This window comes from Pseudomonas sp. PI1 (assembly GCF_000812405.1).
Lineage (GTDB): Bacteria > Pseudomonadota > Gammaproteobacteria > Pseudomonadales > Pseudomonadaceae > Pseudomonas > Pseudomonas citronellolis.
Genome location: NZ_JWMC01000014.1, coordinates 55,956 through 168,511, shown reverse-complemented (window position 1 = coordinate 168,511; position 112,556 = coordinate 55,956). Strand labels below are relative to the sequence as shown.

Annotated in this window: 101 protein-coding genes, 3 tRNA genes and 4 pseudogenes (2 of these 108 cut by a window edge); 56 read left to right on the top strand and 52 right to left on the bottom strand. The window is 66.9% G+C overall.

Annotated elements, in window-relative coordinates; translation table 11 throughout:
- On the top strand, positions 1-2,087 hold the 3' portion of the coding sequence (locus tag RN02_RS06815) for an RHS repeat-associated core domain-containing protein (protein ID WP_082033735.1). Its footprint begins 541 nt before the window's first position; only the last 2,087 of its 2,628 coding nucleotides appear in the window; the start codon falls outside the window, past its left edge; it ends in the stop codon at positions 2,085-2,087.
- Positions 2,088-2,094: 7 nt separating this feature from the next.
- A complete protein-coding gene (locus RN02_RS32150) occupies positions 2,095-2,475 on the top strand; it encodes a DUF4279 domain-containing protein (protein ID WP_082033734.1) in 381 nt (126 codons plus the stop codon).
- 838 nt (positions 2,476-3,313) lie between these two features.
- On the opposite strand, the gene RN02_RS06810 is transcribed toward RN02_RS32150, so the two are convergent.
- Positions 3,314-4,540: an alpha/beta fold hydrolase gene (locus tag RN02_RS06810; RefSeq protein ID WP_043313761.1), complete on the bottom strand. Its 1,227-nt coding sequence runs from the start codon at positions 4,538-4,540 to the stop codon at positions 3,314-3,316.
- Between the two features lie 318 nt (positions 4,541-4,858).
- On the opposite strand from RN02_RS06810, the gene RN02_RS06805 reads away from it, so the two are divergent.
- The 18 genes from RN02_RS06805 (at position 4,859) to RN02_RS06720 (ending at position 23,701) form a co-directional block, all read left to right on the top strand.
- Positions 4,859-6,124 carry a glutamate-5-semialdehyde dehydrogenase gene (locus tag RN02_RS06805; protein ID WP_043313760.1) on the top strand — a complete coding sequence of 422 codons (1,266 nt, stop codon included), beginning with the start codon at positions 4,859-4,861 and terminating at the stop codon, positions 6,122-6,124.
- Positions 6,124-6,786, top strand: a complete 663-nt coding sequence (gene nadD, locus RN02_RS06800; protein ID WP_043313759.1) for a nicotinate-nucleotide adenylyltransferase — start codon at positions 6,124-6,126, stop codon at positions 6,784-6,786. The genes RN02_RS06805 and nadD overlap by 1 nt, the downstream gene beginning before the upstream one ends.
- A gap of 11 nt (positions 6,787-6,797) precedes the next feature.
- Positions 6,798-7,151, top strand: a complete 354-nt coding sequence (gene rsfS / locus RN02_RS06795) for a ribosome silencing factor (RefSeq protein WP_009617292.1) — start codon at positions 6,798-6,800, stop codon at positions 7,149-7,151.
- A 6-nt stretch (positions 7,152-7,157) separates the two neighbouring features.
- Entirely contained in the window at positions 7,158-7,625 is a 468-nt protein-coding gene (gene rlmH, locus RN02_RS06790) for a 23S rRNA (pseudouridine(1915)-N(3))-methyltransferase RlmH (RefSeq protein ID WP_009617293.1), read from the top strand.
- A 15-nt stretch (positions 7,626-7,640) separates the two neighbouring features.
- A complete protein-coding gene (mrdA, locus tag RN02_RS06785; RefSeq protein ID WP_009617294.1) occupies positions 7,641-9,527 on the top strand; it encodes a penicillin-binding protein 2 in 1,887 nt (628 codons plus the stop codon).
- Between the two features lie 50 nt (positions 9,528-9,577).
- Positions 9,578-10,681, top strand: a complete 1,104-nt coding sequence (gene rodA / locus RN02_RS06780) for a rod shape-determining protein RodA (RefSeq protein WP_099049098.1) — start codon at positions 9,578-9,580, stop codon at positions 10,679-10,681.
- Positions 10,682-10,702: 21 nt separating this feature from the next.
- Entirely contained in the window at positions 10,703-11,725 is a 1,023-nt protein-coding gene (mltB, locus tag RN02_RS06775) for a lytic murein transglycosylase B (protein ID WP_099049029.1), read from the top strand.
- On the top strand, positions 11,722-12,753 hold the full coding sequence (locus tag RN02_RS06770) for a septal ring lytic transglycosylase RlpA family protein (protein ID WP_052267661.1): 1,032 nt from the start codon (positions 11,722-11,724) through the stop codon (positions 12,751-12,753). The genes mltB and RN02_RS06770 overlap by 4 nt, the downstream gene beginning before the upstream one ends.
- Positions 12,754-12,842: 89 nt before the next feature.
- Entirely contained in the window at positions 12,843-14,003 is a 1,161-nt protein-coding gene (locus RN02_RS06765; RefSeq protein WP_009617298.1) for a D-alanyl-D-alanine carboxypeptidase family protein, read from the top strand.
- A gap of 196 nt (positions 14,004-14,199) precedes the next feature.
- Complete coding sequence (locus tag RN02_RS06760; protein ID WP_009617299.1) at positions 14,200-14,490, top strand: DUF493 domain-containing protein; 291 nt, start codon at positions 14,200-14,202, stop codon at positions 14,488-14,490.
- The gene (gene lipB / locus RN02_RS06755; RefSeq protein WP_043313756.1) at positions 14,490-15,152 is read left to right on the top strand and encodes a lipoyl(octanoyl) transferase LipB; all 663 of its coding nucleotides are present in this window, start codon (positions 14,490-14,492) and stop codon (positions 15,150-15,152) included. Before RN02_RS06760 ends, lipB begins: the two co-directional genes overlap by 1 nt.
- Positions 15,149-16,132 carry a lipoyl synthase gene (lipA, locus tag RN02_RS06750; protein ID WP_009617302.1) on the top strand — a complete coding sequence of 328 codons (984 nt, stop codon included), beginning with the start codon at positions 15,149-15,151 and terminating at the stop codon, positions 16,130-16,132. Before lipB ends, lipA begins: the two co-directional genes overlap by 4 nt.
- A gap of 394 nt (positions 16,133-16,526) precedes the next feature.
- Positions 16,527-17,069 carry a fimbrial protein gene (locus RN02_RS06745; RefSeq protein WP_009617304.1) on the top strand — a complete coding sequence of 181 codons (543 nt, stop codon included), beginning with the start codon at positions 16,527-16,529 and terminating at the stop codon, positions 17,067-17,069.
- Positions 17,070-17,118: 49 nt separating this feature from the next.
- A complete protein-coding gene (locus RN02_RS06740; RefSeq protein ID WP_043313755.1) occupies positions 17,119-17,850 on the top strand; it encodes a fimbrial biogenesis chaperone in 732 nt (243 codons plus the stop codon).
- Positions 17,851-17,855: 5 nt separating this feature from the next.
- The gene (locus RN02_RS06735; RefSeq protein WP_082033738.1) at positions 17,856-20,405 is read left to right on the top strand and encodes a fimbria/pilus outer membrane usher protein; all 2,550 of its coding nucleotides are present in this window, start codon (positions 17,856-17,858) and stop codon (positions 20,403-20,405) included.
- A 33-nt stretch (positions 20,406-20,438) separates the two neighbouring features.
- Positions 20,439-21,437: a fimbrial protein gene (locus tag RN02_RS06730; RefSeq protein ID WP_043313752.1), complete on the top strand. Its 999-nt coding sequence runs from the start codon at positions 20,439-20,441 to the stop codon at positions 21,435-21,437.
- Between the two features lie 8 nt (positions 21,438-21,445).
- Positions 21,446-22,432 carry a fimbrial protein gene (locus RN02_RS06725; RefSeq protein WP_043313749.1) on the top strand — a complete coding sequence of 329 codons (987 nt, stop codon included), beginning with the start codon at positions 21,446-21,448 and terminating at the stop codon, positions 22,430-22,432.
- Positions 22,433-22,675: 243 nt separating this feature from the next.
- Positions 22,676-23,701 (top strand): fimbrial protein, encoded by a 1,026-nt coding sequence (locus RN02_RS06720; RefSeq protein WP_082033733.1) that lies wholly within the window; start codon positions 22,676-22,678, stop codon positions 23,699-23,701.
- A 43-nt stretch (positions 23,702-23,744) separates the two neighbouring features.
- On the opposite strand, the gene RN02_RS06715 is transcribed toward RN02_RS06720, so the two are convergent.
- The 9 genes from RN02_RS06715 to leuS form a co-directional block, all read right to left on the bottom strand.
- A complete protein-coding gene (locus RN02_RS06715; protein ID WP_371263889.1) occupies positions 23,745-25,049 on the bottom strand; it encodes a lytic murein transglycosylase in 1,305 nt (434 codons plus the stop codon).
- Positions 25,050-25,126: 77 nt separating this feature from the next.
- Positions 25,127-25,417, bottom strand: coding sequence for a hypothetical protein (locus RN02_RS06710; RefSeq protein WP_043313746.1), 291 nt, complete (start codon positions 25,415-25,417; stop codon positions 25,127-25,129).
- A 129-nt stretch (positions 25,418-25,546) separates the two neighbouring features.
- Entirely contained in the window at positions 25,547-25,699 is a 153-nt protein-coding gene (gene arfA, locus RN02_RS06705; RefSeq protein ID WP_043313745.1) for an alternative ribosome rescue factor ArfA, read from the bottom strand.
- A gap of 81 nt (positions 25,700-25,780) precedes the next feature.
- Positions 25,781-26,737 carry a helix-turn-helix domain-containing protein gene (locus RN02_RS06700; protein WP_052267660.1) on the bottom strand — a complete coding sequence of 319 codons (957 nt, stop codon included), beginning with the start codon at positions 26,735-26,737 and terminating at the stop codon, positions 25,781-25,783.
- 96 nt (positions 26,738-26,833) lie between these two features.
- Complete coding sequence (capA, locus tag RN02_RS06695; protein WP_043313743.1) at positions 26,834-28,915, bottom strand: caprolactamase subunit alpha; 2,082 nt, start codon at positions 28,913-28,915, stop codon at positions 26,834-26,836.
- Positions 28,916-28,925: 10 nt separating this feature from the next.
- Positions 28,926-30,662 carry a caprolactamase subunit beta gene (gene capB, locus RN02_RS06690; RefSeq protein ID WP_043313741.1) on the bottom strand — a complete coding sequence of 579 codons (1,737 nt, stop codon included), beginning with the start codon at positions 30,660-30,662 and terminating at the stop codon, positions 28,926-28,928.
- A 338-nt stretch (positions 30,663-31,000) separates the two neighbouring features.
- Positions 31,001-32,038: a DNA polymerase III subunit delta gene (gene holA / locus RN02_RS06685; protein WP_009617330.1), complete on the bottom strand. Its 1,038-nt coding sequence runs from the start codon at positions 32,036-32,038 to the stop codon at positions 31,001-31,003.
- Positions 32,039-32,077: 39 nt separating this feature from the next.
- On the bottom strand, positions 32,078-32,692 hold the full coding sequence (locus RN02_RS06680; RefSeq protein WP_043313739.1) for an LPS-assembly lipoprotein LptE: 615 nt from the start codon (positions 32,690-32,692) through the stop codon (positions 32,078-32,080).
- Between the two features lie 62 nt (positions 32,693-32,754).
- Positions 32,755-35,376, bottom strand: coding sequence for a leucine--tRNA ligase (gene leuS, locus RN02_RS06675; RefSeq protein WP_043313736.1), 2,622 nt, complete (start codon positions 35,374-35,376; stop codon positions 32,755-32,757).
- A 237-nt stretch (positions 35,377-35,613) separates the two neighbouring features.
- On the opposite strand from leuS, the gene RN02_RS06670 reads away from it, so the two are divergent.
- Together RN02_RS06670 and RN02_RS06665 are read left to right on the top strand one after the other, a co-directional pair.
- The gene (locus RN02_RS06670) at positions 35,614-36,042 is read left to right on the top strand and encodes a hypothetical protein (protein ID WP_009617334.1); all 429 of its coding nucleotides are present in this window, start codon (positions 35,614-35,616) and stop codon (positions 36,040-36,042) included.
- Positions 36,043-36,092: 50 nt separating this feature from the next.
- Positions 36,093-36,854: a YdcF family protein gene (locus tag RN02_RS06665; protein WP_043313733.1), complete on the top strand. Its 762-nt coding sequence runs from the start codon at positions 36,093-36,095 to the stop codon at positions 36,852-36,854.
- A 204-nt stretch (positions 36,855-37,058) separates the two neighbouring features.
- On the opposite strand, the gene lnt is transcribed toward RN02_RS06665, so the two are convergent.
- The 5 genes from lnt to miaB all read right to left on the bottom strand — a co-directional run bounded on the left by lnt (position 37,059) and on the right by miaB (position 42,675).
- Complete coding sequence (lnt, locus tag RN02_RS06660; RefSeq protein ID WP_043313731.1) at positions 37,059-38,591, bottom strand: apolipoprotein N-acyltransferase; 1,533 nt, start codon at positions 38,589-38,591, stop codon at positions 37,059-37,061.
- A 321-nt stretch (positions 38,592-38,912) separates the two neighbouring features.
- A complete protein-coding gene (locus RN02_RS06655; protein WP_043313730.1) occupies positions 38,913-39,752 on the bottom strand; it encodes an HlyC/CorC family transporter in 840 nt (279 codons plus the stop codon).
- Between the two features lie 21 nt (positions 39,753-39,773).
- Positions 39,774-40,235, bottom strand: a complete 462-nt coding sequence (gene ybeY / locus RN02_RS06650; RefSeq protein ID WP_009617340.1) for an rRNA maturation RNase YbeY — start codon at positions 40,233-40,235, stop codon at positions 39,774-39,776.
- Positions 40,228-41,244, bottom strand: coding sequence for a PhoH family protein (locus tag RN02_RS06645; protein ID WP_009617342.1), 1,017 nt, complete (start codon positions 41,242-41,244; stop codon positions 40,228-40,230). The genes ybeY and RN02_RS06645 overlap by 8 nt, the downstream gene beginning before the upstream one ends.
- A gap of 90 nt (positions 41,245-41,334) precedes the next feature.
- Positions 41,335-42,675 carry a tRNA (N6-isopentenyl adenosine(37)-C2)-methylthiotransferase MiaB gene (miaB, locus tag RN02_RS06640; protein WP_043273497.1) on the bottom strand — a complete coding sequence of 447 codons (1,341 nt, stop codon included), beginning with the start codon at positions 42,673-42,675 and terminating at the stop codon, positions 41,335-41,337.
- Between the two features lie 132 nt (positions 42,676-42,807).
- Between miaB and RN02_RS06635 the strand changes: the two genes are divergently transcribed.
- Positions 42,808-43,137, top strand: a complete 330-nt coding sequence (locus RN02_RS06635; RefSeq protein ID WP_009617346.1) for a DUF1820 family protein — start codon at positions 42,808-42,810, stop codon at positions 43,135-43,137.
- Positions 43,138-43,208: 71 nt separating this feature from the next.
- Here the strand turns inward: RN02_RS06635 and RN02_RS06630 are convergent, their stop codons facing one another.
- The 4 genes from RN02_RS06630 to RN02_RS06615 all read right to left on the bottom strand — a co-directional run bounded on the left by RN02_RS06630 (position 43,209) and on the right by RN02_RS06615 (position 46,750).
- Positions 43,209-43,754 (bottom strand): tetratricopeptide repeat protein, encoded by a 546-nt coding sequence (locus RN02_RS06630; protein WP_043313729.1) that lies wholly within the window; start codon positions 43,752-43,754, stop codon positions 43,209-43,211.
- Positions 43,755-43,969: 215 nt separating this feature from the next.
- Positions 43,970-45,253, bottom strand: a complete 1,284-nt coding sequence (gene hemL / locus RN02_RS06625; protein ID WP_043313728.1) for a glutamate-1-semialdehyde 2,1-aminomutase — start codon at positions 45,251-45,253, stop codon at positions 43,970-43,972.
- Between the two features lie 56 nt (positions 45,254-45,309).
- Positions 45,310-45,933, bottom strand: coding sequence for a thiamine phosphate synthase (thiE, locus tag RN02_RS06620; RefSeq protein WP_043313726.1), 624 nt, complete (start codon positions 45,931-45,933; stop codon positions 45,310-45,312).
- A gap of 19 nt (positions 45,934-45,952) precedes the next feature.
- Positions 45,953-46,750 carry a hydroxymethylpyrimidine/phosphomethylpyrimidine kinase gene (locus RN02_RS06615; protein WP_024128129.1) on the bottom strand — a complete coding sequence of 266 codons (798 nt, stop codon included), beginning with the start codon at positions 46,748-46,750 and terminating at the stop codon, positions 45,953-45,955.
- 180 nt (positions 46,751-46,930) lie between these two features.
- Here RN02_RS06615 and RN02_RS06610 point away from each other — a divergent pair, with 180 nt between their 5' ends.
- From RN02_RS06610 to RN02_RS06600, 3 genes are all read left to right on the top strand, one after another.
- Positions 46,931-49,318 carry a hybrid sensor histidine kinase/response regulator gene (locus RN02_RS06610; RefSeq protein ID WP_043313724.1) on the top strand — a complete coding sequence of 796 codons (2,388 nt, stop codon included), beginning with the start codon at positions 46,931-46,933 and terminating at the stop codon, positions 49,316-49,318.
- Positions 49,319-49,448: 130 nt separating this feature from the next.
- Positions 49,449-50,096 (top strand): TetR/AcrR family transcriptional regulator, encoded by a 648-nt coding sequence (locus tag RN02_RS06605; RefSeq protein ID WP_043313722.1) that lies wholly within the window; start codon positions 49,449-49,451, stop codon positions 50,094-50,096.
- A complete protein-coding gene (locus RN02_RS06600) occupies positions 50,093-51,742 on the top strand; it encodes an acyl-CoA dehydrogenase family protein (RefSeq protein WP_043313719.1) in 1,650 nt (549 codons plus the stop codon). The genes RN02_RS06605 and RN02_RS06600 overlap by 4 nt, the downstream gene beginning before the upstream one ends.
- Positions 51,743-51,774: 32 nt before the next feature.
- On the opposite strand, the gene RN02_RS06595 is transcribed toward RN02_RS06600, so the two are convergent.
- Complete coding sequence (locus RN02_RS06595) at positions 51,775-52,110, bottom strand: type II toxin-antitoxin system RelE/ParE family toxin (protein WP_009617370.1); 336 nt, start codon at positions 52,108-52,110, stop codon at positions 51,775-51,777.
- Entirely contained in the window at positions 52,110-52,376 is a 267-nt protein-coding gene (locus RN02_RS06590) for a type II toxin-antitoxin system Phd/YefM family antitoxin (protein ID WP_009617373.1), read from the bottom strand. The genes RN02_RS06595 and RN02_RS06590 overlap by 1 nt, the downstream gene beginning before the upstream one ends.
- A 166-nt stretch (positions 52,377-52,542) precedes the next feature.
- Between RN02_RS06590 and amn the strand changes: the two genes are divergently transcribed.
- Together amn and deoC are read left to right on the top strand one after the other, a co-directional pair.
- Complete coding sequence (amn, locus tag RN02_RS06585; protein WP_043313715.1) at positions 52,543-54,018, top strand: AMP nucleosidase; 1,476 nt, start codon at positions 52,543-52,545, stop codon at positions 54,016-54,018.
- 84 nt (positions 54,019-54,102) lie between these two features.
- Positions 54,103-54,861, top strand: a complete 759-nt coding sequence (deoC, locus tag RN02_RS06580) for a deoxyribose-phosphate aldolase (RefSeq protein ID WP_043313714.1) — start codon at positions 54,103-54,105, stop codon at positions 54,859-54,861.
- Positions 54,862-55,273: 412 nt separating this feature from the next.
- Here the strand turns inward: deoC and RN02_RS06570 are convergent, their stop codons facing one another.
- The gene (locus RN02_RS06570; protein WP_043313712.1) at positions 55,274-56,320 is read right to left on the bottom strand and encodes an MBL fold metallo-hydrolase; all 1,047 of its coding nucleotides are present in this window, start codon (positions 56,318-56,320) and stop codon (positions 55,274-55,276) included.
- Between the two features lie 95 nt (positions 56,321-56,415).
- Between RN02_RS06570 and RN02_RS06565 the strand changes: the two genes are divergently transcribed.
- Positions 56,416-57,024, top strand: a complete 609-nt coding sequence (locus RN02_RS06565; protein WP_043313710.1) for a pseudouridine synthase — start codon at positions 56,416-56,418, stop codon at positions 57,022-57,024.
- Between the two features lie 7 nt (positions 57,025-57,031).
- Here the strand turns inward: RN02_RS06565 and RN02_RS06560 are convergent, their stop codons facing one another.
- From RN02_RS06560 to RN02_RS34560, 3 genes are all read right to left on the bottom strand, one after another.
- The gene (locus RN02_RS06560; protein WP_009617380.1) at positions 57,032-57,235 is read right to left on the bottom strand and encodes a DUF2788 domain-containing protein; all 204 of its coding nucleotides are present in this window, start codon (positions 57,233-57,235) and stop codon (positions 57,032-57,034) included.
- Between the two features lie 555 nt (positions 57,236-57,790).
- Positions 57,791-58,270, bottom strand: coding sequence for an Lrp/AsnC family transcriptional regulator (locus tag RN02_RS06555; protein ID WP_009617381.1), 480 nt, complete (start codon positions 58,268-58,270; stop codon positions 57,791-57,793).
- Positions 58,271-58,755: 485 nt separating this feature from the next.
- The gene (locus tag RN02_RS34560) at positions 58,756-59,178 is read right to left on the bottom strand and encodes a hypothetical protein (protein ID WP_324288145.1); all 423 of its coding nucleotides are present in this window, start codon (positions 59,176-59,178) and stop codon (positions 58,756-58,758) included.
- A 171-nt stretch (positions 59,179-59,349) separates the two neighbouring features.
- Here RN02_RS34560 and RN02_RS34555 point away from each other — a divergent pair.
- Positions 59,350-59,868, top strand: a pseudogene (locus tag RN02_RS34555) (DUF6515 family protein); the annotation flags it as partial.
- On the opposite strand, the gene RN02_RS06540 reads toward RN02_RS34555, so the two are convergent.
- Genes RN02_RS06540 through RN02_RS06530 form a run of 3 tightly spaced genes read right to left on the bottom strand, consistent with a single transcriptional unit; the run spans position 59,861 to position 61,687 of the window.
- The gene (locus RN02_RS06540; RefSeq protein ID WP_407733121.1) at positions 59,861-60,751 is read right to left on the bottom strand and encodes a cation diffusion facilitator family transporter; all 891 of its coding nucleotides are present in this window, start codon (positions 60,749-60,751) and stop codon (positions 59,861-59,863) included. The pseudogene RN02_RS34555 and the gene RN02_RS06540 overlap by 8 nt on opposite strands.
- A 2-nt stretch (positions 60,752-60,753) precedes the next feature.
- Positions 60,754-61,269, bottom strand: coding sequence for a DinB family protein (locus RN02_RS06535; protein WP_043313705.1), 516 nt, complete (start codon positions 61,267-61,269; stop codon positions 60,754-60,756).
- Between the two features lies 1 nt (position 61,270).
- Positions 61,271-61,687: a hypothetical protein gene (locus RN02_RS06530; protein ID WP_043313702.1), complete on the bottom strand. Its 417-nt coding sequence runs from the start codon at positions 61,685-61,687 to the stop codon at positions 61,271-61,273.
- Positions 61,688-61,854: 167 nt separating this feature from the next.
- Between RN02_RS06530 and hrpB the strand changes: the two genes are divergently transcribed.
- From hrpB to RN02_RS06510, 4 genes are all read left to right on the top strand, one after another.
- Entirely contained in the window at positions 61,855-64,374 is a 2,520-nt protein-coding gene (gene hrpB, locus RN02_RS06525) for an ATP-dependent helicase HrpB (protein ID WP_043313700.1), read from the top strand.
- Positions 64,375-64,492: 118 nt separating this feature from the next.
- Positions 64,493-65,149, top strand: coding sequence for a paraquat-inducible protein A (locus RN02_RS06520; RefSeq protein WP_009617388.1), 657 nt, complete (start codon positions 64,493-64,495; stop codon positions 65,147-65,149).
- Positions 65,136-65,756 carry a paraquat-inducible protein A gene (locus RN02_RS06515; RefSeq protein WP_009617390.1) on the top strand — a complete coding sequence of 207 codons (621 nt, stop codon included), beginning with the start codon at positions 65,136-65,138 and terminating at the stop codon, positions 65,754-65,756. Before RN02_RS06520 ends, RN02_RS06515 begins: the two co-directional genes overlap by 14 nt.
- Entirely contained in the window at positions 65,749-68,052 is a 2,304-nt protein-coding gene (locus RN02_RS06510; RefSeq protein ID WP_043313697.1) for a PqiB family protein, read from the top strand. Before RN02_RS06515 ends, RN02_RS06510 begins: the two co-directional genes overlap by 8 nt.
- A gap of 398 nt (positions 68,053-68,450) precedes the next feature.
- On the opposite strand, the gene RN02_RS06505 is transcribed toward RN02_RS06510, so the two are convergent.
- The 5 genes from RN02_RS06505 to mksB form a co-directional block, all read right to left on the bottom strand.
- Positions 68,451-70,010 carry an ABC transporter permease gene (locus tag RN02_RS06505; RefSeq protein ID WP_043313694.1) on the bottom strand — a complete coding sequence of 520 codons (1,560 nt, stop codon included), beginning with the start codon at positions 70,008-70,010 and terminating at the stop codon, positions 68,451-68,453.
- On the bottom strand, positions 70,010-71,017 hold the full coding sequence (locus RN02_RS06500; protein WP_043313692.1) for an iron ABC transporter substrate-binding protein: 1,008 nt from the start codon (positions 71,015-71,017) through the stop codon (positions 70,010-70,012). Before RN02_RS06500 ends, RN02_RS06505 begins: the two co-directional genes overlap by 1 nt.
- 122 nt (positions 71,018-71,139) lie before the next feature.
- Entirely contained in the window at positions 71,140-73,977 is a 2,838-nt protein-coding gene (gene mksF, locus RN02_RS06495; protein ID WP_043313691.1) for an Mks condensin complex protein MksF, read from the bottom strand.
- Positions 73,974-74,693 carry an Mks condensin complex protein MksE gene (gene mksE, locus RN02_RS06490; protein ID WP_009617400.1) on the bottom strand — a complete coding sequence of 240 codons (720 nt, stop codon included), beginning with the start codon at positions 74,691-74,693 and terminating at the stop codon, positions 73,974-73,976. Before mksE ends, mksF begins: the two co-directional genes overlap by 4 nt.
- Positions 74,683-75,960, bottom strand: coding sequence for an Mks condensin complex protein MksB (gene mksB / locus RN02_RS06485; RefSeq protein WP_009617402.1), 1,278 nt, complete (start codon positions 75,958-75,960; stop codon positions 74,683-74,685). Before mksB ends, mksE begins: the two co-directional genes overlap by 11 nt.
- Positions 75,961-76,151: 191 nt before the next feature.
- On the opposite strand from mksB, the gene RN02_RS06480 reads away from it, so the two are divergent.
- The 9 genes from RN02_RS06480 to RN02_RS06440 all read left to right on the top strand — a co-directional run bounded on the left by RN02_RS06480 (position 76,152) and on the right by RN02_RS06440 (position 84,172).
- A complete protein-coding gene (locus tag RN02_RS06480) occupies positions 76,152-76,757 on the top strand; it encodes a hypothetical protein (RefSeq protein ID WP_009617406.1) in 606 nt (201 codons plus the stop codon).
- Between the two features lie 160 nt (positions 76,758-76,917).
- Positions 76,918-77,982, top strand: coding sequence for a hypothetical protein (locus RN02_RS06475; RefSeq protein WP_052267659.1), 1,065 nt, complete (start codon positions 76,918-76,920; stop codon positions 77,980-77,982).
- A gap of 14 nt (positions 77,983-77,996) precedes the next feature.
- The gene (locus RN02_RS06470; protein WP_009617412.1) at positions 77,997-78,542 is read left to right on the top strand and encodes a DUF6160 family protein; all 546 of its coding nucleotides are present in this window, start codon (positions 77,997-77,999) and stop codon (positions 78,540-78,542) included.
- 43 nt (positions 78,543-78,585) lie between these two features.
- Complete coding sequence (locus tag RN02_RS06465; RefSeq protein WP_052267658.1) at positions 78,586-79,605, top strand: DUF6160 family protein; 1,020 nt, start codon at positions 78,586-78,588, stop codon at positions 79,603-79,605.
- A gap of 106 nt (positions 79,606-79,711) precedes the next feature.
- On the top strand, positions 79,712-80,521 hold the full coding sequence (locus tag RN02_RS06460; RefSeq protein WP_043313690.1) for a hypothetical protein: 810 nt from the start codon (positions 79,712-79,714) through the stop codon (positions 80,519-80,521).
- Positions 80,518-80,970, top strand: a complete 453-nt coding sequence (rimI, locus tag RN02_RS06455) for a ribosomal protein S18-alanine N-acetyltransferase (RefSeq protein ID WP_009617416.1) — start codon at positions 80,518-80,520, stop codon at positions 80,968-80,970. Before RN02_RS06460 ends, rimI begins: the two co-directional genes overlap by 4 nt.
- A 163-nt stretch (positions 80,971-81,133) precedes the next feature.
- The gene (locus RN02_RS06450) at positions 81,134-82,378 is read left to right on the top strand and encodes a C69 family dipeptidase (RefSeq protein ID WP_043313687.1); all 1,245 of its coding nucleotides are present in this window, start codon (positions 81,134-81,136) and stop codon (positions 82,376-82,378) included.
- 66 nt (positions 82,379-82,444) lie between these two features.
- Positions 82,445-83,089 carry a carbonate dehydratase gene (can, locus tag RN02_RS06445; RefSeq protein WP_009617419.1) on the top strand — a complete coding sequence of 215 codons (645 nt, stop codon included), beginning with the start codon at positions 82,445-82,447 and terminating at the stop codon, positions 83,087-83,089.
- Between the two features lie 87 nt (positions 83,090-83,176).
- Complete coding sequence (locus RN02_RS06440) at positions 83,177-84,172, top strand: isocitrate/isopropylmalate dehydrogenase family protein (RefSeq protein WP_043313685.1); 996 nt, start codon at positions 83,177-83,179, stop codon at positions 84,170-84,172.
- Between the two features lie 2 nt (positions 84,173-84,174).
- On the opposite strand, the gene RN02_RS06435 is transcribed toward RN02_RS06440, so the two are convergent.
- Positions 84,175-84,369 (bottom strand): hypothetical protein, encoded by a 195-nt coding sequence (locus RN02_RS06435; RefSeq protein WP_009617424.1) that lies wholly within the window; start codon positions 84,367-84,369, stop codon positions 84,175-84,177.
- A 300-nt stretch (positions 84,370-84,669) separates the two neighbouring features.
- On the opposite strand from RN02_RS06435, the gene RN02_RS06430 reads away from it, so the two are divergent.
- A complete protein-coding gene (locus RN02_RS06430; RefSeq protein ID WP_052267664.1) occupies positions 84,670-84,930 on the top strand; it encodes a type II toxin-antitoxin system Phd/YefM family antitoxin in 261 nt (86 codons plus the stop codon).
- A 26-nt stretch (positions 84,931-84,956) separates the two neighbouring features.
- Positions 84,957-85,208: a HigA family addiction module antitoxin gene (locus RN02_RS06425; protein WP_043313683.1), complete on the top strand. Its 252-nt coding sequence runs from the start codon at positions 84,957-84,959 to the stop codon at positions 85,206-85,208.
- 378 nt (positions 85,209-85,586) lie between these two features.
- Here the strand turns inward: RN02_RS06425 and tnpC are convergent, their stop codons facing one another.
- The 4 genes from tnpC to RN02_RS32135 form a co-directional block, all read right to left on the bottom strand.
- Positions 85,587-87,104 (bottom strand): IS66 family transposase, encoded by a 1,518-nt coding sequence (gene tnpC, locus RN02_RS06420; RefSeq protein WP_082033731.1) that lies wholly within the window; start codon positions 87,102-87,104, stop codon positions 85,587-85,589.
- Between the two features lie 19 nt (positions 87,105-87,123).
- Positions 87,124-87,483, bottom strand: coding sequence for an IS66 family insertion sequence element accessory protein TnpB (gene tnpB / locus RN02_RS06415; protein ID WP_043313681.1), 360 nt, complete (start codon positions 87,481-87,483; stop codon positions 87,124-87,126).
- Between the two features lie 517 nt (positions 87,484-88,000).
- Positions 88,001-90,505 (bottom strand): DEAD/DEAH box helicase, encoded by a 2,505-nt coding sequence (locus RN02_RS32140; protein WP_082033730.1) that lies wholly within the window; start codon positions 90,503-90,505, stop codon positions 88,001-88,003.
- Between the two features lies 1 nt (position 90,506).
- Positions 90,507-91,433, bottom strand: a complete 927-nt coding sequence (locus RN02_RS32135; RefSeq protein WP_082033729.1) for a HamA C-terminal domain-containing protein — start codon at positions 91,431-91,433, stop codon at positions 90,507-90,509.
- Between the two features lie 448 nt (positions 91,434-91,881).
- On the opposite strand from RN02_RS32135, the pseudogene RN02_RS34205 reads away from it, so the two are divergent.
- The 4 genes and pseudogenes from RN02_RS34205 (at position 91,882) to RN02_RS06395 (ending at position 93,841) form a co-directional block, all read left to right on the top strand.
- Positions 91,882-92,154 (top strand): annotated as a pseudogene (locus tag RN02_RS34205) (DNA-binding protein).
- 222 nt (positions 92,155-92,376) lie between these two features.
- A pseudogene (locus RN02_RS06405) lies at positions 92,377-93,099 on the top strand (tyrosine-type recombinase/integrase); the annotation flags it as partial.
- An 80-nt stretch (positions 93,100-93,179) separates the two neighbouring features.
- Complete coding sequence (locus RN02_RS06400; protein WP_009617429.1) at positions 93,180-93,425, top strand: FitA-like ribbon-helix-helix domain-containing protein; 246 nt, start codon at positions 93,180-93,182, stop codon at positions 93,423-93,425.
- Positions 93,422-93,841 carry a type II toxin-antitoxin system VapC family toxin gene (locus RN02_RS06395; RefSeq protein ID WP_009617430.1) on the top strand — a complete coding sequence of 140 codons (420 nt, stop codon included), beginning with the start codon at positions 93,422-93,424 and terminating at the stop codon, positions 93,839-93,841. The genes RN02_RS06400 and RN02_RS06395 overlap by 4 nt, the downstream gene beginning before the upstream one ends.
- 81 nt (positions 93,842-93,922) lie before the next feature.
- Here the strand turns inward: RN02_RS06395 and RN02_RS06390 are convergent.
- The 10 genes and pseudogenes from RN02_RS06390 to RN02_RS06345 all read right to left on the bottom strand — a co-directional run bounded on the left by RN02_RS06390 (position 93,923) and on the right by RN02_RS06345 (position 101,112).
- A tRNA-Met gene (locus RN02_RS06390) sits at positions 93,923-93,999 on the bottom strand.
- A gap of 177 nt (positions 94,000-94,176) precedes the next feature.
- Complete coding sequence (gene ychF, locus RN02_RS06385) at positions 94,177-95,277, bottom strand: redox-regulated ATPase YchF (RefSeq protein WP_009617432.1); 1,101 nt, start codon at positions 95,275-95,277, stop codon at positions 94,177-94,179.
- A gap of 24 nt (positions 95,278-95,301) precedes the next feature.
- Positions 95,302-95,886, bottom strand: coding sequence for an aminoacyl-tRNA hydrolase (gene pth, locus RN02_RS06380; RefSeq protein WP_043273581.1), 585 nt, complete (start codon positions 95,884-95,886; stop codon positions 95,302-95,304).
- A gap of 40 nt (positions 95,887-95,926) precedes the next feature.
- On the bottom strand, positions 95,927-96,538 hold the full coding sequence (locus RN02_RS06375) for a 50S ribosomal protein L25/general stress protein Ctc (protein ID WP_009617434.1): 612 nt from the start codon (positions 96,536-96,538) through the stop codon (positions 95,927-95,929).
- 106 nt (positions 96,539-96,644) lie between these two features.
- Positions 96,645-97,586: a ribose-phosphate pyrophosphokinase gene (locus RN02_RS06370; RefSeq protein WP_024128138.1), complete on the bottom strand. Its 942-nt coding sequence runs from the start codon at positions 97,584-97,586 to the stop codon at positions 96,645-96,647.
- 84 nt (positions 97,587-97,670) lie between these two features.
- Positions 97,671-97,745, bottom strand: a tRNA-Gln gene (locus RN02_RS06365).
- 58 nt (positions 97,746-97,803) lie between these two features.
- A tRNA-Gln gene (locus RN02_RS06360) sits at positions 97,804-97,878 on the bottom strand.
- Positions 97,879-97,910: 32 nt separating this feature from the next.
- Entirely contained in the window at positions 97,911-98,759 is an 849-nt protein-coding gene (gene ispE / locus RN02_RS06355) for a 4-(cytidine 5'-diphospho)-2-C-methyl-D-erythritol kinase (protein WP_043313676.1), read from the bottom strand.
- Between the two features lies 1 nt (position 98,760).
- On the bottom strand, positions 98,761-99,384 hold the full coding sequence (gene lolB / locus RN02_RS06350; protein ID WP_009617438.1) for a lipoprotein insertase outer membrane protein LolB: 624 nt from the start codon (positions 99,382-99,384) through the stop codon (positions 98,761-98,763).
- An 8-nt stretch (positions 99,385-99,392) separates the two neighbouring features.
- Positions 99,393-101,112: pseudogene (locus RN02_RS06345) on the bottom strand (tetratricopeptide repeat protein).
- 189 nt (positions 101,113-101,301) lie between these two features.
- Between RN02_RS06345 and hemA the strand changes: the two are divergent.
- The 6 genes from hemA to RN02_RS06315 all read left to right on the top strand — a co-directional run bounded on the left by hemA (position 101,302) and on the right by RN02_RS06315 (position 106,688).
- Positions 101,302-102,570, top strand: coding sequence for a glutamyl-tRNA reductase (gene hemA / locus RN02_RS06340; protein ID WP_043273585.1), 1,269 nt, complete (start codon positions 101,302-101,304; stop codon positions 102,568-102,570).
- The gene (gene prfA / locus RN02_RS06335) at positions 102,567-103,649 is read left to right on the top strand and encodes a peptide chain release factor 1 (protein WP_043273586.1); all 1,083 of its coding nucleotides are present in this window, start codon (positions 102,567-102,569) and stop codon (positions 103,647-103,649) included. The genes hemA and prfA overlap by 4 nt, the downstream gene beginning before the upstream one ends.
- 6 nt (positions 103,650-103,655) lie before the next feature.
- Positions 103,656-104,486: a peptide chain release factor N(5)-glutamine methyltransferase gene (gene prmC, locus RN02_RS06330; protein ID WP_009617451.1), complete on the top strand. Its 831-nt coding sequence runs from the start codon at positions 103,656-103,658 to the stop codon at positions 104,484-104,486.
- Positions 104,480-105,250: a molybdopterin-synthase adenylyltransferase MoeB gene (locus RN02_RS06325; RefSeq protein ID WP_043313674.1), complete on the top strand. Its 771-nt coding sequence runs from the start codon at positions 104,480-104,482 to the stop codon at positions 105,248-105,250. The genes prmC and RN02_RS06325 overlap by 7 nt, the downstream gene beginning before the upstream one ends.
- A complete protein-coding gene (gene murI, locus RN02_RS06320; RefSeq protein ID WP_043313672.1) occupies positions 105,243-106,037 on the top strand; it encodes a glutamate racemase in 795 nt (264 codons plus the stop codon). Before RN02_RS06325 ends, murI begins: the two co-directional genes overlap by 8 nt.
- Positions 106,038-106,163: 126 nt before the next feature.
- Positions 106,164-106,688, top strand: coding sequence for an acyloxyacyl hydrolase (locus RN02_RS06315; protein WP_009617456.1), 525 nt, complete (start codon positions 106,164-106,166; stop codon positions 106,686-106,688).
- Between the two features lie 316 nt (positions 106,689-107,004).
- Here the strand turns inward: RN02_RS06315 and phrB are convergent, their stop codons facing one another.
- The 4 genes from phrB to RN02_RS06295 form a co-directional block, all read right to left on the bottom strand.
- Positions 107,005-108,432, bottom strand: a complete 1,428-nt coding sequence (gene phrB, locus RN02_RS06310) for a deoxyribodipyrimidine photo-lyase (RefSeq protein WP_043313671.1) — start codon at positions 108,430-108,432, stop codon at positions 107,005-107,007.
- On the bottom strand, positions 108,429-109,379 hold the full coding sequence (locus RN02_RS06305) for a MerR family transcriptional regulator (protein WP_043313670.1): 951 nt from the start codon (positions 109,377-109,379) through the stop codon (positions 108,429-108,431). The genes phrB and RN02_RS06305 overlap by 4 nt, the downstream gene beginning before the upstream one ends.
- Positions 109,369-110,340 (bottom strand): YbgA family protein, encoded by a 972-nt coding sequence (locus RN02_RS06300; protein ID WP_043313669.1) that lies wholly within the window; start codon positions 110,338-110,340, stop codon positions 109,369-109,371. Before RN02_RS06300 ends, RN02_RS06305 begins: the two co-directional genes overlap by 11 nt.
- Positions 110,341-110,456: 116 nt before the next feature.
- The gene (locus RN02_RS06295; protein ID WP_043313667.1) at positions 110,457-111,440 is read right to left on the bottom strand and encodes an NAD(P)/FAD-dependent oxidoreductase; all 984 of its coding nucleotides are present in this window, start codon (positions 111,438-111,440) and stop codon (positions 110,457-110,459) included.
- Between the two features lie 267 nt (positions 111,441-111,707).
- Here RN02_RS06295 and RN02_RS06290 point away from each other — a divergent pair, with 267 nt between their 5' ends.
- Positions 111,708-112,556, top strand: the 5' portion of a protein-coding gene (locus RN02_RS06290) for a TIGR01777 family oxidoreductase (RefSeq protein ID WP_043313664.1). Its footprint extends 78 nt past the window's final position; the window shows 849 of its 927 coding nt (coding positions 1-849); its start codon is at positions 111,708-111,710; its stop codon lies beyond the right edge, outside the window.

Below are 112,556 nucleotides of genomic sequence, written 5' to 3'. Positions count from 1 at the left end.
TGGTGCGCCAGCAGCAGTGGGTGTACGACGAACTCGGCCGGCTGCTGCGCTCGGTCGGCGCCGCCGGCCAGACCCACAGCTACCGGTACGATCTCAACGACAATCCCACCGGCCGGACCAACCCGCGCCAGTACGCCAGCACCCAGGCGTTCGATGCCCTCGATCGCCTGGTCAGCCATACCGACGCCCTCGATGGCGTCACCCACCTGACCTACGACGCCCAGGACAACCTCACCCAGGTCAGCGATCCCCGCGGCGTCACGACACGTTACCGGTATGACGGACTGGGCAACCTCACCCAGCGCATCAGCCCCGACAGCGGCGCCACCCACTTCGAGTACGACGCCGCCGGCAACGTCATCCGCCAGACCGATGCCCGTGGCGTGGTGGTGGAGTTCAGCTACGACGCCCTGAACCGCCTGAGCGAACGCCGCTACCCGGCCACCCCGGCCTTCGACGTGCGCTACCAGTACGACGGCAGTGCCGACGGCAACCACGGCATCGGCCGCCTGACGGCCATCGAGGATGGCAGCGGCCGTCTCGCCTATCGCTATGACGCGCGCGGCAATCTGGTGCAGCAGACGCGCAGCCTGAGCATCAACGGCCAGGTACTGGAAGAGTCCCTGAGCTTCCAGTACGACGCCGCCGACCGCCTGGTTGGCATCGGCTATCCGTCCGGCTACACCCTCGGCTACCCGCGCAATGCCGGCGGCCAGGTGAGCAGCGTCACCCTGGGCGTAGGCAGCCAGGCGCCCCTCGTCCTGGCCAGCGATATCGCCTATCTGCCCTTCGGCCCCCTGCAACGCCTGAGCTGGGCCAACGGCATCAGCCTGGCCCGCGAGTACGACCAGGACTACCAACTGGTCCGCCAGCGCATCGGCCCCTGGCAGAGCGACTACCGGCACGACGCCAACGGCAACATCACCCAACTGGCCCACAGCCTCTGGGGCACGCTGGACTACCAGTACGACCCCCTGGACCGCCTGACCACGGAACGCAGCAGCCAGGCCGAGCGCCGCTACGGCTACGACGCCGTGGGCAACCGCACCGAGAAGAGCGCCACGCGCCTGGCCGACGGCGAATCCCTGCAGGACAGCTACCGCTACGCCAGCGACAGCAACCGCCTCACCGCCCTCAATGGCCACACGGTGACCAGCGATGCCGCCGGCAACCTGCTCCAGGACCGCGCCAGCCGCCTGCTCGGCTATGACGCCCAGGGCCGCCTGGCGAACGTGCGGATCGACGGCCAGGAAGTCGCCCAGTATCGCTACAACGCCCACGGCCAGCGCATCGCCAAGCTGACCGCGCAAGGCTTCACCACCTACCTCTACGGTCCCGACGGCCAACTGCTCGGCGAAGCCGCCTACGACCGGAATGGCCAGTCCCGCCGCGAACAGTACTACCTGTGGCTCAACCGCCTGCCCCTGGCCACCCTGAGCACGGCCTACGACGACCAGGGCCATCCGGGCAACCCCCGCGTGCTCTACCTGCACAGCGACCACCTCGACACCCCTCGGCTGGCCAGCGACGACGACCAGCGCCTGGCCTGGCAATGGCAGTCCGACGCCTTCGGCAACGGCCAGCCCAGCAGCCCGGACAACACCGTAGTGAACCTGCGCTTCCCGGGGCAGTACTACGACGCCGAGAGCGGCCTGCACTACAACTACTTCAGGGATTACGACCCGCAGATCGGACGGTATGTGGAGAGTGATCCGATTGGGCTTGAGGGTGGTTTGAACACCTATGGCTATGTGTTTGCCAATCCGCTCATCTACGCTGATTATTTCGGGCTTGCTGTAAAATGCAAAACCATTCTTAAACTGCCATATAACGACATCCAAGCTTGCACAAAAGATAATAGTCTCCCAAGCGAACAGGACGCTAAAGATGCTACGCGGATGTCTAAAAAAGAACTTGATCAGGCATGTAAGAATAATGGCTATAAGGATGCTCATGACATGAAAAGAGATTTGCAGCTAGACTCTAAGTACGACATTTTTGTGGACAAGCATGGGAATATGTACGCCGGCCCCCGGCAGGGTACAGGAATTCCCCAATATCTGAATATGAACACACAGGGTTGGTGAGTTTGTAATGGATAGCTCTCTGCAAATTGATTTTCAGCTTCTAGGGACTACAGTATCTCCGAAGGATATTTCTAGGATCATTGAAATAGTCCCGGATACGGCTCTGCTGCAAGGTGAACGAAATCCCACCCGCGGATTGCCGCGACAGAACGTTTGGTCTGTCAGGTCAAGATCTAAATCTAGTGATCTTGTTGATCACTGGAAAAGCCTGGAAGCGGCCTTGCTCAAGGCCAAGGAAAAGATCAGGAATATAGCAAGGACAGGTAAGGCAAAAATAACCATCATAGTTTCTGATGGGGACAGAATTCCGCCGCTCACCATACCTCCTGCTATGTCCGAGTTTGCTGGGTTTATAAAGGCCGAAATAGATATCGATCATCTTCAATGATAACGCCTATTGCGCGGTGCAGAAGGCTGTGGTCTATAGACTTCGATTGCTAATAGTCCATTTCATGATTTCTGGAGGTGGTTCAAATTTTGATGTGGGAATAGAGGGTGGAAGCCTAACTAAGGATTAGCTGATGTCTTTTATGTATTTGAAATTGAGTTTATTCCGACGGAAGTGGTGCTCGTTTTGACGTTTCTGTGCGGTTTTTTTTGTGTAAAAATTTTCTGGTGCTGTAAAGCGCTGAACAAGGCGCTCTGCTTGTTAATTTAAGAGATTTATAAAGTAAATATGGCTACGATCTATGACTTGGAGTTAAAGTTTTTGCTGAGGGAGGAGGTTGACCTGGAATTATTGGTCTCTATGGTGGGTGAGAGTTTAAAGCTCTCAGGCTGTGAGGTTTCTATATTTTTGGGTGATTTTCTATTGTCGGATTTTGAGGTTTTTAATAGGAATGTCTGTGATCGACTTGTGCCGTTTTTAGGTGTTAATTGGGCTGGAGGGTGTTTGAGAGTTGGGGTTTTCTATGATTTGAGTGAGTCGATCGTGTTTCCTATGAAATATGGTTTGGAATTAATGCGTCTTTTGGTGAGCATGAACTTGAGCATCGAGTGTGTGGGCTATCCATGTGATGGATAATGGACGATCGATTTAGCGCTGAGGTCTGTGCAGAAACGGTGCGGGTAGAAAGCCACCGTGGCCCAAATGGCAAGACAATACGAGCATCTCGGATGCTACATGGGAGTTTTTTCCAGGCCACGCTATGAGGGGCGCGCCCTGTCTTGTATTTAAGCGAATACGTAGGGACGCACGACCGTTTGTGATCTTGCGCCATCCGGTATCAGGCCGCGCAGGCCCCTTGCTGCAACGGCACCACCAGCTCCGCCAGGCTGGCGCTGGCGCGAGGATCGCCGTGGGGGAAGATGAAGGCGACGCCGTCCGTGGTGCGGCGCAGCGGCAGGATGTCCAGTTCTTCCACGCCGGGGATGGCCAGGCGCCAGCCGCGTTGCGGCAGTTCCGGTGGCAGGTCGGCGTGGGCCAGGCCGCCGAAGTAGCCTATTTCCATCAGTTCGGCGCGCCATTGCCCGCCGTCGGCGTGGCGCAGCAGGGCGCGGGGTTGCGGTGGTGCCAGGCGCGGTTCGAAGCGGCGTTCCAGGTGCGGCAGCTGCTGGCGCTGGAAGCGCGTGCTGCCGGCGGCGTTGAGTGGTAGCGGCTGGCCGTCGAGGAAGGGTGTGTACAGTCGGGCGCAGGCGCCGCGGCGTTCGAACTGGGCCAGGTGGTCGGCGTCGTGGATCAGGGCGAACTGGGCGTCGGCGCAGGCGAGGGCGAATTCGGCGTGTTCCCAGGGTTGGGTGAAGTGGTCGTATTCGCCGGCCAGCACCAGGGTCGGGCATTGCGGGTGGCGCTCGAAGCCGCCGAAGGCCAGCAGGCGCCGGCTGTTCTGCCGGTAGCGTTCGACTTCCGCCGGCATCAGGCGCTGCAACTGGCGCAGCAGGGCCTTGCGGAACACCGGGGAGACGCCGGTATCGGCCAGGCGCAGCGGGTTGACCAGGCCGGTCAGCACGCCGTTGGCGAAGGCTTCGTGCTGGCCCAGGTCCAGGCGCGCCAGGGCTTCTTCCAGCAGGGCGCGGGCGCCGGGGCGGCCGAAGGCGGTGATGCCGGCCAGCAGCAGGCGCGCGCAGCGTCCGGGGTGGCGGGCGGCGAAGAGGGCGGCCAGGGCCGAGCCGTAGGACAGGCCGATGGGCATCAGCGGTGGCAGGCGCAGCGCCTCGGCGAAGGCGGCGATCAGGTCAGCCAGGTCCTCCAGGCTCAGCTGCGGCGCCAGTTGCAGGTTGCCGCCCTGGCTGGGCAGGTCGAGGAGGATCACCGGGTGCTCGGCGAGCAGCTCGCTGACTTCGCCGGCGAAGGAGCGGAAGCTCTGGAAGGCGCCGCCGAGCAGCAGCACCGGCGGGCGCGGGTCGTCCGCGCGGTGGGCGAAGGCCTGGTAGTGGAGTTGCCAGCCGTCCAGTTCGAGCACCGCCGGGGCGGCGGTGAGGGCCTGGGCGCTGTAGTCGGTGCGGTAGCGCATGGCGAATCTCCGGCGGTGTTCCGCCTCTTGTTGTTCTTCCCTGGCGTGCCGGATGGCGAACGGCTGGCAGTGCGCGGCGGGGTGGCTCCAAGGTAGACAGAGGCCGGCCTTTTGTTTACCCAACCTTCGGGCGGGGGAAATCGCAACGCGCTGTTGCGGGTGTCACCGTTCCGCGGCCGGGGCGCGGCCCGCGGCGCCCGGGCGGCGTTACCGGCGCGCCGGTGGGACGCCCTGTCTACCGGCTGGCTGCTGTGGCTGGGCGGGCGCAGGCGGGGTCGCTATAATCGCGCATTTCCCTCACGCAGACGCGTACGAACCATGACCGAGTCCGTCCTCGACTATATGAGCCGCCTGGGCCGCGCCGCCCGTGAAGCCTCGCGCGTGCTCGCGCGGGCCTGCACCGCGCAGAAGAACGCCGCCCTGCTGGCCGCCGCCGATGCCCTGGACGCTGCCCGCGAGCAGCTCGCCCAAGCCAACGAGCAGGACCTGGCCGCTGGCCGGGCCAATGGCCTGGAGCCAGCCATGCTCGACCGCCTGGCGCTGAGCCCGGCGCGCATCGACGACATGATCGAGGGCCTGCGCCAGGTGGCCAAGCTGCCGGACCCCATCGGCGAGATCCGCGACATGCGCTTCGTGCCCTCGGGCATCCAGATCGGCAAGATGCGCGTGCCCCTGGGCGTGGTCGGGATCATCTACGAGTCGCGGCCGAACGTGACCATCGACGCCGCCAGCCTGTGCCTGAAATCGGGCAACGCCACCATCCTGCGCGGCGGCTCCGAGGCCATCCATTCCAACCAGGCCATCGCCCGTTGCATCCAGGCAGGCCTGGCCGCGGCCGGCCTGCCGGCGAGCGCCGTGCAGGTGGTCGAGACCACCGACCGCGCCGCCGTGGGCGCGCTGATCAGCATGCCCGAGTACGTCGATGTGATAGTCCCGCGCGGCGGCAAGGGCCTGATCGAGCGCATCAGCCGCGAGGCCAAGGTGCCGGTGATCAAGCACCTGGACGGCATCTGCCACGTGTTCATCGACGAGTCGGCCGACCTCGACAAGGCCATCCGCATCGCCGACAACGCCAAGACCCAGCGCTACGCGCCGTGCAACACCATGGAAACCCTGCTGGTGCACAAGGCCATCGCCGCGCGCGTGCTGCCGCCGCTGGCCGCCATCTACCGCGACAAGGGCGTGGAGCTGCGCGGCGATGCCGCCACCCGCGCGCTGCTGGGCAGCGACGTGCTGGAGGCGACCGAGGAAGACTGGCGCACCGAGTACAACGCGCCGATCCTGTCGATCCGCATCGTCGACGACCTGGACAGCGCCATCGAGCACATCAACACCTACGGCTCGCAGCACACCGACGCCATCGTCAGCGAGAACTTCAGCAACGCCCGGCGCTTCCTCGCCGAGGTGGACTCGGCTTCGGTCATGGTCAACGCCTCGACGCGCTTCGCCGACGGCTTCGAGTATGGCCTGGGCGCGGAGATCGGCATTTCCACCGACAAGCTGCACGCCCGCGGCCCGGTCGGCCTGGAAGGCCTGACCAGCGAGAAGTACGTGGTCTTCGGCGACGGGCACGTGCGCACCTGATGAGTAAACGGCAAGCGCGGCGGATCGGCCTCTTCGGCGGCACCTTCGATCCGGTGCACATCGGGCACCTGCGCAGTGCGCTGGAAACCGCCGAGCTGCTGGGCCTGGACGAGCTGCGCCTGCTGCCGGCGGCGCGCCCGCCGCACCGCGAGACGCCGCAGGTCTCGGCGCAGCAGCGCCTGGCCATGGTCGAGCTGGCGGTGGCCGGCGTCGCGCCCCTGACGGTGGATGCCCGCGAGCTGGCCCGCGACAAGCCGTCCTACACCATCGACACCCTGGAATCGCTGCGCGCGGAGTTGGGGAGCGAGGCGCAGCTGTTCCTGATGGTCGGCTGGGATGCTTTCTGCGGCCTGCCCACCTGGCACCGCTGGGACGAACTGCTGCAGCACTGCCACATGCTGGTGCTGCAGCGCCCGGATGCCGACGTGGAAGCGCCGGAAGCCCTGCGCGATCTGCTGGCGGCGCGTAGCATGGCCGACCCCAACGCCCTCGCCGGGCCGGCCGGGCAGGTCACTTTCATCTGGCAGACGCCCCTGGCGGTGTCGGCCACCCAGATCCGCGCCCTGCTGGCGCAGGGGCGCTCGCCGCGCTTCCTGGTGCCGGACGCGGTATTGAACTACATCGAGGCGCACGGGCTGTACCGCGCGTCCCTGGCAAACTAGAGAGTCATTCAATGCAAACCGAACAACTGGTCGAGCTGGCCGTCGCCGCTCTGGAAGACATGAAAGCGCAGGACATCACCGTCCTCGACGTGCGCGACAAGACCAGCATCACCGACGTCATGGTCATCGCCTCCGGCTCCTCCAGCCGCCAGGTCAAGTCGCTGGCCGACAACGTCCTGGAGAAGGTCAAGGAACAGGGCGTCAAGCCGATCGGCAGCGAAGGCCAGGAAGGTGGCGAATGGGTGCTGATCGACCTGGGCAACGTCGTGGTCCACGTCATGCAGCCGGCCACCCGCCAGTTCTACGACCTGGAGCGCCTCTGGCTCGGCGCCGAACAGAGCCGCGCCCATCACAGCGGCGAGTAAGCGCCCTTGCGCCTGCGTCTGATCGCGGTCGGCTCGCGCATGCCGCGCTGGGTCGAGGAGGGCTGGCAGGAGTACGTCAAGCGCCTGCCCTCGGAGCTGTCCCTGGAACTGGTGGAGATCCCGCTGAACACGCGCGGCAAGAACGCCGACGTGGCGCGGCTGATCCGCCAGGAAGGCGAAGCCATGCTGGCCAAGGTGCAGCCCGGTGAACGGGTGGTGACCCTGGAAGTCGAAGGCAAGCCCTGGAGCACCCCGCAACTGGCCGCCGAGCTGGACCGCTGGCGCCTGGACGCGCGCACCGTCAACCTCATGGTCGGCGGCCCGGAAGGGCTGGCGCCGGAGGTCTGCGCGCGCAGCGAACAGCGCTGGTCGCTGTCGCCGCTGACGTTGCCGCACCCGCTGGTGCGCATCCTGGTGGGCGAGCAGATCTACCGCGCCTGGACGGTGCTGTCCGGGCACCCCTACCACAAGTAGTCGTAGCCGTACCCGATGCCGCAGCCGATACAACTCAAGGACCACGAGAAGGACGCCCGCCTGGTGCGTCGCCGGGTCGTCGTCGGCGCGGTGGCGATCTTCCTCCTGGCCCTGGTGCTGGTGGCGCGCATGTACCACCTGCAGGTCACCCAGTACGAGTACCACTCGACGCTGTCGGAGAACAACCGCGTCCACGTCCAGCCGATCCCGCCGAACCGCGGCCTGATCTACGACCGCAACGGCGTGCTGATCGCCGACAACCGCCCCAGCTTCAGCCTCACGGTCACCCGCGAGCGCACCGAGAACCTGCAGCAGGAGCTGCAGGCGCTGGTGGAGATCCTCGGCCTGACCGAGGAGGACAAGGCGATCTTCGAGAAGCGCATGAAGCAGGGCCGGCGGCCGTTCGAGCCGGTGCCGATCATGTTCGAGCTGTCCGAGGAGCAGATCGCCCGCATCGCCGTGAACCAGTACCGTCTGCCGGGTATCGACGTCACCGCGCAGTTCGTCCGCCACTATCCGCTGGGCGAGCACTTCGCCCATTCGGTGGGCTACGTCGGGCGGATCAACGAGGCCGAGCTGAAGGTGCTCGACCCGGTCAACTATTCCGGCACCCACCACATCGGCAAGACCGGCGTGGAGAAGTTCTACGAGGCCGAGCTGCACGGCACCGTGGGCTACGAGGAGGTCGAGACCAACGCCCGCGGCCGCGTGCTGCGCGTGCTCAAGCGCACCGACCCGGTGCCGGGCAAGGACATCGTCCTGAGCATCGACAGCAAGCTGCAGGCCAAGGCCGAGGAGGCCCTGGGCGGGCGCCGCGGCGCCATCGTGGCGATCCAGCCGGCCACCGGCGAGGTGTTGGCGATGGTCAGCCAGCCCAGCTACGACCCCAACCTGTTCGTCACCGGCATCAGCTTCAAGGACTACTCGGCGCTGCGCGATTCCATCGACCGCCCGCTGTATAACCGCGTGCTGCGCGGCCTGTACCCGCCGGGCTCGACGGTGAAGCCGGCGGTGGCCCTGGCCGGCCTCGATGCCGGAGTGGTCACGCCCAGCTCGCGGGTCTTCGACCCCGGCTACTACCAACTGCCCAACTACGACCACAAGTACCGCAACTGGAACCGCTCCGGCGAGGGCTGGGTGAACCTGGAGACGGCGATCATGCGTTCCAACGACACCTACTTCTACGACCTCGCCCACAAGCTCGGCATCGACAGGCTGCACGACTACATGAGCCGCTTCGGCTTCGGCCAGCGCGTGTCCCTGGACATGTACGGCGAGTCGCCGGGGCTGATGCCCTCGCGCGAGTGGAAGCGCGCCACCCGCCGCCAGGTCTGGTTCCCCGGCGAGACGCTGATCCTCGGCATCGGCCAGGGCTACATGCAGTCCACGCCGCTGCAGCTGGCGCAGATGACCGCGCTGATCGCCAACCACGGCAAGTGGATCCGCCCGCACCTGGCCAGGACCGTCGACGGCCAGCCGCCGGTCGACCCCGAGCCGATGCCCGACATCGAGCTGCGCGAGCCGGGCAACTGGGAACTGATCGACTCCGACATGCAGCAAGTGGTGCACAATGCCCGCGGCACCGCGCACAAGGTCGGCGCCGCCTCGGTCTACCGCATCGCCGGCAAGTCCGGTACCGCGCAGGTGGTGGCGATCAAGCAGAACGAGCGCTACGACCGTTCCAAGCTCAACGAGCGCAACCGCGACCACGCGCTGTTCATCGGCTTCGCCCCGGCGGACAACCCGCAGATCGCGGTGTCGGTGATGGTGGAGAACGGCGAGTCCGGCTCCGGCGTCGCCGCCCCCGTGCTCAAGCAGGTGATGGACGCCTGGCTGCTGGACGAGAGCGGCAAGCTCAAGCCCGAATTCGCGCCACAGGTGGCGGAGGCGCCGAAGCCATGAGCATGAACATGAACCCCAACTTCGACCGCACGCTGTCCAACGAGGACGTGATGAAGCGGCGCGCCAGCCTGCTGCAGCGGCTGCACATCGACGGCCTGCTGCTGCTGCTGTTGCTGGTGCTGGGCGCGGCCGGCCTGTTCGTCCTCTATTCGGCCAGCGGCAAGAGCTGGGACCTGCTGCTCAAGCAGGCCTCGTCCTTCGGCCTGGGCCTGGTGATGATGTTCGTCATCGCCCAGATCGAGCCGCGCTTCCTGGCCCGCTGGGTGCCGCTGGGCTACCTGATCGGGGTGCTGCTGCTGGTGGTGGTGGACGTCATGGGCCACAACGCCATGGGCGCCACGCGCTGGATCAACATCCCCGGGGTGATCCGCTTCCAGCCCGCCGAGTTCATGAAGCTGTTCATGCCCATGACGCTGGCCTGGTACATGTCCAAGCGCAACCTGCCGCCGAACCTCAAGCACCTGGCGATCAGCCTGGCGCTGATCGGCGTGCCCTTCGTGCTGATCCTCAAGCAGCCGGACCTGGGCACCGCCATGCTGGTGCTGGCCTCCGGCGCCTTCGTGCTGTTCGTCGGCGGCCTGCAGTGGCGCTGGATCCTCGGCGCGGTGACCGCGGCGGTGCCAGTGGCGGTGGCCATGTGGTTCTTTGTCATGCACGATTACCAGAAGCAGCGGGTGCTGACCTTCCTCGACCCGGAAAGCGACCCGCTGGGCACCGGCTGGAACATCATCCAGTCAAAAGCGGCCATCGGTTCCGGCGGCGTATTCGGCAAGGGCTGGCTGCTGGGCACCCAGTCGCACCTGGATTTTTTGCCGGAAAGCCATACGGACTTTATCATTGCCGTGCTCGGCGAAGAGTTCGGCCTGGTGGGGGTATGCCTGCTGCTGGCCCTGTACCTGATGGTGATCTACCGCGGGCTGGTGATCACGGCGCAGGCCCAGACGCTGTATGGCAAGCTGCTGGCCGGCAGCATCACCATGACCTTCTTCGTGTACGTGTTCGTCAACATTGGTATGGTCAGCGGGTTGCTGCCGGTCGTGGGGGTTCCGCTTCCCTTCATCAGCTACGGCGGAACTTCGCTGGTGACGCTGATGTCAGGGTTCGGGGTTTTGATGTCGATTCATACGCACCGGAAATGGATCGCCCAGGTTTGAAGAAGAAACGTTGAGACCAGAGTGAAGAAAGGAATGCAGATACTGCGCGAGTGGGCCGTCAGGGGTGTCCATTGGGTGGGGCTGGCCGGGGCCATCGGCTTCGGCGGCGCCGCCCAGGCGGGCGACTACGACGGCTCGCCCCAGGTCGCCCAGTTCGTCGGCGAGATGACCCGCGACTACGGCTTCGCCGACGAGCAGCTGCTTTCGCTGTTCCAGGACGTCGAACGCAAGCAGTCGATCCTCGACGCCATTTCCCGGCCCGCCGAGCGCGTCAAGCCGTGGAAGGACTACCGGCCGATCTTCCTCACCGACGCGCGCATCAAGCGCGGCGTGGAGTTCTGGAACCAGAACGCCGAGGCCCTGGCCCGCGCGGAGAAGGACTACGGCGTGCCGGCCCAGTACATAGTGGCGATCATCGGCGTCGAGACCTTCTTCGGCCGCAACACCGGCAACTACCGGGTGATGGACGCGCTGTCCACCCTGGCCTTCGACTACCCGCCGCGCGCCGACTTCTTCCGCAAGGAACTCAAGCAGTTCCTCCTGCTGGCCCGCGAGCAGCAGGTCGACCCGCTCGGCCTGAACGGCTCCTACGCCGGCGCCATGGGCCTGCCGCAGTTCATGCCCAGCAGCTTCCGCGCCTACGCCGTGGACTTCGACGGCGACGGCCACATCAACATCTGGACCGACCCGACCGATGCCATCGGCAGCGTCGCCAGCTACTTCAAGCAGCACGGCTGGCAGGCCGGCGAGCCGGTGGTGTCGCAGGCCGAGCTGAGCATGGACAGCGCCCAGGACGCCATCACCCAGGGCCTGGAGCCGCAGATGAGCCTCGGCCAGCTGCGCGCCGCGGGCTGGCGTACCCATGACGTGCTGCGCGACGACCTCAAGGTCACCGCCATCCGCTTCGAAGGCGCCGACGGCCCCGAATACTGGGTCGGGCTGCCCAACTTCTACGTGATCACCCGCTACAACCGCAGCGCCATGTACGCCATGGCGGTCCATCAGCTGGCCGGCGAGATCGTCCGGGCGCGAGGTGTCCAGTGAACCAGCGACTGAAGCGACCGCGCTTCTGGTCGGCGGCGGCGTGCTTCGGCCTGAGCGCCGTGCTGCTCGCCAGCTGCACCAGCTCCCGGGCTCCGCAACCGGCGAAAAGCGGTGGCCTTTCCGGGCCGATGGACTACAACCGGCCGCACCGCGACGGCGCCCCCTGGTGGGACGTCGACGTATCGCGCATCCCCGATGCCGTGCCGATGCCGCACAACGGCCCGTTCAAGAACAACCCCTACACCGTGCTGGGCAAGACCTACTACCCGCTCAGCGACGCGCGCGCCTACAGCGTGACCGGCACGGCGTCCTGGTACGGCACCAAGTTCCACGGCCAGGCCACCGCCAACGGCGAGATGTACGACCTCTACGGCATGACCGCGGCGCACAAGACGCTGCCGCTGCCCAGCTACGTGCGGGTGACCAACCTGGACAACGGCAAGAGCGTCATCGTCCGCGTCAACGACCGCGGCCCGTTCTATTCCGACCGCGTCATCGACCTGTCCTTCGCCGCGGCCAAGAAGCTCGGCTACGCCGAGACCGGCACCGCGCGGGTCAAGGTCGAGGGCATCGACCCGCAGCGCTGGTGGGCCGCCCAGGGCCGCCCGGTGCCGATGGTCCTGGCGCAGCCGAAGATGGCGCCGGTGCAGAGTGCCCCGGCGGCCGGCGCACAGCCCCAGGCGGTGGCCATGGCCCAGCCGATCGAGGTCTACACCCCGCCGCCGGCGCAGCACGCCGCACCCGTGGCGCCGGTGCAGGTCGACTCAAAAAAAAACGCTTCATTACCAGCCGCTGGCCTGTATCTCCAGGTGGGTGCCTTCGCCAACCCGGACGCTGCGGAACTGCTCAGGGACAAGATCAGCGGCATGACTTCGGCCCAGGTCTTTATCAGCTCGGTCGTGGTCAACAAGCAGACCCTGCACCGGGTACGCCTGGGGCCGATCGGAACGCAGGATGAAGCGGCGCGGATGCAGGACAGCATCCGCCTGGCCAACCTCGGCCAACCCAAGCTGGTGCGTCCGGACTGAACGCGGCGCACCGATCAAGCGGCACGCCAGAGGCCGCCCGGGAATTCCCCCAAGGGATTGTTTGACCATTAGTGAACCCAGAGAGACGGATGAATATCATCACCATCGCCAAACGCCTGTCCATGCTCGTGTTGCTCAGCGCCCCCGTGGCCGGCTGGGCGGCTGAATCCGTTGTCCCCGCCGCGCCGCAGCTGGCGGCCAAGGCCTGGGTGCTGATGGACGGCGCCAGCGGCCAGGTCCTGGTGGAGAACAACGCCGACGAGCGCCTGCCCCCGGCCAGCCTGACCAAGCTGATGACCGCCTACATCGCCACCAAGGAAATCGAGGGCGGGCGCATCGCCGAGAGCGACATGGTGACCGTCAGCGAGCACGCCTGGCGCACCGGCGGTTCGCGCATGTTCATCAAGCTGGGCTCGCAGGTGTCGGTCAGCGACCTGCTGCACGGCATCATCATCCAGTCGGGCAACGACGCCTCCGTCGCCCTCGCCGAGCACATCGCCGGCAGCGAGGACGCCTTCGCCGACATGATGAACAACACCGCGCAGAAGCTGGGCATGACCAATTCCCACTTCATGGACGCCACCGGCCTGCCGAACCCGGAGCACTACTCCTCGGCCCGCGACATGGCGACCCTGGCCCGCGCCATCATCTACGGCGAGCCGACCCACTACGCCATCTACGCCCAGAAGGAATTCCTCTGGAACAACATCAAGCAGCCCAACCGCAACCTGCTGCTGTGGCGCGACAAGACCGTCGACGGCCTGAAGACCGGCCACACCGAGGAAGCCGGCTACTGCCTGGTGGCCTCCGCCGTGCGTGACGGCCAGCGCATGATCGCCGTGGTGTTCGGCACCAACAGCGAGCAGGCCCGCGCCGCCGAGACGCAGAAGCTGCTGACCTACGGCTTCCGCTTCTTCGAATCGCAGACCTTCTACAAGAAAGGCGCCGAGCTGACCAAGGCCATGGTCTGGAAGGGCTCCGAGCATGAAGTGAAGGCCGGCCTGTCCGAAGACCTGACCATGACCGTGCCGCGCGGCCAGCTCAAGCAGCTGCAGGCCAACATGGTGCTGCAGCCGCAGCTGATGGCCCCGATCCAGCAGGGCCAGGTGATCGGCAAGGTGGAAGTGAAGCTGGGCGACAAGGTCGTGCGTACCTCCGACCTGGTGGCCCTGAACGCCGTGGAGGAGGGTGGTATCTTCCGCCGCCTGTGGGATAGCATCCGCCTGTTCTTCTACGGCCTGTTCAACTGACCGACGGTCCCCCGGGCTCGTACTTTTGTATACAAGCCCGGGAATTTCTACGCATGCGCGCGCCCGACTCAGGTAAAATGCGCGCCTGCGCCTGATCGACCTCCCCCGTGGCGTCGGCAGCCGTCAGGTCCGATCCATCCGGAACCTCCCGACCCGGGAGCTTCGTGCGGAGGCGGGCTACCCGCCCGCGACAGCCATGACTGAAACCACTGATACCAGCACTCCTCCCGCGCCCAAGATCGAGTTCCCCTGCGAACGCTACCCGATCAAGGTGATCGGTGACGCCGGCGACGGCTTCGCCGACCTGGTCGTGGAGATCATCCAGCGCCACGCGCCGGACCTGGACGTCACCACCCTGGTGAGCCGCGACAGCCGCAACGGTCGCTTCCTCTCGGTGCAGGTGCTGATCACCGCCACCGGCGTCGACCAGTTGCAGAACATCCACAGCGACCTGCGCGCCAGCGGCCGCGTGCACATGGTGCTGTGATGCCCGAGTCCGGTTCTTCCCTGGGCTTCCGCGAACTCGGCGTGCTGCCCTACGAGCCGACCTGGCACGCCATGCAGCGCTTCACCGCCGAGCGCGACGAGGGCACGCCCGACGAAGTCTGGCTGCTGGAGCACGAGCGGGTGTTCACCCAGGGCCAGGCCGGCAAGGCCGAACACGTGCTGATGCCCGGCGACATCCCGGTGGTCAAGGTGGACCGCGGCGGCCAGGTGACCTACCACGGCCCCGGCCAACTGGTGGCCTACCTGCTGCTCGACGTGCGCCGCTCGCACCTGGGCGTGCGCGAGCTGGTCACGCGCATCGAACAGAGCCTGATCGGCCTGCTCGAGGGCTTCGGCGTCAGCGCCGTGTCCAAACCCGACGCCCCAGGCGTCTACGTGGACGGCGCGAAGATCGCCTCCCTCGGCCTGCGCATTCGCAACGGCCGGTCCTTCCATGGCCTGGCGCTGAACGTCGACATGGACCTGGAGCCTTTCCGTCGTATCAATCCCTGCGGCTACGCAGGCATGGCCATGACCCAGCTGCGCGAGCTGGCCGGCCCCATCACCCTGGCCGAGGTGCGCGAACGCCTGCGCGGCGAACTCACCGAGCGTCTTGGCTACGCTGAACAGAAGACCCTAACGGGCGGGATCGAACTGAGATGAGCACTGTTGTGGAGACCCCGGGCCAAGGCAAGCCGGGCAAGGTGGAAGTCGGCGTGAAACTGCGCGGCGCCGAGAAGGTGGCGCGCATTCCGGTGAAGATCATCCCCACCGAGGAACTGCCGAAGAAACCCGACTGGATCCGCGTGCGCATCCCGGTCTCGCCCGAGGTGGACCGCATCAAGCAACTGCTGCGCAAGCACAAGCTGCACAGCGTGTGCGAAGAGGCCTCCTGCCCGAACCTGGGCGAGTGCTTCTCCGGCGGCACCGCGACCTTCATGATCATGGGCGACATCTGCACCCGCCGCTGCCCGTTCTGCGACGTCGGCCACGGCCGGCCGAAGCCGCTGGACGTGGACGAGCCGACCAACCTGGCCATCGCCATCGCCGACCTGCGCCTGAAGTACGTGGTGATCACCTCGGTGGACCGCGACGACCTGCGCGACGGCGGCGCCCAGCACTTCGCCGACTGCCTGCGCGAGATCCGCAAGCTGTCCCCCGGCATCCAGCTGGAAACCCTGGTCCCGGACTACCGCGGACGCATGGACATCGCCCTGGAAATCACCGCCGCCGAGCCGCCGGACGTGTTCAACCACAACCTGGAAACCGTGCCGCGGCTGTACAAGTCCTCGCGCCCGGGTTCGGACTTCGAGTGGTCGCTGGACCTGCTGCAGAAGTTCAAGCAACTGGTGCCCCACGTGCCGACCAAGTCCGGCCTGATGCTCGGCCTGGGCGAGACCGACGACGAGGTCATCGAGGTCATGCAACGCATGCGCGAGCACGACATCGACATGCTGACCCTCGGCCAGTACCTGCAGCCCTCGCGCAACCACCTGCCGGTGCAGCGCTTCGTCCACCCGGACACCTTCGCCTGGTTCGCCGAGGAAGGCGCGAAGATGGGCTTCAAGAACGTCGCTTCCGGCCCGCTGGTGCGCTCCTCGTACCACGCCGACCAGCAGGCCCACGGCGGCAAGATCGGCTGACCGGCGCCCGATACCCCGGCCGGCCCGCAAGGGGCCGGCCGTTCATCCTGCGAATTTTCCCCTCCCTGCGACACCTCTCTTTCCCCTCCGCGCCATACCCACGAACCGCGCTTGCCCCGGGCCTCTGTGCGGCCGGTCACAGATATGGCTTACGGGAATAGTGGCACATTGCCAGGAAATAAGTGGGGCTGAAGGCGCCTTTCCCTGACTGTATAGGGGAAAAGTTCGATTGGGCGTATAGGGCGTTTCCTACGTTTTTTGGGGGTTCCCTTACCTTAATTCATTTCCGAGTTTGTTCGACCATTTGTCCGGGCCTTTGAAGACGCCCTGACAACCAACGAGTCAGTGCCAGCCAAGCGCTGCCTGACGCCGTATCGACCTGGAGTTCGAACAAATGAGCAAGAAGCTAATCGCCGCCCTGGCGTGTCTTTCCGTGGCCGGCTTGTCCGGTGCGGCAACGGCTGCCGACGGTACCCTGACCTTCGAGGGCCTGGTCAACGCCAAGACCTGCACCCTCGAGCCTTCCAGCGCCAGCCAGCTCGTCACCCTGCAGCCGGTGAACGCCGACCTCCTGCAGGGCGCCGGGACGGTTGCCGGCTCGCAGACCTTCACCCTCAACACCACCGGCTGCGACGCCAATGCCATGGTCGCCGCGGTGTTCGCCACCGGCGGCAACGTCGACCCCGCCACCGGCAACCTGAACAACACCATCCCTCCCGCGAACGGCGGCACCAATGCGCAAGTCGCCCTGTTCCGCGCCGACGGCACCACCAAGATCGACCTGAGCGACATCTCCAGCTCCGGCGGCTACCAGGTGGAGTCCGGTGCCGACGGCAAGGCTTCCCTGGGGTTCGTCGCCAAGTATGCCGCGAGCAGTGCCACCACCACCCCTGGCGTACTGAAGACCAACCTGCAGTACACCATGAGCTACCAGTAAGTCCCGCTTCCCCCGGGAGGCGACTCCCGGGGCATCCACCGAGGTTTCCATGAGCATGCTGATTCGTGCTGTCGCAATGACGGCAGGGCTCGCCTTTGCCGCGTGCCTGAGCACTTCCGCCTGGGCCGCCGTCACCGTCCAGGGCACCCGCCTGGTCTACCCCGCCGGCGAGCGGGAAATCACCGTCCGCCTGAGCAACGACGGCAAGGTCCCGGCGCTGATGCAGATCTGGGTCGACGAAGGCGACATCCAGACGCAACCCCAGGATGCCGACGCGCCCTTCGTCATCACCCCGCCGATCTTCCGCCTCGACCCCGCCAAGGGCCAGTCGGTGCGCGTGGCCTTCAGCGGCGAGACGCTGCCGGACGACCGCGAGTCGCTGTTCTGGTTCAACGCCCTGGAGATCCCGCCGCTGCCGGACGCCAGCGAGCGCAGCTACATGCAGATCGCCGTGCGTTCGCGGCTGAAGCTCTTCTACCGCCCCTCGGGGCTGCCCGGCAGCGCCGCGGAGGCGGTGCGCAAGGTGCGCTGGCAGGTGCTGGAACAGGCGGGCAAGCGCGTACTGCGCGGGGAAAATCCCACGCCTTACCACGTCTCCTACGCCAGCCTGGGGCTGAAGCAGGGCGGGCGCGGCCACGATCTCGGCCCGGGCATGCTCAAGCCGTTCTCCCACGAGGACTTCGCCCTGCCCGCCACCCTGCAGGCCGCCGGCAGCACCCTGGAGTACAGCTGGATGAGCGACTACGGCGTCGCCACCGACGACAAGGTCAAGCTGCCGTGACCGGCATGGGCTCCTGCACAGGCTTCATCCGGCGCTGGAGCGGGCGGCGCGGGACCACCGTCGCCCTGGGCTCGCTCGCCGCCGCCCTGGCCGGCCTGCCGAGCCTCGTCGGCTGGGCGGACGACCAGCCGGTGCGCTTCGACACCGATTTCCTGCGCAACGCGCCGGGCCAGACGGTCGACCTGACGCGCTTCGAGCAGGGCAGCCCGGTGCAGCCCGGCAGCTACACGCTGGACCTGTACCTCAACGACAACTGGCAGGGGCGGCAGCGCGTCGAGGTGCGCGAGGACGCCAGCGTGTGCTGGGCGCGCGAGCAACTGCCGCTGCTGGGGCTGGCCATCGACCGCCTGCCGGCCGAGGCCCGCGAGGCGCTGCAGGCCGCCGACCCGGCGTGCATCGACCTCCAGCGCCTGATCCCGGACAGCCGGGTTGCGCCCGACCTGGCCGACATGCGCCTGGAACTGAGCATTCCCCAGGCCTACCTGCGCCGCACCCGTGCCGACCACGTCGACCCGCGCGACTGGGACCGCGGCATCACCGCGGCCTTCGTCGACTACAACGCCAATGCCTACCGCAGCGACGTCGGCGGCAGCAGCTCCAGCCAGTACTACGCCGGGCTCAACAGCGGGGTGAACCTCGGCGACTGGCGCCTGCGCCACAACGGCAGCTACAGCCGCTCCGACGGCGTTTCCGAGTACGACGCCATCAGCAGCTACGCCCAGCGCGACATCACCGCGCTGAAGTCGCAGCTGACCCTGGGCGAGTACTACACCCCAGCCGACCTGTTCGACAGCGTGCCCTTCACCGGCGTCCAGCTGGCCTCGGACGAGCGCATGCTGCCCGACTCGCAGCGCGGCTTCGCCCCGGCCATCCGCGGCACCGCCGAGACCAACGCCAAGGTCACGGTGCGCCAGGGCGGCAACATCCTCTACGAAACCACGGTGGCGCCCGGCCCCTTCATCATCGACGAGCTCTACGGCACCGGCTATGCCGGCGACCTGGAAGTCACCGTGACCGAGGCCGACGGCCGCGAACGGCGCTTCACCGTGCCCTTCGCCAGCGTGGCGCAGCTGCTGCGTCCGGGCGTGTCGCGCTACAGCCTCAGCGTCGGCGAATACCGCGACGAGCGCCTGGACGACGCGCCTAAGTTCCTCCAGGGCACCTACCAGCGCGGCCTGTCCAACCTGTGGACCGGCTACACCGGCGGCATAGTCGCGCAGAACTACCTGGCGCTGCAGGGCGGGGTAGCGCTGAGCACGCCGGTGGGCGCCTTCGCCTTCGACGTCACCCGCTCCAGCGCCTCCGGCCTGGACCCGGTCCACGGCCTGGGCGGCGATGCCAGCGGGGAGAGCTACCGGCTGAGCTACAGCAAGCTGGTGGAGTCGACGCGCACCAACTTCGCGGTCGCCGCCTACCGCTTTTCCAGCGAAGGCTACCTGGGGCTGGGCGAGTTCGCCGAACTGAGCGACGGCTCCGGCGGCACCGGGCGCTTCCGCCAGCGCAACCGCCTGCAGGCCAACATCAGCCAGCCCCTGGCGGACGGCTGGGGCAGCTTCTACCTCAGCGGCTCGGCGCAGAACTACTGGAACGTCGACGCCGGCAGCGACCTCAGCTACCAGGCCGGCTACAGCAACGGCTGGCGCTGGGGCAGCCTTAACCTGTCGGCCAGCCGCACCCGCTCGCAGTCCGGGCAGAGCCAGAACCAGTACATGCTCAGCCTGTCGCTGCCCCTGGGCCGCGCGCCCAGCTCGCCCTACCTGAGCAGTTCCTACAGCCGCACCGACAACGGCGCCAGCGATGCCCAGCTCGGCCTGTCCGGCTCCCTCGGCGAGCGCAGCGCGTTCAGCTACGGCGTCTACGCATCGCGCAGCCGCAACGACGGCGGCAGCAGCACCAGCAGCGGCGCCAACGCCCAGTATCGCGCCTCGGCCGCCTCGCTGTCGGCCAGCGTCAGCGATGGCGATGGCTACCGGCAACTGGGCGTGGGCCTGTCCGGCAGCCTGCTGGCCCATGCCGGCGGCATCAACTTCAGCCCCGACCAGGGCGAGACCAAGGTCCTGGTCGAGGCCCGCGGCGCCAGCGGCGCCGGCCTGGTCAACAGCACCGGCGCGCAGGTCGCCGGCAACGGCTTCGCCTTCACCAGCGGCCTCACCCCCTACCGGCGCAATCGCGTGGGGCTGGACCCCAAGGGCCTGGGCGAGGACGTCGAACTGCAACTGACCGAGCAGACGGTGGCCCCGCGCTTCGGCTCGGTGGCCCTGCTCAAGTACCCGACGCGCAACGGCCAGCCGCTGCTGCTGACGCTGCGGGACGAGGACGGCGGCAAGCTGCCGGTGGGCGCCGAGGTGCTGGATGCCGAGGGTACCAGCCTGACCCTGGTGGGGCAGGGCAGCCGCGTGTTCCTGCGCGCCGAACAGGCGCAGGGCGAACTGCTGGTGCGCTGGGGAACCAGCCCCGACCGCCAGTGCGCGGCCGCCTACCAACTGCCGGAAGCGAAGGCCGAAGGCCAGCCGTTCTTCCGCCTCGAGGCGCTCTGCCGCCGATCCGCCAACTGACAGGTGGGCGCCCGGCGTCCACGGAGACTCCCCATGCTGAGAACAACCCTGTCGCTCTGCCTGCTGCTGTTCGCCGCGCCCTCGGCCTGGGCTTCCTGCGCCTTCGTGCCGGGCTACATGACCTCGGTCTTCAGCGTGCCCATCGATAACGTCCTGGCCGTTCCGCGGGACGTGCCGGTCGGCACCGCGCTGTTCGACAGCGGCTGGCAGCGCGCGACCGGCGTGACCATCCGCTGCGACAGCAGCGGCCAAGCCCAGGGCCAACTGGGCGGGGGCTTCGGTGCGCCACTGTCGGGCATTCCCGGGTTCGGCAATGGCGAGGTGCTGGATACCGACATTCCGGGTGTGGGCATCCAGGTGTTCTGGTGCAACTACGACTCCAAGTGCGGAAGCCCTCCCGTGCCGAACGAGAGCGTGTCGCTGGTACAGAAGCTGGACTGGCGGGTGTTTGCCGAGACCTATTCGCCCAGGAACAACTGGTGGGTGCGGCTGGTGAAGACCGGGCCGCTCCAGGCTGGCCTCCACAGCTTCGCTGGCACGGCGACGGTACGCTACATCGACCTGGACATCGGTACGCTCAGCGTCCAGGGCTCGTTGACCACCAGCGCACCGACCTGTCGGCTGGACACGCCCAACCTGGTGGTGCAGATGCCCACCGCGCCCCTGGATGCCTTCCAGGGTCCGGGGGTATTGCCGGAGCCCTGGCAGAAGCGCTTCGACATCAACCTGCAGTGCGACGCCGGCATCCGCCTCAGCTACCGGGTCGACCCGCTGTCGCTGTCGGCCGCGGCGGTGGGCGTCATGGCCAACCGCGAGGGGCCGCACATGGCCAGGAACGTCGGCATCCAGCTGTTCCACGGCGATGGCGAGGACGCGCAGCCGCTGCCCATCATGACCAAGCTGCTGCACACCCCCTCGACCGCGGCCGGCCTGGTGCGCATCCCGCTGCTGGCCAGGTACTACCAGATTTCCCCGAAGGTCACCTCGGGGCTGGTGACCACCTCGGCCACGCTGACCCTGACCTACGAGTGAGGCCTCCCATGTTCAACAGAACCCTGGGTTGTGCCCTGTGCCTGCTGCTGTGCCTCGCCGCACCGGCGGCCTGGGCGAAATGCAGTTTCAAGCAGGGCTACATGAAGTCCGTCTACAAGGTCGAGCTGCCGGCGGACCTGGACTTCCCCCAGGACCTGGCGCCAGGCCGGATGCTGTATTCCAGCGCCTGGCAAAACGCCACCGGCGTGCGCATCGCCTGCAACGCCTCGGGCAGGGTGTCCGGGCGGGTGGCGGGGCACATCGGCCCGCTGCTCGAGGTGCCGGGCTGGTACAACGGCGGCGTGCATTCCACCAACGTGCCGGGCGTGGGCGTCGCCGTGTACTGGTGCAACCGGGGCAACAGCTGCGAGCCCTCGCTGCCGGTCACCAGCCTGGACTGGGAGGTCGGGCCCTGGGACTACGATCCGGAGAACAACTGGCTGGTGCTGCTGGTCAAGACCGGGCCGATCGCCTCGGGCGTGCACGACTTCCTCGGCACCGCGACGGTGCGCTACGACAACCTGGACGTCGGCGAGCTGAGCATCCACGGGCGCTTGAAGGTGACCGCCCGGGGCTGCCGGCTCGACCCCGCCAGCAGCAGCCAGACCATACGCCTGCCGACGGTCCCGGTGGATGCCTTCCAGGAGGGCGGCGTGTTGCCCGACCCCTGGCTGGGGCGGCCGTTCGACCTGCGCATGGAGTGCGATCCGGACATCCGCCTGAGCTACCGAATCGATCCGCTGTACCCCAGCAACTTCCCCGACGTCCTGGCCAACCGGCAGGGCGACGGCCTGGCGCGCAACGTCGGCATCCAGCTGTTCCGCGAGCTTGGCGGCAAGAGCGTGGTGCTGCCGCTGCGGATGACGGTGTTCGAGGGCTGGACCCAGGGCGGCGCGCAGCGTATCTCGCTGTTCGCCCGCTACTACCAGACCGGCGCGCGGGTCACGCCCGGCGCCCTCAACACTGCTGCGACCTTCAGCATGATCTACGAGTGACGCATTCGACATCCTGAGCCCTGGCGGCGGAACCCGTTTGCATTTGCGCGGACGGGCCGTTGAGCCAGGGCGGCGACACCCCGATCATGGTCCGACCCGGCAGGCGCCTGCCGCCGAGCCGGGGCACATTGCCACGGAGCGGGGGAGTCGTGTGCGGAGGTTCCGGGCACCGTTCGTCTGCCACTGGATGGAGAACGAGAAGTGTCACGGAAATGCTTGCGTGTCGGATCCTTGTCATTGCCCATGAAATCCCTGGGGTTGTCGATCGCCTCGGGCCTGGCGCTACTGTCGCCGGTGCTGGCCCAGGCCGACTGCTCCTGGAGCAACGGCGGCTCGGGGTATGCTGGCCCCGGCAAAGTCGATTGGCCTCTACCTGCCACGCTGTCGGTTCCGCGGGATAAACCGGTAGGCGCGGTGCTCTGGCGTTCGGGTTGGAAATGGGGGGCCACCGGCATGCTCAACCGCTGTTCGGCGGGGCGTATCAGCGGCCGCCTGAGCAGCGACATCGGCCAGCCCACCGGCAATCCTGCGGTCCATGCCACGAACGTTCCCGGTATCGGCATCGCGGTGTTCTGGTGCAACGTGGGCCAGTCTTCCTGTGTGCCCGATCCGTTTCCGCTCGGGGTGACCGACAATCGCACCTGGTCGGAAGTCTCGGCGCTGAACTGGAGCTACCGGGCCGGCACCTACGATCCTTTCACGCACTTCATCGTGTATCTGGTGAAGACCGGCGACGTCAGCCCCGGCGTGATACGGATCGGTGGCCTGTCACAAGTGTTCTACAACGCCATCGAGGTCTCCCAGCTGACCCTGTCGGGGCAGACCATCGTCAGCGCGCCCGCCTGCCAGATCACCTCGGGCACCGACGTGCGCGTGCGGATGCCCCAGGTGACGGTCACCGACTTCCCGCCGGGCATCGGGGTGATGACCGACGACAGCAAGGCCGCCCCGTTCAATATCGGCCTGCTGTGCAGCGGCAGCATGAAGGTCAGCTACAGGATCGATCCGCTGAACGCCGCGACCGTCGCCAACGTCATCGACAATGCGAAGGGCGCGGACTACGCGGCGGGCGTCGGCATCCAGCTGTTCCAGGGCGACGCGTCCAGTTCCACGGTGCTGCCGCTGTCCACCCGCCTGACCCAGGCGAACGTCTCGGGCTCCAACCTGCCGCTGTCGATCCCGCTGGTGGCCAGGTACTACAAGACTTCCAACCGCATCAGCGGCGGTGCGGTGCGGGCTTCGGCGATGTTCACGCTGTTCTACGAATGAGGCGGTCGGTGCGGGCCGGCGTTGCCGGCCCGCACTGGACCTTTCAGTCGCCTTGCTGCAGGCGCGCCAGCAGCGCCGGAGTGGGGTAGCCGTCGGCCGGCAGGCCCTGGCTCTGCTGGTAGGCGCGGATGGCCGTGCGGGTGTTGGCGCCGATGATGCCGTCCGGGTTGCCCGGCTGGTAGCCGCGAGCGGCCAGGCCCTGCTGCAGGGCGATGCGCTCGCTGCGGCTGAGCGGACGGTCTTCCACCGGCCAGCCGGCCTCGATGCGGCCCAGGCCCTTGAAGCTGTCCGACAGCAGCCCGACGGCCAGCGCATAGGCGGTGGAGTTGTTGTACCTGAGGATGGCGCGGAAGTTGTCCAGCACCAGGAAGGCCGGCCCGCGGTAGCCGGCCGGCAGCAACAGCGAGGCCGTGGCCTGGGGGTTGCCCGGCAGGCGCCCGCCCACCGGCTGCACGCCCAGGCGCAGCCATTCGCCGATCGGCTTGCGGATGCTCATGTCGGCCTGGGCGTAGTCGAAGCCCTGGGCCAGGCGCACCTCGAAACCCCAGCTCTGGCCGGGCTTCCAGCCGGAGGCCTGGAGGTAGTTGGCGGTGGAGGCGAGGGCGTCGTCGGCGGAGCGCCAGATGTCGCGGCGGCCGTCGCCGTCGAAGTCCACCGCGTACTGGTCGTAGGTGGTGGGGATGAACTGCGTCTGGCCCATGGCGCCGGCCCAGGAGCCGACCATGGCGCTGGCCGGCACGTCGCCGTGCTGGATGATCCGCAGGGCGCTCAGCAACTGGCCGTGGGCGTACTCCGGGCGGCGCCCTTCGTAGGCCAGGGTGGCCAGGGAGCGGATCACGTTGCGCTCGCCCATGTTGTTGCCGAAGTTGCTTTCCATGCCCCAGATCGCCACCACGGCCTCGGCATCCACCGCGTAGCGGCTGTCGATGCGCTGCAGCACGGCGGCGTTCTGCGTCAGCTTGCCCTGGCCATTGCGGATGCGCGCCGGCGACACGGCGCCGGCCAGGTATTCCCACACCGGCCGGGTGAACTCCGGCTGGCTGCGGTCGGCGGTGACCACCGCCGGGTCGGGCTCCAGGCCGGCGAAGGCCTGGTCGAAGGTCTGCGCGCTGATGCCGGCGGCCAGGGCCTGCTGGCGGAAGCCCTCGCGCCAGGTCTCGAAGCTGATGGACGGCAACGGCTGGCCATCGGCGTCGAGCAGCACGCTGGCCGTGGACGGCTGCGAATTCGCCGCCGGCGCGTCGGCGCAGGCGGAGAGCACGCAGGCACTGAGAAGGGTCAGGCAGAGGGGAAACAGACGGAAGGGTGAAGCGGGTGTGCGCATTGCGCTCCTCGGCGGGTTCTTCAGGCAGCGGCCACCTTAGCACGCGGACGCCGGAGCGTCTGCCGCCGGGCCGGGCGCCGCGATGACAGGTTGTTGCAGGTTCAGGGGGCGGGCTTGGCCTTGGCGGCGCTCTGGTCCAGCTCCTTGAGCATCTGGTCGTAGGCCGCGCAGTCGTCCGGGCGCTCCTTGCTGGAACGGCTCTTCTTCATGGCGGCGAGCTGGGCGTTGAGGCGCTTGGCGGTTTCCGGGTCGCGCTTGGTGATGGTGGCGACCTTGTCCGCGACCTGGCGGCCCTTGGCCAGGGCCTGCTGGTCGGAACAGAAGGCCCAGGCCGAGCCGGCCATGGGCAGCAGGGCCAGCACCAGGCCGGCGGCGAGTGTCCTGGTGTTCATCGTGCTTCTCCGGGTGTCGTGCCTATTCCATGGAGGCTCGAACGGGCTGCCAAGTTCAATCGAACTGGCCGGGAAGCGCAGGGGGCGGGGAGGGACGAGGGCGGGGCGATGCGGAGGGACGTGCGGTTTTCAGGCTGCCAGAAAGAACGAAGCCTCCCAGTTGTGGGAGGCTTCGCGGCGGTAGCTGCCTTTGCCTTTCTGCGGTTTTTCCTGGCGGCTGCGGAACAGCGGTTGGGCTACCAGGGACTTGGCCTTGTTCGGCCGCTTGGCTTTCTTCGCCATGCTCTTCTCCTCGGGATGAACGCCCGCCCATTGCGGGCGCGGGCATCATCGGCGCTTTCGCCGGGAATGTCCATGCTCGGCTCAGGCCTTTGGTCGGTTGCGCCGGACCTCGCCGGGGGTGACGCCGAAGCGCTGCTTGAACAGGCGGCTGAAGTGGGCCTGGTCGGCGAAGCCCCAGCGGTAGGCCAGCTCGCCCAGCGGCAGATTCGGCGGGCCGCTGCTCAGGGCTTCGTGGCAGGCCTGCAGACGCAATGCGCGAATCCACTCCTGGACGCTGCGGCCGCTGCCCTGGAACAGGCGGTGCAGGTAGCGCACCGAAATGCCGCAAGCCGCGGCGATGCTGGCTGGACTCAGGTCGTTGTCGCCGAGGTGGCGGTGGATGTGCCGCTCGATGCGCAGCAGGTGGGCGGCGCTCACCGCGCTTTCGCCGCTCTCGCCCGGGGCCTGGCGCTCCAGGGCCAGGCCCAGCAGTTCCATGAGCTGGCGGCCAAGGTGCGCTTCGTCGCCGGGGTGCAGTTCGCCGAGGCGCCGCACGCACAGCTCCAGGTAGTCGACGAAAAGGGCGCCGGCGCCCTGGCTGGCGTCGAAGGCCAGGGCGCAGAGGCGATCGGGTGCGGCCACGTGGCGGCGCAGGGTGGTCTCGGGCAGCTTGAGCACGCGCAGCAGGTTGTCCTGGGCGTAGTGGAACTCGTAGGGCTCGGCGCTGCGCTCGAGGACGAAGGACCCGGGCGCGCAGCGGATGCTGCGGCCGCGCTGGGTAAATTCGAAACAGCTGTGCAGCGGCAGCGTCAGCAGGAACGACGCCTCATCGCAGGCGCTCAGGTGGCGCGTCTGGCGGCGGTAGCGCAGCGGCGTGGAGCGCAACTGGGAGAGCGACAGTTCGCCCAGGTCGAAGAGCTCCAGGCTGGCGCACAGGGGCTGGGGCCCGGTGTAGTCCAGTTCCAGCGGGAAATAGGCGCCGCTGACGCACTGGTTCCAGTAGGCCTGGCGCTGCTGTTCGGGCTGGCTGGCGGTGTCGAAGCGGGCGATGGCGGTCATGGCGGGCGCTGTGTGGCTGGCGTGCAGGGGCGTTTTCCAAGCAGGTCCCGTGCCGCATCCCGGGCAACGGCCGGGGCGGGGCCCCGGCCGTGCGGCTCAGCGCTGGCGCGTCAGGCGGTAGCAGCCGGACTCGTGCAGCTCGACGACCCAGCCGGGGCGGATGAGGATGTTGGTGGTGGCTTCCTCGATCACCGCCGGGCCGTGCAGGCGGTCGCCGGCCAGCAGCAGGGCGCCCTGGTAGACCGGCGTGTCGGTGCGGATGCCGTCCTCGCCGAAGAGCATCGGCCGGCTGCCGGCCAGGGCCCGCCGGGCGTGGCCGTCGCTGGCCGCCAGGCTGGGGAAGGGCGGGCGCGAGACGCGGCCGATCACCTGGCTTTCCAGGTTGACGATCTCCACTGGGTTGTCCGCCTCGGCGTAGGTGTAGAGCGCCTCGTGGCGGCGGTGGAAGGCTTCGACTATGGCCGGCAGGGTGTCGGCGTTGACCTGCAGGTCGCCGATTTCCACCGTGCATTCGTGGATCTGCCCGACGTAGCGCATCTCCAGGCTGCGCACCACGGCGATGTTCTCGTCGCGGAAGCCGTCGCCGCGCAGGGTGGCGCGGCCCTGCTGCTCCAGTTCGGCGAAGGCCGCTTCCAGGCCGGCCAGGTCGGCGTCCTCGCGGGCGAGGATGGGGTAGGTGGCCAGGTAGTTGTGCTTCACGTCGGAGAGGATCTGCCCGAGCGCGCACAGGCCGGAGGCGACCTTGGGGATCAGCACGGTGTCGATGCCCATGTCCTCGGCCAGCGCGGTCATGTGCACGCCCGCCGCGCCGCCGGCGCCGATCAGGGCGAAGTCGCGCGGGTCGTAGCCGCGCTCGATGGACACGCGGCGGATGCCGTTGACCATGTTGGCGTTGACGATGGCGTGGATGCCCCAGGCCGCCTTGTCCACGTCCATGCCCAGGGGCTCGGCGATCTTCCCGCGGATGGCCGCCAGCGCCGCCTCGCGGTCCAGGCTGATGCGCCCGCCCAGGCGCGCCTCGGGGTTGAGGTAGCCCAGGGCGAGGTTGGCGTCGGTCACCGTCGGCTGCTCGCCGCCCTGGCCGTAGGCCACCGGGCCGGGGCTGGAGCCGGCGCTCTGCGGGCCCACCTCGAGCATGCCGTAGGGGTTGATGTGGGCGATGGAGCCGCCGCCGGCGCCGAGGGTCTCGACCTGGATCATCGGCACGCCGATGCGCTGGCGCAGGAAGTCGGCATCGCGGCTGAGGTTGGTCTTGCCTTCGCGGGTCAGGGTGATGTCGAAGGAGGTGCCGCCCATGTCCACGGTGATGACGTTGCGGATGCCGAATGGCTGGGCCACGAACAGCCCGGCCTGGGGCGCCGAGGCCGGGCCGGAGTTGATCGCATTCACCGCGCGGCCGCGCATGTGCTCGCCGGTGGCCAGGCCGCCGTTGGACTGGAAGTAGCGCACCGGGCGCTGCGCGCCGAGCTGGCGGAAGTAGTCGTCGATCTTCGCCACGTAGCGCGCCATCACCGGGCTCAGGTAGGCGTTGACCAGGGTGGTGGAGGTGCGGGTGTATTCGCGGATCTGCGGGAACACCTCGGTGCCGGTGCAGACGAATACCCCCGGCAGCATCTCGCGGAGGATGGCCGCGGCGCGCTGCTCGTGGGCCGGGTTGCGCACCGACCAGAGGAAGGACACGGCGACCGCCTCCACGCCCTGCTCGGCGAACAGCCGCGCGGCCTCGCGCACGTCGTCCTCGTTCAGCGGCGTGTGCTCGCGGCCATCGGCGAGGATGCGCCCGCGCACCGGACGGCGCAGGAAGCGCGGGGCCAGCTGCGGCGCCGGCGGGTAGTCGGGGTCGTAGCGGTAGCCTTCTTCCTTGTGGCCCAGGCGGATTTCGATGCTGTCCTCGTGGCCGGCGCTGGCCAGCAGGCCGACCTTCACGCCCTTGAGTTCGATCAGCGCGTTGAGCGCCACGGTGGTGCCGTTGATGCAGAGGTCGCAGTTGGCGACGATCTCTTCCACCGGGCGGCCCAGCGCCTGGCTGATCTGGCGCAGGCCGTCGGCGATGGCCAGGGTGCCGTCCTGCGGGGTGGAAAGGGCCTTGAACAGGTGAACGCGGCCTTCGCGCTCGGCCAGGATGAAGTCGGTGAAGGTGCCGCCGGCGTCGACACCGAGGCGGTATTGGCTGTGCATGTCGGTTTCCTCAGGCGGTTTGGCGGCGTTGGACGGTGGCAGCTTGGTCGACTTCGCCGGCGGGGCTCAGCACCACGCCGTAGTCGAGTTCGGCGCCCTGCGGCGAGACCAGGCCGTCGCGCACGTCGCGGGCGACCGCCTCGGGCAGGCGGCGGAAGGCCGGGCCGTAGCCGCCGCCACCCGGGGTGCGGTTGACCAGGCGCTCGCCGGGCTTGAGCACGGTCATGACGTTGCGGGTGTGCTTCTCGTGCTCGCCGCCTCGGACGATCTCCACGCCGCCCAGCTTGGGCGCGTCCAGGCCGTTGGCCGCGCCGGCGGCGCCCATGGTGGTGCGCTGGCGGCCTTCGCCGAAGGAGATCACGGTCATCTCGTGGTCCAGCGGCTCCACTTCCAGGCAGGTGCCCGAGCCGCCGCGCAGCTGGCCGGCGCCGGCGCTGTCGGCCATCAGGCCGTAGCGGTGGATGAGGATCGGGTAGCTGTACTCCAGCAGCTCGATGTCCCCGGAGTAGAGCGCGCCGAAGCAGCACAGCGGGCCGCAGGCGTGCCAGCCGTCCAGCTCCGAGGTGGCGCCGGCGCCGGAGATGATCGAGGCCAGCACCATGGTCACGTATTCCTCGCCGGTGCGCGGGTCGACGCCGGCGATGTTCACCCCGCTGGTGTGCCCCCAGGAGGCGGTGACGCGTTCCGGCGCGGCCTGCTCGAAGGCCTGGCGCACGGCGTCGGTGAGGGTTTCCATGGGCGTGGTGGTGCAGTTGACGTGGGGCGCCGGTTCCTCGGCGTTGCACAGGGTGCCTTTCGGCCCCAGGTCCACGCTCACGCAGCGGTACAGCCCGGCGTTATAGGGCGGCGGCACCTGGGCGAACATCATCAGCCCGAGGTAGATGCCCGACATCGAGTTGCCGGCGTAGGAGTTGATGAAGTAGGGCACCTGCGGCGGGCTCTGCACGGCGATGTGGCAGCTGTCGTCCTCGATGGTGACGGTGGCGCTGATGGCCAGTTCGCCCAGACCGTGGCCGGAGTCCTCCAGCACTGCGTGGCCGGTGTAGCTGCCGTCGGGCACCGAGCGGATCAGCTCGCGCATCTGCCGGTCGGCCATGTCCTTCAGCTCGGCGATGCACTCGCGCACCGTGGCCACGCCGTACTTGTCGAGCAGGGCGACCAGGTTGCGCTCGCCGACGCGGCAGGCGCCGTACTGGGCGTTGAGGTCGCCTTCCTGGTTGCGCCGGGCGCGCATGTTGGTGAGCAGCAGGTTGATCACGTCCTCGCGGCGGCGGCCCTTTTCCCACAGCTTCACCGGCGGGATGCGCAGGCCTTCGGCGTAGATTTCCTTGGCGTCGGGGTTGTAGCCGGCCGGCACCGGGCCGCCGATGTCGGTGAGGTGGCCCTTGCACACGGTCCAGAACACCAGTTCGCCCTGGTAGAACACCGGCTTGTACATGCAGCAGTCGATGATGTGGCTGCCGGCGTAGGTGGGGTCGTTGTGGTAGATCACGTCGCCTTCGGCGATGTCGTCGCCGAAGTAGCCGGACACGGCCTTCATCGCCGGGATCAGCGAGCCCAGGTGGATGGGGATGTCCTGGCCCTGCAGGATCATTTCCGAGTGGTGGTCGAAGAGGGCGTTGGAATAGTCGTGGGCGAGGTTGAAGACGCTGGAACGGCTGGTTTTTTCCAGCGTCAGGGTCATCTCGCGCTGGGTCATCTCCAGCGCGCCGCGCACCACGGCCAGGGTAATAGGATCGGCCGGCATCGCTTTGTTCTCCTTATCGGCGGGTCGATGGGGCGACGATAGGGAGGCGCCGGCCGGGCGTATTGCGTGGCAGCGCAGTGGTTCTTGTCGTACAGCGCACAGGTGCCGAACGGCGGCTGTCCGGCATCAACCTGTAGGAGCGCGCCCTGCGCGCGAATCGCGGGCAGGGCGCGCTCCTACGAGATGCCGTGCGACTGTCTTGCCCACTGCACCGAGGCGCTTTTCGTAGGATGGGTTGAGCTTGCGAAACCCATGCGGTGGTGGTGATGGGTATCGCTTCGCTCAACCCATCCTACGGGTGTCGGAGGATGTATTCGCGATTGCGCCAGGCCGGGAAATCAGCCCGGCGGCAGCGGCAAACGCTGGCCGGCCAGCAGCAGCGCCAGGCGTGCCAGGCCGTTCCAGGCGTCGCCCTGGGCCTGGCCCTTGATCTGCGCGTCGATCAGCTGGGCGTCCTGCAGCAGCTGGTTCCAGCGGTTGCCGCTGTGGCGCTGCAGGGCGCGGGTGAGCAGGGGGCGGCGTTTGTCCCACACCGGCGGGCGGCACTGGGCGAAGGCCTTGTCCAGGGGCACGCCCTGGCCGAACTGCTGGGCGATGCCGGCCAGTTGGCGGATTTCCCGGGCCAGGGCCCAGAGAATCACCGGCGGCTCTACGCCCTCGCCGCGCAGGCCTTCGAGCATGCGCAGGCTGTGCGCGGCTTCGCCGGCCAGGGCCGCGTCGATCAGGCCGAACACGTCGAAGCGCGCGCTGTCGGCCACCGCCGCCTGCACGGTGGCGGCGTCGAGCTGGTTGCCGTCGGCCAGCAGCTTGAGCTTTTCGATCTCCTGCGCGGCGGCCAGCAGGTTGCCTTCCACCCTTGCGGCGATCAGGTCCACCGCGTCCTGGCTGGCGGCGAGGCCGGCCTGGGACAGGCGCTGGCGGATCCACTGCGGCAGCTGGTGCACGTCCACCGGCCAGATCTGGATGAACTGCGCGGCCTCGCCGTCGATCAGCGCCTTGGCCCACTTGGTCTTCTGGGTGGCGCCGTCGAGCTTGGGCAGGGTGACCAGCAGCACCGTGTCTTCCGGCGGGCGCTGCAGGTATTCCTGGAGGGCGGCGGCGCCCTTGTCGCCGGGTTTGCCGGAGGGCAGGCGCAGCTCCAGCAGGCGCTTTTCGGCGAACAGCGAGAGGCTGGCGCCGGCTTCCAGCAGCAGGCCCCAGTCGAAGTTGGCCTCGGCGTTGAACACCTGGCGTTCGCTGAAATCACGCTGGCGGCAGGCGGCGCGGATGGCGTCGCAGGCTTCCTGGCAGAGCAGCGGTTCGTCGCCGCTGACCACGTAGACGGGGGCCAGGCTGCCCTGCAGGTGCTTGGCGAGTTGGGCGGGATTGAGCTTCATGAAAGTACTGGGGCCGGCATGGCCGGCCCCCTGGTCCTCTTACTGCGCCTTGGGCAGTTCGATCGGCGACTGCTGCGGCTGCTGCCTGGCCGCTTCGTCCGCGGCCTTGAGCGCGTCGGCTTCGGCCTTGGCCTTGGCTTCGGCCTGCTGCTGCAGGTATTCCAGACGGGCCGGGGTGAGCATCTGCAGGCGCAGGGCGAGTTGCTGCACCAGGTCGCGGCGCATTTCCTTGCGCAGCTGGGCGGCTTCCTGGTCGGAGCCGATCAGGTTGTTCTCGTCGTGCAGGTAGACCTTCTGCACCTCGACCTTGTCGGTCATCAGCAGCAGGTTGTCGGCGCCGCGCACTTCGTAGTCGACCGTGGTGGTCAGCTCGTACTCGGCACTGCGCGCCGAGCTGCTGTAGCTGGCGGTGCGCTGGGTCTCGGCCTCGCTGGCGAGGAACAGGTGGTAGGGCGCGCTCTTGGTCACTTTCACGCCGCTGTTCTCCAGCAGGCGCTGCAGGTCCTTGACGGTGTCGCCATAGGCGTTGCGCGCGCTCAGGTCGATTTCCTTGAGCGCGAAGTTCGTATCGCCCAGGCCGCGCAGCTGGAAGCCGCAGGCGGCCAGCACGGTGGTCAGGCCGATCAGCGCGATGCCGGTCAGGATACGTTTCATCAAGCTTCCCTCACTCCTGTTGATCCGGGTTGCCCGCGGCAAGGCGCCGCGGGCGAATGCCATCAGTTGGCGACGATGTTGACCAGCTTGCCGGGGACCACGATCACCTTGCGGATGGTCAGGCCGTCGGTGAAGCGCAGCACGTTCTCGTTGGCGCGGGCGGTGGCCTCGACGTCCTCGCGGCTGGCTTCGGCCGGCACCTCGATGTGCCCGCGCAGTTTGCCGTTGACCTGCACCACCAGTTGCAGGGTGTCTTGCACCAGCGCGCTCTCGTCGATCTGCGGCCAGGGCGCGTCGATCACCGCGCCGGTGTGGCCCAGCTCGTGCCAGAGCACGTGGCAGATGTGCGGGGTGATCGGCGCCAGCAGCAGGGCGACGGTCTCCAGGCCTTCCTGCAGCAGGGCGCGGTTGCCGGCGCCTTCCTGCGGGACTTTCTCCAGCACGTTCATCAGCGTCATCACCGCGGCGATGGCGGTGTTGAACTTGTGGTTCTGGCCGATATCCTGGCTGGCCTGCTTGATGGCCAGGTGGATGGCGCGGCGGATTTCCTTCTGCGCGTCGTCCAGCGTGTCCTGCGCCACGGCGGCGGCGAAGCCGGCGTTGACGTGGGCCTGGGCCAGGCGCCAGACGCGGCGCAGGAAGCGGCTCGCGCCCTCGACGCCGGAGTCGGACCATTCCAGGCTCATGTCCGGCGGCGAGGCGAACATCATGAACAGGCGGCAGGTGTCGGCGCCGTAGGCGTCGATCATGGCCTGCGGGTCCACGCCGTTGTTCTTCGACTTGGACATCTTCTCGGTGCCGCCGATCTCCACCGGCAGGCCGTCGGTCTTCAGGCGCGCGCCTATGACCTTGGCCTTGGCGTCGCGCTCGACTTCCACGTCGGCCGGGTTGAACCAGTCCTTGCCGCCATTGGCGGTGGTGCGGTAGTAGGTCTCGGCGACCACCATGCCCTGGGTCAGCAGGTCCTTGAACGGCTCGTCGGAGTCGATCAGGCCTTCGTCGCGCATCAGCTTGTGGAAGAAGCGCGCGTACAGCAGGTGCAGGATGGCGTGCTCGATGCCGCCGATGTACTGGTCCACCGGCAGCCAGTAGTTGGCGGCCTTCTTGTCCAGCATGCCGTCTTCGAACTGCGGGCAGGCGTAGCGGGCGAAGTACCAGGACGACTCGACGAAGGTGTCCATGGTGTCGGTTTCGCGCTTGGCCGGCTGGCCGCATTTCGGGCAGCTGCACGCGTAGAATTCCGGCATTTTCGCCAGGGGCGAACCGGCGCCGTCCGGCACCACGTTCTCCGGCAGCACCACCGGCAGCTGGTCGGCCGGCACCGGCACGTCGCCGCAGGCTTCGCAGTGGATGATCGGGATCGGGCAGCCCCAGTAGCGCTGGCGGCTGATGCCCCAGTCGCGCAGGCGGAACTGGGTGCGCGCCTGGCCCAGGCCCTTGGCGGCCAGGTCGGCGCCGATGGCGTCGAAGGCGGCCTGGTAGCCGAGGCCGTCGTACTTGCCGGAGTTGACGGTGCGGACGCTGTCGTCCTTGGCGCCGTACCACTCCTGCCAGGCGCTGGCGTCGTAGCCGTCGTCGCCGGCGGCCAGGGTGATCACCTGCTTGATCGGCAGCTGGTACTTGTTGGCGAACTCGAAGTCGCGCTCGTCATGGGCCGGCACGGCCATCACCGCGCCTTCGCCGTAGGTCATCAGCACGTAGTTGGCGATCCACACCGGCAGCTTCTCGCCGGTCAGCGGGTGCTCGACGAACAGGGAGGTGGCGACGCCCTTCTTCTCCTGGGTGGCGATGTCCGCCTCGGCGACGCCGCCGCGCTTGCACTCGTCGATGAATGCCTGCAGGGCCGGCTCGCGCTGGGCGGCCAGGGTCGCCAGCGGGTGCTCGGCGGCCACGGCGACGTAGGTGGCGCCCATCAGGGTATCCGGGCGGGTGGTGAAGACCTTCAGCTGGCCGGCCTCGCCGATGGAGGCCTGGTCGTAGGGGAAGGCGATCTCCATGCCGCGGGACTTGCCGATCCAGTTGCGCTGCATGGTCTTGACCTGCTCGGGCCAGCCCGGCAGGTGGTCGAGGCTTTCCAGCAGCTCTTCGGCGTAGGCGGTGATCTTGAAGTAGTACATCGGGATTTCGCGCTTCTCGATCAGCGCGCCCGAGCGCCAGCCGCGGCCGTCGATGACCTGCTCGTTGGCCAGCACGGTCTGGTCCACCGGGTCCCAGTTGACGGTGCCGTTCTTGCGGTAGATCACGCCCTTCTCGAACAGGCGGGTGAACAGCCACTGCTCCCAGCGGTAGTAGTCCGGCTTGCAGGTGGTGACTTCGCGCGACCAGTCGATGGCCAGGCCCAGGCTGTTCAGCTGGGCCTTCATGTAGGCGATGTTGTCGTAGGTCCAGGCGGCGGGGGCGACGTTGTTCTTCATCGCGGCGTTTTCCGCCGGCATGCCGAAGGCGTCCCAGCCCATCGGCTGCAGGACGTTCTTGCCCTGCATGCGCTGGTAGCGGCTGATCACGTCGCCGATGGTGTAGTTGCGCACGTGGCCCATGTGCAGCTTGCCGCTCGGATACGGGAACATCGACAGGCAGTAGAACTTCTCCTTGCCGGGGACTTCCTCGACGCGGAAGGAGTTGTGTTCGTTCCAGTACTTCTGGGCCTGGGATTCGATCTCGAGAGGCTGGTATTGCTCGTGCATGGCGCGACTTGGACCTGTACGGAATAGACGGCGCGGCCGTGGGAGCGGAGCGGGCGCTCCCGTCTTGCCGGGGCACCGCGGCGGCCGGTCGGCAAGGGGCTGCATAAAGCCTCGTAGCATACATGAGCCCTCCCCGAGCCGGTAGCCCGCGCCGTTTGTCGCGCGCTCGGTGGCCCGGGGGCCGGGGCGCTAAGCTTGGCCTGAGGGCGGGAGGTTTCCGCCTGCTTGAGGTGACTGATGGCTGAGCTGCATCGTGCAAGTTTGTCGGGTCCCGGTCTTTATGAGCGGTTGTTGCATCGACTTGAACTGGCCCTGGACGAGGCCGAGACCGCGGAACGCCTGCGCGATGAGCATCCCGAGGAATTGGAGTTGCGCGGCCTGAGCAGCGCCGAGATGCAACTGATCCGCGCCTACCTCGACCAGGATGTCAACTGGCTGCGCGGCTGGCACGCCGCCGCCGAGGAACTGGCGCTGATCGAGCACGCTCCCGCCCGTTCCACGCGGGCGCGCCTGGGCGGCAGCGCCGGCAAGACGCGTCCGTCCCACCGCCACCTGCAATTGCTCTGCGCGCTGTGCGGCACGCCGGTGGTGTACAACCGCCAGCACGGGGTGATGCCCTGCGCTTCCTGTGGTTCGCAGTTGTTCCGCGGCTCCCGCGGGCGTTGATTCCGCGCGTTCATCCGCTAGGCTGTGGCGCTCCATGAAAGGAGCCGCCGATGCCGTTGCGCTATCTCATCAAGCAGATCCTGATGCCGCCGGGCATCCTGCTCATTCTCCTGTTGCTGGGCTTCGTCCTGAGCCGCCGTCGGCCGAGGCTGGCGTTGGCCTGCTTCGTCGCCGGGTTCGCCGGCTTCTGGCTGCTCAGCCTGCCGCTGACGGTGGAGTGGGGCGCGCGCCTGCTGGAGCGCCAGCCAGCCCTGGCGCGTTCGGAGTGGGCGGGGCTGGCGCAGCGCGCCGAGGCCATCGTCATCCTCGGCGCGGGCCGCGAGCGCGGCGACCCGGCCTGGGGCGACGACCAGCCCGGGCTCATGGCCCGCGAGCGGCTGCGCTACGCCGCGCGCCTGGCCAAGGCCAGCGGCTTGCCGATCCTGACTTCCGGCGGCCTGCACTACGGCACGCCGCCCAGCGAGGCGCAGATCATGGCCACCAGCCTGGCGGACGACTACGGCGTGAGCGTGCGCTGGCAGGAAGGGCGCAGCCGCACCACCTGGGAGAACGCCGCCATGAGCGCGGAAATCCTCCGCCAGGCCGGCGTGCGCCGCGTGGTGCTGGTCACCCAGGCGCAGCACATGCCGCGTGCGCTCTGGAGTTTCGAGGCCAACGGCCTGGAGGTGGTGCCGGCGCCGATGGGCTTCATCGGCGTGGACAACGCCCGCCCGTTCGGCGGCTGGCTGCCGGAGGCCAAGGCGTTCTGGCAGAGCAACCAGTTGCTCAACGAGGCGCTGGGGTTGCTGGGGTACCGGTTGTTCTATCGCTGAAGGGATGCATCGCGGACCTTGTCCGCGATTCGCGCGCAGGGCGCGCTCCTACAGGGGAACGATGTGGGTGGGGCAACGTAGGGCGGATAACCGTTCGCGGTTATCCGCCGCCTGACCTTGGCTGCATTCCGCTCGGTGTCGAGCACGGAGCCGCTGTTGAACTCAACCTCGGCGTATAACCGCGAACGGTTGTGCGCCCTACACTCAGCCGAACATCCGGCGCTGCTCGGGCGCGGTCTGGCGGCGCGCCACGGCCCAGAGCGCCAGGACCACCGCCAGGCTGCCCAGCGGCCACAGGCGCCATTTCAGGTAGGGCGTCAGGCCCTGCATCGGGGTGACCTCGCCGCGCAGCACGCCCTGCTGGAACTGCGGGATCTCGTGGGCGATGCGGCCCTGCGGGTCGATCAGCGCGGTGACGCCGTTGTTGGTGCCGCGGACCATCCAGCGTCCGGCTTCCAGGGCGCGCATCTGCGCCATCTGCAGGTGCTGCAGCGGGCCGATGGAGGTGCCGAACCAGGCGTCGTTGCTGATGGTCAGCAACAGTTGGCTCTGCGCCGCCAGGCCGGCGGCGAACTCCGGGTAGACCACTTCGTAGCAGATGTACGGCGCGACGGCGTAGCCCTTGGCCTTGAGCAGCGCCTGGTCGGCCGGGCCGCGGGCGAAGTCGGACATGGGCAGGTCGAAGAAGGTGATCAGGCCGCGCAGCAGGTCCTGCAGCGGCACGTATTCGCCGAAGGGCACCAGCTTCTGCTTGAGGTAGTCGCCGCTGCCCTCGCCGACCACGGTGATGCCGTTGTAGTAGTGCACGCCGTCGGCGTCGCGCTGGCGCATGGGCACGCCGGTGATGAGCGCGGCGCGCTTCTGCCTGGCCATCTCGTCGAGCATGGCCAGGTAGCCGCCGGCCTGGTCCTTGAGCAGCGGCACGGCGGTTTCCGGCAGGACGATCAGGTCGACGTCGTGCTGCTCGGCGCTGAGGTCGCGGTACAGCTCCAGTTGCGCGGTGACGTGCTTGGGGTCCCACTTCATGTCCTGGGCGACGTTGCCCTGGATGGCGGCGACGGTCAGCGGCGCGCCGGCGGGGGCGGTCCAGGCGTGGCCCTTGAGGACGAGGCCGGCGATCCACGGTGCCAGCAGCAGGACCAGGCCGACGACCAGTTGCGCCGGGCGGAAGGTCAGCTGCGGCAGGTTGATCAGCAGCGCGGCGCACAGGGCGATGCTGAAGGAGATCAGCCACACGCCGCCGATCGGGGCCAGGCCGGCCAGGGGGCCCTGCAGCTGGCTGTAGCCGGTGAACAGCCAGGGGAAGCCGGTGAGGAACCAGCTGCGGAACACCTCCAGGCCCAGCCACAGCGCGGCGAAGGCCAGGGAGTCGCTGACCGGCGCGTTGTTGCGCCGCAGCAGGCGCGCCCAGGCCCAGGCCGGCAGGCCGAAGAAGAACGCCACCCCGGCGCTGAAGCCGACCACCAGGAAACCGGCCAGGGCCGGCGAGGCGCCGCCGAAGTCGTGGATGCTGTAGTAGATCCAGCCGGTGCCGGCGAGGAAGGCGCCGAAGCCGTACCACCAGCCGCGCCACAACGCCGAGCCCGGGGTGACGCCACGCAGCCCGAGGTAGAACAGGGCGACGGAAAGCAGCGCCAGCGGCCAGATGCCGTAGGGGGCCAGGGCCAGCGGGGTGATGGCGCCGGCGGCGAGGGCCAGCAGGTGGCCCGGCCAGCCGGGACGGGTGATCCAGCGCATCGGTATTCCTTGGAAGCGATTTGGCGATGCGCAAGAGTAATGGAGAGACGAACGGTCGGCTATGGGGGCAAGGGCGAAAAGCCACGAGGCGTCTGCGACGCTGTGTTGCAGGATGTCTGAACGGCCCGTAGGCGCGGAGCTTGTCCGCGGCGGGAGGCGTTCTTCGTAGGATGGGTTGAGCCTTGCGAAACCCATGCGGTTGCGGTGATGGGTATCGCTTCGCTCAACCCATCCTACGATGGTGCTTCCCTGGAACTGTAGGAGCGGGCCCTGCCCGCGATTCGCGCGCAGGGCGCGCTCCTACAGAGGAGCAGGCCCGCCTCAGTCGCGCAGCGGCGTCAGGCGCAGCAGGTGCAGGCGGCGGCTGTCGGCGTTGAGCACGCGGAAGCGGAAGCCGCCCAGTTCGGTGGTCTCGTTGCGCTTGGGCAGGTGGCCGAAGGCGCTCATCACCAGGCCGCCGACGGTGTCGAATTCCTCGTCGGAGAATTCCGCGCCGAAGAAATCGTTGAAGGCTTCCACCGGGGTCAGCGCCTTGACGATGAAGTCGCCGCTGGGCAGCGGCTTGATGTAGCTGTCTTCCTCGACGTCGTGCTCGTCCTCGATGTCGCCGACGATCTGCTCCAGCACGTCCTCGATGGTCACCAGGCCCGCCACGCCGCCGTACTCGTCGATGACGATGGCCATGTGGTTGTGGTTGGCGCGGAACTCGCGCAGCAGCACGTTCAGGCGCTTGGACTCGGGCACGAAGGTGGCCGGGCGCAGCAGGTCCTTGATGTTGAAGGTGTGGCTATCGTCGTGGAGGATCAGCGGCAGCAGGTCCTTGGCCAGCAGCACGCCCATCACGTCGTCGAGGCTCTCGCCCACCACCGGGTAGCGCGAGTGCGCCGCCTCGATGATCGCCGGGAGGAACTCGCGCGGGCTCTGGCTGGCCTTGATGCTGATCATCTGCGAGCGCGGCACCATGATGTCGCGCACCTGTAGGTCGGCGACCTGGATGGCGCCCTCGACGATGGACAGCGCCTCGCTGTCCAGCAGCTTGTTGTCGTGGGCGTCGCGCAGCAGCTCGAGGAGCTCCTGGCGGTTTCTCGGCTCATGGGCAAAAGCCTGGGTGATCTTGTCCAGCCAGGACTTATGCCCGTTGCTCGATCGGTCTTCGCTCATCTTTCCTTTGCTCGTTGGCTTTTATTCTTCATCCGCCGCGTACGGGTCGGGGTAGCCCAGTTCGGCCAGCAATTGCCGTTCCAGGGCCTCCATTTCCTCGGCCTCGGCGTCTTCGATATGGTCGTAGCCCAAAAGGTGCAGGCAACCGTGGATCACCAGGTGGGCCCAGTGCGCCGCCGGCGCCTTGCCCTGTTCGGCGGCTTCGCGCTCGACCACCGGCACGCAGATCACCAGGTCGCCCAGCAGCGGGATGTCCAGCAGCTCGTCGGGTACGTCGGCGGGGAAGGACAGCACGTTGGTGGCGTAGTCCTTGTGCCGCCAGGTGCGGTTCAGCTCGCGGCCCTCGGCCTCGTCCACCAGGCGGATGGTCAGCTCGGAGTCGGCCTGGCGCTGGCGCAGGGCCAGCTCGCACCACTGGCGCAGCTGCGCCTCGGCGGGCAGGTCGGCAGCCTGGCTGGCGACCTGCAGGTCGAGTTCAAGCATCGCGGGTTTCCCCGGGGGCGCGCTCGCCGTCCTGGCGCAGCGGCTGGCGTGCCTCGAAGCGCTCGTAGGCCTCGACTATGCGTTGCACCAGCGGGTGGCGCACCACGTCCTTGGGCTTGAAGTGGGTGAAGCTGATGCCCGGCACGTCGCGCAGCACTTCCATCACGTGCTTGAGGCCCGAGCGGGTGCCGCGCGGCAGGTCGACCTGGGTGGCGTCGCCGGTGATCACCGCGGTGGAACCGAAGCCGATGCGGGTGAGGAACATCTTCATCTGCTCGATGGTGGTGTTCTGGCTTTCGTCGAGGATGATGAAGCTGTTGTTCAGCGTGCGCCCGCGCATGTAGGCCAGCGGCGCGACCTCGATCACCTGGCGCTCGATCAGCTTGGCCACGGTCTCGAAGCCAAGCATTTCGTACAGGGCGTCGTACAGCGGGCGCAGGTAGGGGTCGATCTTCTGCGACAGGTCGCCGGGCAGGAAGCCGAGCTTCTCGCCGGCCTCCACCGCCGGGCGCACCAGCAGGATGCGGCGGATCTGCTCGCGCTCCAGGGCGTCCACCGCGCAGGCCACCGCCAGGTAGGTCTTGCCGGTGCCGGCCGGGCCGATGCCGAAGTTGATGTCGTGGTCGAGGATGGCCTTGACGTAGCGCTGCTGGTTGGCGCCGCGCGGGCGGATGTGCGCCTTGCGCGTCTTCAGCGTGATGCTGGGCGCTTCGCTGGAGCTGGCCAGGTCTTCCAGGCCGGATTCCTGGAGGAACAGGTGGACCATGTCCGGGGTCAGCTCGGTGCCGCTCTGCGCCTCGCGGTACAGGCGCTGCAACAGGTGCTCGGCGGCCTGGGTGCGCGCGGCCTCGCCAACCAGTTCGAACTGGTTGCCGCGGTTGCGGATCTCGATGTCCAGGCGTTTCTCGATCTGGTGCAGGTGCTCGTCGAACTGCCCGCAGAGATTGGCGAAGCTGCGCGCGTCGAAGGGTTCCAGGGTGAAGCGATGAAGATCCAGGGGGGCGTTCAAGGTGCTGTCGGTATGACCGTTGGGAAATTAGGGATGACCGAAGAATAACCCCGGCGGCCCCTGTGGGAAAGTCGGGCGCCGGGATGCACTTCAGTGGCGGGTGGGCTCGATGAGGCGGCCGCGCAGCGAGTTGGGCAGCGCTTCGTAGATCTCCACCTCGGCGAACTGGCCGATCAGGCGCGGATTGTCGCAGGCGAAGTTGACCACGCGGTTGTTCGCCGTGCGGCCCTGCAACTGGCCCGGGTCGCGCTTGGAGTAGTCGGTGACGAGGATGCGCTGGATGCTGCCGACCATGCGTCGGCTGATCTCGAAGCCCTGCTGCTGCAGGCGCGTGTTGAGAATCATCAGGCGCTGCTTCTTCACTTCTTCCGGGGTGTCGTCCGCCAGGTCCGACGCCGGGGTGCCCGGGCGCTGGCTGTAGATGAAGACGAAGGAGTAGTCGAAACCGACTTCTTCCACCAGCTTCATGGTCTGTTCGAAGTCCTTGTCGGTCTCGCCGGGGAAGCCGACGATGAAGTCCGAACTGATGCAGATGTCCGGCACCGCGGCCTTGAGCTTGCGGATGCGCGACTTGTATTCCAGCGCGGTGTGGTTGCGCTTCATGGCGGCCAGCACGCGGTCCGAGCCGGACTGCACCGGCAGGTGGACGAAGGGCACCAGCTGCGGCAGTTCGGCGTGGGCGGCGATCAGCGCGTCGCTGAACTCCAGCGGGTGCGAGGTGGTGTAGCGGATGCGCTCGATGCCGTCGACCTCGGCGACCACCCGCAGCAGCTCGGCGAAGTCGGCGATGCGCCCGTCATGGGTGGCGCCGCGGAAGCCGTTGACGTTCTGCCCCAGCAGGGTGACTTCCCTGACGCCGTTCTCGGCCAGGTGGATGACCTCGGCGAGCACGTCGTCGAACGGCCGGCTGACTTCCTCGCCGCGGGTGTAAGGCACCACGCAGAAACTGCAGTACTTGCTGCAGCCTTCCATCACCGAGACGAAGGCGGTGGGGCCGTCGACCCGCGGTTCGGGCAGGCGGTCGAACTTCTCGATCTCCGGGAAGGACACGTCCACCTGCGGTTTGCGGGTGGTGCGCGCGGCGTCGATCATTTCCGGCAGGCGGTGCAGGGTCTGCGGGCCGAACACCACGTCGACGAACGGCGCGCGCTCGCGGATGGCGGCGCCTTCCTGGCTGGCCACGCAGCCGCCGACGCCGATCACCAGCTCCGGCTTGCGCTGCTTCAGGGCCCGCCAGGCGCCCAGTTCGGAGAACACCTTCTCCTGGGCCTTTTCGCGGATCGAGCAGGTATTGAGGAGGATCACGTCGGCTTCTTCGGCCTTCGCGGTCAGCTCCAGGGCATGTTCCTCGCCCAGCAGATCGGCCATGCGCGAGCTGTCGTACTCGTTCATCTGGCAGCCGTGGGTCTGGATGAAAAGCTTCTTGGCCATGCGCGCTTCGTCGGGGAAATCCAAAATGACCGGGCATTATAGTGGCGCGCCGGGCCCGTTCCTAGGGTTGCGCGCCAGGCGGCTGTGCTATGATTCGCGCCCTCCTTTTCGCAGAACTGTCACCCGTCGTTCATGAACAAGCGCGAGAACCCGATCTACAAAGTCGTCTTCCTCAACCAGGGCCAGGTGTTCGAGATGTACGCCAAGCAGATCTACCAGAGCGATCTGTGGGGCTTCCTGGAAATCGAGGAGTTCGTCTTCGGCGAGCGCACCCAGGTGGTCGTGGACCCCAGCGAAGAGAAGCTCAAGGCCCAGTTCGAGGGCGTTATCCGCAGCTTCGTGCCGCTGCACGCGATCATCCGCATCGACGAAGTCGAGCGCCTGGGCACGCCGAAGATCAGCGAAGCCAAGGGCGGCGGCAACGTGATGCCGTTCCCGATGCCGATGCCGGACAAGAGCTAGAAGCTTGAAGCCATGAGCTGGAAGTGGCTGCATGCTTCCAGCTTCCAGCTTCCAGCTTCCAGCTTCTTTTTTTAGGGCAACGGCGAAAACGGCGTATTGCCCGCGGTCTGCAGTTCGATCAGGTAGTTGCGGAAGATCTGCCCCAGCACCTTGCTGGCGATGTCCAGTTCGTCCTTGCTCATCTGCTCGGCGACCAGGTCGGCGCTGTCCATGGCGTCTTCGGCGCCGTTCACCGCGGCCATCTTCAGCACTATGTAGGCCTGGATGTTGTTGGCCTTGACCCCTTCGCCGCGGAAGAACATGGTCCCCAGGCGCCACTGGGCCTGGGCATGGCCCTGCAGCGAGGCTTTTTCGTACCAGCGCAGGGCGGCGGGGAAGTCGCGCGGGGCGCGTTCGCCGGTGTAGTAGTACTCACCCAGTTCGAACTGCGCCTGGGCGTCGCCGCCATTGGCGATCTGCTGGCAGCTGGCCAGGGCCTGCTGCAGTTGCTCGGGCACCGTGTTCAGGCTGCAACGGCCGGTCGCCGGAACCAGCAGCGAGTTGCCTCCCGCCTGCGCGAACAGGGGCGAGATGAGCAACAGGCTGCCCAGCAGCAGGGCGCGACCAGAACGGTACATGGGGAGAAACGGCCTCCGGCAACGGGGCGGGCACAATGCCCGGCCGGCGAAAACGTGCCGGCCTGCACATTATGAAATAAGCCGATGCTTCCTTACAAAGTCTTTACGGTGTTTTTCGCGGTTTCCGTCCGAATGGCCAAGAAACCGGCGTAGGGCTCGCCGGGAAAGCGTAACGACGGAAAATTGGCCGCGGCGAGCGCCGCGGCCGGAGGGAGTTACTTGAGGGCGGCGAAGGCGCGCTCGGCGGCGTCCAGGGTCAGCTTCAGCTCGGTCTCGCCGTGGGCGATGGAGGTGAAGCCGGCCTCGTAGGCGCTGGGCGCCAGGTACACGCCGCCTTCCAGCATCAGGTGGAAGAAGCGCTTGAAGCGCTCGGCGTCGCTGGCCATTACGTCGGCGAAGGTGACGATGTCGTCCGCGCCGCTGAAGTACAGGCCGAACATGGCGCCGGCCTGGGTGGTGACGAACGGGATGCCGGCGGCATCGGCGCGCTCCTGCAGGCCCTGCAGCATGCGGCTGGTGTAGTCGGTCAGCTCGTCGTGGAAGCCCGGGCGGCTGATCAGCTTCAGGGTGGTCAGGCCGGCGGCCATGGCCAGCGGGTTGCCCGACAGGGTGCCGGCCTGGTAGACCGGGCCCAGCGGGGAAATCTGCTGCATGATCTCGCGCTTGCCGCCGAAGGCGCCCACCGGCATGCCGCCGCCGATGATCTTGCCGAAGGTCGACAGGTCCGGGGTCACGCCGTACAGCGCCTGGGCGCTGCCGAGGTGGACGCGGAAGCCGGTCATCACCTCGTCGAAGATCAGCACCACGCCGTGCTTGTCGCAGGCCTTGCGCAGGCCCTGGAGGAAGCCCGGGGCCGGCGGCACGCAGTTCATGTTGCCGGCCACCGGCTCGACGATGATGCAGGCGACGTTCCGGCCGCACTCGTCCAGGGCCTTCTCCACCGCTTCCAGGTCGTTGAACGGCAGCGTCAGGGTGTGCTTGGCGAAGTCCGCCGGCACGCCCGGGGAGTTCGGCACGCCGAAGGTCAGGGCGCCGGAGCCGGCCTTCACCAGCAGGCTGTCGGAGTGGCCGTGGTAGCAGCCCTCGAACTTGATGATGTCGTCGCGGCCGGTGTAGCCGCGGGCCAGGCGGATGGCGCTCATGGTCGCCTCGGTGCCGGAGCTGACCATGCGCACCATGTCCATGGACGGCACCAGCGAGCAGACCAGGTCGGCCATTTCCACTTCCAGCGCAGTCGGCGCGCCGTAGGACAGGCCGTGCTCCAGCTGGCGGCGCACCGCGTCGAGCACTTCCGGGTGGGCGTGGCCGAGGATCATCGGGCCCCAGGAGCCGACGTAGTCGACGTAGCGCTTGTCGTCTTCGTCCACCACGTAGGCGCCTTCCGCGTGCTTGAAGAACAGCGGGGTGCCGCCGACGCTCTTGAAGGCGCGCACCGGCGAGTTGACGCCGCCGGGGATGTGCTTCTGGGCGTTGGCGAAGAGGAGTTCGGAACGGGACATGGCGACCTCTCGTTGGGATCCGTGAAAGCGGCGCGCAGCGGCGCCGCGGGAAAGGGTTAGAACAGCGCGGCGAAGGCGCGGGCGCGGCGCTCCACCTCGGCCGGGGTGTCGGCGGCGAAGAGCGCGTTGATCACCGCCAGCAGGTCGGCGCCGCGGCCGATCAGCTCGGGGGCGTTGTCCAGGCTCACGCCGCCGATGGCCACCAGCGGCACGTTGGCGAAGCGCGCGCGGGCCTGCTCCAGCAGCTCGGGGCTGGCTTCGGAGGCGCCGGGCTTGGTCAGCGACTGGAAGAAGCGGCCGAAGGCCATGTAGTCGGCGCCCTCGGCGACGGCCTGGTCGGCCAGCTGCAGGCTGCCGTGGCAGGTGGCGCCGATGATCGCCTGGCGGCCCAGCAGGGCGCGGGCGGCGGCCAGGGAGCCGTCGGTCTGGCCCAGGTGCACGCTCACGCCCAGGCGCGCGGCCAGCTCGGCGTCGTCGTTGATGATCAGGGTGGCGCCGTGGCGCTCGCAGAGTTCGCGCAGGGCCTCGGCCTCGCGCAGGCGGCGCGACTCGTCGGCGGACTTGTCGCGGTACTGCAGCAGGCGCGCGCCACCGCGCAGCGCGGCCTCGACGTAGGGCAGCAGGCGGCCGTCGGCGAGCAGCCTGCTATCGGTGATGGCGTAGAGTCCGCGGAGTTTCATGAAGGCCTCGGCAGGTGAATCAGGAGCAGAAGTCCAGCGGCAGCCGGCGCGGGACGTACTGGCCGTGGCCGGGGGCCTCGGCGTCGCGCAGGGTGCGCCAGGTGTAGTCGAGGGCGCTGCGCACGGCGCTGGCCAACTCCTCGCCCAGGGCCAGGCGGCCGGACAGGGCGCTGGCCAGGGTGCAGCCGGAGCCGTGGTAGCTGCCCGGCAGGCGCTGGCAGGTGAAGGTGTGCCGGCTGCCGTCGCGGCCGTACAGGCGGTTGTGCACCTCGGACTCGTCGCCGTGGCCGCCGGTGATCAGCAGGTTGCGGATATACGGCAGCAGCTTCTCGGCGCATTCCTCGGCGCTGCCTTCGGGCAGCTCGGCGAGGATGCGCGCCTCCGGCAGGTTCGGCGTGGCGATGGCGGCTACCGGGAACAGCCGCTCGCGGATCGCGTAGCCGACTTCGTCCTTGCCCAGGGCGCCGCCGCCGCCGGCGCGCAGCACCGGGTCGCAGACCAGCGGCACGCCGGGCAGCGACTGCATGATCTCGACCACGGTGTCGACCATCTCCACCGAGCCGAGCATGCCCAGCTTGACCGCGGCCACCGGCAGGTCGGCGATCACGGCGTTGGCCTGGGCCAGCACCCACTCGCGGTCGAGCACGCGGAAGTCGGAAACGTTGACGGTGTCCTGAACGGTCAGCGCGGTGACGGCGGGCGCCGCATGGCAGCCTTGGGCGATCAGGGCTTCGATGTCGGCCTGCAGGCCGGCGCCGCCACTGGGGTCGTGGCCGGACAGGCAGAGCACTACGGGACGGGAGGTTGGCGTTTTCATGGCGCGGGAGCTTACCACTAAACCCGGCAGGCGTCGTTTGCCCCGACCCCCGGCCCGGCGCTGCTTGATCGTCATGCCGGCGTGCTAAAGTTGGCCGATTCGAAAATCACGCCCACAGGGCGCGCCGATCGCGGGGGATGGGGCCCCTGGGCGCCGTCCGGAGGGGCACTGCGGGGTAGCATGCAGCGCTGGCTGATCCTCTTCCTTCTCCTTCTTTCGCCGCTGGCCGGCGCGGTCAGCTTCGACGAGCACACCAGCCGCCTGCCGCTGGGCCACTCGATTGATGTCTTCGAGGACGTGCGCGGCACCGCCGACATCGCCGACATCACCTCCGCGGCCCTGGCCGACAGCTTCCGCCGCCACGACCGCGACGTGCTCAACGCCGGCTACTCGCGCTCGGTGTTCTGGATCCGCCTGGACCTGGACTACCGCCCGCAGGAATCCCAGGACCCGGCGCCCTGGCTGCTGGAACTGGCCTACCCGCCGCTGGACCGCCTGGACCTCTACCTGCCCGGCGCCGACGGCAAGTACCAGCTGGCCCAGCGCACCGGCGACACCCTGCCGTTCGCCAGCCGGCCGATCAGCCTGACCAACTACCTGTTCGACCTCAAGCTTGCGCCCGGCAAGCCGCTGCGGGTGTACCTGCGCCTGGAGAGCCAGGGCTCGATCCAGGCGCCGCTGACGCTCTGGTCGCCCAAGGCCTACATGGAAAACCTGCCGGGCAACGTCTACGTGCTCGGCATCATCTACGGCGTGCTGCTGGTGATGCTGGTGTACAACCTGTTCATCTTCGTCAGCGTGCGCGACACCAGCTACCTCTATTACATCCTCTACATCGCCTCCTTCGGCCTCTACCAGGTCTCGGTCAACGGCGCCGGCATCGAATACTTCTGGCCCGACAGCCCCTGGTGGGCCAACGCCGCCACGCCCTTCCTGATCGGTTCCGCCAGCCTGTTCGGCTGCCAGTTCGCGCGCAGCTTCCTGCACACCCGCGAGCACAGCCCGTGGGTCGACCGCACCCTGCTGGCGCTGATGGCGGTGGGCGCGCTGGTGATGCTGCTGGCGTTCTCGGCCAGCTATGCGCTGTCGCTGCGCCTGGCCACCTACCTGGCGCTGGCGTTCGTGGTGGTCATCTTCAGCGCCGGCATCCTCGCCTGGCTGCGCGGCATGCGCGTGGCGCGCTACTTCATCTTCGCCTGGACCGCCTTCCTCCTCGGCGGGACCATCAACACCCTGATGGTGCTGGGCTTGCTGCCCAACGTGTTCTTCACCATGTACTCCGGGCAGATCGGCTCGGCGCTGGAGGTGGGCCTGCTGTCCCTGGCCCTGGCCGACCGCATCAACGCCATGAAGGAAGAGCGCACGCGCATCCTCCAGGAATCCAGCCGCAAGCTGGAGCAGCTCAACCTCGAACTGGCCAACAGCAACCGCCTGAAGGACGAGTTCCTGGCCACCGTCACCCACGAGCTGCGCACGCCCATGAGCGGGGTGATCGGCTCGCTGGAGCTGATGCAGACGGTGCCCATGGACGTGGAGCTGGCGCAGTACCAGAAGACCGCCACCGGCTCGGCGCGCGACATGATGCGCATGGTCAACGACATCCTCGCGCTGATCGAGCTGCAGGCCGGCAAGCTCTACCCGCGGCGCGAGCCCTTCAGCCTGCGCGGCCTGTTCGACAGCCTGCGCGCCCAGTACGCGCCGCGCGCCGAGGCCAAGGGCCTGCGCTTCGACCTGCAACTGGACGAGAACCTGCCCGACACCCTGGAAGGCGACGCCGGCAAGCTGGCCCAGACCCTCGGCTACCTGCTGGACAACGCCATCAAGTTCACCCACCAGGGCGGCGTGAGCCTGCGGGTGGACGGCCAGCGGCAGAGCGACGGCGTCGCCCTGCGGGTGACGGTGCAGGACTCCGGCATCGGCTTCGAGACGCCGGCCGACGATGCGCTGTACCAGCGCTTCCACCAGCTCGACGGCTCGCTGACCCGCGAGTACGGCGGCCTGGGCATCGGCCTGGCGCTGTGCCGCCAGCTCACCGAGCTGCTCGGCGGGCAGCTGCAGCACCATTCCAGCCCCGGGCGCGGCAGCCGCTTCGTCCTCGAACTGAACCTCGGCCAGCCGGCGCAGAGCTTCAGCGTGCCGCCACGCCGCGCCGGCGGCCAGGCCCTGCGCCGTCCGGAACAGTGCACGGTGCTGGTGGTGGAGGACAACGCCATCAACCAACTGGTGATCCGCGGCATGCTGCTCAAGCTGGGCTACCGGGTGCGCACCGCCGACAACGGCTCGGAAGCCATCGACCTGCTGCGCCGCGAAGGCGTCGACGCCGTGCTGCTGGACTGCCAGATGCCGATCATGGACGGCTTCGCCACCTGCCGGGCGATCCGCGCGCTGCCCCAGGGCGGCGAGCTGCCGGTGCTGGCCATCACCGCCCACAGCCACAGCGGCGACCGCGAACGCTGCCTGGCGGCGGGCATGAGCGACTACCTGGCCAAGCCGGTGAAGTTCGAGGAGCTGCAGACCCTGCTGCACGACTGGCTGCTGTGCCAGCCGGCGCTGCCCAGCCACGCCTGATCCGCCGCGCCCGTTGCGTCACGCGGCGCGATCCGCTGGCCGGAACGCCCGCACCGCTGGCGCAATTCCCCCTATGGCCAAGTCCTGAACCGTGATTCACTGCTTGAAACAGTGAATCCGGATTCAGAGCATGGTTTACCGTCTCACCGAAGCCCGCCTGCAGAAAAATGTGGAACTGCGCGAGCGCATTCTCCAACTGGCCCTGGCGCGGGTCGCCGAGGGCGGTTTCGCGGCGCTGACCATGCAGGGCCTGGCCGAAGAGGCGGGCATCGCCACCGGCAGCCTGTACCGGCATTTCCGCGGCAAGGGCGAACTGGCCGCCGAAGTCTTCGCCCGCGCCAGCCAGCGTGAGGTGGACGCCCTGGCCGTCGTCCTGCGCGGCACCGGCGGGCCGGCCGGGCGCCTGGCCCGCGGCCTGCGCCAGTTCGCCCGGCGCGCCTGGGACAGCCGCCGCCTGGCCTTCGCGCTGATCGCCGAACCGGTGGACCCCGAGGTGGACGAGCAGCGCCTGCTCTACCGCGAGGCCTATGCCGAGCTGTTCATCGAATTGCTGGAAGAGGGTGCGCGCAGCGGCCACTTCCATTGCGGCCCCGCGCCGCTGATCGCCGCTTGCCTGGTGGGGGCGATCGCCGAATCCCTGGTCGGCCCGCTGTCGCCGCCGGCCCGAGCCGCCCGCGATGCCGGGCAACCCAGCCCTGGCCTGGAGCAAGTCAGCCAGGCCCTCGTCGATTTCTGCCTGCGCGCCGTCGGCGCGCCCCAGCCGGAGGAACAGCGATGAACCTGCACCAGTACGCCGAGACCCACGAAGTGACCAACCAGGTGCCGCCGCTGGACGGCGCCAATCTCTACCGCATCGACCTGCCCTTGCAGGAGTGGGTGCGCCGCTACGACGGCGGCTGGGCCGAGCAGCGCCTGGGGGCCTACGGCGCCCTGGCCGGCGGGCCGCTGATGGCCGCCGGCTTCCTCGCCAACGAGAACAAGCCGGTGTTCAAGAGCCACGACCGCTACGGCCACCGCATCGACCTGGTGGAGTTCCACCCGGCCTACCACGAGCTGATGCGCACGGCCATCGAGCACGGCATCCCGTCCATGCCCTGGACCGACCCGCGCGCCGGCGCCCACGTCGCCCGCGCCGGTCTGAGCTACCTGCACAGCCAGGCCGAGGCCGGCACCGGCTGCCCGCTGACCATGACCTTCGCCAGCGTCCCGGCGATCCGCCTGCAGCCGGACATCGCCGAGAAATGGCTGCCGAAGATCCTCGCCAGCGAATACGACCCGCGCAACCTGCCGATCGAACAGAAGGCCGGCGCCACCATCGGCATGGCCATGACCGAGAAGCAGGGCGGCACCGACGTGCGCGCCAACACCACGCGCGCCTACCCGGTGGGCATCCCCGGCCCGGGCCAGGCCTACGAGCTGGTCGGGCACAAGTGGTTCTGCTCGGCGCCGATGTGCGACGCCTTCCTCACCCTGGCCTACACCGACAAGGGCCTGACCTGCTTCCTGCTGCCGCGCCACCGCCCGGACGGCACGCGCAACGAGTTCTACGTGCAGCGCCTGAAGAACAAGCTGGGCAACTGGTCCAACGCCTCCAGCGAGGTGGAATACCGCGGCGCCCTGGCCTGGATGGTGGGCGAGGAGGGCCGCGGCGTGCCGACCATCATCGAGATGGTGGCCATGACCCGCTTCGACTGCATGGTCGGCTCCAGCGCCCTGATGCGCCAGGCGCTGACCCAGGCCGCGCACCACTGCGCCTACCGCCAGGTCGGCGGCCGGGTGCTGGCCGAACAGCCGCTGATGCAGAACGTGCTGGCCGACCTGGCCCTGGAAAGCGAGGCCGCGCTGGCCCTGACCATGCGCATGGGCCGCGCCCTGGACCACCTGCACGACGAGCAGGAAGACAAGTTCGCCCGCCTGGTCACCGCCGTGGGCAAGTACTGGATCTGCAAACGCGCCCCGGCGATGATCAACGAAGCCGCCGAATGCCTGGGCGGCGCCGGCTACGTCGAAGACACCATCCTCCCGCGCCTGTACCGCGAGGCCCCGGTGAACTCCACCTGGGAAGGCTCGGGCAACGTCCAGTGCCTGGACGTGCTGCGCGCCCTGTCGAAGGAGCCGGGCGTGCTCGACGCGCTGTTCCACGAACTCGGCGACGGCCACGGCGACGCCCGCCTGGCAGCCTTCATCGGCAACCTCAAGGCCTCCTTCGCCGACACCGCCGACATCCAGTTCCGCGCCCGCCAACTCACCGAGGACGTGGCCGTGGCCCTGCAGGCCAAACTGCTGCTGGAAGCCGGCAACGCCACCGTCTCCGACGCCTTCATCGGCAGCCGCCTGGGCGGCGGCGGCCGCGTCTACGGCACCCTGCCGCGCGGCACGGACGTCGAGGCGCTGGTGGCGCGGGCTACGCCGCATCTGGCCTGATGCCGCTGGCCGGGAGCCGCGAGGTTCCCGGCCTAGCCCAGCAGGCGCCGACTCAGCAGGTGTTGCAGGTCGCGGCGGCCGTCCACTACCAGATAGACGTGAATGTCCCGTTCACGCTGGCGATAGATGATGCGGTAGGGCTTGAAGAACAGCTGGCGGTATTCGCGGATGCCCAGGCTCAGCAGTTCCTTGGGGAAATTTCCGCGCTCCGGTGAGTGACTCAGCTCGCCGATGCATTCCAGCAGCATGCTCAGGACATGAACCGCATGTTGCGGCCCGTCGAATTCGGCAACGTAGTCGTGGATGGACTTCAAATCGCGTTCGGCGCCCTGCGTGATGAACACGCGATAGGGCGATTCTGCCCCCATCAGGCGTCCCCGCGCAGGCGTTTCGCCACTTCGTCCAGGGCAGCGAATCGGCCTTCCTCGATTTCCTGGTTGCCCAGTGCCAGTAGTTTCAGCAGGGCCAGGGTCTCCTGGGTTTCCTCATAGCTGCGGACGTCCTGAATCACCGCCTTGGCTTCGCCGTTCTGGGTGATGATGAGCGGCTCCTGCTGCTCGCCGAGCTGCTTGAGCACCTCTGCCGCATTGGCCTTGAGGTAACTGATGGGTTTGACCTGGGAGGAGTAGCGCATGGTGGCGGCACCTGGAAGAGTTAAGGACTGAATATAGTCTTTTAATGGTTGCCCGCACAGTGGGAGTCCTCCCGGCTGGATGGGGAACCAAGGACATGATTCAGTCATCCCCTTCCTGCAAATAAGCAGGCAAGATGGAGCTGATCGCTCAGACAGGAAGCCCACCATGAATGCCGAGCTCGGCGACGCTTTCGTCGTCGCCCATACCGCAGAAGAAGCGGTCGACCGCCTTGCTGCCCTGCACCAGCGCGCCACCGGGGCGCTCAGCCAGGCTCTGCGGCGCTACCTGAAGACCCGCGAGCAGCCGGGCGCCGAGGAGCGCGCGCTGTTCCGCTATCCGCAGCTGCGCCTGACCTACCTGTGCCAGGGCGAGGTGCCCTCGACCACCCGCGCCTACGCCAAGGTGCAGACGCCCGGCACCTACGCCGTGACCATCACCCACCCCGCGGCCTTCCGCAAATACCTGCTGGAGCAGTTGCGCCCGCTGATGGAAGACTTCACCGTGCGCATCGAGGTCGGCCCCAGCGAGCAGAACATTCCCTATCCCTACGTGGTGGAGCAGGGCGACGAGCTGGCCGGCTCGGGCGTGACCGCCGCCGAGCTGGCGCGGGTGTTCCCCAGTACCGATCTGTCGGCCACTTCCGACGGCATCGCCGACGGCCTGTACCAGTGGGAAGGCGCCGACCCCATGCCGCTGGCGCTGTTCGACGCGGCGCGCACCGACTTCTCGCTGCGCCGCCTGGTGCACTACACCGGCAGCGACTGGCGCTGCGTGCAGCCGTGGATCCTGCTGACCAACTACCACCGCTACGTCGATCAGTTCATCCACATGGGCCTGGAGCGCCTGCACGAGGACCCGCGCTTCGTGCGCATGGTGCTGCCGGGCAACGTGGTGATCGAGCGCGACATGGATCGGGGCGAGGCCAACGCCATCATCGCCGGCGTCGAGTGGCACCGCTTCCAGATGCCGGCCTACCACCTGATCGCCAACGACGGCGACGGCGTCACCCTGATCAACATCGGCGTCGGCCCGTCCAACGCCAAGAACATCACCGACCACCTGGCCGTGCTGCGCCCGCACTGCTGGCTGATGATCGGCCACTGCGGCGGCCTGCGGCAGTCGCAGACCATCGGCGACTACGTGCTGGCCCACGCCTACATGCGCCGCGACGGCATCCTCGACCGGGTGCTGCCGCCACACATCCCGATCCCGGCGCTGGCCGAGGTGCAGGTGGCGCTGCAGGAGGCCGCGGCGCTGGTTACCGGCGAACGCGGCGAGCAACTCAAGCGGCGCCTGCGCACCGGCACCGTGCTGACCTACGACGACCGCAACTGGGAGCTGCACTGGGCCCAGGAGCGCCCGCTGATCAACCTGGCGCGGGCGGTGGCGGTGGACATGGAGAGCGGCACCATCGCCGCCCAGGGCTACCGCCTGCGGGTGCCCTACGGCACGCTGCTGTGCGTCTCGGACAAGCCGCTGCACAGCGAGATCAAGCTGCCCGGCGCCGCCAGCGCCTTCTACCAGCGCGCGGTGAGCCAGCACCTGGCGATCGGCATCGCCGCCGTCGACCTGCTGCGCACCCAGCTCAACTCGCTGCACTCGCGCAAGCTGCGCAGTTTCGACGAGCCGCCGTTCCGTTGATCCGGCGCATGCCCACGGCCCTTTCCCGCCCGCGCGGGGAGGGCCCGTGGCAGGATGGCGCAAAGGCCGCAACCGGAGGACGCCATGGCTGAACCCCTGCAACCGACCCGCGCCGAGCGCGCCGCGCGGGTACTGTCGCTGCTCGATTTGACCTCGCTGAACGCCGACGACGACATGCCGCGCATCGTCCAGCTCTGCCGCCGGGCGTTGACGCCCTATGGCGAGGTGGCCGCGGTATGTGTTTACCCGCGTTTCGTGCATGTGGCGCGGCGTACGCTCAATGGCTTTGGTGCGCGCTCGGTGAAGGTCGCCAGCGTGTGCAACTTTCCCGCTGGCGATGCGCCTTGGGCGGAGGTGGTGGAAGAAGTGCGGCGTACCCTTGCCGAGGGTGCTGATGAGATTGACCTGGTCTATCCGTGGAAGGCGCTCAAGGCTGGGCGGGCAGATGGGGCGGTGGAGCTGATTCGTGCCTGCAAGGCGCTTTGCGGGCCCTACCATCGGCTCAAGGTGATTATCGAAAGCGGCGAGTTGGGTGAGCCTGAGTTGATTCGTACGGCTTGTCGCGAGGCTATTGCCGGTGGTGCCGATTTTCTCAAGACCAGTACTGGCAAGGTGGCCGTGAATGCTACGCCGGAGGCTGCGCGGGTGATGCTGGAGTGCATCGTGGAGGCGGGCGGCAAGGTGGGACTCAAGGTGGCCGGTGGTATTCGTAGCCTGGACGATGCCGAGGTCTACCTGGCTATCGCGCAGGAGATGCTTGGGGATGACTGGATTACGTCCGAGCACCTGCGCTTTGGGGCTTCGGGGTTGCTCGATGAGCTGTTGCGCGAAATGGAGGGGTGACTTGTGTAGGAGCGAGCTTGCTCGCGAACGGTGCCTCTCGGCGATGCCTCCAAAGAGCACCCTCTCCCCAGCCCTCTCCCTGAAGGGAGAGGGGGCCGTTCGGCGTGCGCTGGCACTTCAGCACTCCCTGATGCCTCGCATAGCGCCTGATATTTCCATGAGGCACGTCTTCCACGCCGACACGGACTAGCCCCCCTCGCCCTGACGGGAGAGGGAGCTGTTCGGCGTGCGCCGGTGCTTTAGCTCTCCCTGATGCCTCGCATAGCGCCTGATCTCTCCATGAGGCACGTTCTCAACGTTGGCACGGACTAGCCCCCTCTCCCTTCAGGGAGAGGGTTGGGGAGAGGGGCGGCGTTCAGGTCGGCACCAATGGTTCCGGGAGACTCCCCTCGCGAACAAGCATTAGGCCCCTTCACCCACCCATCCGCCCCACCAACCACTGCTCCCCCGGCTTTGGCGCACGAAACGCCTGGCTTTCCACGCCCTGTTCATCCAGCGCCCGGGCCAGGTCGTGGACGGGGGCGAACTGGCCTTCGTCGCTGAGGCGGAAGGTGCCGAAGTGGATGGCCATGCTGCACTGCGATTCCAGCGTGCGGTGGGCCTGCACGGCGTCGTCCGGGTTCATGTGGTGGTGGCGCATGAACCAGCGCGGTTCGTAGGCGCCGATGGGCAGCGCGGCGAAGCGCATCGGCCCGAAGCGTTCGCGGATCAGCGCGAATTCCGGGCCCAGGCCGGTGTCGCCGGGGAACAGCACGGGGCCGTCCGCCGATTTCAGCACGAAGCCCAGCCACAGGGTGCGGTTGGTGTCGTAGCGCGAGCGCGCCGACCAGTGCTGCGCCGGCACGCCGGTGAGCAGCATGCCCTCGTGCAGCGGCAGGCTCTGCCACCAGTCCAGCTCGTGCACGTCGACGAAGCCGCAGGCGCGGATCAGCTCGGCGTTGCCCAGGCCGGTCACCACCTTCGCTTGCGGGAAGCGCCGGGCCAGTTCGCCCAGGCTGCCGACGTCCAGGTGGTCGTAGTGGTTGTGGCTGACCAGGATCAGGTTGATCGGCGGCAGTTCGTCCAGGGCCAGGCCCGGCGGATGGTGGCGCTTGGGGCCGACGAAGCTGAAGGGGCTGGTGCGCTCGCACCACAGCGGGTCGGTGAGGATGTTCAGGCCGCGGTGCTGGATCAGCAGGGTGGCGTGGTTGATGTAGGTGACGCGCAGTTCCTCGCCGCTGACCTGCGCCGGGGTTTCCGGACGGCGTTCGGCGCCGGGCTGTTCGATCCAGGCCAGTTGCCTGTCGCGCTCCAGCTGCCACTTGAGGAATTCACGGAAGCCGTGGTGCGGCTTGGCGTCCAGGTTGCGGAAGCGCAGGCCGTCGAAGTTCGGGCTTTGCGGCCCGCTGTAGCCGCCGCCGAGGCGGCCGGCGAGGTTGAGCAGGGTGATCAGCCAGGGGGAGCGACGGGCCTTGGGCATGGTGGGATGCTCTGCGTGCTCTTGCGGGGGAACGGTGGCACAACCTAGCATGCCGGCCCATCCTTGTGCTCCGCCGACTCGTTGCCTTTTCGCCCATGCCCCGTCCGCCTCGTCCCACCGCACGTCGTCCCGCTCCCCGCCGCGTCGCCAAGGCGCCGCCGGAGCAGCCGCGGCTGATCCTGCTGAACAAGCCGTTCGACGTGCTGACGCAGTTCAGCGATGGCGAGGGCAGGGCGACGCTCAAGGACTACGTGCCGGTGCCCGGCGTCTATCCCGCCGGGCGCCTGGACCGCGACAGCGAGGGCCTGCTGCTGCTGACCAACGATGGCCGCCTGCAGGCGCGCATCGCCGACCCCAGGCACAAGCTGCCGAAAACCTACTGGGTACAGGTGGAGGGCGAGCCGGGCGAGGCGCAGTTGCAGCGCCTGCGCGAGGGCGTGCAGCTCAACGATGGCCCGACATTGCCGGCCGAGGCGCGGCGCATCGACGAGCCGCAATTGTGGGAGCGGGTGCCGCCGGTGCGTTTCCGCAAGTCGGTGCCCACCGCCTGGCTGGAACTGGTGATCCGCGAGGGACGCAACCGCCAGGTGCGGCGTATGACGGCGGCCGTCGGCCTGCCAACCCTGCGCCTGGTGCGGGTGCGCATCGGCCCCTGGAGCCTGGACGGGCTGCAGCCGGGGGAGTGGCGCGAGGCGCAGCCCTAGGGCCGGATCAGAAACCGCCTTCCAGGCCGGCGACCACGAAGGATTTGACCAGGAAGCCGAAGACGCCGAGGCCGAGGGCGAAGAACAGCACCATGGTGCCCATGCGTCCGGCCTTGGACTTCTTGGCCAGGTCCCAGACGATGAAGGCCATGAACAGGACCAGGGCGCTGACCAGCCCGTACATCATCCAGTCTTCGAAACTCTCGTTCATTGCTGCTCCTGCCCGGCGCGGGCGCTTGAGTGGGGGGCCGGAAGGTCCGGCGGTCGCGAGGACGGGCGGCATTATAAGGGCTTGGTCGCGGGTTGATCAGCGCTGTTCAGAAAGTGAGCAGAATTTCCCGCGCGGGGCCGGCGACGGCCGAAGAAGTCCCGCCGCAGCGGCCCTGGCGGGAAATAGTCGAGCGCCGGGCGGCCCTGGCAGGACGCGGGGTGCGCGCATTTGTCGCAGCGGACGCCCTTCGTAGGAGCGAGCCGTGCCCGCCTGGACGGTAGGAGCAACTGTCTTGCCGGCTGCGCCAAGGCGCGCCTCAACGGATGGGGTGAGCCTTGGCGAAACCCATGCGGTCGTGGTGATGGGTATCGCTTCGCTCAACGCCATCCTACGGGTCTTGTGTTTGCCGGAGGGCGTAGGAGCGGACCTTGTCCGCGATAGCCGGATGTATCGGCGCGGATCGCGGATGAGATCCGCGGCCCCAGCCGCGCCGGTCCCCTGTAAGCGGGCCCTGCCCGCGATTCGCGCGCAGGGCGCGCTCCTACATTCGCCGGGTCAGCTGCGCAGGTGCTCCAGCGGCAGTTCGGTGCTGGCCATGATGTTGCGCAGCACGAAGCTCGACCGCACGCTGGTCACGCCTTCGATGCGCGTCAGGGTGCCGAGCAGGAAGTGCTGGTAGTGCTCCATGTCCGGCACCATCACCTTCAACTGGTAGTCCGCGTCCATCCCGGTGACCAGGCTGCATTCCAGCACCTCCGGGCACTGGGCGATGATCGACTGGAAGTGCTCGAAGCGTTCCGGGGTGTGCCTGTCCATGCCGATCAGGACGAAGGCGGTGAGGCTCAGGCCGAGCTTCTTGCTGTCCAGCAGGGCGACCTGGCGCAGGATGTAGCCGTCGTCTTCCAGTTGCTTGACGCGCCGCGAGCAGGGCGAGGGCGACAGGCCGATGCGTTCGGCCAGCTCCTGGTTGGAGATGCGCGCGTCGCGCTGCAATTCGGCGAGGATTCGCAGGTCGTAGCGGTCCAGTTTGTTCATTGTGGCCTCGAAAATTTATCGGATTGCATGTTTTTATACATTCTTGGTGATTTATTGCGCAATGGGTAGTTCGATGCGCAATCTTCGCAATCCGCTGCCGCTTCGCTCCCCGTAACATGGCTCCAGAAATCACGGCCCGGACCCATACGTCCACGGCGATCCGCCCAATCAGGCGCATCGCGGCCTGCCGACCCGATCGGGTCGCCCAGGCCACCGGGCTACGCACCGCCCAGAAGGTGGAGCGAGGTGAGCCGGCGCCAGAAGCGACGAGCCAGGACGAATTCCCCGAGGGGAGGTCACCGACCTCCCTTTTTTCTTGCCTGCGATTCGCCCGCCGACCTTTACCTTGACTTTACCCTGGCCCCGGGGATGCGCGGTCTGCGCGGTTGTCTATCTGTCATGCAAATGAGCGAGGTCGGCCGGCAGGCCGCTGTGAGGCATTCATGAAGTCGGGCATCTGGCGTCTGGCATCCGTTGGGTTGCTGTCACTGGCCATTGCCGGCCAGGCCTTCGCCGAAGGGCAGGGACCCGGGCAGGGCGGCCATGGCGGACAGGGTGGGCATGGCGGCGGCAATGGGGGCGGCCAGTGGCAAGGTCGCCCGCAGGGCAACCAGGGCGGTCAGTGGCAAGGTCGTCCGCAAGGCAACGACGGTGGCCAGTGGCAGGGCCGTCCGCAGGGTAATCAGGGCGGCCAGTGGCAGGGCCGTCCGCAAGGCAATCAGGGCGGACAATGGCAGGGCCGACCGCAAGGCAACCAGGGCGGCCAGTGGCAAGGCCGTCCGCAGGGCAACCAGGGTGGTCAGTGGCAGGGCCACCCGCAAGGCAACCAGGGTGGACAGTGGCAGGGCCGTCCGCAAGGCAATCAGGGCGGCCAGTGGCAAGGCCGACCCCAGGCCAATCAGGGCCAAGGCCGACCCCAGAACAACTGGAACGGCCAATGGCAGGGCCGCCCTTCCGCCGGTCATGACGACCACGGTCCCGGCCGGCCTTCCGCCGGGGGCGGCTCCTGGCAGGGCCGGCCGCCGCCCGCGCCCGGCAATGCTTGGCATGGACGCCCGGGCGGCAACTGGGGGCCGCATCCGTCGAACTGGCGGCCGGGCTATGTGGTGGACCGCGTGCCCTCGGGCTACTACCGCGTGCCCTGGCGCGGCAGCGACTATTTCTTCAACGACGGCTACTGGTACCGCCCCCATGGCGCGCGCTACGTGGTGGTGGCGCCGCCCTACGGCGTGCGGGTGCGCTACCTGCCGTCCTACGCCGAGCAGCTGTGGTTCGGCAGCATGCTGTACTTCCTCGCCGCCGGCACCTACTACCTGTTCGACAATTCCTCGCAGACCTACGAGGTGGTGCCGCCCCCGCCGCAGGTGGCGCAGGCCCCGCTGCCGACGGGCAATCCCTACGACGTGATCGCCTACCCGATGTACGGACAGAGCCCGCAGCAGCAGGCCCAGGACCGTTACGAGTGCCACACCTGGGCGGTCGGGCAGAGCGGCTTCGACCCGGCCATGGCCGGCTACGCGCCGTCGCAGCAGGCCGTGGATACCTACCGCGGCGCGCTGGGCAGTTGCCTGCAGGGGCGCGGCTACAGCATCAACTGATGGTTTCCCGGCCCACCACTTCCAGCGGGTCGGCGTGCACCAGCACCTCGGCCCGGGGGAACTCGGCGCGGATCGCCAGCACGGCCTGGTCGCACAGGGTGTGGGCCTGGGACAGGCGCATGTCGCCGGGCAGTTCCAGGTGCAGCTGGACGAACCAGCGATCGCCGGAAATCCGTGTACGCAGGTCGTGGGCGCCGACCACTCCGGGCACCTGGCGCACCAGTTCGAGCATGCGCTCGCTGACGTCCGCCGGCAGTTCCTCGTCCATCAGCACCGCCACCGACTCGCGGGCGATGCGCACGGCGCTCCAGAGGATGTAGGCGGCGATACCCAGGCCGAAGAACGCGTCCATCCGCGGGAAGCCGTAGTGCGCCAGCAGCAGGGCGACCAGGATGCTGCCGTTGAGCAGCAGGTCGGAGCGGTAGTGCAGCGAGTCGGCCTGCACCGCCAGCGAACCGGTGTGCTTGATGACGTAGCGCTGCACGCCCAGCAGCGCGGCGGTCAGCGCCAGCGACAACAGCATCACCAGGATGCCCCAGCCGGTGGCGCCCAGCGGTTCGGGGTGCTGCAGGCGGTCCAGCGCCTGGGAGCCGATGAGCACCGCGCTGACCGAGATGAACAGCGCCTGGCCCATGCCCGACAGCGACTCTGCCTTGCCGTGGCCGTAGCGGTGGTCGTCGTCCGCCGGGCGCAGCGAATAGCGCACTGCCAGCAGGTTGAGCAGCGAGGCAGCGCCGTCGAGCAGGGAGTCGGTCAGGCCGGCCAGCAGGCTCACCGAGCCGCTGTGCCACCAGGCCAGGGCCTTGGCCACTACCAGGGTGACGGCCACCGCCAGCGAGGCGCTGGTGGCCAGGTGCAGCAGGCGGGCGCGTCGGTTGTCCAAGTTCAGCGGGTGTCCTGGCGTTGCGGCAGGAAATAGATGTAGTCGAGCAGCGGCGCCGGCTGGCCGAGGGCGGTGAGCGCGGCGCTCATCTGCCCGCGGTGGTGGGTGCCGTGGTTGACCAGGTGCTGGACGATGTCGGCCAGGCTCTGGCGGTGGTCCTGGCCGGCCATGTTGCGGTATTCCAGCAGCTTGCCGAGGTCGCGCTCGTCCTGCCGGGCCAGCCACTGCTTCCAGCCCTGCACGCCCTCGCGGAGGAAGTCGGCCAGGGCGGTGCGGTCCGGCGCGGCCTCGCTGTCCAGGCGGGTGAACTGCCAGGGCCGGCCGACGACGCGATCGAACCAGATGCGGTCGACCACCGCGAGGTGGTTGAGGGTGCCGTGCAGGCTGCCGAAGAACAGCCCGCGCGGTTCACGGTAGGCGGCCTCGTCCAGGGGCGCGACGGCCTCGAGGATGCGTTCGTGGGCCCACAGATGGTAGTCGAGGAGTTTTTCCAGGTGGCGCCCCAGTGCCGCGTGCATGTCAGCCCTCCAGCTTGAGCCCCAGGCTGGCCAGCTGCTGCGGGTTGCCGACGCGCTGGATCAGGCGTGGGTCGTCCAGCGGCAGGGCGCGGCCGGTCTCGCGTTCGATGATTGCCTTGAGTTTAGTCCGGTCCACCTGGCCGTCGGCGCCGACCGCCTCGTGCAGTTTCTCGGGGGCGACGGAGTATTTCTCGTCCGGCAGGTAGATGGCTCCGGTGGCGAAGTCTACGCCGAAGGCGATCAGCCCCGGGATGATGTAGAACAACAGTCCGATGGCATCGAACACGGCGATGGCCGGGTCGATGCGGCCGTCGATCTGGCCGCGGCGGTCGGGGTAGAACAGGGTGCCGCAGGCGGCCAGTTGGCTCAGCAGGGCTGCGCTGAGAACCGCGCAGGAAACTCGGGTGGAAAGACGCATCTAGAACCTCCGGAATAGGCTTCGGGCAACTATATCAATGCGGCGCAGGGGCCTCTATCGTCGGCCGCCGCCCTTGTTGCATAGGACTGCGGCGGGTCGGTCGTGGTTCGCCGTTATAATCGCCGGTTCGTTGTTTCCGCGTGCTTAAGGGTGGATGAAATATAGCCATGAATGCCCTTCCCATCGATGCCATTCTGCCATCTCTGCGCCAGGCCCTGGGCGAGCGCGACGAGGCCGTGCTGGAGGCGCCGCCCGGCGCCGGCAAGACCACCCGGGTGCCGCTGGCGCTGCTCGACGAGCCCTGGCTGGCCGGGCAGGGCATCCTCATGCTCGAACCGCGCCGCCTGGCCGCCCGCGCCGCGGCCGAGCGCCTGGCCGCGGAGCTGGGGGAGAAGGTCGGCGACACGGTCGGCTACCGCATCCGCCTGGACAGCAGGGTGGGGCCGAAGACGCGCATCGAGGTGGTCACCGAGGGCATCCTCACCCGCCGCCTGCAGGACGACCCGGCGCTGGAAGGCGTGGGCCTGGTGATCTTCGACGAGTTTCACGAGCGCAGCCTGGACGCCGACCTGGCTCTAGCGCTGACCTTGAACGGCCGCGAGCTGCTGCGCGACACGCCGCTGAAGGTGCTGGTGATGTCCGCCACCCTGGAGGGCGAGCGGCTGTCCGCCTTGCTCGGCGAGGCGCCGGTGGTGCGCAGCGAGGGGTGCATGTTCCCGGTGGAGCTGCGCTGGGGGCGGCCCTGGCAGGCTGGCGAATTCGTCGAGCCGCGGGTGGTGCAGACGGTGCTCCAGGCCCTGGCCGACGAGCCCGGCAGCCTGCTGGTGTTTCTCCCTGGGCAGGCCGAGATCCGCCGCGTCGCCGAGCAACTGGGCGAGGCCCTGGCCGGCCGCGACGAGGTGCTGCTGTGCCCGCTGCACGGCGAACTGGAGCTGTCCGCCCAGCGCGCCGCCATCGAGCCGGCGGCGCCGGGCAAGCGCAAGGTAGTGCTGGCCACCAACATCGCCGAGACCAGCCTGACCATCGACGGCGTGCGCGTGGTGGTCGACGCCGGGCTGGCGCGGGTGCCGCGCTTCGACCCGGGCAGCGGCATGACGCGCCTGGAGACCCAGCGCATCTCCCGCGCCTCGGCCACCCAGCGCGCCGGCCGCGCCGGGCGCCTGGAGCCGGGCGTGTGCTACCGCCTGTGGTCCGAGGCGCAGCACGAGCAACTGCCGGCCTACGGAACGGCGGAAATCCTCCAGGCCGACCTCGCCGGCCTGGCCCTGCAACTGGGCCGCTGGGGCGTGGCGCCGGAGGAACTGGCCTGGCTCGACGTGCCACCGATGGCGGCCTACGCCCAGGCCCGCGAGCTGCTCGCGCGTCTCGGTGCACTGAACGACAGCGGCGCCCTCAACGCCCATGGCCAGGCCATGGCCGAACTGCCGGCGCACCCGCGCATCGCCCACCTGCTGCTGCGCGGCCAGGCGCTGGGCCTGGGCAGCCTGGCCTGCGACGTTGCCGCCTTGCTGGGCGAGCGCGACATCCTGCGCGGCGCCGGTGCCGACCTGCACGAACGCATGGCGCTGCTTGCCGGAGAGTCGGCCGGCAACCGCGCCAGTCGCGGCGCAGTACAACGGGCCAAGCAACTGGCCCGGCAGTTCCGCGGCTACCTGCGCGGCAAGCCGAGCGAAGCGGTGGCCGACCCCGACCATCCACGCTGGCTGGGCGCGCTGCTGGCCTTCGCCTATCCCGACCGCGTGGCCCGCCAGCGCCGCGAGGGTGGCGGCGAATACCGCCTGGCCAACGGCCGCGCCGCGCAGTTCGGCGAGCCTGATGCCTTGATGAAGGAACCCTGGCTGGTGGTCGCCGACCTCGGCAGCCGCCAGGGCCAGCGCGAAGAACGCATCTACCTGGCCGCCGCCCTGGACGCGACGCTGTTCGACTCGGTGCTGGCCGAGCAGGTGAGGGTGCACGACGAACTGGACTGGGACGAGCGCGAAGGCGTGCTGCGCGCCGAACGCCAGCGCAAGGTCGGCGAACTGGTGCTCAGCCGCGAGGCGCTGCCCGGCCTCGACGCCGAAGCCCGCAGCCGCGCGCTGCTCGGCCTGGTGCGGCGCAAGGGCCTGGAACTGCTGCCCTGGACCCCGGAACTGCGCCAGTGGCAGGCGCGGGTGAACCTGCTGCGCCGTCTCGACCTGGAAGGCAAGGGCGAAAGCGAGTGGCCGGACGTTAGCGATGCGGCCCTGCTGGCCTCCCTGGAGGACTGGCTGCTGCCGTACCTGGGCAAGGTCTCGCGCCTGGCCCACTTCGCCAACCTGGAGCTGCCCGGCATCCTCCACGGCCTGCTGCCCTGGCCGCTGCCGCAGCGCCTGGACGAGCTGGCGCCGCGCACCCTGCAGGTGCCGTCCGGCTCGAACATCCGCTTGGACTACAGCGAATTCCCGCCGGTATTGTCGGTGCGCCTGCAGGAACTGTTCGGCCTGGCCGACACCCCGCGCATCGCCGGCGGCCGCCTGGCGGTGAAACTGCACCTGCTGTCACCGGCGCAGCGCCCGGTGCAGGTGACCCAGGACCTGGCCAACTTCTGGCGCAGCACCTACGCCGAGGTGAAGAAGGACCTCAAGGGCCGCTACCCCAAGCACTACTGGCCGGACGATCCGCTGATCGCCGAACCCACCGCACGGGCCAAGCCGCGCAAGACTTGAAAATGCCGTCTACGGCAAGCCCCGCGGGCGGTTTTCCGGCCGATTTCGAGGCGCTACGGGCGCAGCGCCGCGCAGGCCGCCTCGTCTACAATAGGCACAAACCATCCTGAGTCCCCCCATGTCCGAAACCGACAGCCGTGCGCTGCAAGACCTGCCGCTGGAGCAGCTGATCGCCTGCCATGAATGCGACCTGCTGATGCGCCGCGAGCCGGTCCCCACGGGCAGCCGCTCGGTCTGCCCGCGCTGCGGCTACGAGCTGGAAATCCACCGGCCGCACATGGTGCGCCGCGCCATGGCGCTGGTGCTCACCGCGCTTTTCCTCTACATCCCGGCCAACTTCCTGCCGATCATGAAGATCGACATCCTCGGCCAGGTCGGTATCGACACCGTCTGGGGCGGGGTGCTTGGCCTGTACGCCTCGGGCATGCACGGAGTGGCCGTGCTGGTGTTCCTGTGCAGCATGGTGATCCCCCTGGCCAAGCTGCTGTGCCAGCTGTTCGTCCTCTGCAGCCTGCGCTTCGACGTGGCGCGCGCGCAGGCCATGCAACTGCTGCGCTGGTACCAGCACCTGCGCGAGTGGGGCATGCTGGAGGTCTACCTGATGGGCATCCTGGTGGCCATCGTCAAGCTGATCGACATGGCCGAACTGCACATCGGCGTGGGCCTGGCCTGCTTCATCGGCCTGCTGCTCAGCCAGATATGGCTGGAGGTGACCATGTCGCGCCACCAGGTGTGGGAATCGCTGGCCGGGGAGTTCGACGATGAGGGCCATTGACGCCGGCATCCTGACCTGCGGCGAATGCCACCAGCTCAACCGCGCCACCGACGAAGAGCCGCAGCACTGTTCGCGCTGTGGCTCGGTGCTGCACGCGCGGCGGCCGAACAGCCTCACCCGCACCTGGGCGCTGCTGATCACCGCGGCCATCCTCTACATCCCGGCGAACCTGCTGCCGATCATGACCGTCAACTTCCTCGGCAGCGGCACCCCGGCGACCATCATGGAAGGGGTGGTGGAGCTGATCCACGCGGACATGATCCCGGTGGCCGCGGTGGTGTTCGTCGCCAGCATCCTGGTGCCGACCTTCAAGCTGGTCGGCATCGCCCTGCTGCTTTATTCGGTGCAGCGCCACCAGCCGATGTCGGCGCGGCAACGCATCCTGATGTACCGCTTCATCGAGTGGATAGGTCGCTGGTCGATGCTCGATATCTTCGTCATCGCCATCCTCGTGACCCTGGTGAACTTCGGCAATCTGGCCAGCATCGAGGCGAACCTCGGTGCAGCCGCCTTCGCCACTGTGGTGGTGCTGACCATGCTGGCGGCAGTGACTTTCGATCCCAGGCTGATCTGGGATAACACGGACGCGGAAAACGACGATGAGTGAACTCCCCACCCCGAAACTGCGCAAGACCACCAACTGGTCGGCGATCTGGATCCTGCCGCTGATCGCCCTGGCCATCGGCGCCTGGCTGGCCTGGCGCGCCTACGACCAGGCCGGGGTGACCATCAACATCCAGTTCGAGAGCGGCGACGGCATCCAGCCGAACAAGACCGAGGTGATCTTCAAGGGCATCGCCGTGGGCAAGGTCGTCGACCTGCACGTGAACAAGCCTACCCTGGGCGTCACCGCGGTGGTCGAGATGCGCAAGGAAAGCATCGAGTACCTGAGCAAGCGCACGCGCTTCTGGCTGGTCAAGCCGCGCGTGTCCCTGGCCGGGGTGACCGGGCTGGAGACCCTGGTGTCGGGCAACTACATCGCCGTCGACCCGGTGAAGGGCGAGCTCAACCACGACTTCGTCGCGCTCAAGGAGCCGCCGCCGCTGTCCGACAGCCTGCCCGGCCTGCACCTGATGCTCAAGGCCGAGCGCCTGGGTTCGCTGGAGCAGGGCAGCCCCATCTACTACCGGCAGATCCAGGTCGGCCAGGTGAAGAGCTACCAGTTGGCCGACGACCAGAAGACCATCGAGGTGAAGATCCACATCGAGCCGGCCTACGCCAACCTGGTGCGCAAGCACACGCGCTTCTGGAACGCCAGCGGCATCACCCTGTCCGGCAGCCTCAGCGGCCTGAAGCTGCGCACCGAGTCGCTGGCCAGCATCGCCGCCGGCGGCATCGCCTTCGCCACCCCGGACAGCTACCCGGACAGCCCGCCCACCGACCCGACCAAGCCGTTCCGCCTCTACGAGGACTACGACGCCGCCCAGGCGGGCCTGGCGGTGCGCCTGAAGGTGGACGACGTCAGCGGCCTTTCCGCCGGCAGCACCCCGGTGATGTACAACGGCGTGCAGGTGGGCACGGTGAAGGCCATCGACATGAACAAGGACTTCAACGGCGCCACCGCCACCCTGTCCATGGACCCGCGCACCGAGGACTTCCTCAACGGCAAGAGCGAGTTCTGGCTGGTCAAGCCGAGCATCTCGCTGGCCGGCATCACCGGGCTGGAGGCGCTGGTGAAGGGCAACTACATCGCCGTGCGCTTCTCCAAGGAGGGCGAGCCCACCCGCGAGTTCACCGTGCGCCCGAAGGCGCCGCCGCTGAACCTGGACGCGCCCGGCCTGCACCTGGTGCTGACCAGCGACCGCCTGGGCTCGCTGGAAGTGGGCACGCCCATCCTCTACCGGCAGATGAAGGTCGGCACCGTGCAGAGCTACCAGCTGTCCCGCGATCGCCAGCGGGTGGTGGTGGGCGTGCACATCGAGCCCGAATACGCGGCCCTGGTGAACACCTCGACGCGCTTCTGGAACGTCAGCGGCGTGACATTGAGCGGCGACCTCAACGGCATCAAGTTCAAGAGCGAATCGCTGCAGACGCTGATCAGCGGCGGCATCGCCTTCGACACCCCCGACCCCAAGGCCGCGCCCATCACCAAGGTGCGCCGCTTCGCCCTCTACGACAGCGAGGACAGCGCCCACGCCAAGGGCCAACTGATCGAGCTGCGCGCCGACTCGGCCGACGGCCTGCGCGAGGGCACGGTGATCCGCTACCGCGGCCTGGACGTGGGCCGCGTGGAACAGGTGGACCTCAGCCGCGACCTCGGCGGCGTGGTGCTCAAGGCGCGCCTGATCAAGGCCCAGGACAGCATCGCCCGCCAGGGCAGCCGCTTCTGGGTGGTCTCGGCGCAGTTGGGCCTGGGCGGCGCGGAGAACCTCGGCACCCTGGTCAGCGGCCCGTACATCGAAGTGCTGCCGGCGGCCAAGCCGGGCCCGGCGCAGAACAGCTTCAACCTGCTGGCGCAGCAGCCCAACCGCCTGCTCGACGCCGACGGCCTGCGCCTGACCTTGAGCGCCGCCCGCCGCGGCTCGCTGAAGCCCGGCGTGCCGGTGACCTATCGCGAGGTGCAGGTGGGCAAGGTGACCTCCTTCGAACTGGGCGAGCAGGGCGACCGGGTGCTGATCCACATCCTCATCGAGCCGCGCTACGCGCCCCTGGTGCGCACCGGCAGCCGCTTCTGGAACACCAGCGGGGTGGGTGTGGATGCCGGGCTGTTCAAGGGGGTGAAGGTGCGTACCGAGTCCTTCGAGACCATCCTCGCCGGGGGCGTGGCCTTCGCTACGCCGGACAATGCGCAGATGGGCGCTGCGGCGCGGCCGGGGCAGACTTTTGCGTTGTTCGACGAGTACCAGGACGAGTGGCTGCAGTGGGCGCCGAAGATTCCGTTGGGGAAGGCGGTGGGCGAGTAGGACGTATAACCGTTCGCGGTTATACGCCGCTTATCCGAGGCCAAGCGCCCCGCCGGGAGACCGGCGGGGCGTTTTTGCTTGGGGCGTGCGGGGCTTTTGATTTTCGTAGGAGCGAGCTTGCTCGCGAACCAGGCTCCTTGTGACATAGACGCGGTGGGACACTCCGCCCCCTCTCCCTAACCCTCTCCCTGAAGGGAGAGGGGACCATTGGGCAGACGCTGGTGCTCCTGAGTCAGCCGGCAACACCGAAAGCTACCGGCTGAAACCATCACTTCTCTCGGCACGGACAAGCCCCCTCTCCCTTCAGGGAGAGGGCTGGGGAGAGGGTGCTCTTTGAGCCAAACACCAAGCCGCCTGTTGTTCGCGAGCAAGCTCGCTCCTACGAAAGCGCTCCCGCCTCAGCGCCCACTCCGCGCTGCCCGCGTCGTCAGCAGGTACACCGGCACCCCGGAAATCAGAATCAGCAACGCCGCATAGGGCGCCGCCGCCGCATATTCCAGCGTCGACGTATGCACCCACACCGCCGTAGCCAAGGTCGTCAGCCCCGTGGGCCCGAGCACCAGGGTGGCGGTCAGTTCCTTCATGCTATCCAGGAACACCAGCACGAACCCCGCCCCCATGGCCGGCGAGATGATCGGCAGGGTGATGCGCAGGAAGGCGCGCAGCGGTGTCTGGCCCAGCGTGCGGGCGGCTTCTTCCAGTTGCGGCGAGGCCTTTTCCAGGGCCACGCGGATCGGCGCCTGGGCCAGGGGCAGGAACAGCAGGGCGTAGGCGATCAGCAGCAGCGCGCTGGTCTGGTACAGGTCCGGCACGTAGTGCAGGGCGAAGTACACCAGCGACAGGGCGATCACCAGCCCCGGCAGGGCCTGCAGCAGGTAGGGCAGGCGTTGCGCCCAGCGCGCCAGCGGGCCGGGGTAGCGCACCACCAGGATGCTCACCGGCAGCGCCAGCAGGCAGCCGAGCAGGGCGCCGCCGAAGGACAGCGACAGCGACGACAGCAGTGCCTGGCCGATCTCCAGCAGCGGGAAGGCCGCCGAGGCGCCGGTGAGCAGCCAGTAGCCGAGCATGGCCATGGGGATGCCGGTGCCGATCACCACCAGCGCCACCAGCAGCAGTTGCAGCGGCCATTTCCAGGCGTGCAGGCGCACCCGCTCGGCCTGCCGCGCGCTGCCCTGGCCGGTGCGCACCAGGCGGCCGCGGCCGCGCATGCGCAGTTCCAGCCACAGCAGCAGGAAGCACAGCGCCAGCAGCACCGAGGAGAGCATGGCCGCGGTGGCGTTACTGAACTCCAGTTCGAACTCCTGGTAGATCGCCGTGGTGAAGGTCTGGAAGCGCAGGATCGACAGCGCGCCGAACTCCACCAGCATGTGCAGCGCCACCAGCAGGCTGGTGGCGGCCAGGGTCGGGCGCAGCAGCGGCAGGGTCACCCGCCAGAACACCTGGCGGCGCGACACGCCGAGCATGCGCGCGCTTTCCTCCAGCGACGGGTCGAGGTTGCGCAGGGTGGCGGCCAGCGGCAGGTACACCAGCGGGTACTTGGACATGGCCATGACCAGCACCGCGCCGCCCAGGCCCTCGTAGGCCGGGCTCAGCGACACCCAGGTGAAGCTGCTGACGAAGGAGGGGATGGCGAACGGCAGGCACAGCAGCACGTTCCAGTAGCGCCGCCCGGGCAGGTCGCTGCGCTCCACCAGCCAGGCGCAGGCCAGGCCGAGCAGGGCGCTGAGCACGGTGACCAGCACCAGCAGCTTGAGGGTGTTGCCGAACAGGCGGAACACGTAGGGCCGCCAGAGCAGTTCCCAGGCCAGGTGCCAGCCCGAGTCCCAGGCCTTGGCCGCGACGTAGAACAGCGGCAGCGCCGCCAGCAGGGCGAGCAGGAGCACCGGCGGCAGCAGCCACAGCGGCGCCTTGCGCCCGTGGCCGCCGCGGGCCTGGACCACGGGCGCGGCGATGGACATCAGTTCAGGCCGACGTCGCGTTCGAGGTCCAGCGCGTCCTTGGCCTCACCCATGTCGGCGGGGCTGAGCTGCGGTGGGTTCAGCTCGGCGAACGGCTTGAGCTGCGGGTCGGCCTGCATGCCTTTGCGCAGCGGGTATTCGGCGGACTGGCTGAGGATGGCCTTCTGGCCCTCTTCGCTGAGCATGAAGGCGACGAACTGCTGGGCCTCCTGCGGATGCTGGCTGGACTTGAGCACGGCGGCGCCGGAGACGGTGACCAGCGCGCCCGGGTCCTGGTTGCCGAAGAAGTACAGGCGCGAGTTCAGCTCGCCCTTCTCCTTCTTCAGGGTGTACCAGTAGTAGTTGTTGATCAGCGCCATGTCGACCTCGCCGTTCTCCACGGCTTTCATGGCGGTGACGTTGTTGGTGTAGATGCCGCCGAAGGCCTTCAGCCCGGTGAGCCAGTCCTCGGCGGCATCGCGGCCCTTGAGCTTGATCACCGCGGAAACCTGTTCGAGGAAGGCACCGCTGGTGGGGACGAAGCCGAAGCGCCCGGACCACTGCGGGTCGGACAGGTCCATCAGGCTCTTGGGCAGGTCCTTCTCGTCGATCTTCTTCGGGTTGTAGGCCAGCACCCGGGCGCGGGCGGTGATGCCCACCCAGTCGCCCTTGCCGCCGGCGTTCTGCGCCTCGACCAGGGCCAGGGTACCGGCGTCCAGCGGGGCCAGCAGGCCGGCGCCGGACAGGCGCATCAGCGGCGGCGATTCCTCGGTGTAGATGACGTCGGCCGGCGAGCGCGCGCCTTCCTCGGTGATCTGGCTGGCCAACTGGCCGTCGCCGCCCTTGCGGATCTTGACCTGGATGCCGGTCTTGTCGGTGAAGGCCTTGGCGATGGCGATGCCGGTGGCGGCGTGCTGGCCGTTGTACAGGGTGAGGGTGACCGGATCGGCAGCGGCGTGCAGAGACAGGCCGCCGAGCAGGCAGGCCAGGACAGCGCCCTTGACGCCGGCGAGCAGACGAACAGACATGGAAACTCCCGTGGTGTCGCCAATGAGAATGCAAGCCATTATATGTAACCTGGCCTTTCCGGCCAAACTCCATAGCCTGCTCATGAATGCCGCCGCCGGCTGCGCGCCGGCGGCGGGGGCGCTCAGGCCGGCTCCGCGGCCTCCTCGGCCGTGGCGGCGGGGTGGTCGACGGCCAGTTCGCGGCGGCGGATGAACTTCCAGTCGGCCTCGTCGATGTAGATGCCGTTGGGCCCGCTGCCGCCTTCCAGGTCGATGGCCACCTGCGCCGAGACCTGCGGCTTGACGCTCGCCAGGATCGGCACGAAGCCCAGCTGCAGGCTGGTTTCCAGCAGCGCGGCCTGGTTGCGTTCGTCGATGTCGGCGGCCTCGTCGAGGTAGTAGGGCAGGCGGATGCGCCCGGCCTGCTCGCGGTCCATCAGGTGCAGCAACAGGTACATGTTGGTCAGCGCCTTGATGGTCATGGTGGTGCCGTTGGAGGCGGCGCCGTCGATGTCGGTGTGGACGATCGGCTGGCCGCCGACCTTGGTGATCTCGAACGCCAGCTCGAACAGGTCCTTCAGGCCCAGCTGGTTGTTGTTCGCCGCCACCAGGCGCGACAGGTAGTCCTTGGCTTCCTCGTTCTTCGCATCCTGCTCGGCGCTCTGCGTCAGGTCGAACACCGAGAGGTTCTCGCCTTCCTCGTACTGGCCGGCGCTGTGGATGATCTGGTCGATGTGCTTGAGCGCTTCCTTGTTCGGCGCCAGCACGATGCGGAAGCTCTGCAGGTTCGACACCTGGCGCTTGTTGATCTCGCGGTTGAACAGCGCCAACTGGTGCTCGAGGTTGTCGTAGTCGCTGCGGATGTTGCGCAGCGTCCGGGCGATGTCGGTCACGGCCGCGCGCCTGGCCTTCGCTAGAGTGAGGGCCTCGTCGGTGCGGTGCGCGTAGGCGTTGATCAGCAGTTGCAGGCGGCGCTCGGGGTCGTCCTCGCTGTCGAACTTGGCCACGCCCTTCAGGCGCACCTGGGCGTACAGCGCCTCGATCTGGCCGTCGATGCGCTGCAGTTGCTGCCAGGTGTCCTGGTAGTCGTTGAGCAGCGGCAGCAGGTTGTCCAGGGAGTCGTCCACCGGCTCCATGAACGGCGTGCCGAACGGCAGGTCGGCGGGCAGCAGTTGGCGGCGGCGCAGAGCGTCGTCGAGGGTGCGCTGCTTGGCTTCCAGGTCGGCCAACTGGCGGCCCACCAGTTGCAGCTTGGCGGAGAGCTGTTGGACGCGCTCGGTGAAGGCGTCGGCCGAGCGCTTGAGCTCGTCCTGGGTGGCTTCCAGCTGCGCGAGTTTTTCCAGCTTGGCCGGTTCCTCGGCGCTCAGCGTCTCGCTGCGGCGGAAGTCTTCCAGGGCCTTCTGCGCGTCGAGCACGTCCTGGTACAGCTTGTCGGCCTGGGCCTTGCTGGCATTGCGGTCGGCGGCCACGGCCTGCTGCGTCCTGAGCTGCTTGAGCTCCTTCTCCAGGCGCTCCTTCTGGTCGCGCAGGGCGGCGCGGTCGGCCAGGGCCTGCAGCGCCGGCGGCTCGATGTGCGAGAGGTCGATGGCAAGGCCCGGCACTTCGAAGCGCTCGCCCTTGAAGGCGTCGAGGATCTTCTCGACGCTGCCGACCCACTGGCCTTTCTCGTCCAGGCTCACGCCCTTGTCGCCCAGCGGCAGGCTGAACAGCGCGCCGTTGAACAGGCGCATCAGGCGCTCCACGTCCTGCTGCGAGAACTCCTCGCGCAGGCGCGCATAGCTGTTGTTGTCGGCGTGTTCGAGCTGCTGGCGCACGCTCTTCACGCGCTTCTCCAGATCGCGCACGCGCTCGTCGAGGTCCTCGCTGGAGAACTGCCGCGAGTGGGCCAGGGCGCCGGCCAGTTCGTCGTGGGCGTCCTTGGCGGCGAGCAGCTGCTGCTCCAGGACCTTGGCGTCGTCGACCAGGGCGAAGCGGTTCTTCAGCACCGCCAGCTCGCCCATCCAGCGCTGGATCTCGCTGATCTCGCGCTCCAGGCGCATCAGCTCGGCGGTGCCGCCGCGCTGTTCGTTCTGCAGGCCGTCCTGCTCGCTGCGGTAGTGCTCGGCCTGGATCACCAGCTCTTCCTTGCGCGCCCCGGCGTAGTCTTCCCAGGTGCCCAGCAGGTTGTCGAGCAGCGGCGAGAGGCGGTGCATCTTGCCGCGCAGGAATTCGCGCTGCTGCACGCCGTTGGCCAGCGCCTCGACCAGCGGGCCGGCGGCGACCAGGGCCTGGTAGTCGCCCTCCATGCGGCGCACGTCGCGGAAGGCTTCCTCGCAGGCGGCGATGTAGTCGACGCTGCCCGAGCGCAGGCTGTGCTCGAAGGCGTCGAGGAACAGCTGCTTGAGCTTGGCCGCGGTGATCTCGCGCATGTGCAGCAGGTTGATGAACAGCGAGCGGAAGGTCTTCAGGCTCTGTTCGCTGGTGGAGCGCAGCGGGATCAGCGTCAGGTCCAGCGGCACCGAGGTGTGGCCGCCGACCAGCAGCCGGCGCAGTTCGTCGGGCTTGAGTTCGTAGGCCTTCAGGCCGGCGCGCTCCAGGCTGGCATACAGCTCGCGCAGGCGCAGGCAGGTGCCGTTTTTCTGGTAGTGCTCAAGGTCCAGCTCGCCCTGGTAGGCGAAGAACTGGTGGCCGAAGCCGCCGCCCGGGCCGCGCCCGCCGCAGCCGATGACGTGGCGACCGTGGGGCAGTTCCAGCTCGATGAGGATGTAGCTGGTGTCGGTGGCGAAGTAGAACTTGCGCGAGGCTTCCAGGCTGTACTTGCCGAAGCTCATGTCCGACATGCGCGCCAGGATCGGGAACTGCAGTGCGTTGATCGAGGCGGACTTGCCGAGGTTGTTGGCGCCGTACACCGACAGCGGCTGCTCCAGGGGGAACACGCCGAGGCTGTAGCCGGCGGTGTTGAGCAGGGCGAAGCGGCGAATGCCGTAGCGTTCCTGGGTCATGCCTGGGCCTCCATGTCGGCTTGTTCTTCGGCGATGGCGCGGGCGAGGGCGTCTTCCTCGCTTTCCGCTTCTTCAACCAGCGGCGCGGCCGGCTCGGCGGGCTCTTCCAGGCTGACGATGGGCTCTTCGTCCTCCTCGGCCAGGGCCGGGGCGACGTAGGCCAGGTCCTTGGCGTGCAGGCTGGCGGCCAGGTCGCGGTCCTGCTGCACCGACAGGCAGACGTCGAGGAAGCGGTGCACAGGCGGCAGGAAGCGGTACACGCCGTTGTCCTCGGCGGCGAAGCCGAGCTGGGTCATCCGCCGCATGACCTTCTCTTCCAGTTCCTCCTGGGTGGTCACCTCGGCCTGCAGGAACAGGTCGCGGTACTTCTCCAGCAGCGGCGGCAGCTCGTCGCGGCCGATGCTGCCGCCGTCGAGCACGGCCAGCGGGTCGCGGCCCTGATCGGCCAGGTGCTCCACCAGGATGAAGGTGAACAGCGCCAGGCGCTGGGCGGTCTTGTTGACCTGGGCGCCGATCTGCTCGGGCACGAAGTAGTAGAAGCCGCGGGTGTCGCAGACCAGCTCGAAGCCCAGCGAGCGGAACAGCGCGCGGTACTGGTCCTGCTGGTTGGACAACTGGCTGTACAGCTCGGGGTCGCGGCGGCTGATGTGGAAGCCCTTGAACAGCTCGCGGAAGATGGGCCCGAGCTGGGTCAGTTCGGAAAGATCAATTTGCATGGGGTTCGCTCGCTTTGTCGGCCTTGCCGCTCGGGGCGGCGAGCAGGGCGAAGGAGCACAGGCTGACGCTGTGCTGGGCGGTATCGTAGTCGCGGCGCTCCAGGCGCTCGCGCTGGAAGCGGCCGTCGCGCGACAGGCGCGAGAACCAGTAGAGCAGCTCGTCGGTGGCGCCCTCGGGCTCCTGCTCCAGCAACCAGACCATCAGGTCCGGCAGCGGCAGGGCGGCCTGGCAGCGCTCGAGCATCTCCCGCGCGGTGCGTGGCGCGTTGCGCGGGCCGTCGCCGCCGCGCTTGCCGGTCGCCTTGGGGAAGTGCGCGGGCTTGGGCTCGAAGCGGGCCAGGGCGAAGACGTAGCTTTCCACCTGCGAGGCGCTGCCGAGGAAGGTGCTCTGCGGCCGGGTGAACAGCGGCAGGGAGGCCTGGGGCACGGCGTCGATGCCCTTGCGGCGGATCACCGACAGGGCCAGGGCGGCGCCGCGGGTGATCGCGTTGTGCCGGCGGGCCTCCTCGCGCAGCGGCAGCAGCAGTTCGCGGGCGCGGCGCAGGGTGAGCTGGGCGGTGGTCTGCATCTCCAGGATGCGCGCGTGGGTGCGCAGCAGCTGGTCGTCGTCCACCAGTTGGCCGAGGCGCTGCTGTTCGCCCAGCAGGCGCAGCAGCACCTGCTCGACGCGGCGCACGCCCTGTTCGAAGGCGCCGTCGGCGGAGACCAGCTGGATCATCGGCTCGACGTACTCGTCCCAGGTCGCCAGGACCTCGGCGTAGCGCTGGCGCAGGGGAATCTGCCGGTCGCTGGTCTTGGCCCGCTCGGCCACGGCGATCAGCGCCTGTTCGTCGTTGGCCAGCTTCTTCAGCACGTCGCGCACGCGCATGTCGAGCAGGCGCAGCTGGCGCGCCAGGTCGTTGCCGTCGCGCACCTCGAAGGCATCGCGGATGTAGCCGGCCAGGCGCTCCAGGTGGCGCAGGTAGGCCTCGATCTCCAGGCACAGGCCCAGGCGATGCTCGTGGCGCAGGTAGGCGAGGAAGTCGTGGATCTGGGCGTTGAGCTCGAAGCGGTTGGGGCTCTTGGCCACCGGCACCAGGATGTCCAGGCGGATCCACTGGTCGAGCAGGGCGGTGACGTCCGCCGGGCTGCCTTCGGGCAGCTGCGCCGTGAGTTGCAGGCGCAGCTCCGCCAGGGCCAGGGTGCCGCTGTCGAAGCGCTCGCAGAGCGGTTCGAGCAGGGCCCAGTGTTCGGCGAGGGCGCGCAGTACGCGTCGGGGGTCGATCATCGGGTAGCCGCTGTTGACGGGTAAAGGGGGCGATTGTACTGCAAAGGTCCGCCCGCGGCGGAAGGGGTGACGAAACGCGGCAGTTTACGCCGTGAGGGATGTCGCCACGGCTCTGAAAAACGGCGTTAACCCCCTGAAATTCCTGGCATGTTTTCTGCCAGTTGGCTAACAGCCACTAGCCAATTGCCGCCATGACTTACGACGCCGCACTCGCCAAGGCCCGCTGGGCCGAACTGGAGCGCCAGGACGACCTGGACTGGGACCTGGACGCCATCACCGACCGCAGCGAGGCCATCGACTTCCTCAGGCGCTTCGAGAACCGCCTGTGCATCTATTCCTCCTACGTGGAGAAGCTCTACAGCAACTACAGCTTCGTGATCCCCGAGAGCCAGGAGGGCGGCATCACCATCCTGCCCAACGAGCAGGCCTGGTTCGACACCTTCCACGACATCCCTGCCGACGCCGTGGAGCCCACCGGCATCCACATCCTGCCCGGCGAGACCATGGGCCACAGCGGCCTGTACCTGAAGATCCCCGGCGAGCACCGCCTGGTGGGTTCCGCCGAACTGCCGTTCCAGGACGGCCTGAAGCTGCTGATCCGCCGCTACCGCATGCGCGACGAGCCCTTCCTGCCGGTGCTGGTCAAGGGCGACCTGCGCGAGTACGAGGCGCGCATGCCCTCGCTGCACCTGCACCGGCTGAACAGCGCGAAGCTGCAGGCGCAGTCGCGGCTGAACCTGGAGGCCATAAAAGGCGCCATCGCCGAGCACCTGATCGGGCTGTTCCGCCACGGCTGACGCGGCTGTTACGCCGGTGTGACCTTGGGTAACACGGCGGCCACCTGCCAGCAGGCGATTCTCGACTATGGGTCGGGCCACGATGGCCGGCGACTCCCTATAGTGGCAGACAGGGCTTTTGCCCCTTGGTCGGCGAACGAGAAAAGAACAAGAGGTGGCCATGGCCAGCAGCCGTATCAGCCTTTCGCGCCCCGCCCGCATTGCGCTGGCGGCCGGCGCCTGCCTTGCCTGGATGGCCCTGGCGGCGCGCGCCGACATGGTCGCCCTGGACGACGAGCAGCTGTCCGACGTGCAGGGCGCCGGCATCGGTTTCGTGGTGGACAACGCCATGATCGACGGCAGCAAGGCCACCACCAACATCACCGGGCTGAAGGACCCCAACGGCAAGGATGTCTCCATCGCGGTGCGCAACCTCTACCTGGGCGCCACCGGCAGCAACCACGGCAGCAACCTGCAGCCGGTGACCATCGGCCGCCTGACCTATCCCTTCAAGCTCAACCTGGCCAAGGGCTCGGTGCTCACCACCCAGCTCGCCGACGGCCGCGTGGTCAACACCCTGCCCAGCGACGCCGACGTGCTCGAACTGGCCTTCCCGCCGCTGATAGCCAACAACGCCGGGCAGCCCTGCATCAGCGGCTACGCCGGCGCCGGCAGCGGCTGTTCGAGCCGCGCCAGCGAGAAGGTCGACCTGGGCGCGCGCTTCGACTTCACCGTGCCGGTCAGCGGCGGCACCCGCACCGACGTGCTGGCCCTGGACTTCCAGGACCTGGCGATGGACGGCAGCTACCTGCGCCTGTGGGGCTCCAGCGCGCGCAGCCAACTGGTCGGCGAACTGCGCCTGAACCTCTACGCCAAGACCCTCGACATCCTTTCCTGCGCCGCGGGCAACGCCAACTGCGCCAGCGCGGCGGAGAAGGCCGCGCGCAGCGTCTACCTGACCAACGCCTACGCCAGCGTCGCCCTGGGCTACGGCAAGTCCCAGCCGCTGCTGCTGTCGGTGACCGCCGACGGCAACTTCACCTTCGAGCTGCCCATGCTGACCGCGGCCAACGCCGCGGACTTCTACGCCAACGCGCCGCGCACCAGCCTGGTGATCGACAACCTGAACATCGGCGGCACCCGGGCCTCCTACGGCGCGGTGCCGACCGGCGGCGTCAACCTGGGGCGCAGCGAGCTGTCCGGGTTGAGCTTCAACTACCTCAAAGTCACTTCCCACAACCTCTGACGGAGCACGGCACGATGAGCTTTCCACCGCTGCTTCCGCCCCGCCGCCGGCTCCGGGCCGCCGCCGTCGCCCTGCTGGCGATGCTGGCTGGCCCGCTCGCCCAGGCGGAACTGCGCACCCTGCCGGACGACGACCTCGGCCAGGTGGTTGGTCAGGACGGCCTGAGCCTGGGCGTCACGGTCAACATCCAGAAGACCCCCAGCATCACCCGCTGCCCGGGCGGCTGCGGCGCGCGGGTGGCGATCCAGCCGGCGGGCAGCGGCAACAACTTCCTGGTGCTGGACAACATCAGCGGGACCTTCAGCTTCGACGAGGTCACCGTGGACATCCTCTCCATCAACAGCGGCTTCGGCGGCGACGGCGCGGCCTTCAACCGCCAGGTCCTGCGGGTCGGCCTGAAGGACGTCAACTTCGACAACATCAGCCTGACCCTGGCCGGCGCCAACAAGGCCCGCAGCACCGACGCCGGCCTGGTGCAGACCGACCTGCTCAGCGCCCGCGTCGACGGCGTGCTGCACGTGCAGGGCAACCTCAACCTGTTCCAGGTCCCGGCCCGATGAGGGGAGCGCCCATGGCCGGGACCAAGCTCCAGGGGGAAAACCCATGACGTTCCTTTCCATACGGCGCCTGCTGCTGGCCAGCCTGCTGCTGTGCCTGGCCGGCGGCGCGAACGCCGAGCTGCGGGCACTGAGCGACAGCCAGCTGTCCGACGTCACCGGCCAGGCCTTCATCAACCTGGCCACCGACGCCGCCGCGGGCATCAACTACACCCGCCTGAACATCGGCGCCACGGTGGAAACGCAGCTGAACATGAACAAGCTGCAGCTCGGCCTCTACGACCGCGCCGGCGAAGCCGCCAACAGCGCGGACATCTCCATCAACAACTTCGCCCTGGGCACGGTCAACAACCAGACCGGGCAGATCAACCCCTTCACCATCGTCGATCCGTACGTCGAGTTCGCCTACGACGGCAACAAGATGGTCGGCGTGCGCATCGGCTTCAACCAGGCCAAGGGCGTGCTGTCCGGCGACATCCAGTCGCTGACCGGGAACATTCCGGTGCACATCAAAGGCACTGCCGACGCCATCTACAACAAGGCCACGGTAGGGCAACAGCTGCTGCTCGGCCTGGCGGGCATCTACCGCAGCAGCACGGTGGAGGCGGATGCCGGCCTGGTCACCTCCGGCGGCGCCAGCGACCCGGTGCGCGGCACCTACGCCGGCATGACCAACGGCTCGCAACTGGACTGCACCAATGGCTGCGTACCGCTGTGGACGGACATCGTCACCGGGCTGTTCACCTCCAACAACTGCGCCATCCTCGGCATCACCACCTGCTTCAAGCTCAGCCAGTTCCAGTCGCTGCCGGTGGGCGACCTGAGCCAGGCCGGCCTGGCCGGCGCCGCCAAGGGCTTCTTCATCTCCCTGCAGAGCCAGGACGTGCAGTGGCGCGACATGGACACCGGGCAGATGATCACCGCGCTCAAGGGCGCCTTCATGAACATGCCCAAGTACCGCGACGCCAACGGCAACCTGGTTTCGCCGATCAACATCGACTTCAACCAGGCCTTCAACGGCATCCCTCGCCAGGACACCTGCGTCGGCATGAACAAGGGCTGCTGAGCGGCCCATCCGCCGGCCGGCCTTTCCGTCGGGCGCGTTTCACGCGACAATTCCGCTCCGTTGCGTTTAGCCCTGCGCCCGCAGGATGCCCACAGGTACAGGACTCTTGATCGAAGAAGCCCGCCGCCGCGCCTATCTCGGCGCCATGCAGGTCGCCTCCTGGCTGCCCCGCGTGGTGCTGCCCTTCGCCGCGCCTTCGCGCCCGCAGCTGCTGGAAGTACCGGAGCCCGTCCAGGCCCCGGCGCCCAGCGCCGCGCCCGAAACCGCCGGCACGCCGGCCGCCGCGCCGGAGAAACCGACGCCGACGCCCGAGGCCCGGCCCTCGATCCCGGTGGTGGTGCCGCGCCCCGCCGCCCAGGCCCGCCCGCCGGTGGCCGCCGAGGCGCCTGCCGAAGCCGAGGCGCCTGCGCCGCGCGCGCCGGTCGAGCCGCCGCCGCGTTTCAGCCTGCAATTGCTGCGCGCCGGCGCCTGTGCGCTGCTGGTCGAACTGCCCACCGGCGAGCCCCTGGCCAGCCGCGACCCGGCCTACCTGCTGCTCAAGGACCTGCTGCGCGCCGCCGGCCTGCCGGACAGCCCGCAACTGCTCGGCGAGCCGGTGCGCTGGCCGCTGCTTTCCGGCGGCAACATGGACCAGGGCCCGCAGGCGGCCCGCGAGTTCGTCCAGGGCTTCGTCGCCGCGCGCCTGGAAGACAGCGGCCCGTGCCGCTGCCTGTGGCTGGTCGGCCGGCCCGCCGTGCGCTTCGCCGGCGAGGCGGACGACGAGGCGATGCTGCGCGAGCTGCAGATCGAGGAACTGGGTGTGGCCTGGGCCATCCCCGGCCTGGAGCGGCTGAGCGACGAACCCGCCCTCAAGGGCGAGCTGTGGCGCGCCATGCGCCGGGTGCGCCAACGCTGGCTGGACCAGGACGCAGAATGACCGACGCCATTTCCTTCCGCCCGATGACCGAGGCGGATCTCGACGCCGTGCTCAAGATCGAATACGCCGCCTTCAGCCACCCCTGGACCCGCGGCATCTTCACCGACGGCCTGAAGAGCTACGACTGCTGGCTGATGTTCGAAGGCACCCAGCAGGTCGGCCATGGCGTCATCCAGATCATCCTCGACGAGGCGCACCTGCTGAACATCACGGTGAAGCCGGAGAGCCAGGGCCGCGGCCTCGGCCTGCGCCTGCTCGAACACCTGATGGCGCGGGCCGGCGAACTGGGCGCGCGGGAGTGCTTCCTGGAGGTGCGCGAGACCAACCAGAGCGCCTACCGCCTGTACGAGCGCTTCGGCTTCAACGAGATCGGCCGCCGGCGCGGCTACTACCCGGCGGTGGGCGGGCGCGAGGACGCCCTGGTGATGGCCTGCACGCTGCTCGACTGACCGTCATCCAGGCCATATCCGGCCGCCGCGCACAGGCGTAGGCTGGGCGATCAATAACAAGAACAAGGTCGCGACATGAAGCCAACCGCTGCAGCGGCGGCGCCTGCCCGTCGTCATCCGCTTCCCGCCTCACATGCCGCCGGCGCGCGGCAGGAGGGCGTCCATGTGTGACACCCTCGTCCTGCGCGCCGACGGCTGCACCTGGTTCGCCAAGAACAGCGACCGCGAACCCTCCGAACCCCAGCGCCTGCTGCGCCTGCCCGCGGTGCGCGGCGATACGGCCAGGCAGATGCGCGCCACCTACCTGGAGATTCCCCAGGTCGCCGACCGCCATGCCGTCATCCTCAGCCAGCCCGCTTGGCTGTGGGGCGCGGAAATGGGCGTGAACGAGCACGGCGTGGCCATCGGCAACGAAGCGGTCTTCACTCGCCTGGTGGACCAGACCGGCGAGGCGCTGCTGGGCATGGACCTGGTGCGCCTGGGCCTGGAGCGCGGCGCCAGCGCGCGCGAAGCCCTGGAAGTGATCACCGGCCTGCTGGAACGCCATGGCCAGAGCGGGCCGGCGGGCTTTCGCAACAAGCGCCTGCGCTACGACAACAGCTTCATCATCGCCGATGCCGGCGAGGCCTGGGTGCTGGAAACCGCCGGCCGCCTGTGGGCGGCGCGGCGGGTGGAGCGCTGCGCCATCTCCAACGCCCTGAGCATCGGCCACGAATACGACCTGTGCAGCCACGACCTGCCGGCCCACGCCCGGCGCCTGGGCTGCTGGAACGGCCGCGGCGACTTCCACTTCGCCCGCGCCTTCGACGGCCGTCTGCTGCCCTGGGTGGCCGGGGCGCACCAGCGCCGGCGGATGAACCAGGAGTTCCTCGCCAGTTGCCCGCGCCAGCCCGGCTGGGAGGCCCTGGTGGTCGCCCTGCGCAACCACGGCCGGCGCGACCACAACTTCACCCGCCACGACAACCGCCAGGTGTGCATGCACGCCGGCAGCTTCTGGCGTCCCTCGCAGACCACCGCCAGCCTCATCGCCCGCCTGGGCCCGGACGGCCCGCGCCTGGCCGCCACCGGCACCTCGGCGCCGTGCCTGTCGCTGTTCCAGCCGCTGGGCTTCGAGGCGGCCGCCGGCGCTAGCCTGCTCAGCAAGGCCGACGAGCCGCTGGAGCAATCCCTCTGGTGCCGTTTCGAAGCGGTGCACCGCCGCGCCCTGGTGGATGCCGAATTCGCCGCCGCCCTGCGCGCCGGGCACGCCTGGCTTGAGGCCGAGCAACTCGCCGCGCTGGACCGCCGCAACCCCGACTGGGCGCACCTGGCCGCCGAAGCCGAGGCCTGGCATGCGGCCTGGCAGCAACTCGCCGGGCAACTGGAGCCGCGCCTGCCGCGCTGGTGGCGGCAGCACGCCACGCCTTGAGCCATAGTGCTTGTCAAAGGCCGTCGGCGTTACGTAAGGTGCGCCAGCCGCAGAGGAGGAGCCACCATGAGCGACCTGGAACAACTGTTCGAGAACAACGCCCGCTGGGCCGAAGCAATCAATCGCGAGGACCCTGACTTCTTCGCCAAGCTGGCCCGCCAGCAGGCACCGGAATACCTGTGGATCGGCTGCTCCGATGCGCGGGTGCCGGCCAACGAGATCGTCGGCATGCTGCCCGGCGACCTGTTCGTCCACCGCAACGTCGCCAACGTCGTGCTGCACACCGACCTCAACTGCCTGTCGGTGATCCAGTACGCGGTGGACGTGCTCAAGGTGAAACACATCCTGGTCACCGGCCACTACGGCTGCGGTGGCGTGCGCGCCTCGCTGCAGGACCAGCAGTTCGGCCTGATCGACGGCTGGCTGCGGACCATTCGCGACCTCGCCTACGAGTACCGCGACCACCTGTCCCAGTTCGCCAGCGAGGAAGAGCGCGTCGACCGCCTGTGCGAGCTGAACGTCATCCAGCAGGTGGCCAACGTCAGCCACACCACCATCGTGCAGAACGCCTGGCATCGCGGCCAGTCGCTGTCGGTGCACGGCTGCATCTACGGCATCAAGGACGGCCGCTGGAAGAACCTCAACGTCACCGTCAGCGGCCTCGACCAGCTGCCGCCGCAGTACCGTCTGCGCCCCATGGGCGAGGCCTGAGCCGCCCCGTGCCGGTCGTCCGGCCCGCCTCGCCGGGCGCGCCGGGCAGACCGAAGATAGGGATAGGTGACTGACGAAGAGGCGAGCATGCGCGAACTCTGCGTGATCCCCGGCGACGGCATCGGCCGCGAAGTCGTGCCGCCGGCCGTGGCCGTACTGCAGAAACTGCTGCCCGACCTGCGCCTGCGCGAAGCAGAGGCGGGTTGGGACTGCTTCCAGCGCCACGGCACCTCGGTGCCCGAAGCCACCCTGGAAGCGCTGCGGGCATGCGGGGCCGGGCTGTTCGGCGCGGTGTCCTCGCCCAGCCACAAGGTGGAAGGCTACCGCAGCGCCATCCTGCGCCTGCGCCAGGAACTGGGCCTGTACCTCAACCTGCGCCCGGTGCGCACCTGGCCGGCGGTGTCGCCCCACGCCGGCGTCGACCTGCTGATCCTGCGCGAGAACAGCGAAGGCCTGTACAGCGGCCGCGAGCACTGGGAGGCCGACGGCGTGGCCATCGCCGAACGGGTGATCAGCCGCGCCGCCTGCACGCGCCTGGCCCAGGCCGCATCGCGCATCGCCCGGCAACGCCAGGCGCGGCGCATCACCCTGGTGCACAAGGCCAACGTCCTGCCGCTGACCTGCGGCCTGTTCCGCGACACCTGCCGCGACCTGCTGGCCACCGAAGGCTGGGGCGACGTGCTCGACGAGCGCCTGGTGGACGTGGCGGCCCTGCAACTGGTGGAGCGCCCGGAAGCCTTCGACCTGATCGTCACCAGCAACCTGTTCGGCGACATCCTCTCCGACCTCGCCAGCCACTGGGGCGGCGGCCTGGCCCTGGCGCCCTCGCTCAACCTGGGCGAGCAACTGGCCCTGGCCGAACCGGTCCACGGCAGCGCCCCCGACATAGCCGGCAGCGGCCGCGCCAACCCCCTGGCAGCCATCCTCAGCGCCGCCATGCTGCTGCGTTTCCACTGGCACGACGAAACCGGCGCCACGCGCATCGAGTGCGCGGTGGAAAGCTTCCTGCGCGAAGAAGGCCACCTCGACCACGGCCTGGAAACCACTCGCGTGGTGGGTGAAGGCGTCCTGCAGCGTCTCTAGGGCTAGCCCAGCTCGGGATGGTCGGCCAGCCAGGCCGCGCAGCCGCTGCCCACGGCCAACAAGGGCAGCACCGTCAGCATCGCGCGCAATCCTCCGCCCATGGGCAACCCCTGGACGAACAACGTCCATTCCTGGGCCGCCAGCCCGAGCAGCAGGGAAAGACAGACCACGATCAGCGTGCGGACGAGATAACGCATACAAACGCCCTGAAAAGCGGGAAAAAAGAAGCCATCGCCCGCTCGGAGCGGGGGCGGGCAATGGCTATGGGAGGGCAGGAAATGGAAGAACCTGCGAAGGCAAAGGTAGCGCCCGGGGATAACATTAGCTAGCTAACGAATGCGCGAAGGAGTTTTTCCCGGGGTGAAACAATTCGGGTATCTGGAGTGGGAGCCGATGGGCGGGGCTGCGTCCTACGGCATGCCTTCGCCCGTCATTACAGGAGTGGGGGAGGGGGCATACCGCCGTTGCGGCGAATTTCGGGGCACTCTTCGATCATCATGGGATGCGCTATTGCCCGGAAGTCTTGGAGTCCACCATGCATCCTTTTCTCCTATGCCCACAACAACCTGAAGAAGAAGCTCATCGAAGATGTTGTCGGTGGCGAGGATTTCATCGTGATTTCTCGTCGAGATGCGCCGGATGCCGTGCTGCTTTCGCTCGATAGCTTCAACGGCCTGATGGAAACCGTCCATCTGCTGAAGTCCCCAGCCAATGCCGCCCGCCTGGCGCGTTCCTTGGCTCAAATGGAGCAGAGATAGTGGATTGCCACTGAGGGAGCTGGACCATGACAACCAACTGCATGCGCCCCATTCATCCTGGGGAAATCCTGCGTGAAGAGTTCCAGCAGGCGCTGGGGATAACTCCGGCCGCTCTGGCTGGCGCCTTGAACGTGTCGGTCCCGACTGTCAAAGACATTGTCCGCGAGCGCCGTGGCGTCACTGCGGATATGGCTATTCGGCTGGGCCGCTACTTCGACACCTCAGCCGGGTTCTGGATGAACCTGCAGAGCCAGTACGAGCTAGCGACTCACGGTTAGAACTACTGGCTCGATGAAAGTATCAGGATGACTCCGAACTCCCAGCGCCTAAGGCTCTCGGGAAATCCGTAGGGGCATAACGCCGATGGCGTTATCCGCCGAATCGCGGACAGAGTCCGCTCCTACGGTTCAGGGAAGCATGGGCGTAGGAGCGGACTTCGTCCGCGATTGGACTTGCCGGCCACGCCAGCCGTCCAGATGGCACTACGTGTTCAGGATGACTCTGGAGTTTCCGACAGCTCCGAACGGCCCCCTCTCCCTCCGGGAGAGGGGGGAGAGGAGCAGAGCCAGGATTAGGCGCCTTGGCTGAACCAACGCATCGCTTAAATGAACGTAAGCGCTCCACAAACCCCATCTTCCTTTGACGAGGCCGTGTGATCAGGATGCGTTTGCCGTCGGGCAATTCCACGGCAACAGTGCTTCGTAATCCTCAACACTCTGTGCCGCTGGCAGGCGATCGAGGATATGGCGCAGCCAGGCGTAAGGCTCCTGCCCATTGGCCTTGGCAGTTTCGATCAAGCTGTAGATCTGCGCGCTGGCCGTGGCGCCCTTGGGCGTGTCACTGAACAGCCAGTTCTTGCGGCCGATGACGAACGGGCGGATGGCATTCTCGGCACGGTTATTGTCGATGGGCAGATGCCCGCCTTCGACATAGCGCACGAGCCTGTTCCAGTTGCTGGCCAGGTAGTTCACCGCTTTGCCCAGAGCGGTCTGCCCAGCGACCTGTGGCTGGGTCTTGTCCAGCCAGACCTTGAGCTGGCCGAGCAGTGGCAGGCTGTGTTGCCGACGGGCCGCCAGGCGTTCGGTATCGTTGGCCTCTTTCAGATCACGCTCAATGCCGTAGAGCTTGTTGATCAGGTTCAGCGCCATGTCGGCACGGCCGGTCTTGCCCTTGGGCTGCACCTTCTGCGCTTCGACGAACTTGCGCCGTGCATGCGCCCAGCAGGCCAGATGCTGGATTCCTTCCTGCGTGGCCACGGCGTTGTAGCCGGCGTAGTCGTCAGTCATCAGGTGGCCGCGATAGCCATCGAGCAGGCGCAGCGGCACGTCCTGCGCGCGGCTGGCGCTGTAGTCGAAGAGGACGATCGGTTTGTCCGGTGGGCCACCACTCTGCACCCACATCCAGGATTGCGCAGTGGGATCGCGTCCCGGTTCGTGCAGCACCTGCAGACGGGTTTCGTCGCAGTGCAACACGGGATAGTCGAGCAGTTTGTCACGCATGAGGTTGAGCAAAGGCTGCAGCTGCTCGCCCGTCTGGATCACCCAGCGGGCCAGGGTCTGGCGGGGGATGTCGATGCCGTGGCGACTGAGCATCTTCTCGAAGCGGTACAGCGGAATGCCGTCGACATACTTGGTGGTCAGCAGCATCGCCAGCACGCTGGGGCTGGCCAGGCTTTTCTCGATCAACTGGGCGGGTTTGTCGGCAGTGCTCAGCGCGCTTTCGCAGGCCTTGCAGGTATAGGTCTTGCGGACATGGCGAATCACCCGCACCTGCATCGGGATGATGTCCAGCTGTTCACTGGTTTCCTCACCGATGGCCTGCTTGCGGCTGCCGCATTCGCAGGTCAGCTCGTGTTCGGGTAGCTCGTGGATGACGTCGACACGCGGCAGGTTCGCCGGCAGCGGCTTGCGTTTGCCACGACGCTTGGCTGGCGCAACGACCGCTTCGGTTTCACTTGGCGCGGCAGCCGCGTCGATCAGCTCTTCAGCCTCGTTGAACATGGCCAACTGTGGTGAGTCGGCATCTTCAGGGCTGCGCTCGGATTTAGGCGAGAACAGCTTGTGGCGCAGCAGGGCGATCTGCTCCTGGAGTTGCGCTACCTTTCCGTGCGCCAACAGCAGCATCTGCTTGAGCAGGACAGGGTCGTCAGGAAGGGTGTCGGCACCAATTTTCATGGCGCCGGATTATACCGATTCAGGCCACGAAGCGCGGCGTCAGCACCCTGTGCGGCCGGTTGCGCCACAGGTCGATGCCGTCGAGCAGCCAGTTCAGCTCATCGACCGTCAGTTCGATGGTCTCGTCACCAGCATCGGGCTTGGTCTTGAACCGCTCGGCCTCCAGGCGCTTGAGCCAGAGGCAGAAACCATTGCGCTCCCAGTAGAGGATCTTGACCTGGTTGCGGGGGCGATTGAGGAAGACAAAGAGCACCGGGTTGAACACTTCCACCTTGATGTCTAGCTCGACCAGGGCGGCCAGGCCGTTGATGGATTTACGGAAATCAACGGGCTTGGGGTAGAGGTAGACCTTCTGCACCTTGGCATCGGGACGCATCATGAGGACTAAGCTCCGGTAAAAACGGGAGATCAGCATCCAATGATCGGCGGGCTATTGGCAGATGGGGTTTGTGGAGCGCTTACAAATGAACAGCGGGATGCGGGGGCTTGAGCGCGCAGGGAAGGGCGGAGTCAGGTTGCGGACGCTTTGTAAGCGCCGCCCCAAAAGAAAAGGGGCTAGCTTGCGCTAACCCCTTGAAAATAATGGTGGCTACACCGGGACTTGAACCTGGGACATCAGCATTATGAATCGCATGGGCCGTCCCCCGCTTCACCCATGAATCAAGGCTTTCAGAGCGGCTTCTAGCTGGTTCAACCTCATCATTTCACGCGGGCACTATGATGTAGTCACCTCTAAGCCGACATGCAAGGAAGGTCAGAGTGACCCCGACGGATCTAGGTCGTGTCGTCGCTGTGGTGGTAATGCACTTGGCCTACTATAAAGGGGCATTCTTGGAGTGCATTACGACGTGAGTTACTTAGAGCCTCTCATAAGGAAAGGTCTATGTGATCGCCGTTTATTGCCCAAGAATGTCTTTGATTTCTTTCATGCAGATTCTAGGCATTTTTATGCTGGACAAATTTATCCTAGATAGAACAAGAAGATAGTCTTCTATCTCTTCTGCATTCCCCCAGTTAACTGCATCCTTTAGCCGTATTGCGGTGAATCTTGAGAAGCCAAGAGACATTAGGCTTAGCTCAATCGGAGAGCATGAGCCGAACTCAAGGAACGTATGGTAAGGGGCTTGCTTTGCATTCTCTTCACTAAAGCCTTTTTCTAAGAGGCAGTGTTTCATTATGTCTTCATAGGCGCTCAAGTACTTGACTAATTTAAACCTGATCTCTGTTTCAATGGCTTTAAGGAGTTGCCTGATTATTGTTGAGGTCTTTTCAGATTCGTTTTCTCTTTTTCTGAAGTTTGCTCTACTTTTGATTAGAGCACCTACTGGTGTTCCAGTTGCCCACTGGTGGGCCAGATAGGCTATAAAGTTTCGATACTTTTGGTTTTCAGCCCAAGAAAATACTTCGGATATTATTTCTAGTGCGCTGCACATTCTTGCATATCCGCCCTGCTGAAATGGATTTATCAGAGAGAAATGCTCTGTGTAAACTGCACCGAAAAGCTTGTCGAACAAGGTTTGTAGGTGGTCTGGTCTTAGGCTGCTATGAGAGTCTAATATGTCTTGCGGCAGAGTTATGGCTAGGCCTTTTATGTGTTCTAGATTTTTGGCTAGAGTCTCGGAATTGTCTTTTGTTTCATACTTGAATAGAATCTCGCCCTCGCCTAAAGCTTTTGTTTCTTGATATAGGCGACTAAATCCTGCTTCGGCAACGCTTTTGTTATCTTCTTCGATTTCCCCGGAAATCAATTGATTAATCAAAGTTCCTCCATCGTCCATTAGCTTGGACATTGAGGATTTAATCTCTTGTAGTTTCTCTCCAGTGTACGACGCTTCGCTCCAATCGCTTGGCCGAATGCACCAGATGTTTCCATGGAACTCTTGGAGTAGCCTGCCCGCCCTGCCTGAAAGGTTTAGGAAATCTGATCGTGTCATTGGCTTGTCCCCGCTATGAGGGTTCTCAATGACAATATGCTTGGCTGGAAGATTTACACCTTGCAGTAAAGTGCTTGTACAGCACAGAAATCTAATTTCAGTGGACTTGAATAGCTCTTCTATACCGGTCCTGACAATTGATGGCATATCCCCATAATGCACAGCAATTCCCTGCTCTAGAGTTCTAGCTAGCGGGTATTCTTCATGGATCTCAGATCTTATGAAGTTTATGAAGTCCTTTACTTCGTCGGAGGGTGTGTACTCTCTTTCTATATTTAGCAGCTCTTCCGCAACTGTTTCAGCTTCGCCGGGGCCATTTGCGAATATAATTGTTGATTCGTTGCTTAGAGTTATTTCGTTAGCAAATTCTGCTCGCTGCTTAAACTTAGAGCCTCTGAATTTGAAATTTACTGGTATTATTCCGAGGTCAATGTTTTTGTTTGCGGCAAGTAGTGATAGCTGTACCTTGCTTACTTGTCTCGGCGCTTCTGATATCAGAAGAAGGTTTTGCGAGACCGGTGATCTGGTTTCGGTAAAGAATAGCCCTTGATCCTGTCTTCCAAATAGGCTTAAAAAATATCCGGGATTACTTATGAGTGGGCTGGCAAATAGTACTGATGCATATGGGTGAAGGCTTAGCGCGAGATCTACAGCGCTTTGTAGAGTTATACCTCTGTTACCCTTCTGGATTTCATGAGCTTCATCTACAAAGATTGATGTGATCTTTTTTGTGTTGTTTTCTGGTTTCAGCAGGCTTAGTAGGCGCTCTGGTGTCAGGACATAGATCACATTTTTCAGTGAGGGGGTTTCTTTGACCGGAAACGGGGCAGTCCTTGTTATAACTCCAGTTATCTCTCTGTCTTTTACAGTCTTTCTTATTCGCGCCGAGACTTCAGAAATTAGCGCCCTTGTTGGAACTATGTAGACGATATTCTCTTCCTTTCCTGTTTTTAGCCTTCTGACTAAGTCTAGGTTTAGGATGAAGGATTTACCTGCGGAGGTAGGGGCCGAAATGCTCAGGGACTTTTGTGTTTCCAAGTTCGTATAGAACTTATGCTGGAAATCTGTTAGGGTTATTCCGTCATCAGTAGTGTTTTCGACTTCCCTGGCAAGCCTTTCCAGGGATAGGGCCATGGCAGGTGAAAAGCTATCAAGGTTTTTATATCTCTTCCTTAATAGTTCCCTTCCCGGAAAGTTCCCAATTCTAGATAATATTATATCGGCCGCTTGCGTAATCCTATCTTTCTCATCGGATTCGCATTCTATAAGTCTGCTGGTTATCTCATAGGCAAGCGATAAGTCGTCTGAGGCATCTGATATAGATAAAATTGACGCTAGTCCGATAAGTCGTCGTACTTCTTCTGATGCAAGCTTGCTTGAGCCTTTCTGTGCGGGCAGTAAGTGATATATGCTATGGGCAAATAGCTTATTTATGTCAATTTGGAAGTCGTCTGTATTAATTTCCATATTAATCTAGCGCTTCGTTGAATTCGTTTCTGAAGTCCTGGACGGAAGGGAAGGGCATAAGAAATACATCAAAACGAAGGTGTTTTCTCGTGAAGCCCTCTAGCTTTTCGTCGAGCTTTTTGGCTATTCCTGATGTTTCTAGTAAAAATTTTTCTTTAAACTCTGTGGAAAGCTCTCGGCTGCTTTTATTATCTCGATTGTCGTATGCGTCCCAGTTGTAACCTATTAGACACGCGTGGTTGACTCTCGCATCTGGTCCTGGTTCCCCCAGCTTTATGTGCTCGGTGACTGCCTTTTGCACTTCCGGGTCTGCATACTTAAAGTGTTTTGTTATCATTGTGAATTCATGCTTATAGATTTCGTCTGCATGGAAGCTTTCTATGCTTTTTAGGGCAGAGTTGATAGCAGCATCAATGTCTCTATATAGCTTTGACTCACCGAAGTAGAAATCAACTATTTGGTCTTCAGAGCTCCACTTGGCATGGATGCCGTCCGATCCATTGGCCTCAAGTTTTCTATTTGTCTTGAGCTCCATTTTGGATACGATCTGCGGTGCTTGAATTATTGATTCCATGAGGAAGAAAAGTAATGCTTCACCAGCCTCCCCTGTTTTATCAGGGCTTTCATCGGTAATGTCAGGATGGCGAAATAGCTTTCGAGCTTCCTTTGTAAGCTGGGCCGACTCCTTGGCGGTGATTGGAGACGATCTGTTTTTCGCAGCAATACAATAATGGATGATGTATTGATACAGTAGCTCGGCGAGCGCCTTGGACATTGGGCGGCCGTTGCCATCAAATTTAAGGTGATGAAACCTTAAGGTGGTTTTTAGATTCTTTGTGCTTTGAGTGTGCTCAATTGAGTCTATACACTCTTTGTAGTCATCGGGCTCAACAGCTATTAGCTTATTTATATCTGCTAGCTTGACCATTCCTTGTCTCTCATATTGCGGGCATACCAACGTCGGGCTACCTCTTGAGTAATCGCTATCCCGCGCTCTGATCGTGCAATTTTCGGTTGGCCTCGTCGTATGCAGGACTTGTCTGCCCAATTTCGGGCGCAACTTCCCCGCTTACCATCCACCAGCGGTACTGTGGGTACAAACTTCCTAGGACGTCGATTTCGTCGGTGCTGATTCGGACGTCTTTGTTATAGAGCACAGTCCGCCACCGGTTCGAGCCGATTCTGGTTTCGCGTACCAATCGGTCCATTCCCGCTATAGAAGCAATGGCTCTAACGCGTTCGTTTATAGTGCTCATTAGATATAATTATTTTGTTCAAATAATTTGAACTGCAAGTGGATATCGCTTAATTTTTGGTCAAATAGATTGACTCAAAATATATGAGTCGATTGTTTGAATCGATTATAGGGCAAAACCATGGAAGAGTCTGGAATAGTGGGGGTTTGCCGTCACCGGAGCCGCCGAGAAAATCTCTGATTTTCGCTCCGCTCCATTCTGCTCCCAGGCGGTCTTCGCCCAGATGCTGGGCCTGGAAGAGATCACCGAGGACGTAGTGCGCGGCTGGGTCGAGACCAAGACCATCCCCACCGCCAAGATCGGCCGTCTCGCGTCATCAACCTCCAGCGCATCCGCCGCGATCTGGAGCGGGGCAAGTCGATCTTCTGCCAAGGGGATTACGACGATGAGTAAGCCACTCCCTACTCAGAAAACGGGGAGCATCTGCTACCTCGTCGAAATGTCCACGCTCCACGGCCCGACTCGCCAACGCCGCTGGCATCGCGTCCATCAGGGGGCTTCCCGCGCCGATTGCCAGCGCTGGATTGAAGAGTCGGTTTCGTGCTTTCCCACCGAAGCCGAGGCCCGCCACTCTTTCAGCCTTACCCGCGACGTGCCTTGCAGGCCTGCCGCGTGCGTGGGGTGTCGGCGGTCTTCTCGGAGCTGATTCGTCTAGGGTCCTGGCACAAGGTGAACCCCCTGGCCAAGGTCCGCCAGCTCAAGACGGATCAGGTGGAGCTGACCTATTTGACGTTGGATCAGGTGTCGCTGCTGCTGGAGGAGTGCAAAGCAAGCATGAACACCTACACGTATCCCGTCGCGATGTTGTGTCTCGCCACTGGTGCCCGTTGGGATGAGGCCGAAAGCCTGCCCCGAGGCGCCGTCCAGGGTGGGAAGGTCCACTATCACCGAACCAAGAACCGGCAGAGTAGGGCGGTGCCTATTCCTAAGTACTTGGAGAGGCTGATTCTCAAACGGGGTATGCCCGATACTGGTCGCCTGTTCATGTCCTGCCGTGCTGCCTTTCGCAGTGCATACCGGCGTTGCGGTTTCCACACGCCCGGCCAGATGACTCACATCCTACGGCATACCTTCGCTAGTCATTACATGATGGGCGGAGGCGACATACTGACGTTGCAGCGCATTCTCGGGCATTCCTCCATCACCATGACCATGCGTTATGCACACCTGTCGCCGGAGCATCTGGAGTCCGCCATGCGTCTATCACCCCTTGTGCAGTCGGAGCATCAACTGGATGCAGCAGATATCGACGAAGCTGAAGACGATATGGAGCTATGCCGAATCGTTGAGAAGCGAGTGAACGAGCCGTCTCGGGAGGTTTCTCTGGATGAGCTGTGAACGTTGTCAGGAACCGTTGGTGTAATGGGATGAGCCCTAGTATGCTATCAGTGATTTCATTGATTGCGTCGGAGGCGATTATGGCCAGCATCACTATTAGAAACCTGGATGAAGATCTCAAAGCCAAGCTTCGCGTGGTTGCCGCCAGCCACGGTCGCTCGATGGAGGAAGAAGTGCGGATCATCCTCGCTCAGGCGCTCTCCAAGGGGGAGAAGCGGGGAGGGCTGGGTAGCCGAATCCATGCTCGCTTTGCTTCCGTGGGTGGCGCTGAAATCGAGCTACCGGCGCGCAAGACCAAGGCTCGGGCTGCGGACTTTGACGAATGATTCTGCTCGACACCAATGTGCTTTCGGAATTGATGAGGCCCAAGCCGGATCCGGCAGTGTTGGCCTGGCTCGATGCCCGGTCTGTGGATGACTTGCACATCTGTGCGATCACTGTGGCAGAAATTCTCTACGGCATAGCCAGGATGCCCGATGGGAAGCGTAAGCAGGCCCTCCATGACCTGGCCCTCGCAATGTTCGAGGAAGACTTCTCCGGCAACATCCTGCCGTTCGATACCGATGCAGCGGTGCACTATGCCGAACTGGTTGCTGCGAGCGAAGCGCGAGGCAAGATTGCCGATATGGCGGATGGGCAGATTGCCGCGATTGCCAGGTTGAATGGCGCGCAGATCGCCACGCGGAATGTCCGGCACTTCGAAAGCTTCGGTGTTCCGCTGATTGATCCCTGGAAGGGCTAGGCGGTAGGCACGCTGTAGTCACTTCGTAGTCACCACAGGCAAAAGAAAAGGGGTTAGCTTTCGCTAACCCCTTGAAAATAATGGTGGCTACACCGGGACTTGAACCTGGGACATCAGCATTATGAATGCTGCGCTCTAACCGACTGAGCTATGTAGCCGAGTGGCGCGCATTTTCCGGATCTTTCGGGAGGCTGTCAACCCCCTTTGGTTAGATATTTTTCTGTTCTTTCAAGCGTTTAGCGGGACGAGCGGTAGGGCGGGAACGAAAAAGGCCCCGCGGGCTGCGCGGGGCCTTTTCGGCTTGCTGGCGGGCGCTTTGGGGCGCTGCCGGGGGCTTAGACGTTGAAGCGGAAGTGCATCACGTCGCCGTCCTTGACGATGTAGTCCTTGCCTTCCAGGCGCCATTTGCCGGCTTCCTTGGCGCCGGCTTCGCCCTTGTACTGGATGAAGTCGTCGTAGGAGATGACTTCGGCGCGGATGAAGCCTTTTTCGAAGTCGGTGTGGATCACCGCGGCGGCCTGCGGGGCGGTGGCGCCGATGCGCACGGTCCAGGCGCGGACTTCCTTCACCCCGGCGGTGAAGTAGGTCTGCAGGTTGAGCAGTTCGTAGCCGGCGCGGATCACGCGGTTCAGGCCCGGCTCTTCCATGCCCATGGACTCGAGGAACATCTGCTTCTCCTCGTCGTCGTCCAGTTCGGCGATTTCTGCTTCGATCTTGTTGCACACCGGCACCACGACCGCGCCTTCTTCTTCGGCGATGGCGCGCACGGCGTCCAGGTGCGGGTTGTTCTCGAAGCCTTCCTCGGCGACGTTGGCGATGTACATCACCGGCTTGCTGGTCAGCAGGTGGAAACCGCGCACCAGGCGCTTCTCTTCGTCAGCCATGTCCTTGACCAGGCTGCGCGCGGGCTTGCCGGCGGTGAAGTGGGCGATGAGCTTTTCCAGCAGGGCTTTCTGCGCGATGGCTTCCTTGTCGCCGCCCTTGGCGTTGCGGGCGACCTTCTGCAGTTGCTTCTCGCAGCTGTCGAGGTCGGCGAAGATCAGTTCGAGGTCGATGATCTCGATGTCGCGCTTGGGGTCGACGCTGTTGCTGACGTGGATGACGTTGTCGTCCTCGAAGCAGCGCACCACGTGGGCGATGGCGTCGGTCTCGCGGATGTTGGCGAGGAACTTGTTGCCCAGGCCCTCTCCCTTGGAGGCGCCTGCCACCAGGCCGGCGATGTCGACGAATTCCATGGTGGTGGGGATCACTCGCTCGGGCTTGACGATCGCCGCCAGGGCGTCGAGGCGCGCGTCGGGCATGGGCACGATGCCGCTGTTCGGCTCGATGGTGCAGAAGGGGAAGTTCTCTGCCGCGATACCCGATTTGGTCAGGGCGTTGAACAGGGTGGATTTGCCGACGTTGGGCAAGCCGACGATGCCGCAGTTGAAGCCCATGCTGTGTACCTCTGGCGAGACGGGTCAGGCCTTCGGGCTGTGCAGCTTGTGCATCGCGCGGGTCCAGTCGCCTGCGAGCATTTCCGGCAGCACGCCGAGGGCGGAATCGATGCTGGCGTCCAGCAGCTCCTGCTCGCTGCGCGGGGCGCGGCCGAGGACGAAGCCGGAGACCAGGCTGCTGTGCCCCGGATGGCCGATGCCAAGCCGCAGGCGATGGAAGCCGTTCTGGTTGCCGAGCTGGGCGATGATGTCGCGCAGCCCGTTGTGCCCGCCATGGCCGCCGCCCTTCTTGAGCTTGGCGGTGCCGGGGGGCATGTCGAGTTCGTCGTGGGCCACCAGGATGGCTTCGACCGGGATGCGGAAGAACCCGGCGAGCGCCGCCACGGCCTGGCCGCTGCGGTTCATGTAGGTGGTGGGGATGAGCAGACGAACGTCGCGGCCCTGGTGGCTGAACTTGCCGACCAGGCCGAAATACTTCTTGTCGGGGCTCAGGCTGACGCGTTCGCGGTCGGCCAGGCGCTCGACGAAAAGGGCCCCCGCGTTATGCCGGGTCTGTTCGTATTCCGGGCCTGGGTTGCCCAGGCCAACGATCAGTTGCACGGCGGTCACGACGGGGGCCCTTTCCTTGAGGCGGGAGGCTAGCGAGCGATTACTCGGCCGCGCCTTCCTCGCCTTCTTCCTTGACTACGCGGGAAGCGTGGATGTTGGCCACGGCCAGGTCGTTGCCATGGGCCAGTTGAACCAGTTCCACGCCTTTCGGCAGCTTGAGGTCGGACAGGTGAACGATCTGACCGACTTCGACTTTCGCCAGGTCGACTTCGATGAATTCCGGCAGGTCTTTCGGCAGGCAGGAAACTTCGACTTCGGAAATGACGTGGGAAACTTCACCGCCGCCTTGCTTGACGCCAACTGCGGTTTCCTCGTTGAGGAAGTGCAGCGGAACGTGAGCGGTCAGCTTGTGGTCGGCGACGACGCGCAGGAAGTCGGCGTGCATGACGAAGCCTTTGGCCGGATGGCGCTGCAGGGCCTTGATCAGCACGGTTTCCTTGGCGCCATCGACGTTCAGGGCGATGACGTGGCTGAAGGCAGCCTCGTTTTCCAGCAGTTTGGCGATTTCACGCAGTTCCAGGGTCACGGAAACCGGGGCTTTCTCGCCACCGTAGATGACCGCGGGAACCAGGCCGGCGTTACGACGCAGGCGGCGGCTCGCACCTTTCCCCAGGTCGGAACGCGCTTGGGCATTCAGAACAAAGTCAACCATTACTCTATCTCCACAATGAAAAGATCGCCCGAGCGCTTGCGACCAGCGTTCGGGCGAATCTTCAATTGCCCCGCCGTGGCGGGGCGCTTTCGTCAGGCCCTGTTCCTCAGCGGAACATGGCGCTGATCGATTCTTCGTTGCTGATCCGGCGCATGGCTTCGGCCACGACCGGAGCGATGTCCAGCTGGCGGATGCGGCCACAGGCCTGGGCAGCGGCGGACAGCGGGATGGTGTTGGTCACCACCAGCTCGTCCAGTACGGAACCCTCGATGTTCTCGATGGCACGGCCCGACAGCACCGGGTGGGTGCAGTAGGCGATGACCTTGGCGGCGCCGTGCTCTTTCAGAGCCTTGGCGGCGTGGCCGAGGGTGCCGGCGGTATCGACCATGTCGTCGACCAGTACGCAGGTACGGCCTTCGACATCACCGATGATGTGCATGACTTCGGACTGGTTGGCCTTCGGGCGACGCTTGTCGATGATGGCAAGGTCCACGCCCAGGGACTTGGCGACGGCGCGAGCGCGCACCACGCCACCGATGTCCGGGGAGACGATCATCAGATTCTCGAAGCGCTGGTCCTCGATGTCGTCGACCAGTACGGGCGAGCCGTAGATGTTGTCGACGGGGATATCGAAGAAGCCCTGGATCTGGTCGGCGTGCAGGTCGACGGTGAGGACGCGGTTGACGCCCACCACGGTCAGCATGTCGGCGACGACCTTCGCGCTGATGGCCACGCGGGCGGAACGCGGACGGCGATCCTGGCGGGCATAGCCGAAGTAGGGGATGACCGCGGTGATACGAGTCGCCGAGGAGCGGCGGAAGGCATCGGCCATCACCACCAGTTCCATCAGGTTGTCGTTGGTCGGAGCGCAGGTCGGCTGGATCAGGAAGACGTCCTTGCCGCGGACGTTCTCGTTGATTTCGACACTGATTTCGCCATCGGAGAACTTGCCGACGGAAACATCACCGAGGGGAATGTGCAGTTGACGCACGACTCGGCGTGCCAGGTCGGGGTTGGCGTTCCCCGTGAAGACCATCATCTTGGACACGCGCAGTACCTGCCGGCTGAGGGTGGGCCTGATGAACCAAAAAGCTGTTCAAAGGCCGTGGCTTTTGAACAGCTTTTTTGTATATGGCAGGGGCGGCTGGATTCGAACCAACGCATGGCAGGATCAAAACCTGCTGCCTTACCGCTTGGCGACGCCCCTATGAATTTTGCTGTGCAGCGCTTCGGTTACCGTCGTACGCAAACCCCCGTGGGGTTAATGGCAGGGGCGGCTGGATTCGAACCAACGCATGGCAGGATCAAAACCTGCTGCCTTACCGCTTGGCGACGCCCCTGTATCGTACAACCGAATGCTCTGCATCCCTTCTCAGGTCAGCTCTTGAAGCTTGCGATGCAACAGGGAGATGTTGCGACCCCGTGCGACGAAGCTTGGCAGAGTGGCCGGAAGTTGGCGGCGAACTTTATCAGCATCGCCCTGGTTTGGGAAGCTCCCAAACACACAAGCTCCGGTTCCGGTCAGTCTGGCCGATGTGAATTTGTTCAACAACATCAGCGCGTTACGTACAACTGGGTAACGTTTCTCGACGACCGTCTGACAGTCGTTTCGACCGTCCACCCCGAGAAGGCTGCGAACTTTAATGGGCGCGGTATCCCGTGTCAACTCGGGATCGGAGAAAACTTCTGCTGTGCTGACAAAGACTTGCGGCACGGCGACGAGGAACCAGGGCTCCTCCAGTTCGACCGGCGTGAGCTTCTCGCCCACCCCTTCGGCGAAGGCCGCGCGGCCGCGCACGAACACCGGCACGTCGGCGCCCAGGCCCAGGCCCAGGGCCGCCAGGCGGTCTTCGTCCCAGCCCAGTTGCCAGAGGTGGTTGAGGCCGACCAGGGTGGTGGCCGCATCCGAGCTGCCGCCGCCGATGCCGCCGCCCATGGGCAGGTGCTTGTCCAGCCAGATGTCGGCGCCCAATCGGCAGCCGGACTGTTCCTGCAGCTGGCGCGCGGCGCGGACGATCAGGTTGCTGTCGTGGGGCACGCCGGGGATCTCGGTGTGCAGGCGGATCTGCCCGTCCTCGCGGGGGGCGAAGTGCAGTTCGTCGGCGTGGTCGAGGAACTGGAACAGCGTCTGCAACTCGTGGTAGCCGTCGGCGCGGCGCCCGAGGATGTGCAGGAACAGGTTGAGCTTGGCCGGGGCCGGCAGGGTCAGGCGTTCGCGCATGTCAGCGGGCCTGGCCGAGCAGGCGCGGTTGCCAGCTCTTGATCACCAGGGTGACGTCGAGGTTCTCGCCGTGCAGCTTCAGACGCTCGGGCAGCCAGTAGCCGTCCTGCTGGGCGTAGCTGCTGTATTCCACGTCCCAGCCGTCCTGCTCCAGGCGCGCCAGGCGGCTGTCGCTGTCGAGGGTCAGGCGGCTCTTGCTGTCCGGGGCCGGCAGGCCGCGGATCCACCAGAGCAGGTGGGACACCGGCAGGCGCCAGCCCATCTGCTGTTCCAGCAGGGCCTCGGGGGACTCGGCCTGGTAGCGGCCCTGCCCGGCGACTTCGAGGGTCACCGCGCCTTCGCGCCCGGTCAGGCGCGCCGCGCCGCGGCCCAGCGGGCCGGACAGGCGGATGTCGTAGTAGCCCTGGCGCTGCAGCCAGAACAGGGTGCCGCTGCCGGAATCCCGGGGCGCGCGGATGCCGACCTTGCCGTCGATCTGCCAGCCGTCGAGGGCGGCGACGCGTTCCTTGTGGGTCTTCCAGCTGTTGGCGTTGCCCTGGCCTTGCAGGGCTTCCTGGGTGGTGAAGCCGGCGCAGCCGCTGAGCAGGAGCAGGGCGGCGGCGCCAAGGACGTGAATCAGACGCATGGGAAATCTCAGGGGGTCTTGGACCCGGTCAGGCGCAGCAGGGTGTCGCGCAGCACCGGGCTGTCGGGCTGGTTCTGCAGGGCGGTGCTCCAGACTTCGCGGGCCTCGCGCTGCTTGCCGCGGGCCCAGAGCACTTCACCCAGGTGGGCGGCCACTTCGTGGTCGGGGAACTTCTCCAGGGCCTGGCGCAGGTAGGTTTCGGCCTGGTCGAGGTTGCCCAGGCGGTAGTTGACCCAGCCCAGGCTGTCGAGGATGGCCGGGTCGTCCGGGTTCAGCTGGTGGGCCTTCTGGATCAGCTCGCGGGCCTCGTCGTAGCGCGTGGTGCGGTCGGCCAGGGTGTAGCCCAGGGCGTTGAGCGCCATGGCGTTGTCCGGCTCGCGCTGGATGATCAGGCGCAGGTCCTTCTCCATCTGCACCAGGTCGTCGCGCTTCTCCGCCAGCATGGAGCGGGTGTAGAGCAGGTTGAGATCGTCGGGGAACTGCTTGGTGCCCTGCTCGATGACCTGCCAGGCGCGGTCGGTCTGGTTGCGGTTGGACAGGCCCTCGGCCTCGATCAGGTACAGCTGGATGGCGTAGTCGGGCTGGCGCTCGCGGGCCTCGGCGAGGCGCCGCGAGGCTTCGGCGCTGCGCCCGGAGTCCATGAGGATTTCGCTCTGGCGCAGCTGCGCCGGGAGGAAGTCGTTGCCCGGGCCGACCTGGGCGTATTCCTTCAGTGCGGTTTCCGGGTCCTTCTGCTCCTCGGCGAGGCGGCCGAGGTTGAAGTGCGCGGCGTCGGTGTGGCTGTCGCGCTCGACCAGTTCCTGCAGGTAGACCTTGGCTTCGTTCCAGGCCTGGGCCTCCAGGCACACCAGGGCCAGGGAGAAGCGCAGGTCGTCGTCGTCGGGGAACTGCTGCACCAGGGCGGAGAACTCGGCCTTGGCGTCGTCCAGGCGGTTCTGCTCCACCAGCAGGCGGGCGTAGGCCAGGCGCACGCGCTTGTCGTCCGGGTGTTCCTTGATGCCGGCCTTGAGCAGCGGCAGGGCCTCGTCGCTGCGCTTCATGCTCTGCAGCAGGCGCGCGCAGCAGCATCGGCGCCACCTCGTGGCGGCTGGCCGGCTTGCTCTCCAGCAGGCTCAGGGCCTCCTGCGGGCGGCCGTCCTGCTGCAGCAGCAGGGCCTTGCCGAACAGCAGCTGGCCGTTGTCGGGGTACTTCTTCAGCAGGCGGTCGAAGCTCTGCAGCAGGCCGGCGCGGGTGTCCGCGTCGGTTTCCGCGGCGGACAGGGCGAGGAAGTCGAAATGGGTGTCGCCCTGGCCGTTGAGGACCTTCTCCATGTACACCATGGATTCGTCGTACTGGCCGGTGCGCGCCAGTTGCAGGGCGGCAGCGCGCTGTGCGTCGAGGTCGTCGGGGGCGGCCTTGGCCCAAATCAGCGAGGTGTCCAGGGCTTCCTGGTCGGCGCCCAGGTACTCGGCGATGCGGAAGGCGCGCTCGGCCACGCCCGGGTCCTGGGTCTGCTTGGCCTGGTCGACGTAGTTGGCCAGGGCGATGTCGAAGCGGTTGCGCTGGCCGGCGATCTCCGCCACCAGCAGGGAGTACAGGGTGTCCTCGCTGAAGGAGCCGTACTTGCGGCCCTTCTCCGCGCTGGCCGCACTGTCCTTGGCCGGTTTCGGCGCCGGTTCCTTGTGCAGCATGGATTGGCAGCCACCGAGCAGCAGCAGGGCGGTCAGCAGCGCTAGGGATTTGTTCATAGACGAAAGAGAGGGACCTGAACGGCGGGTTGTGCCCCATCATGACATAAGCCATTCGGCAAGCCCATGGGGTGGGGGCCGCCAAACCCAGCATAGACGCACAGATCGGCTGCTTGTATTGCGGTGGTTGTCCTCCACCGGTCGACGTAGGACAATTGCGGGCTTCCCGAATTACCTCAGCGATCCCGCATGGCCTTCATTGCCCTTGGCATCAACCACAAGACAGCTTCCGTGGCCGTCCGCGAGCGCGTGGCGTTCACCCCCGGGCAGATGGTCGAGGCCCTGCAGCTGCTCTGCCGGCTGACCGCCAGCCGCGAGGCGGCGATCCTCTCCACCTGCAACCGCAGCGAGCTGTACCTGGAGATCGAGCATCCGGAAGCCGAGGACGTGCTGGCCTGGCTCGCCGACTACCACCGCCTGAGCCTGGACGAGCTGCGCAACTGCGCCTACGTGCACCAGGACGAGGACGCGGTGCGCCACATGATGCGCGTGGCCGCCGGCCTGGACTCCATGGTGCTCGGCGAGCCGCAGATCCTCGGCCAGATGAAGTCCGCCTACGCCGTGGCCCGCGAGGCCGGCACCATAGGCCCGATGCTCGGCCGCCTGTTCCAGGCCACCTTCAGCACCGCCAAGACCGTGCGCACCGACACCGCCATCGGCGAGAACCCGGTGTCGGTGGCCTTCGCCGCGGTCAGCCTGGCGCGGCAGATCTTCAGCGACCTGCACCGCAGCCAGGCGCTGCTGATCGGCGCCGGCGAGACCATCACCCTGGTCGCCCGCCACCTGCACGAGCAGGGCGTGAAGCGCATCGTGGTGGCCAACCGCACCCTCGAGCGCGCCAGCCTGCTGGCCCAGGAGCTGGGCGCCGAGGCGATCCTGCTGGCGGACATGCCCGAGCACCTGGCGCACAGCGACATCGTCATCAGTTCCACCGCCAGCCAGTTGCCGATCCTCGGCAAGGGCGCGGTGGAGCGGGCGCTCAAGCAGCGCCGGCACAAGCCGATGTTCATGGTCGACATCGCCGTGCCGCGCGACATCGAGCCAGAAGTCGGCGAGCTGGACGACGTCTACCTCTATAGCGTCGACGACCTCCACGAAGTGGTCGCGGAAAACCTCAAGAGCCGCCAGGGCGCCGCCCAGGCCGCCGAGGAGCTGGTCGGCGACGGCGTCCACGAATTCATGCAGCGCCTGCGCGAGCTGGCCGCGGTGGACGTGCTGCGCGCCTACCGCCAGCAGGCCGAACGCCTGCGCGACGAGGAACTGCAGAAGGCCCAGCGCCTGCTGGCCAACGGCGGCGACCCGGCGGACATCCTCGCCCAGCTGGCCCGCGGCCTGACCAACAAACTGCTGCACGCGCCCAGCGTACAGATGAAGAAACTCTCCGCCGAGGGCCGCATCGATGCGCTGGCCCTGGCCCAGGAACTGTTCGCCCTCGACGAGGGCCCTGAGAAGCGATGAAAGCCTCCCTGTTGACCAAGCTGGACACCCTCAGCGACCGCTACGAGGAGCTCACCGCTCTGCTCGGCGACGCCGAGGTGATCAGCGACCAGACCAAGTTCCGCGCCTATTCCCGCGAGTTCGCCGAAGTCGAGCCGGTGATCCTGGCGTTCCGCGACTTCCGCAAGACCCAGGCCGACCTGGAGGGCGCCCAGGCGCTGCTCAAGGACAGCGACCCGGACCTGCGCGAAATGGCCGAGGAAGAAGTCGCCAGCGCCAAGGCGCGCCTGGCCGAGCTGGAAGACGCCCTGCAGCGCATGCTGCTGCCCAAGGACCCGAACGACGGGCGCAACGTGTTCCTGGAAATCCGCGCCGGTACCGGCGGCGACGAGGCGGCGATCTTCTCCGGCGACCTGTTCCGCATGTATTCGCGCTATGCCGAGCGCCAGGGCTGGCGTGTCGAGGTCCTCTCGGAGAACGAGGGCGAACACGGCGGCTATAAAGAGGTGATCGCCCGCGTCGAGGGCGACAACGTCTACGCCAAGCTCAAGTTCGAATCCGGCGCGCACCGCGTGCAGCGCGTGCCGGCCACCGAGTCCCAGGGCCGCATCCACACCTCCGCCTGCACCGTGGCGGTGCTGCCGGAGCCCGACGAGCAGGCGGCCATCGAGATCAACCCGGCCGACCTGCGGGTGGACACCTATCGCTCCTCCGGCGCCGGCGGCCAGCACGTGAACAAGACCGACTCGGCCGTGCGCATCACCCACATTCCCTCGGGCATCGTGGTCGAGTGCCAGGAGGAGCGCTCGCAGCACAAGAACCGCGCCAAGGCCATGGCCTGGCTCGCGGCCAAGCTCAACGACCAGCAGCAGGCCGCGGCGCAGCAGGCCATCGCCAGCACCCGCAAGCTGCTGGTGGGCTCGGGCGACCGCTCCGAGCGCATCCGCACCTACAATTTCCCCCAGGGGCGGGTCACCGACCACCGCATCAACCTTACCCTGTACTCCCTGGGCGAGGTGATGGAGGGCGAAGTGGAGCAGGTGATCGAGCCGCTGCTGCAGGAATACCAGGCCGACCAGTTGGCCGCCCTGGGGGATTGAGGCGCCATGGCCACCATCATGACTCTGCTCGCCGAAGCGCAACTGCCGGATTCGCCCAGCGCGCGCCTGGACGCCGAGCTGCTGCTGGCCGCCGCCCTGGGCAAGCCGCGCAGCTTCCTGCGCACCTGGCCGGAGCGGGTGGTCGACCGTGAGGTGCGTGAGCGCTTCGAAGGTTGGCTGGCGCGCCGCCGCGCCGGCGAGCCGGTGGCCTACATCCTCGGCCGCCAGGGCTTCTGGAGCCTGGACCTGGAAGTGGCGCCGCACACCCTGATCCCGCGTCCGGACACCGAACTGCTGGTGGAAACCGCCCTGCAACTGCTGCCGGCCAGCCCGGCGCGGGTGCTCGACCTGGGCACCGGCACCGGCGCCATCGCCCTGGCCCTGGCCTGCGAGCGCCTGAGCTGGCAGGTCAGCGGCGTCGACCGTATTCCCGAGGCCGTGGCCCTGGCCGAACGCAACCGCGAGCGCCTGCGCCTGGCCAACGTCGGCTTCCGCCAGAGCCACTGGTTCTCCGCCCTGGAAGGCGAGCGCTTCGCCCTGATCGTCGGCAACCCGCCGTACATCCCCGGCAGCGACCCGCACCTGCAGCAGGGCGACGTGCGCTTCGAGCCGAAGAGTGCGCTGGTGGCCGGCCACGACGGCCTCGACGACATCCGCCTGATAGTCGCCCAGGCCCCGCGCTTCCTCGAACCGGGCGGCTGGCTGCTGCTGGAGCACGGCTACGACCAGGCCGCGGCGGTGCGCGACCTGCTGCTGGGCAACGGTTTCAGCGAAGTGGAGAGCCGCCGCGACCTCGGTGGCCACGAACGCATCAGCCTGGGGCGCCTGCCATGTTGAACGACCAAGAGTTGAACGACGAAGAACTGCTGCGTTACAGCCGGCAGATCCTCCTGCCGCAGATCGACGTCGACGGCCAGCTGCGCCTGAAACAGGCCCGCGTGCTGATCGTCGGCCTCGGCGGGTTGGGCTCGCCGGTGGCGCTGTACCTGGCCGCGGCCGGCGTCGGCGAGTTGCACCTGGCCGACTTCGACAGCGTCGACCTGACCAACCTGCAGCGCCAGGTGCTGCACGACAGCACCCAGGTCGGGCGCAGCAAGGTGGACTCGGCCATGGCCCGCCTGGCCGCCATCAACCCGCAGGTGAAGCTGGTGCCGCACCGCCAGGCGCTGGACGAGGATTCCCTGGCCGCGGTGCTGGCCCAGGTCGACCTGGTGCTGGACTGCTGCGACAACTTCTCCACCCGCGAGGCGGTCAACGCCGCCTGCGTCGCCGCCGGCAAGCCGCTGGTCAGCGGCGCGGCCATCCGCCTGGAAGGCCAGCTCTCGGTGTTCGACCCGCGCCGCGACGACAGCCCCTGCTACCACTGCCTCTACGGCCACGGCAGCGAAGCCGAGCTGACCTGCAGCGAAGCCGGCGTGGCCGGGCCGCTGGTGGGCTTGGTCGGCAGCCTGCAGGCGCTGGAGGCGCTGAAGCTGCTGGCCGGCTTCGGCGAGCCGCTGGTGGGCCGCCTGCTGCTGGTGGACGCCCTGGGCACGCGCTTCCGCGAGCTGCGCGTCAAGCGCGACCCGCAGTGCGCGGTCTGCGGCGTGGCGCATGGCTGACGAGCGGCCGATAGGGGTCTTCGACTCCGGCGTCGGCGGCCTTTCGGTGCTGCGCGAGATCCGCGCGCGGCTGCCGGACGAATCGCTGGTGTACCTGGCCGACTGCGGCCACGTGCCCTACGGCGAGAAAACCCCGGAATACATCCGCGAGCGCTGCCGGCGCATCGCCGAATTCCTCATCGCCCGCGACTGCAAGGCCCTGGTGCTGGCCTGCAACACCGCCACCGCGGCGGCGGCCTCCGACCTGCGCGAGCGTTATCCACAGCTGCCGATCCTGGCCATGGAGCCGGCGGTGAAACCGGCCGCCGCTGCAACGCGCAGTGGCGTGGTCGGCGTGCTGGCCACCACCGGCACCTTGAAGAGCGCGCGCTTCGCCGCGCTGCTCGACCGCTTCGCCAGCGACGTGCGGGTGATCACCCAGCCCTGCCCGGGGCTGGTCGAGCGCATCGAGGCCGGCGATCTGGACGGGCCGCAGACCCGCGAGCTGCTCCAGGGCTTCGTCGCGCCGCTGCTGGCCGAAGGCTGCGACACCCTGATCCTCGGCTGCACCCATTACCCCTTCCTGCGCCCGCTGCTGGGCCGGATGCTGCCGCCCGGCGTATCGCTGATCGACACCGGCGCCGCAGTGGCCCGCCACCTGCAGGCGTCGCTGGCCAGCCGTGGCCTGGAGGCGCGGGGGCCGGCAAAAAAAACGCACTTCTTCACCAGCGGGGCGGTCGAGATGTTCGAGAGGGTGTTGCCGGTGCTGTGGGGCCTTGATGAATCGGTCAGTTTTTTTGCCGATTGAGCAAGGAAGTTTCCGCGCATACGTAACAATGCGCTGACATTTCGCAGGCCATATCTGGCAAATCGCCTTATAATCATTAGCTATTCGCGGGGATTTTTCATTCAGCTTATCCATAAGGATCTTTCGATGAAGAAGCTACTCTCGCTGGCCGCCTTGGCCGCAATCATGATGGTGGGTGCCGCCGGCGCAGCGCAGGCCGCGAATCTGACCGCCGCGGCAGGCGCCACCGGCCAGGGCGACATGACCCTGCGCCTGGGCGCGAGTTTCGACTGGGACAAGACCTGGTGGGAAAGCAGTACCGGCCACCTGACCGGCTACTGGGACACCGGCGTCACCTACTGGGGGGCCGGCGACCGCGCGGGCGCCCGTTATTCGCTGTCCGTCGCGCCGGTGTTCGTCTACCAGTTCAACGGCGACAGCGTGAAGCCCTTCATCGAGGCCGGCATCGGCATCGCTGGCTTCACCGGCTCCGAGGTCGGCGACCATGACCTGGGCAGCGCCTTCGCCTTCGAAGACCGCCTGGGCTTCGGCCTGAAGTTCGCCGGCGGCCAGTCGGTGGGCATCCGCGCCATCCACTACTCGAATGCCGGGCTCGCGATGCCCAACGACGGCATCGAGTCCTACAGCCTGTTCTACAGCCATCCGCTGTAAGTTCTAGCTGTGCGAAAAAACCGGCCCTGGTGGCCGGTTTTTTCATGCCCGCTTGCCGACTACGCCAAAGGGTTTTTCGTAGGATGGGTTGAGCTTGCGAAACCCATGCGGTCATGGCGATGGGTATCGCTTCGCTCAACCCATCCTACGGGGTGCTTCTTCCGGACCCTGTCACACCCCGGCGCGATTCGCGGATGAATCTCCTACGCCGCCCCACCCGCGCCATTCCAATGTAGGAGCGCGCCCTGCGCGCGAAATCGCGGGCAGGGCCCGCTACAGGTCCCGAGAAGCCATGTTCGCCTGCAACGTAGGCGGACTAGGCAGCTCCCGGCAGATTGCGGAAGGCCTCCAGCACCCGCTCGCGGCTCGCCGCCAGATCGAGCATCGGCGCCGGGTAGCCGGGCGCGCCGAACAGCCCCAGGCGCGATGGCTCGTGCAGGCTTTCGTTGTCCAGGCCGGCCAGCTCCGGCAGCCACTGGCGCAGGAAACGCCCGTGGGGATCGAAGCGGCGCGACTGCGCCAGCGGGTTGAACAGACGGAAGTAGGGCGCGGCGTCGGTGCCGGTGGAGGCGCTCCACTGCCAGCCGCCGTTGTTCGCCGCCAGGTCGCCGTCCACCAGGTGGCGCATGAACCAGCGTTCGCCTTCGCGCCAGTCGATCAGCAGGTTCTTGCTGAGGAACATGGCGGTGAGCATGCGCAGGCGGTTGTGCATCCAGCCGGTGGCCAGCAACTGGCGCATCGCCGCGTCGATGATCGGGAAGCCGGTGCGGCCCTGCTGCCAGGCTTCCAGCTCGGCCGGCGCGTGGCGCCAGGGCAGGGCCTCGGTTGGCGCGCGGAAGGCGCGGCCGCGGCTGACCTGCGGGAAGCCGACCAGGATGTGCTTGTAGAACTCGCGCCAGAGCAGCTCGTTGATCCAGGCCACGGGGCCCGGGCCGCCGCTCTCGAATTCGCCCCGGTTGTTCGCCAGTGCCGCGTGCAGGCACTGGCGCGGCGAGAGCACGCCGGCGGCCAGGTAGGCGGAGAGCTGGCTGGTGCCGTCGAGGTCCGGGCGGTCGCGTCTTTCGTGGTAGTGCGCCAGGCCATCCTCGGCGAAGCCGGCCAGGCGTTCGCCGGCCGCCTTTTCCCCGGCGGGCCAGAACTCCCGCGCCAGGGCTGCGCTGGGTGTGAAGCCGGGCAGTTCCCCCGGCACGGGGTCGCTGTCCACCTCCAGCGGCGCCTGCGCTGGCGGTACCGGCAGGCAACTGGGCAGGGCAGTGGCCAGGCGCTGGTAGCAGAGCTTGCGGAACTGGCTGAAGACCTGGAAGTAGCTGCCGCCGCGGGTGAGCAGGCTGCCGGGGGCGAACAGCAACTGGTCCAGGTGGCTGTGGAAGCCGACGCCGGCTTCGGCCAGGCGCCGTTTCACCGCCTCGTCGCGGCGGCTTTCGTGGATGCCGTACTCCTCGTTCACCCGTACCGCGGCGATGCCCAGGCTAAGGCACAGCTGCAGCAGCACTTCCGGCGCCTGGCTCCAGGTATCCGCCTCGCGCAGCAGCAGCGGGATGTTCAGCTGCGCCAGGTCGCGCTGCAGCGCTTGCAGGTTGCGCAGCCAGAAGTCGACCTTGTTCGGTGAATCGTCATGGGCGCGCCACTGGCCGGGGCTGAGCAGGTAGCAGGCGACGACCGGGCCGGCCTGCGCGGCGGCGGCCAGGGCGCTGTTGTCGCGCACGCGCAGGTCGCTGCGCAGCCAGAGCAGTTGGCGCCTCATTCGCCGCCCCCGCTGTTGAGCAGGCCCAGGGCGTGCAGGGTGGCGCGCGCTTGCAGCGGGTCCTGCGCCAGGTGCAGGCCCGGGTGGCTTTCACGTTGCAGCTCGGCCAGCTCCTGGGCATGGATGTCCACGCTGGCGCCCACCAGCAGGGTGGGGCAGATGCAGCCGGCGAGCAGGCGCGACAGCTGCGCCGGGCTCAGGCTCTGGTCGGAATAGAGGAGCAGGGCGCGCGGGTTCAGGCGCTGCTCGACCAGGGCGATCTCGGCGCAGGACAGCGGGCCGTCGAACACCTGCACCGGGCAGCCGGCGGAACTGGCCAGCCAGGCGCACAGCCAGTGGCCGGTTTCCCGCGGGTGTTCCGACTGGTTCACCAGCAGCAAGGGCCGCCCCTGGTGCTGGCGGTTGTAGTGATACAGGCGGCCGCCCAGCTTGCTGCGCAGCCAGGAGTGGTAGAGCAGGCGCTCCAGGCCGCTGCCGAACTGGCCCTGCCAGCGTAGCTGGAGGTCGCGCTGCAATGGCAGCATCAGGTGCTCGCACAGTGTCTGCGCCGGGTAGATCGACAGCGCGCCGTTGAACAGCTCGTCCAGGCGTGGCTCGTCGAGCCGGGCGATGGCGCTCAGCGCCTGCCGGCGCAGGTCGTCCCAGGGCGAGTGGGTATCGGCTGCCGTCCGTGGCGGTTCGTCGAGCAGGTCGCGCACCTTGCCGACCGCCACGCCGCGCTCCAGCCAGGTGAGCACGCGGCGGATCCGCTCCAGCTGCTCGGCGGAGTACAGGCGGTGGCCCTTGGCGGTGCGCTGGGGGACGACCAGCCCGTAGCGGCGTTCCCAGGCGCGCAGCGTCACCGGGTTCACCCCGGTGCGCCGGGCCACTTCGCTGATCGGCAGCCAGCCGGCGGCCAGCGCCTGGCGATAATCGTCGGGAAGGGTGTTGCTCGGTTCAGATGGCATTGCGTAGACCCAGGGCCTCGGGGTGGGGTTGCAGGTACGCCTGGCGGGCGATGTACGGGTGCGGGTGGCGGCGGAAGTGGTGCTTGAGCAGCGCCAGGGGCACCACCAGCGGTACCTCGCCGTGGCGGTACTGTTCGATCAGCCGCTGCAGTTCGGCGCGGTCGTCCGCCCCCAGGGCGCGCTTGAGGTAGCCGGCCAAGTGCTGCAGCACGTTGCTGTGGCTGCCTCTACTGGCGCAGTGGCCCAGCGCCTGGCTGAAGGCCCGGTAGTAAGGCGGGCCGAACTGCTCCGCCGGATAGCGGCCGATGTCCGCCAGCAGCCGGCCCAGCTCGGCGTACTGGCGCGGGGCGTGGGCGAGCAACTGGTACTTGTGGCGCGAGTGGAAGTCGAGGATCGCCTTGTGCGTCAGCCCCTCGCGGCACAGGGCGAGCCAGTCGAGATGGGCGTAGACGCGGGTGACGAAGTTCTCGCGCAGGCGGGGATCGTGCAGGCGGCCTTCCTCCTCCACCGGCAGCTCGGGGCGGGCGGCGCAGAAGGCTTCGGCGAACAGGCCGCGGGCGCCGGCCATGGGCGGCTGGCCATCTTCCGCGTAGAGCTTGACGCGGTGCAGGCCGCAGGAGGGGGACTTCTGCATGAAGATGAAGCCACCCAGCTCGCTCAACTGGCCGGCCTGTTCCGCGCCATAGCGACGCAATGCCGCACTGTGGTCCAGGGTCGCATCGCGGCTATCTACCGCACTGGCCACCGCGCGCGGCTGCGCGGCCTCGCCGACCAGGCGCAGGGTAGGGCGCGGCACGCCCAGGCCGATGGCGACTTCCGGGCACAGCGGGACGAAGTCGAAATGCCGGGCGAAGTCCTCCAGGCACAGGCGCGAAGCTTTGTGCCCGCCGTTGTAGCGGACGTTCGCGCCGAGCAGGCAAGCGCTGATGCCGAGCTTGGGCCGGGAAGGGGAGGTGGGCATGGTCTGACCCTGTACAAATAGGCTTCGCGTGTACAACTACTTTCAGCATAGGCCGAACGTTGTACAGTCGCAAATCATTTGTACAGGGTGCGGCGCCCAGGCGGGCGCCGTCGGGCTCAGAGGTGTTGCAGCAGGCGGCGGGCGGCTTCCAGGCCGCTCAGCCAGGCGCCTTCGACGCGGCCGGAGAGGCACCAGTCGCCGCAGGCGTAGATGCCCAGGTCGGCATCGGCCAGCGCGCCCAGCTGGTGCGCTTCCAGCGGCCGGGCATAGAGCCAGCGGTGGGCCAGGGCGAACACCGGTTCGGGCACCGCGCAGCCGATCATCTCGGCGAAGGTGCCCAGCAGGTGCTCGATGACGGTTTCCTTGGGCTTGTCGATGTTCTGCCGGCTCCAGCTGCTGCTGGCGTGCAGCACCCAGGTGTCCATGTGTTCGTCGCGGCCGGGCTTGCAGCGGTTGCTGGCCATCCAGGTCAGCGGGCCTTCCTGGACGAAGCAGCCTTGCACCGGCGTCTGCAGGGGCTCGGCGAAGCCCAGGGCCACGGCCCAGGTCGGCTCCATGGCGATGCTCGCCGCCGCCGCCGCCAGCTTGGGCGCGCCGGCCAGCAGCGCCGCGGCCTGCGGCGCCGGGGTGGCGACCAGGACGTGGCTGAACGGGCCGTGATTGCAGCCTTCGGAATCCTGCAGGTGCCAGTGCTGTTGGCCGCGGAAGACTTCGGTGATGCGGCAGGAGAAGGTGACCTGCAGCCCCTGCAGCAGCGCGCGGGTGATGGCGCTCATGCGCGGGGTGCCGACCCAGCGCGGCTGCTCGTCCGGCGATGGGCTGAGCATGCCGTCGCGGTACTGGTACAGGGCCGGGTTCCACTCAGCGACCCAGCCGGCGTCGCGCCAGTGCTGGATGGCGTCGAGGAAGCGGCGGTCGCGGGCGGTGAAGTACTGGGCGCCGAGGTCGAGCGCGCCAGCATCGCTGCGCTTGCTCGCCATGCGGCCGCCGCTGCCGTGGCCCTTGTCGAAGAGCTGGACTTCCTGTCCCGCGTCGAGCAGGGCGTGGGCGGCTGAAAGTCCGGCGATTCCGGTGCCAATGATGGCAATGGGGGCGCTCATGACATGCCTCGTAGGTTGTTGTGTTCAGGTTAGCGAGTCGAACAGCCTTGTACAATCTGTTTTATTTGTATAGTTGTTCGGTCGCCGTTCGAACGGTCGAGCGGAATTTCGTCCACGCTTCGCGGCCATTCCTTCGGGGGCGTCGCGTATCGGTTCCGGCATTTACAGCGTAGACGTTCGCCACACTCGGACGGGTGCAGTAATGCAAGCGTCGTTCCCTCGTCCAGACTGATGGTAGGTGTGGGAGTTCAGCGCAAGGAGGTTCAGATGCACATCTTCATTACCGGCGGTACCGGCCTGATCGGCCGCCGCCTGTGCCGCCACTGGAGCGCCGCCGGCCATCGGCTGACGGTGCTCAGCCGCCGTCCGGAGCGCGTCGCCGAGCTTTGCGGGCGCGAGGTGCGGGGCGTTTCCAGCTTCGAGGCGGTGGGCGACGAACAGGTCGACGCGGTGGTCAACCTGGCCGGCGAGCCCATCGCCGAGCGGCCCTGGACGTCGCGGCGCAAGGCGCTGCTGTGGGACAGCCGGGTACGCCTTACCGAGCGCCTGGTGGAGTGGCTGGAAGGCCGCAGCCAGCGGCCATCGGTGCTGATCAGCGGCTCGGCGGTCGGCTGGTACGGCGACGCCGGCGAGCGTCCGCTGGACGAAGGCAGCGCGGCGGCCGGCGAGGATTTCGCCAGCGAGCTGTGCCTGGCCTGGGAACAGATCGCCATGCAGGCAGAGGGCCTGGGCATCCGCGTGGTGCGCCTGCGCACCGGGCTGGTGCTGGCGCCGGAGGGCGGTTTCCTCGCGCGCCTGGTGCCGGCCTTCCGCTTCGGCCTGGGCGGCCAGCTGGGCAACGGCCGGCAATGGATGTCCTGGGTGCACATCGAGGACATGATCGGCCTGATCGATTTTCTCTTGCAGCTAAGCGACGCCAGCGGTCCGTATAATGCGTGCGCGCCGCAGCCGGTGCGCAACCGCGACTTCACCCGGGCCCTGGGCCAGGCGCTGCACCGCCCGACCCTGCTGGGCGTGCCGGCCTTCGCCCTGCGCACCCTGCTCGGCGAGCTGTCGCTGCTGTTGCTCGGCGGCCAGCGCGTGGAGCCCCGGCGCCTGCTGGAAGCCGGCTTCGTG

Coding starts and splice junctions, on each gene's coding strand:
- RN02_RS06810 (WP_043313761.1), bottom strand. CDS start 4,540: ATGCGCTACCGCACCGACTACAGCGCCCAGGCCCTCACCGCCGCCCCG.
- can (WP_009617419.1), top strand. CDS start 82,445: ATGAGCGACCTGGAACAACTGTTCGAGAACAACGCCCGCTGGGCCGAA.
- RN02_RS06510 (WP_043313697.1), top strand. CDS start 65,749: ATGAGTGAACTCCCCACCCCGAAACTGCGCAAGACCACCAACTGGTCG.
- leuS (WP_043313736.1), bottom strand. CDS start 35,376: ATGCACGAGCAATACCAGCCTCTCGAGATCGAATCCCAGGCCCAGAAG.
- ispE (WP_043313676.1), bottom strand. CDS start 98,759: ATGCGCGAACGCCTGACCCTGCCGGCCCCGGCCAAGCTCAACCTGTTC.
- RN02_RS06515 (WP_009617390.1), top strand. CDS start 65,136: ATGAGGGCCATTGACGCCGGCATCCTGACCTGCGGCGAATGCCACCAG.
- RN02_RS06805 (WP_043313760.1), top strand. CDS start 4,859: ATGACCGAGTCCGTCCTCGACTATATGAGCCGCCTGGGCCGCGCCGCC.
- phrB (WP_043313671.1), bottom strand. CDS start 108,432: ATGAGGCGCCAACTGCTCTGGCTGCGCAGCGACCTGCGCGTGCGCGAC.
- amn (WP_043313715.1), top strand. CDS start 52,543: ATGAATGCCGAGCTCGGCGACGCTTTCGTCGTCGCCCATACCGCAGAA.
- RN02_RS06635 (WP_009617346.1), top strand. CDS start 42,808: ATGAACAAGCGCGAGAACCCGATCTACAAAGTCGTCTTCCTCAACCAG.
- RN02_RS32135 (WP_082033729.1), bottom strand. CDS start 91,433: ATGGTCAAGCTAGCAGATATAAATAAGCTAATAGCTGTTGAGCCCGAT.
- miaB (WP_043273497.1), bottom strand. CDS start 42,675: ATGGCCAAGAAGCTTTTCATCCAGACCCACGGCTGCCAGATGAACGAG.
- hrpB (WP_043313700.1), top strand. CDS start 61,855: ATGAATGCCCTTCCCATCGATGCCATTCTGCCATCTCTGCGCCAGGCC.
- hemA (WP_043273585.1), top strand. CDS start 101,302: ATGGCCTTCATTGCCCTTGGCATCAACCACAAGACAGCTTCCGTGGCC.
- tnpB (WP_043313681.1), bottom strand. CDS start 87,483: ATGATGCGTCCCGATGCCAAGGTGCAGAAGGTCTACCTCTACCCCAAG.
- RN02_RS06450 (WP_043313687.1), top strand. CDS start 81,134: ATGTGTGACACCCTCGTCCTGCGCGCCGACGGCTGCACCTGGTTCGCC.
- RN02_RS06395 (WP_009617430.1), top strand. CDS start 93,422: ATGATTCTGCTCGACACCAATGTGCTTTCGGAATTGATGAGGCCCAAG.
- RN02_RS06730 (WP_043313752.1), top strand. CDS start 20,439: ATGCTGAGAACAACCCTGTCGCTCTGCCTGCTGCTGTTCGCCGCGCCC.
- RN02_RS06430 (WP_052267664.1), top strand. CDS start 84,670: ATGGGATGCGCTATTGCCCGGAAGTCTTGGAGTCCACCATGCATCCTT.
- ychF (WP_009617432.1), bottom strand. CDS start 95,277: ATGGGCTTCAACTGCGGCATCGTCGGCTTGCCCAACGTCGGCAAATCC.
- RN02_RS06560 (WP_009617380.1), bottom strand. CDS start 57,235: ATGAACGAGAGTTTCGAAGACTGGATGATGTACGGGCTGGTCAGCGCC.
- RN02_RS06680 (WP_043313739.1), bottom strand. CDS start 32,692: ATGAAACGTATCCTGACCGGCATCGCGCTGATCGGCCTGACCACCGTG.
- RN02_RS06440 (WP_043313685.1), top strand. CDS start 83,177: ATGCGCGAACTCTGCGTGATCCCCGGCGACGGCATCGGCCGCGAAGTC.
- RN02_RS06725 (WP_043313749.1), top strand. CDS start 21,446: ATGTTCAACAGAACCCTGGGTTGTGCCCTGTGCCTGCTGCTGTGCCTC.
- RN02_RS06480 (WP_009617406.1), top strand. CDS start 76,152: ATGACTTACGACGCCGCACTCGCCAAGGCCCGCTGGGCCGAACTGGAG.
- hemL (WP_043313728.1), bottom strand. CDS start 45,253: ATGTCCCGTTCCGAACTCCTCTTCGCCAACGCCCAGAAGCACATCCCC.
- RN02_RS06710 (WP_043313746.1), bottom strand. CDS start 25,417: ATGAACACCAGGACACTCGCCGCCGGCCTGGTGCTGGCCCTGCTGCCC.
- lipB (WP_043313756.1), top strand. CDS start 14,490: ATGCCCGAGTCCGGTTCTTCCCTGGGCTTCCGCGAACTCGGCGTGCTG.
- lolB (WP_009617438.1), bottom strand. CDS start 99,384: ATGCGTCTGATTCACGTCCTTGGCGCCGCCGCCCTGCTCCTGCTCAGC.
- RN02_RS06670 (WP_009617334.1), top strand. CDS start 35,614: ATGGCTGAGCTGCATCGTGCAAGTTTGTCGGGTCCCGGTCTTTATGAG.
- RN02_RS06435 (WP_009617424.1), bottom strand. CDS start 84,369: ATGCGTTATCTCGTCCGCACGCTGATCGTGGTCTGTCTTTCCCTGCTG.
- RN02_RS06475 (WP_052267659.1), top strand. CDS start 76,918: ATGGCCAGCAGCCGTATCAGCCTTTCGCGCCCCGCCCGCATTGCGCTG.
- mksF (WP_043313691.1), bottom strand. CDS start 73,977: ATGACCCAGGAACGCTACGGCATTCGCCGCTTCGCCCTGCTCAACACC.
- RN02_RS06615 (WP_024128129.1), bottom strand. CDS start 46,750: ATGAAAACGCCAACCTCCCGTCCCGTAGTGCTCTGCCTGTCCGGCCAC.
- RN02_RS06535 (WP_043313705.1), bottom strand. CDS start 61,269: ATGCACGCGGCACTGGGGCGCCACCTGGAAAAACTCCTCGACTACCAT.
- RN02_RS06765 (WP_009617298.1), top strand. CDS start 12,843: ATGAATATCATCACCATCGCCAAACGCCTGTCCATGCTCGTGTTGCTC.
- arfA (WP_043313745.1), bottom strand. CDS start 25,699: ATGGCGAAGAAAGCCAAGCGGCCGAACAAGGCCAAGTCCCTGGTAGCC.
- capA (WP_043313743.1), bottom strand. CDS start 28,915: ATGCACAGCCAATACCGCCTCGGTGTCGACGCCGGCGGCACCTTCACC.
- RN02_RS06295 (WP_043313667.1), bottom strand. CDS start 111,440: ATGAGCGCCCCCATTGCCATCATTGGCACCGGAATCGCCGGACTTTCA.
- thiE (WP_043313726.1), bottom strand. CDS start 45,933: ATGAAACTCCGCGGACTCTACGCCATCACCGATAGCAGGCTGCTCGCC.
- RN02_RS06590 (WP_009617373.1), bottom strand. CDS start 52,376: ATGCGCTACTCCTCCCAGGTCAAACCCATCAGTTACCTCAAGGCCAAT.
- murI (WP_043313672.1), top strand. CDS start 105,243: ATGGCTGACGAGCGGCCGATAGGGGTCTTCGACTCCGGCGTCGGCGGC.
- tnpC (WP_082033731.1), bottom strand. CDS start 87,104: ATGAAAATTGGTGCCGACACCCTTCCTGACGACCCTGTCCTGCTCAAG.
- rsfS (WP_009617292.1), top strand. CDS start 6,798: ATGCAAACCGAACAACTGGTCGAGCTGGCCGTCGCCGCTCTGGAAGAC.
- RN02_RS06655 (WP_043313730.1), bottom strand. CDS start 39,752: ATGAGCGAAGACCGATCGAGCAACGGGCATAAGTCCTGGCTGGACAAG.
- RN02_RS06375 (WP_009617434.1), bottom strand. CDS start 96,538: ATGGTTGACTTTGTTCTGAATGCCCAAGCGCGTTCCGACCTGGGGAAA.
- capB (WP_043313741.1), bottom strand. CDS start 30,662: ATGCCGGCCGATCCTATTACCCTGGCCGTGGTGCGCGGCGCGCTGGAG.
- RN02_RS06520 (WP_009617388.1), top strand. CDS start 64,493: ATGTCCGAAACCGACAGCCGTGCGCTGCAAGACCTGCCGCTGGAGCAG.
- RN02_RS06745 (WP_009617304.1), top strand. CDS start 16,527: ATGAGCAAGAAGCTAATCGCCGCCCTGGCGTGTCTTTCCGTGGCCGGC.
- mrdA (WP_009617294.1), top strand. CDS start 7,641: ATGCCGCAGCCGATACAACTCAAGGACCACGAGAAGGACGCCCGCCTG.
- RN02_RS06630 (WP_043313729.1), bottom strand. CDS start 43,754: ATGTACCGTTCTGGTCGCGCCCTGCTGCTGGGCAGCCTGTTGCTCATC.
- holA (WP_009617330.1), bottom strand. CDS start 32,038: ATGAAGCTCAATCCCGCCCAACTCGCCAAGCACCTGCAGGGCAGCCTG.
- RN02_RS32150 (WP_082033734.1), top strand. CDS start 2,095: ATGGATAGCTCTCTGCAAATTGATTTTCAGCTTCTAGGGACTACAGTA.
- RN02_RS06470 (WP_009617412.1), top strand. CDS start 77,997: ATGAGCTTTCCACCGCTGCTTCCGCCCCGCCGCCGGCTCCGGGCCGCC.
- rimI (WP_009617416.1), top strand. CDS start 80,518: ATGACCGACGCCATTTCCTTCCGCCCGATGACCGAGGCGGATCTCGAC.
- RN02_RS06740 (WP_043313755.1), top strand. CDS start 17,119: ATGAGCATGCTGATTCGTGCTGTCGCAATGACGGCAGGGCTCGCCTTT.
- RN02_RS06465 (WP_052267658.1), top strand. CDS start 78,586: ATGACGTTCCTTTCCATACGGCGCCTGCTGCTGGCCAGCCTGCTGCTG.
- mksE (WP_009617400.1), bottom strand. CDS start 74,693: ATGCAAATTGATCTTTCCGAACTGACCCAGCTCGGGCCCATCTTCCGC.
- RN02_RS06500 (WP_043313692.1), bottom strand. CDS start 71,017: ATGTCTGTTCGTCTGCTCGCCGGCGTCAAGGGCGCTGTCCTGGCCTGC.
- RN02_RS06595 (WP_009617370.1), bottom strand. CDS start 52,110: ATGGGGGCAGAATCGCCCTATCGCGTGTTCATCACGCAGGGCGCCGAA.
- RN02_RS06570 (WP_043313712.1), bottom strand. CDS start 56,320: ATGCCCAAGGCCCGTCGCTCCCCCTGGCTGATCACCCTGCTCAACCTC.
- RN02_RS32140 (WP_082033730.1), bottom strand. CDS start 90,505: ATGGAAATTAATACAGACGACTTCCAAATTGACATAAATAAGCTATTT.
- ybeY (WP_009617340.1), bottom strand. CDS start 40,235: ATGCTTGAACTCGACCTGCAGGTCGCCAGCCAGGCTGCCGACCTGCCC.
- prmC (WP_009617451.1), top strand. CDS start 103,656: ATGGCCACCATCATGACTCTGCTCGCCGAAGCGCAACTGCCGGATTCG.
- RN02_RS06300 (WP_043313669.1), bottom strand. CDS start 110,340: ATGCCCACCTCCCCTTCCCGGCCCAAGCTCGGCATCAGCGCTTGCCTG.
- RN02_RS06735 (WP_082033738.1), top strand. CDS start 17,856: ATGGGCTCCTGCACAGGCTTCATCCGGCGCTGGAGCGGGCGGCGCGGG.
- RN02_RS06665 (WP_043313733.1), top strand. CDS start 36,093: ATGCCGTTGCGCTATCTCATCAAGCAGATCCTGATGCCGCCGGGCATC.
- rodA (WP_099049098.1), top strand. CDS start 9,578: ATGAAGCGGCGCGCCAGCCTGCTGCAGCGGCTGCACATCGACGGCCTG.
- RN02_RS06315 (WP_009617456.1), top strand. CDS start 106,164: ATGAAGAAGCTACTCTCGCTGGCCGCCTTGGCCGCAATCATGATGGTG.
- lipA (WP_009617302.1), top strand. CDS start 15,149: ATGAGCACTGTTGTGGAGACCCCGGGCCAAGGCAAGCCGGGCAAGGTG.
- RN02_RS06505 (WP_043313694.1), bottom strand. CDS start 70,010: ATGTCCATCGCCGCGCCCGTGGTCCAGGCCCGCGGCGGCCACGGGCGC.
- RN02_RS06305 (WP_043313670.1), bottom strand. CDS start 109,379: ATGCCATCTGAACCGAGCAACACCCTTCCCGACGATTATCGCCAGGCG.
- lnt (WP_043313731.1), bottom strand. CDS start 38,591: ATGCGCTGGATCACCCGTCCCGGCTGGCCGGGCCACCTGCTGGCCCTC.
- RN02_RS06325 (WP_043313674.1), top strand. CDS start 104,480: ATGTTGAACGACCAAGAGTTGAACGACGAAGAACTGCTGCGTTACAGC.
- RN02_RS06425 (WP_043313683.1), top strand. CDS start 84,957: ATGACAACCAACTGCATGCGCCCCATTCATCCTGGGGAAATCCTGCGT.
- RN02_RS06760 (WP_009617299.1), top strand. CDS start 14,200: ATGACTGAAACCACTGATACCAGCACTCCTCCCGCGCCCAAGATCGAG.
- nadD (WP_043313759.1), top strand. CDS start 6,124: ATGAGTAAACGGCAAGCGCGGCGGATCGGCCTCTTCGGCGGCACCTTC.
- RN02_RS06700 (WP_052267660.1), bottom strand. CDS start 26,737: ATGACCGCCATCGCCCGCTTCGACACCGCCAGCCAGCCCGAACAGCAG.
- RN02_RS06600 (WP_043313719.1), top strand. CDS start 50,093: ATGAACCTGCACCAGTACGCCGAGACCCACGAAGTGACCAACCAGGTG.
- RN02_RS06720 (WP_082033733.1), top strand. CDS start 22,676: ATGAAATCCCTGGGGTTGTCGATCGCCTCGGGCCTGGCGCTACTGTCG.
- deoC (WP_043313714.1), top strand. CDS start 54,103: ATGGCTGAACCCCTGCAACCGACCCGCGCCGAGCGCGCCGCGCGGGTA.
- RN02_RS06555 (WP_009617381.1), bottom strand. CDS start 58,270: ATGAACAAACTGGACCGCTACGACCTGCGAATCCTCGCCGAATTGCAG.
- RN02_RS06400 (WP_009617429.1), top strand. CDS start 93,180: ATGGCCAGCATCACTATTAGAAACCTGGATGAAGATCTCAAAGCCAAG.
- mksB (WP_009617402.1), bottom strand. CDS start 75,960: ATGATCGACCCCCGACGCGTACTGCGCGCCCTCGCCGAACACTGGGCC.
- RN02_RS06565 (WP_043313710.1), top strand. CDS start 56,416: ATGCCCCGTCCGCCTCGTCCCACCGCACGTCGTCCCGCTCCCCGCCGC.
- prfA (WP_043273586.1), top strand. CDS start 102,567: ATGAAAGCCTCCCTGTTGACCAAGCTGGACACCCTCAGCGACCGCTAC.
- RN02_RS06530 (WP_043313702.1), bottom strand. CDS start 61,687: ATGCGTCTTTCCACCCGAGTTTCCTGCGCGGTTCTCAGCGCAGCCCTG.
- RN02_RS06605 (WP_043313722.1), top strand. CDS start 49,449: ATGGTTTACCGTCTCACCGAAGCCCGCCTGCAGAAAAATGTGGAACTG.
- RN02_RS06610 (WP_043313724.1), top strand. CDS start 46,931: ATGCAGCGCTGGCTGATCCTCTTCCTTCTCCTTCTTTCGCCGCTGGCC.